The organism is Oceaniovalibus guishaninsula JLT2003 (assembly GCF_000299575.1).
Taxonomy (GTDB): Bacteria; Pseudomonadota; Alphaproteobacteria; order Rhodobacterales; family Rhodobacteraceae; genus Palleronia; species Palleronia guishaninsula.
In genome coordinates this window covers 1-113,402 of record NZ_AMGO01000007.1, presented here as the reverse complement: position 1 = coordinate 113,402, position 113,402 = coordinate 1, and the positions used below count along the sequence as shown (strand labels likewise).

Genomic DNA, 113,402 nt, shown 5'->3' with positions numbered 1-113,402 from the left:
CGGGATGTTGCCGACGAAATCGTCGAAGCCGCGGCGCAAAGCCTCGATGCTGCCCCAATGTTCCATATGCTCGGGGTCGATATTGGTGACGATGGCGATGGTTGCGGGCAGGCGGTTGAAGGTGCCGTCGCTTTCGTCGGCCTCGACCACCATCCATTCGCCCTGCCCCATCCGGGCATTGGACCCGTAGGCATGGATGATGCCGCCGTTGATGACCGTCGGATCGACGCCGCCCTCGTCCAGCAGGGCGGCAACCATCGTCGTCGTGGTGGTCTTGCCGTGGGTGCCGCCGATGGCGATGTTGGATTTCAACCGCATCAGTTCGGCCAGCATCTCGGCCCGGCGCACCACCGGCAGGCCGCGCAGCCGCGCGCCGTCGAGTTCGGGGTTGCCGGGCTTGATGGCCGAGGAGACGACGACGACCTCGGCCTCCTCCAGGTTCGCGTCGGCCTGTCCGTCGAAGATGCGCGCGCCGAGAGCCGCCAGACGGTCGGTGATCGGGCTGGTGCGGGCGTCCGATCCCTGCACGGTATAGCCGTGGTTCAGCAGCACCTCGGCGATGCCCGACATGCCGATCCCGCCGATGCCCACGAAGTGGATCGGGCCCATCTGGGTCGGCAGCTTGGTCGGGCGGGGATTCATCTGGGGGACGACCTCTATCCGTGCGTGCTTCATGCCTCACCTGCCTTTGCTGCGATGCGTTTGTCCAGTCCGGCCAGCCCCTCGGCCAGATCGGCCAGCCGTTCGGCCGCGTCGGGGCGGCCCGCCTTCTGCGCGTTGCGCGCCATCTCGGTCGCCGTCATCGGCTGGCTGAGGATCATCTCGACCTGCCGGGCGAGGGCCGTGGCGGTGGCCTGCGCTTCGGGGATCAGGATCGCCGCGCCCGCATCCACCATGCCGCGCGCGTTGGCCGTCTGGTGATCGGCGGCGGCGGCGGCGAAGGGGATCAGGATGGCGGGCCGCCCGATGGCCGTCAGATCCGCCACGGTCGATGCCCCCGACCGGGCGACGACGAGCTGCGCCTCGGTGATGCGGCGGGGGATGTCGTCGAAGAACGGCGCGACCTCGGCCGGGATGCTTGCCGCGGCATAGGCGTCGCGGACGCGGGCGACATCCTCGGACCGGGCCTGATGGGCGACGCGCAGGCGGGCACGCAGCGCGTCCGGAAGATCGGCCAGGGCGGCGGGAACCACATCGGAAAGGATGCGCGCGCCCTGCGATCCGCCGATGACCAGCACCGACATCGGATAATCGCCTGGCGCGATATAGGCGGCCCCGGCGCGGTCGCGGATCGCCGCGCGGACGGGATTGCCGGTCGGATGCCCCTCGACGCCGTGCGGCAGGTCGGTCGGCCACGTGCCGCAGGCGACCGCGTTCACGCGCGGCGCGAAGCGGCGGTTGACGCGGCCCAGAACGCCGTTCTGTTCGTGGATCATGCGCGGCACCTTCAGCATCAGCGCCGCCGCCATCGCCGGAATGGACGGATAGCCGCCGAACCCCACGACGATCGCGGGCCGCTCGCGCCGCATCCGCGCCGCCGCCGCGGCGATGCCGCCCGCCAGACGCAGCGGCACGCCCAGACGCGCCAGCATCCCGCCACGCGCGAAGGTCGCGCTGGCCACCTCGACCACGGGCACGTCGGACGGAAAGCCGCCGGCATAGCGCGCGCCGCGCGCATCCGTCATCAGCCGCACCCGCCAGCCGCGATCCAGCAACGTCTCGGCCAGAGCCTGGGCAGGGAACATGTGCCCGCCCGTGCCGCCGGCGGCGAGGATCGCCAGCGGCGCGTCGGTGGCGCGGCCGGGCATCAGCGGCCCCGCGAGATCAGGATGTCGCCGATCTTGCCCTGCGGGCGGGTGCGGGTCAGCGCCAGCAGCATCCCCACCGCGATGCCGCCCGCGATCAGCGACGATCCGCCATAGCTGACGAAGGGCAGCGTCATGCCCTTGGCGGGCAGCAGCCGCACCGCGACGCCCATGTTGATCATCGCCTGCACGCCGAAGGTGCAGGCCAGCCCAGCGCCGGCTAGCCGCGTGAAGGTGTCCCGCTCGCGCCGCAGGCGCCACAGCGCGCGCACGACGATGGTGGCGTAAAGCCCGATGACGAACAGCACCAGCAGAAGGCCGTATTCCTCGGCCGCGACGGCGATGATGAAATCGGTATGCGCGTCGGGCAGCGACCACTTGACCTGTCCCTCGCCCACGCCGACGCCGAAAAAGCCGCCCTCGCGGATGGCGTCGGTGGCATAGCCGAGCTGCGTGCGCGGATCGACATCGGGCGACAGGAAGCCGTCGATGCGGCGCGCGAAGTGTTCGGAACTGGAATAGGCCAGCGTGCCCATCCCCACCACCCCGACGGCAAGGACCACCAGCAGCGTCAGCGGCGCGCCGGCGACGAAATAGATGACGCCCCAGGCGAACAGCACCAGGCAGGCCTGCCCGAAATCGGGTTGCAGCGCCAGAAAGCCGACGATTACCAGCGTCAGCGCCAGCGACATGGCGCGGCCCGGCGGCCCGCCCGGTTCGTGCGCCGCGGCCATCATCCAGGCGACGGTCACGACGAAGGCGGGCTTCAGGAACTCGGACGGCTGCACGCTGACGAAGCCCAGCGAATACCAGCGCACCGCGCCCTTGCCGAAATCGGTGCCCAGAAAGGGCAGCGCCACCAGCGACGCGAAGGCCGCGACGAAGCCCAGCACCGCCAGCCGCCGCACCAGCACGGGCGACATCATCGTCGTCAGCGCCATCACCGCCAGCGCCACGCCGCCGAAGAACGCCTGCCGCTGCACATAATAGAAGGGATCGAGCCCGTTGCGCGCCGCCAGCGGCGGGCTGGAGGCGAGGCCCAGCAGCAGACCGCACCCGAACAGCAGTAGCACACAGCCCAGCGAAAGCCTGTCGATGGTGTTCCACCAACGGGGAAGGATCGGCTCTCCGTCGCGCGACGGAAGAGTGCCGTAAACCATATCGGTCATCGGATGACTGCCAGACTGCCTCAACGCGCCCGTTTGCCGGGTCTGGTCGCGATGCTAGCGCGATCCGTCTTTCGTGGCCAGCGATTTGCGCCCCTTGCACGCAGCATTTCCGCGTGGTCTGCCAGGCCCATGAACGACAGTGGAACATACCGCGTCCTCGTGCTGGGCGCGGGGGCGGCGGGGATGATGTGCGCGGCGCAGGCCGGACCGGGCGTGCTGGTGCTGGACCATGCAAGCGCGCCGGGCGAGAAGATCCGCATCTCGGGCGGCGGGCGGTGCAATTTCACCAATCTGCATTGCGCGCCCGGCAACTTCCTGTCGGCCAACCCGCATTTCGCCAAGTCGGCCCTGGGCCGCTATGGGCCGCAGGACTTCGTGGCGCTGGTGGACCGGCACCGGATCCCCTGGCACGAAAAGACGCTGGGCCAGCTTTTCTGCGACCGCAGCGCCCGCGATATCGTGACGATGCTGGTGGACGAGATGGCCGTCGCGGGCGCCGAGTTGCGGCTGGCCACGGGAATCGTCGATGTCGGCCATGACGGCGCGGCCTTCCGCGTCGAGACGGAGTCCGAAGGGCGGCGGCAGATCGTCCGCGCGCCCGTTCTGGTGCTGGCGACGGGCGGTCTGTCGATTCCGAAGATGGGCGCGACCGGGCTTGCCTATCGTCTGGCCGCGCAATTCGGGCTGAACGTGCTGCCGACGCGCGCGGGGCTAGTGCCGCTGACCTTCACCGGCGGCACGCTGGACCGGCTGAAGGCGCTGTCGGGTGTGGCGGTGCGTGCCCGCGTGACGGCGGACGGCCCCCCTTTCGACGAGGCGCTGCTGTTCACCCATCGCGGGCTGAGCGGCCCGGCCGTCCTTCAGGCGTCGTCCTATTGGCGCGAAGGCAGCGATATCGGGCTGAACCTGGACCCCGAGGACACGATCCGCCCCGCCCTGCGCCACGAACGCCGGACCGCCGGACGCAAGGCCCCGGCGACGGCGCTGGCCGCCCATCTGCCCGCGCGGCTGGCGCAGGACATCGCCGACAGCGCCGATCTGCCGCCGCGGCTGGCCGATTGCGCGGATGCGGCGCTGGACCGATTGATGCAGGCCGTGCGCGACTGGCGGGTGCGGCCCGCCGGGACCGAAGGCTATCGCACGGCCGAGGTAACGCTGGGCGGCATCGACACGGCCGGGCTGGACAGCCGCACGATGCAGGCGCGCGCCGTGCCGGGCCTCTATGCCATCGGCGAGGCGGTGGATGTCACCGGCTGGCTGGGCGGCTATAATTTCCAATGGGCCTGGGCGTCGGGCTGGGCCGCGGGCCAGGCCATCGCCGCCCGCAACCGATGAAAGGACGATCCGCCATGCGCACCCCCTTCGACGCCGAGCTTGAGGACAGGTTATGCCGTTATGCCGCCATCGACACGCAGTCTGACGAAACACGCAACAGCGCGCCCAGCACCGACCGGCAGCTCGACCTGTCGCGCCTGCTGGTCGCCGAGCTGCACGAGATGGGCGCGGCGGATGTCGTGCTGACCGATTACGGCACGGTTCTGGCGACGGTGCCCGCCACGGCGGACGGCCCCGCGATCGGGCTTTGCGCGCATGTCGATACCGCGCCCGCATTCCATGCCAGCGGCGTCCGTCCGGTCGTGCACCGCGATTACGACGGCGGCGACATCCGGTTCGTCGATGCGCCCGATCTGGTTCTGTCGCCCGATGCCCTGCCCTATCTGGCGGCCAAGCGCGGCGACGATATCGTCACCGCCAGCGGCACGACCCTGCTGGGCGCCGACGACAAGGCGGGCGTCGCCATCGCGATGACGGTCGCGCGGCACCTGCTGACCCATCCCGACCTGCCGCACGGCAAGCTGCGCCTGGCTTTCACCCCCGACGAGGAGATCGGCCGCGGCGTCGATCCGCGGCTGCCCGACGATCTGGGCGTCGATTTCGCCTATACGCTGGACGGCGCGCAGGCGGGCGAGATCGAGCATGAAAGCTTTTCGGCGGACGGCGCGACGGTCACGATCACCGGCGTTTCGGCGCATCCCGGCTGGGCCAAGGGGCGGCTGGTCAACGCGCTGCATCTGGCGGCGCGCATCGTGGCGGACGTGTCCGCCGACGGCATGACCCCCGAGACGACGGAGGGTCGCGACGGGTTCATCCATGTCTACGAGGTGTCGGGCACCGCCGCCGAAGCGACGATCAAGCTGATCCTGCGCGATTTCGAACTGGACGGGCTGGCGGCCAGGGGCGCCCTGCTGCGCGACGCCTGTGCCGCGGCGCTGAAGGCCGAACCGCGCGCGCGGATCGACTGCGCGATCCGGCCGCAATACCGCAACATGCGCTATTGGCTGGAAAAGGACATGCGCCCGGTGGAACTGGCGCATGCCGCCTGCCGCGACCTGGGGCTCGACCCGGTACCGGTGCCCATTCGCGGCGGCACGGACGGATCGCGCCTGACCGAACTGGGCGTGCCCTGCCCCAATGTCTTTACCGGGATGCAGGAAATCCACGGCCCGCTGGAATGGATCAGCGTGCAGGACATGGCGCTGTCGGCGCGGGTCGTGCTGCGACTGCTGGAACGCGCGGTCAGGGCAGAGCGTTGACCTGACGGGCGAAATCGTCGCCCCGCGCCTCGAAATCGCGATACTGGTCGAAGGACGCGGCGGCGGGGGCCAGCAGCACGGTATCGCCCGGCCGGGCCTCGGCGGCGGCGCTGGCGACGGCACGCTCCATCGTCTCGCAGATCTCGACGGGGGTGCCGCCCAGTTGCAGCGCGAAGTCGCGCGCGGAATGGCCGATCAGATACGCCTTGGCGACCGACCCCAGATAGGGCGTCAGCGCGGCGATCCCGCCCTCCTTGCCCAGCCCGCCCGCGATCCAGCGGATGCGCGAAAACGCCTGCAACGCCTGCGCGGCGGCATCGGCGTTCGTGGCCTTGCTGTCGTTGACGAACCGCACCCCTCCGCGTTCGGCGATCACCTGGCTGCGATGCGGCAGGCCGGGATAGGATCGCAGACCGGCCTCGATTACGCGGGGGGCAAGCCCCAGCGCGCGCGCGGCGGCGTAAGCGCAGCAGGCGTTCTGATGGTTGTGGCGTCCCGGCAGGCCGGCGATGTCGCGCAGGTCGATGGCCGCGACCTGCCGGCCCTTGCGCGATTCGGACAGATGCCCCCTGCGGGCCGTCACCGACCAGCCCGGCCCGGTCAGCTTGCGCGCAACCGACACGCCGATCACCCGGTCGTCGCCCGCCGCCTCGGAAAGCTGATTGGCCAGGAACCGTCCCTCGACCTCGTCCACGCCGATCACCGCGCGGTCGGGGCCGCCTTCGGCGAAGAGCCGCCGCTTGGCCGCGAAATAGCCGCCCATGCCGCCGTGACGATCCAGGTGATCAGGCGACAGGTTGGTGAAGACGGCGATGTCGGGGGTCAGCGCGCGCGCCAGGTCGGTCTGATAGCTGCTCAGTTCCAGCACGACGATTCCGGCATCGCCGGGCGGGTCGATGTCCAGCACGCCGCGGCCGATATTGCCGGCAAGCTGCGCGCGATACCCCGCATCGGTCAGGATGTGATGGAGCAGCGCGCTGGTGGTGGATTTGCCGTTCGACCCGGTGATCGCGACGACGCGCGGTGCGGTGTCGAAACCGTGCCAGCCGGGCGTCGCCAGCGACCGGAAGAACAGACCGATATCGTTGTCCACCGGCACGCCCGCCCGCAGCGCCGCGTCGATCACCGGATGCGGCGCGGGATAAAGATGCGGGATGCCCGGCGATACGATCAGCGCGGCGACGCCCCGAAACGCGTCGTCGCGCGTCAGGTCGTGCAGCGGAAAACCCTCCGCCGCGGCCCTCTCGCGCCCCTCGGCGCTCTCGTCCCAGCAAAGCGGCGCGGCACCCCCCGCAAGCAGCGCCCGCGCCGCCGACAGGCCCGACCGGCCGAGGCCCAGCACGGCCACATCGCGGCCTTCCAGCCCGCGGACCGGAATCATCCCTTCATCTTTCCGCTAAATACCCCACGGGGGTGCGGGGGTGTGAAACCCCCGCCGCGACATCGCAGTGCGCGCGTCATCGCAACTTCAGCGTGGCCAGACCGATCAGCGCCAGGATCAGGCTGATGATCCAGAAGCGGATGACGATCTGCGGTTCGGCCCAGCCGCGCTTTTCGAAATGATGATGGATCGGCGCCATCAAGAAGACCCGGCGGCCGGTGCGCTTGAAATAGAAGACCTGCACGATGACCGACAGCGCCTCGACCACAAAGAGGCCCCCGACAACCGCCAGCACCAGTTCATGCTTGATGGCGACCGCGACGGCGCCCAGCGCGCCGCCCAGTGCCAGACTGCCGGTATCACCCATGAAGACGGCGGCGGGGGGGCGTTGTACCACAAGAACCCCAGCCCGCCGCCGATCAGGCCCGCGGCGAAGACCAGAATCTCGCCCGTGCCGGGCACGTAATGCACGTCGAGGTAATCGGTGAAGTCCACCCGCCCCACGGCATAGGCGATGACCCCCAGCGTTCCGGCGGCGATCATCACCGGCATGATCGCCAGACCGTCCAGCCCGTCGGTCAGGTTCACGGCATTGGCCGCGCCCACGATGACGAACATCGCGAAAGGCACGAACAGATAGCCGAGGTTGATCAGCACGTCCTTGAAGACGGGCACAGCCAGCTGGCCCTGAAGCTCGCCCGGATGGGACCAGGTGGCCCAGGCCGCCGCCAGCGCCGCGATGACGAAGCCCAGCAGCAGCCGCACCCGGCCGGGCACGCCGGCATGGGTGTTCTTCGTCACCTTGGCGAAATCGTCGGCGAAACCGATCAATCCGAACGCCATCGTCACGAAAAGCAGCATCCAGATATAGGGATTGTCGAGCCGCGCCCAAAGCAGGGTGGACACCGTCAGCGCCCCAAGGATCAGCACGCCGCCCATCGTGGGCGTGCCGGCCTTGGCGACGATGTGGCTTTCGGGGCCGTCGCTGCGGATGGGCTGGCCCTGCCCCTGCCGGCGGCGCAGAAGGTCGATCAGCGGTCGGCCGAACAGGAAGCCGAAGACCAGCGCGGTGAAGAACGCGCCGCCCGAACGGAACGTGATGTAGAGAAAGAGGTTGAAGAAGTCGCCCCCGTCCGAAAATCCGGTCAGCCAATAGAGCATTCGGGTGTCCTAGTCCTGCCGCGGGCGGGACTGGCCCAATTTGCGGATGGCGTCAACGACCAGCGCGGTGCGCGCGCCCTTCGATCCCTTGACCAGCACCAGATCGCCCGGACGCATCAGCGCGGATGCACGACCGGCCATCTCGGCGGCGGTGTCGTGCCATTCGCCGCGCTGCCAGCCCGGCAGTTCGGACCAGAGCGCGTGCATCCTCGGCCCGGCGCAGTGGATGACGTCGATCCGGTCCAGCCCCGGATGACGGGCGATGGCGGCATGCAGGTCGCGTTCGGTGCGGCCCAGTTCCAGCATGTCGCCCAGGATCGCCATACGCCGCCCGCCGGCAGGTTTCGTCGCCAGCAACGTGTCGAGCGCGGCCGCCATCGACGCCGGATTGGCGTTGAAGGCATCGTCGATCAGGTCGATGCCGCTGCCGTCCTCGGGATCGAGCACGACGCGTTCGCGCACGCCGCGCCCGGCGCCGGGCGTCCAGTGCGCCAGGTCGATGGCCGCGCGGACCGGATCGGCGCCCACCGCTTCGGCGGCGGCCAGAACCGCCATGGCGTTATGCGCCAGATGCCGGCCCGGCGCGCCGATCCGGCACAGCAACGGGTGGCCGGCCATCTCGGCCTCGACCACGATCAGGTCGTTCACGGGGGTGACGGCGACGATGCGCGGATCGCTGCCGGGCGCATGGCCGAAGGGGCGCAGTCGGGCGCCCGCCGCCTGCGCCGCGTCGCGCAGGATCGGCGCGGCGGGGATGTCGGCGTTGAAGATGGCGGTTCCGCCCGGTTTCAGACCGGCGAAGATCGCGGCCTTTTCCCGCGCAATGCCGTCCAGATCCTCGAACGCCTCCAGATGGGCGGCGCCGACGGTGGTGACGATGGCGGCATGGGGGCGGGCCAGGCGCGACAGCGGCGCGATTTCGCCCGGATGGTTCATGCCGATCTCGACCAGGGCGACCTGCGCGTCGGCGGGCATCCGCGCCAGCGTCAGCGGCACGCCCCAGTGGTTGTTATAGCTGGCTTCGGCCGCATGGACGCGCATCTGCGGCGCGAAGGCGGCGCGCGCCATGTCCTTGGTCGAGGTCTTGCCGACCGATCCGGTGATCGCCACGACGCGCCCCGTCATCCTGTCGCGGCCCGCGCGGCCGAGCGCCGTCAACCCGGCCAGAACGTCGGGCACGACCAGCAGCGGCGCATCGGGGGCCACATCGTCGGGGATGCGGCTGACCATCGCGGCGGCCGCCCCCGCCGCCAGCGCGCGCGCCACGAAATCGTGGCCGTCGCGCCGGTCGGCCAGTGCCACGAACAGATCGCCCGGTTGCAGGGTGCGGGTGTCGATGGATACGCCCGTCGCCGCCCAGCCGCCGCGCGGATCGCCGCCCGTGGCCGCCGCCGCGTCCCGTCCTGTCCAGAGCGGCGTCACGCGACGCGTCCGTCGAGAGCCGCCACCGCGACGCTGGCCTGTTCGACATCGTCGAACGGATAGACGGCATCGCCCACCGTCTGCCCCGTCTCGTGCCCCTTGCCGGCGATCAGCAGCGCGTCGCCGGATTGCAGGGCATGGATGCCGCGCAGGATCGCCTCGGCCCGGTCGCCCACTTCGAGGGCCTGGCTGTCGGCGGCAAGGATCTGCGCACGGATCGCCGCGCGGTCCTCGTGCCGGGGATTGTCGTCGGTCACGATCCGCAGATCGGCCCCGTCGCGGGCGGCGGCCCCCATCAGCGGCCGCTTGCCGCGATCCCGGTCGCCGCCCGCGCCATAGACGACGACAAGGCGCCCCATCACATGCGGCCGCAGCGCCCGCAGCGCGGTTTCCAGCGCGGCGGGGGTATGCGCGTAGTCCACGAATACCGACGCGCCGTTTTCCCGCCGCGCGGCAAGCTGCATCCGCCCGCGCACCGTTCCAAGCCGGGACAGCGCGGCGAAGACATCGCGCGGTTCGGACCCGGTGGCGATGGCCAGCCCGGCGGCGATCAGCGCGTTCTCGGCCTGAAATCCGCCGATCAGCGGCAGGCGCACATGCTGCGGCGTTCCGGCCCAGTGAAAGGCCAGTTCCTGCCCGGTCGACTCGAATCGCTGGCCGGTGATACGCAGCGCGGCGTCCGGGCCGCGCCCGACCGTCAGCAGATCGTTGCCGCGTCTTTGCGCGATGGCGGCGATGTCGGGGCCGCGGGGATCGTCGAGATTGACGACCGCCGTCCCGTCGGGGGGCAGAAGCCGGTCGAACAGTCCCGCCTTGGCCGCGAAGTAAGCCTCGAACGTGCGGTGATAGTCGAGATGGTCCTGCGAGAAGTTGGTGAACGCCGCGGCGGCGAGGTTCACCCCGTCGAGGCGGCGCTGGTCGAGCCCGTGCGAGCTGGCCTCCATCGCGGCGTGATCGACGCCCTGTTCGGCGGCCCGCGCCAGCGCGCGGTGCAGCGTCACCGGATCGGGGGTCGTGTGGACCAGGGGCGCCGTCCAGTCGCCCTCGATCCCCGTCGTGCCGAGGTTGATGGCGCGCAGGCCCAGCACCTGCCAGATCTGGCGGGTGAAGGTCGCCACCGAGGTCTTGCCGTTGGTGCCCGTCACGGCGACGCAGGTGGCGGGCTGCGCCCGGAACCACAGGGCCGCCGCATAGGCCAGCGTCTGGCGCGGATCTTCGGCCACGATCAGCGCGGCCCCGGCGGCGGCAACGGCATCGCGGCAGATCGCGGCGCCGTCGCGGTCGGTCAGGATCGCCGCCGCGCCAGCCGCCAGCGCCTGGGTCGCATAGCCCGCGCCGTGGACATGGCTGCCCGGCAGCGCGGCGAAAAGGCATCCCGGTTCGATCCGCCGCGTGTCGGTGCAGATCGCGGTGACGGCCACGCTTCCGGCGGGCGCCGAAAGGCCCAGTTCGTCCAGCGTCCTGCGTGTCTCGGCCATCGCGCCCCCGGCCCCGGTATCAGTTCGACGTCAATGTCAGCGCGTCGGGTTGCGACGTTTCGACCGCCGGCGCAAGCCCCAGCAGCGGCGCGACCCGCGTCACGATCGCGGACGTGACCGGCACGGCCGTCCAACCCGCGGTGCGGCGCGGTTCCGATCCGGTATTGTCGGACGCCTCGTCGAGGCTGACGACGATGACGTATCGGGGCGCGCTGGAGGGAAAGACGGCGGCGAAGGTGTTGATGTTCTTGTCCTTCAGATAGCCGCGGCCATCGGGCCGCACCTTGTTCGCCGTGCCGGTCTTGCCGCCGACCTCATATCCCGGCACCGCGCCAAACGTGGCCGTGCCGTGCAGCACCACGTCGCGCAGCATCTGCGCGCTGGCGGCCGAGACGGCGGGCGAGACGATGCGCGGCCCGACAACCTGCCGGTCGGTGCGCAGCAGGGTCGGGCGCACCAGCGTGCCGCCGTTCAGCAACGACGCATAGGCCGAAGCCAGATGCAGCGGCGAGGCCGAGAAGCCGTGCCCGTAGGATGCGGTGATCGTCACGATCTCGGACCATTTGGGCGGCACCAGCGGCTTGGCGCCCGGCGCCTCGACCAGTTCCACGGGCAGCGGATCGAAGACGCCGAAGCTTTCCAGAAACGCCTTTTGCCGCGCGCCGCCGATCTGAAGCGCCAGCTTGGCCGTGCCCACGTTCGACGATTTGACGATGACATCGCTGACCGACAGAAGCGGGCCATAGTTCTTGTTCTGAAATTCCTTGATGGTGAAGCGTCCCCAGCGCATCGGCGCGTTGGCGTCCACCATCGTGTCGGGCGACACCAGCCCAAGCTCCATCGCCTGGGCCACGGTGAAGATCTTGAAGGTCGAGCCGAGCTCATAGACGCCCTGCACCGCGCGGTTGAACAGAGGGCTATCGGCGGCCTCGCCCTTGGTCAGCGGGCGGGGGCGGTCGTTGGGATCGAAATCGGGCAAAGAGACCATCGACAGGATCTCGCCGGTATGCACGTCCATCAGGATGCCGGCGGCGCCCTTGGCATTCATCAGCTTCATGCCGTTGCCCAGAACGTCGCGCATGGCGTTCTGCACCGTCAGGTCGATGGACAGTTGCAGCGGCGCGCCGTCGCGGGCGGGATCGCGCAGGACGGCATCCATCGCCTTCTCGACCCCCGCGACGCCAACCAGTTCGGCCGAATGCACGCCTTCGCGTTCGAACCGCGTGCCGCCCAGGATATGGGCGGCCAACGTGCCGTTCGGATAGAGCCGCATCTCGCGCGGGCCGAAAAGCAGGCCCGGATCGCCGATGTCATGCACGGCCTGCTTCTGTTCGGGGCTGAGTTTCTTCTTGATCCACAGAAACTTGCGCTTGCCGGTAAAGTCGGCCAGCAGCTCGTCTTCCTTCAGGTCTGGAAAGATCGCGGCCAGCTTCTTCGCGGCGCCCGGCTTGTCGATCATGTTGGGCGGTTGCGCGTAAAGCGAGAAGGTCGAGAGGTTCGTCGCGAGGATCCGGCCGTTGCGGTCCACGATGTCGGCGCGTTGGGCGACGATGGAATTGCCGGCGGCATAGGTGCGCGGCTCGGCCGCCTCGGACGCGGACAGAAGGCCCATGCGCAGACCGACAGTGGCGAAGGCCAGAAAGAACATCCCCGCCAGCAGCAGAAGCCGGCCCTCGGCCCGCGACCGGGCGCGGTCGCGCGCTTCCTCGTGGCGCAGGCGGCGATTCTCGCGCTCGATCGTGTCGGGGTTTTCGCCCTGCTGGCGGGCGGCGAGGATGTGGGCCAGGGGGCGCAGGGGCTTGCGGATCATGGGATCAGTCCGTCCGTTGCGGCAGGGACCGCGCTGGTCACGCTGCCGGGTTCGGGGGGGAAGTCGATCTGCTCGACGGCGGCGAATTGTTCGGGGGCCAGCGGCAGCAGGCCCAGACGGTCGAAGTTCATGTCGGCCAGTTCGCGCAGGCGGGCGGGACGGTTCAGATAGGCCCATTCGGCGCGCAGCACCGATTGCGTTTCGCGCTGCGCGCCGATGGTCGCTTGAAGCCGCTCGACGGTACGGATGGCCTGCTGCGTCTCGTAATTCTCGGAATAGGCCCAGAAGGCCAGGCCCATCACCGCGATACCGGGCAGGATATAGAGAAAGTTCTTCATCGCGTCTTCCTGATGTCGGGCGGCAGTCCCAGCCGGGTCCGGTCGACCGGCCCCGCCTCGGTATCCGTGCGGCGGGCGATGCGCAATCTGGCCGATCTGGCGCGGGGATTGGCGGCGACCTCGTCCGCGTCGGCCGCGATTCCGCCGGACACGTCGGTGAACCGCGCCTGTTCCCCTTCCGACGCGGGGGCGTGGCGGCTGGATTGCGCCCGTGCCCCGCCGCGGTCGGCCAGAAAGCGTTTCACGACGCGGTCTTCCATCGAATGAAAGCTGACGACGGCCAGCCAACCGCCGGGCTGAAGCGCACGCTCGGCCGCTTCCAGCCCCGCGACAAGCTGACCGAACTCGTCGTTGACGGCGATTCGAAGTGCCTGGAAGGACCGTGTGGCCGGATGGCTCTGGCCCGGTTTCCGGCGCGGCAAAACGCGTTCGATCAGCGCGGCAAGCTGGGTCGTGCGGGTGAAGGGCCGGTCCGCGACGATGGCGCGGGCGATGCGGCGCGAGGCGCGTTCCTCGCCGTAATGGTAAAGCAGATCGGCCAGCTCACCCTCGTCGGCGCTGTTGACGATGTCGGCCGCGGTGGGGCCGTCCGCGCCCATCCGCATGTCGAGCGGCCCGTCGCGCAGGAAGGAAAACCCCCGCTCGGCCTGATCGAGCTGCATCGACGATACCCCCAGGTCGAGCACGACGCCGTCCGCCGGGCCGTCCGCCAGCGTGTCGAGGTCGGAAAACGTGCCTTCGACCATCCGCAGCCGGGCAGAGTGGCGGCCGACGCGGTCCGCCGCGATGGCGAAGACCGTCGGATCGCGGTCGATTCCGGTGACGCGGGTCGCGCCGGCATCGAGCAGGCCGCGCGCATAGCCGCCCGCGCCCAGCGTGCCGTCGATCCAGTGGCCGCGAATGGGCGCGCAGCGCGTCAGGATCGGGCCGAGCAGCACCGGCACATGCGGGGCGTGCGCCGTCATCTCAGACGTCCCCGTCATCACCGGGCAGATAGACGGACGGATCGAGGTCGGGGTCGTATCCGTCTTCGTCGCGCAGATTGGACAGATCGTTGGCGGCATAGGTTTCGGGCTTCCAGATTTCGAACGTGGACCCGTTGCCGACGACCATCGCGGTGCCGTCGAGCCCCAGCTTGTCGCGCACGCGCGCCGACAGGACGATGCGCCCCGTTTCGTCGACCGTGGCCGTCAGCGCCTGCTGGAAATAGAGCCGCTCCATGTCGCGGCGCTTGATCGAACCGCGGGGCATCCGGGTGATCTTGGTGTAGACGTCGCGCATGTCGGTGATCTTCATCACCTCGACATGGCTGCGCCGGTGGTCGCCATAAACCAGCAGCATCGAGGCGTTCTTGCCCGGCTCCCATTTCGGGTCGCCGTCTTCGAGTTCGCGACGGAAATCGGCCGGGATCGACAGCCTGCCCTTGGCGTCGATCTTGTTCTCGTGTTCGCCGATGAACACTCCGAACACCTGAACCGCCTCCTACGAGGGTCGTGCAGCGACCCTGTCCTACGCAAAAGGCGATCCGAACGGCTGCCACGGTTCGGATCGCCTCTACCCGTTGCCGGGCCCCGTCAGGGGAATTTCCCGGCGGCGCGCACTGCCTTGGGGGATGTCGCGCGCCTGCCGCCGGGGCTGTCGATTGTCGAAAAAAGTGTGCCTGTATGAAGCCTTGCGAACCTCTGTTATCATTCGGGATCGCGATCCTTGCTGCCGCTTCGTCCCGTGCTTTCGACACCAGAAGGGATCGCATGGGACTTTGTGGGAAGCAAGGGAAAACGTGGGAACGCATGGGCCAAGGCTGGCCGTGTTGTGTCCCTCACATCACAAGAGCAAATAATCTTAACCAAACGTGACGAGATGCGGTGGCATTATCAGCGGTCGCTACCAGATATTGTTGGGATTTTTTCCGCTTGTCGGCATACGCCTTGCACACGGGCTGGTTGCCAAGTGCTTCGACCCGCACACGGCAGGGTCAACGCGACGGAATCGACGGCATCGGGCGGGTCGGTGCCATGACTTCCCATGTCCCCTGCCGAGCGGCTACGAGAATGCGGTTAGCGGTAAATATTAGGTAAACATCGGCCATGCTTTTGCTGCATAGCAGCATTGCCCGGATCGGGTATTGTGCACCCGCAGCATAAGCCTATCTTCCTCGCAACGGCAAACGAGACCAGCCGTGACGAGATGAGAGCAGACCGATGACCGCAACAACCACCCTTCCGCATCACGCGGGCTTCGCCGAACGGGCCGCCGGCATCGCCGCAGCCCTCCGCGACCGCTGGACCGCCCGTCGCACGTTCCGCCGCACGGTGAACGAATTGAGCGATCTTTCCAACCGCGAACTGGCCGATCTGGGCCTTTGCCGCACCGAAATCCGCCATATCGCGCTCGAGGCCGCCTACGGCCCGCGCTGACAGGACGACTGAGGGCACTTCTCCTCCCTGAAGTGTCTTCGTCCGTGACGGCGATCCCGATCCTCCTCCCCGGGGTCGCCGTCGAATAACAACGGAACCGCGCAGTTGCGCGTGTCTCCCCCAGACACGGATGCCCGCTCCTCCCTGCGGGTATCCGTTGCAGAGCGGCGGCGTCCTCCTCCTCCCGGGCGCCGCCGTTTCCGTTTCCGGTCATCCCTAATCAGAACGGAACGTCGCCGGCCTGTTCGGCCGCGACGAGGAACTTGCCGACCACCTTCTTCGTGCCGGCCTTCTCGAACGCGACCTCCAGCTTGTCGCCCTCGACCGCCGTAACGGTGCCATAGCCGAACTTGGTGTGAAACACGCGGTCGTCCGTCGTGAAGGACGACACCGCGTCGGCGTCGATGACCATGTGACGGCTTTCGCGCGGCTGGCTCATCCCGCGGGCCGAGGACCGGGCCTGAAGGCGTTTCCAGCCCGGCGAATTGTAGACATCGGCGCGGCTGGCCTTGTCGTGCAGGTCGCTGGCCTGCACTGCCATGATCGCGGGCGACGCGCTGGCGGCCATGCCGGCGGCCCCGTATCCGCCGCCATACAGCCCCGGCGGCGTCAGAACCTCGACATGATCGGCCGGCAGTTCGTCGATGAAGCGGCTGGGCAGCGACGATTGCCACTGACCATAGACGCGCCGGTTGGCGGCGAAGCTGATCGTCGCCAGCGTTTCGGCCCGCGTGATGCCGACATAGGCCAGGCGCCGCTCCTCCTCCAACCCCTTGAGGCCCGATTCGTCCATCGACCGCTGGCTGGGGAACAGCCCATCCTCCCATCCGGGTAGGAACACGGCGGGAAATTCCAGCCCCTTGGCGGCGTGCAACGTCATCACGCTGACCTTTTCCCCCTCGGCCTCGCCCGCATTGTCCATGATCAGCGCGACGTGTTCCAGAAACCCCTGAAGGTTCTCGAAGCTTTCCAGTGCCTTGACCAGTTCCTTGAGGTTTTCCAGCCGCCCCGGCGCCTCGGGCGTCTTGTCGTTCTGCCAATGCGCGGTATAGCCCGATTCCTCGAGGATCGTCTCGGCCAGTTCGATATGGTTGCCGCCGCGCCGCACCGCATCGTTCCAGCGCCCGATGGCATCGACCAGAACCCGCAGTTCCGCGCCGCCCTTGCCGCCCAACCCCTTGTCGGCCAGCAGGATACGCGCGCCATCCACCAGAGTCGTGCCGTTGTCGCGCGCGGCGCGCTGGATGGCCTGCTGCGCCTTGTCGCCCAGCCCGCGCTTGGGGGTGTTCACGATCCGCTCGAACGCCAGATCGTCGTCGGGGCTGACGGCAAGGCGGAAATAGGCCATCGCGTCGCGAATCTCCATCCGCTCGTAGAAACGCGGTCCGCCGATGACGCGATAGGGCAGACCGATGGTCAGGAACCGGTCCTCGAACGCGCGCATCTGATGCGACGCGCGCACCAGGATCGCCATCCCGTCGAGGCCCAGCGGGTCCAGCCCCCGCGTGCCCTTCTGCAACGCCTCGATCTCGTCGCCGATCCAGCGCGCTTCCTCGTCGCCGTCCCAATGGCCGATCAGGCGAACCTTCTCGCCCTCCTGCTCGGCCGTCCAGAGCGTCTTGCCCAGCCGCCCCTGATTGGCGTCGATGACGCCCGACGCCGCGGCAAGGATATGCGGGGTCGAGCGATAGTTCTGTTCCAGCCGCACGACATGCGCGCCCGGAAAATCCTTTTCGAACCGCAGGATGTTGCCCACCTCGGCGCCGCGCCAGCCATAGATCGACTGGTCGTCGTCGCCCACGCAACAGATGTTGCGATGACCCTGCGCCAGCAGTCGAAGCCATAGATACTGCGCAACATTGGTGTCCTGGTATTCATCGACCAGAATGTATTTGAACCAGCGCTGATACTGGGCCAGCACGTCCGGCTGGGTCTGGAAGATCGTCACCATGTGCAGCAGCAGGTCGCCGAAATCGACGGCGTTCAACGTCTTAAGCCGCTGCTGGTAGTAATCGTAAAGCTCGGTCCCGCGATTGTTGAAGGCGCCCGCCTCGGCCGCCGGAACCGATGCAGGCGTCCAGGCGCGGTTCTTCCAGTTGTCGATGATCCCCGCCAGCATCCGCGGCGGCCAGCGCTTCTCGTCGATATTTTCGGCCAGGATCAGCTGCTTCATCAGCCGAAGCTGGTCGTCGGTGTCGAGGATGGTGAAGTTGGACTTCAGCCCGATCAGTTCGGCATGGCGGCGCAGCAGCTTGACGCAGATTGCATGAAAGGTGCCCAGCCAGGGCATCCCCTCGACCGTCTGGCCCATGCTGCGCCCGATACGGTCGCGCATCTCGCGCGCGGCCTTGTTGGTGAAGGTGACGGCAAGGATCTCGTTCGGCCTTGCGCGGCCGGTCGTCATCAGATGCGCGATGCGCGCGGTCAGCGCCTTGGTCTTGCCGGTGCCGGCCCCCGCCAGCATCAGGACGGGGCCGTCCAGGGTTTCGACCGCCAGACGCTGCGCGGGGTTGAGATCGTCCAGATAGGGTGCGCCCTGCCCCGCCATCGCGCGTTGCGACAGCGGTATCGCGGCCGTGGTATCGTCATGTGCACTCATGCGTGCAAGGTAAGCCGAAAGCGCGGGCAAGAAAAGAACCGTTCGCAGAATGTTCCGCGACACCGCGCGGCGCTTGCCAGACCGGCGGCGGCCCGGCATGACGGGCGGATGGATCTCGACGACAGATACCCGTCCCTGTCCGACCTCGCGCAACGGGCGCGGCGGCGGATCCCGCATTTCGCATGGGAATACCTGGACAGCGCGACGGGCGATCAATCGGCCCATGCGCGCAGCGCGGCGGCGCTGGATCGCACCGTGCTGGTGCCGCGGGTGATGACGGGGGCGCGTCCCGACCTGACGACGCGGCTGATGGGGCACCCGCAGGCGTTGCCCTTCGGGATGGCGCCGGTGGGCATGTCGGGGCTGATCTGGCCCGGTGCCGAGGCGACGCTGGCGACGATCGCCGCACGGCACGACATCCCGTATTGCCTGTCGAATGTCGCCGCCGACACGCCCGAAAATGTCGGACCCCATACGCGGGGCCAGGGGTGGTTCCAGCTTTACGCGCCGGGCGACGGGGCGATCCGGCGCGACATGCTGGCCCGTGCGCGCGACAGCGGCTTTCGCACGCTTGTCCTGACCGTGGACGTTCCCGCCGCCAGCCGCCGCGAACGGCAAAGGCGGGCACGGCTGACGAACCCCATGCGGATCACGCCGGGCGTTCTGGCGCAGGTGGCGGCGCGGCCCGCCTGGGCGATGGCCACCGCGCGCAGGGGGATGCCGCGTCTGGCGATGCTGGACAAATACGCCGACACCACCCGAAGCCAGAGCGGGACCGCCCATGCCGGCTATCAGCTTCGGACCGCGCCCGACTGGGCCTATCTGCAAGCCGTGCGCGCGGAATGGGACGGACCGCTTGTCGTCAAGGGCATCCTGCACGCCGGTGATGCGGTGCGGGCGGCCGGCATTGCCGACGCGATCTGGGTCAGCAACCACGGCGGCCGCCAGTTCGAGGCGGCACCGGCGCCGGCCGAGGTTCTGCCGTCGATCCGCGCCGCGCTCGGGGACGATGTGCCGGTAATCGCGGACGGCGCCGTGCGGTCGGGGACGGACGTGCTGCGGCTGATCGCGCTGGGGGCGGACTTCGTGATGCTGGGACGCGCGTTCCATGTCGGCATCGCGGCCCTGGGGGAACGCGGCGCGGCGCATGTCGTGCATATCCTGCGCGCCGGGATCGAGGCGGATCTGGCGCAGCTTGGCCTTTGCCGCCCCGCCGATGCACGCGCCGCCCTGATGCCGTCGTGATCCCGCCTTACTGCGGGCTTTCGCGCAGGCAAGGGCACGGTTAAGGTTCGCGCAGACCCCATCGCATCGGAAGGCAGGTATCGTTTGAAGGATCAGGCAGCATCACTGGCGGAGTCCATCTTTCAGCCGGGCCGGAATTGCTGGCGGGTCGAACAGGCGGACCGGATCAGCCTGATCGTGGACGCCGCGCTTTACTTCGCGGCGTTGCGCAAGGCGATCATCGAGGCGCGCAGCGAGATCCTGCTGGTCGGGTGGGACTTCGACTTCGAGATCGAGATGCTGCCGGGCGAATCGGACGAGGACGGCGTCGCGCCGGACGGCTATCCGAACCAGCTCGGGCCATTCCTGCTGGAGGTGATCGACCGCAATCCCGATCTGGAACTGTATATCCTGAAATGGAACGGCGCCCTTCTGGCCGCGCCGGGGCGGTTGCTGCCGTCGTTGTCGATCTGGGCCGCCAGCGGCGACAGGATTCACTTCGCGCTCGATTCCCATCACCCGTTCGGGGCGTGCCACCATCAGAAGATCGTCGTCATCGACAATTCGCTGGCCTTCTGCGGCGGTATCGACGTGACCGAGGAACGCTGGGACACGCCCGACCACGCCCCCGAGGATCCCCGCCGCACGCGCCGCGACGGCACGCTGATCGGGCCATGGCACGATGTAACCACGGCCATCACCGGCCCCGCCGCGACCGCGCTCGGCGATCTGTCGCGGATGCGCTGGCAACGGGCCACCGGAGAGGAACTCGGGACGCGGCCCGAAAGCGGCAAGCGACACTGGCCGGATATTCTGGGCATCGACCTGGAAGACGCGCAGTTGGCCATCGCCCGGACCGAGCCGCCCTATGACGGCGGGCCGCTGGTCAACGAGATCGAGCATCTCTATCTCGACGCGATCCGCGCAGCCAAGCGGATCATCTATATCGAGTCGCAGTATCTGACCGCCAAGCGGATTTGCCGGGCCCTGTGCCGTCGGCTTCGCCACGAAGACGGGCCCGAAATCGTCGTCATCAATCCCGAAGCCGCCCGAAGCGCGTTCGAGGATGCGGCGATGCACACGCTGCGCGGGCGGATCATCCGACGCCTGCGGACCTGCGACAAGTTCGGCAGGTTCGGGATCTGGAACCCGGTCAATGCCGCGGGAACGCCGATCTATGTCCATGCCAAGGTTCTGATCGTGGACGACGATCTGCTGCGGATCGGGTCCAGCAACCTCGACAATCGGTCGATGGGATTCGATACCGAATGCGACATCGCCGTGACGGGGCGGCAGGAGGACCACGCGCAAGTGATCGCGCGGTTCCGCAGCCGCCTGCTGGGCGAACATCTGGGCGTCAGCCCCGACACGGTCGAGGCCGCCGTCGAACGCGAGGGTAGCTATATCGCCGCGATCGAGGCGCTGGGCCGGCCGACCGGGCGGGGCCTGCGCCGGATCGAGGTGCTGGAGGAGACGTGGTTCGGCAGCCTGATGGCCAGCACGCAAATGCTGGACCAACGCTTTTATCCCGGCCAGCGGACATCATCGGGCAAGGGCATCCGGCCCCGCCATCTCGCCGTTGCGGCGGGTGTGGCGGGGATCGGGGTGCTGGCGCTGCTGCTGTGGCGGCGCAGGCGGGATCGCTGACGCAACCGCTATTCGGCCGCCCGCGCCATGTTGTCGGGCGCGTCGTCCCCGCTGCCCGGCGGCGCATAGATCAGCCGCGATGGCACGGCGAACCGGCTGCCCGCATCGTGGACGATATCCATGATGGCCAGGTTCAGATCCTCGACCACCGCCATCGACGCACCGTAATCGGCGGCAAGGACATAGGCGAAGATCTCTACGTTCAGCGACGAATCGCCGTATTCCTTGAACGACACGCGCGGCCCTTCGAACACCCGCGGATCGTCTTCCAGCATCCTGCGCATGTTGGCCAGAATGGTGCGCATCTGGCCCGGCGACGTGTCCAGCACCAGCATCAGCAGCGGATTGAACAGAAACCGGTCGCGTGTGGCGAAATTCTCGATCTGCGATTGCGAGAGGTTTCCGTTCGGGATCGTCACCGTGGTCCGGGCCAGCGTCCTGATGCGGGTTGACCGCATGCCGATATCCTCGACCGTGCCGACGACGCCGCCGGCCGAGCAGAAATCGCCGATGCGGATCGGCTGATCGGCGATGATCGAGACCGAGCCGACGAATTGCTCGATCGTCTTCTGGGCGCCCAGAGCGAAGGCCAGACCGCCGATGCCGAGGGCTGCCAGCCATCCCGTCAGGTTCAGTCCCAGACTGCCCGCGATGGCGATGGCCGCGATGACGACGATCAGCAGCAGCGCCGCGCGCTTGGCCAGCGTCACCACGGAAACGCCGCCCAGACGGCCCCGCCGCGACATCGCGTCGAGGCTGATGACGGCGGCTGCGTTGACGCCCCGCCAGGCCAGCCATGCCAGCGAAAGATAGGCGACGATCTCGACCCCCGGCGCAAGGACCGCACGGGCGACGACCGAAATGCCGATGGCCAGCATCAGACCGTTGAAGATCCAGCAGGCGACGAACAGACCCAGCGGCACGAGAAGCGCCCGCGCCACCCTGCGGGCATGGCCGTGGCGAAGCGGCCGCCAGAAGCGCGCCAGCAGCCAAAGCCCCGCCAGCGTCAGCAGGCGCGCCAGCACGATCGCCGCGGCGGCGGCGACAAGGATGCCGATCCAGTGACCTGCCGGAACGCCGAAAAGCCGCAGGCCCTGCAACCCTTCCGGCGTCCAGCGATCCACCAGGGTCGCCGACAGGTTGCGCGTCACCCCGGCGACGAGTTCCAGCGTGTCGGGCGCGACCAACCAGATCATCCCGTCGGTCTCGGCGCCGTCGTCTGGCACGCGATGGGCCAAAAGTTCGGTCATCGTGTCGTCGGTCTTGACGAAGGCAAATGCGTCCTGATCGGGCGGAAGCGCGTCGCCGGTCTGGCCCTCGGGATCGGTCGACAGCCGATAGGTGGGCAGGATGCCGCCCAGCCGGTCCAGCGCGGTTTCCAGCGCCAGTGCCAGCGCTGGTCCGCGACTGTCCCGCAACGCAGGCGCAATGCCCGAAAGATCCAGGAACCGTGCCGCCTTCTCGTAATCCTCGGCCGCAAGCGCGCCGATCAGGCCATCGACCATTCCGCGCGGCGTGCGGCGGCCCAGCGGATCGGGCGGCACTTCTTCGGCGGCGGGCGCGTCGTCGGCGGACGCGTCGGTGCCGGGAAGCGACTGCGCCGTGACCGGCGTGGCCAGCATCACCGCCAGCAGCAGGGCATTCACCATAGCCGCAAGCCAGACAAGAACGCCCCGCCTTTTCGTCGCGATCCGTTCACCGTTCATCAGCGTCATCCATCGTCCGTTCGACGTTGTTCATGGCGACCCCGGCAGGACTCGAACCTGCAACCATTCGCTTAGAAGGCGAGTGCTCTATCCGGTTGAGCTACGGGGCCGAACTGGGCCGTGGCCCTGCGATGCAGGCCCTTCTAGCAATGTCGGCGTCCGACCTCAACGACCGGCCGCGCCCGCGCGGAACCGCGGACCGGATGGCCCGTTGGCCGACCGCACAAACCCGGAGAAATGCCATGCGCCATTCCATCCCCTTCCTCATCGCCGGCACGCTTGCCGCAGCCGTTCCGGCCGCCGCACAAAATCTGGATAACGGCTTTGCCACCGCGGCCCGTGCCGAAATCGTCGACCGCGACGGCCAGGCCATCGGCACCGTCACGATCAACCGCACCGAATCGGGCGTGCCGCTGGTTATCGTCGCCGTCACGGACCTGCCCGAAGGATCGCACGGCATCCACCTGCACGAGACGGGCGATTGCAGCGCGGCCGACTTCACATCGGCGGGCGGCCATATCGCGGGCGACAAGGAACACGGAGTCTTCGTCGCGGGCGGCCCGCATCCCGGCGACCTGCCCAATGCCATTGTGGACGAACCGGGCGCCATCAACGCCGAGATCTTCGCAGGCGGGCTGGACATAGACGAGATGGTGTTCGACGCGGACGGATCGGCATTCATCGTGCATTCGGGGGCCGACGATTATCTGTCCCAGCCTGCAGGGGATTCGGGCGACCGAATCGCATGCGGTGTGTTCCAGCCGGCGTGACCCGGCAAGGGGCGGCTAACGACCGGCCGCCCCCGACCGTCAGGCGACGGACCCGACCTTGGACACCGCATCCAGCAATTCGCTGGGAATGATCGGTTTTGACAACATCGCGAGCGGCCGGATGGCGGTGATGTCGCTGTCCGCCACCTCGGCCAGACTGGCCGAGATGATGATACAGGGAATGCCGGGATCGCATCGCAATTGACGCGCCGCCTTCAGCCCGCAGCCGTTGCGCGCAAGATGCAGGTCCATCAGTGCAAGGTCGGGCGCCTTGGCGCGGGCCAGTTCCACGGCCTGCGCTTCGGTCGCGGCGATACCGACGACCTCGTAGCCTTCGTCGCGCATCTGCCATTCGAGATCCAGCGCGATCAGGGCTTCGTCCTCGACGATCAGGATGCGCAGCGTGCGGTCGGGCATCTGACTCACTCAAATTCAGGCGTCGAAGTGGATACGTGTCGTCCAACCGTCCGGCGACCGTGTCTGTTCCAACCTTCCGCCCAACTGCGCCACGCCGCCGCTGATCAGCCGCGTGCCCAGACCGCCTTCGCCGTCCTTCGGGTCTTCGGCCGGGCCGTTGCCGTCATCGCGCACCTCGAGAACGACATCCTGCCCGGTCTTGCTGAGGGTGACGTGAACGGCGCCCTGGTCTCGACCGTGGAAGGCGTGCTTGAAGGCGTTCGTCACCAGTTCGTTCACCAGGAGCGACAGGGTGATCGCGCGGTCGGTCGCCAGTCGGATCGGTTCGGCGCGCAGATGGACGGCAATCCGGCGTTCGGACGACGCGACGGATCGTTCCAGATGCTGACAGAAGCGGGCCAGATAGGTGTCGAGCTGGACGGCGCTAACATCGTTATCCTGATAAAGCGTCGCGTGGATCGTCGCGATGGCCTGGATGCGCCCGGTGGCCGACATGAGCACGCTGCGCGTCGCGGGGTCGGTGGCCGCGCGCGATTCCAGCATCAGGATGCTGGTCACAAGCTGAAGCGAATTCTTCACCCGGTGGTTCACTTCGGCGATCAGCAGGTCGCGCTGTTCGACTGCCGCGCGCAGATCCTCCTCGCGCTGCTTGAGGTCGGTGATGTCCAGGATCACGCCGACAAGGTGCAGCGACTGGCTGGACGGGTCGCGCACGATCTCGCCCCGTGCGGTCGCCCAGCGCGTCTGGCCGTCGGGAAGCAGGATCCGGTAATCGAACCGTGCAAGGCTTCCGGGCCCTTCCGCAAGCGCCCGGTCGATGGTCGCGCGGATCGTCGGCAGATCGTTCGGATCCATCCGGGCGAACAAGGCTTCGGCCTTCGGTCCCGCCTCGCCCGGCGCATAGCCGAACATCGCATCCACGCGGGGCGAGCGGCGGAAATCGTCGGTCACGGGATCGTAGTCGAACTGGCTGGCGTGAATGCTGTCTGCCGCCCGGACCTGCGCGTCGGTCCTGCGGCGCACAAGCTCGGCCGCGGTGACTTCGTTGGCCAGTTGGTAGACGCCGATCAGTTCGTCTCGCCGGTCGGGATCGGCAAAAATGGGCGCGTGGGTTACGGACCAGTAGCGTTCGCGGAATGTGCCGTCGGGATCGGTGATCTCGTATTTCTGGACGGGAAGCTCGTCGGGGATGCCGGTCTCGAACACCTTGGCGATCGAGGCCCTGATCCGCGCGCCCGTCTCCTCGTCAGCACCGCCGGGCGCACCGGGGAAGACGGTGAACAATTTCCGGCCGATCAGCTCCTCTCGGGAACGCTGGACCATCTGGCAATAATTGTGGTTCGCGTCGATGATCCGCAGGTCGGATGTCACGGCCATCTTGCCGAAAGGCGAGGACTCGAAGAACTGGCGCTGGATCTGCGGCAATCCGTTCTTGGTATCCTTCATCACATCCTCAATGCGATCATCGCCTTCGGCCATCGTGTCGCCCGGATTGCGGACCCGCGTCCTGCCGGTGAAATCTAGTGGGTCCATGCGCCGCGGCGATTGGTCGCGAAGTTTTCACCATATCCGCCGGGGCGCACGTTCGGCGACCGGCGCTGCGGCTGGGTGACGATGGCGTCTATCCCGTTGGCGCGCGCGTAATCCAGCGCGGCTTCCTTGGTGTCGAACCGAAGCTGCACCTGCGCCTGCGTATCGGTCGAGCTGGTCCAGCCCATCAACGGGTCGATGCCGCGCTTCGTGTCGGGCACGAATTCCAGCACCCATGACCCCGTCCGGGCCATTCCCGACGACATGGCGGTCTTGGCAGGCTGATAGATGCGGGCCGGCATGGCGTAACCTTGGCAGTTGCGAACCTGCCGTCATCTATCGGGGAAAGGTCGCGATGTGCAAGCGGGGACGCTTGAAACACCGGCGCATCCGACCGATCTTGAGGGCCTGTCCCCGAAGGAAACGCCCATGCCGGACGATCTGCCGATCCTGCACGCCCCTGCGCCCGATGTGAAGACCCGCGACAAGCTGGAAGGCGGCATCGCCTTCCGCATGGCGACCGAGTTCGAGCCGGCAGGCGACCAGCCCACCGCCATCGCCGAGCTTTCGGCAGGCGTGAAGGGCGGCGAGCGCGATCAGGTGCTGCTGGGCGCGACCGGCACCGGCAAGACCTTCACGATGGCCAAGATCATCGAGGAGACCCAGCGTCCCGCGATCATCCTGGCCCCGAACAAGACGCTGGCCGCCCAGCTTTATGGCGAGTTTAAGGGCTTTTTCCCCGACAACGCGGTCGAATATTTCGTCAGCTATTACGACTATTACCAACCCGAGGCGTATGTCCCCCGGTCCGACACCTATATCGAGAAGGAATCGCAGATCAACGAGCAGATCGACCGGATGCGCCACTCGGCCACGCGCGCGCTGCTGGAACGCGACGACGTCATCATCGTGGCGTCGGTGTCGTGCATCTACGGCATCGGGTCCGTCGAAACCTACGGCGCGATGACGCAGGATCTGCATGTCGGACGGGATTACGACCAACGCAAGGTGATGGCCGATCTGGTCGCCCAGCAATACCGCCGCAACGACCAGGCGTTCACGCGCGGCAGCTTTCGCGTGCGCGGCGACAGCCTGGAGGTGTTTCCGGCCCACCTGGAGGATCGCGCCTGGAAGCTGTCCTTCTTCGGCAACGAGCTGGAAAGCATCACCGAGTTCGATCCGCTGACCGGCGAGAAGACCGGCAGCTTCGAGCGCATCCGCGTCTATGCCAATTCGCACTATGTCACGCCCAAGCCGACGATGCGGCAGGCGGTGCAGAACATCAAGAAAGAGCTGAAACAGCGGCTGGACCAGCTTGTGAACGAAGGCAAGCTGCTGGAAGCGCAGCGTCTGGAACAGCGAACGAATTTCGACATCGAGATGCTGGAGGCCACCGGCGTCTGCAACGGGATCGAGAATTACAGCCGCTATCTGACCGGCCGCGCGCCGGGCGAACCGCCCCCGACCCTGTTCGAGTTCATTCCCGACAACGCCATCGTATTTGCCGACGAATCCCACGTCTCGGTTCCGCAGATCGGCGGCATGTACAAGGGCGACTATCGCCGCAAGTTCACGCTGGCCGAACACGGCTTCCGCCTGCCGTCCTGCATGGATAACCGGCCGCTGAAATTCGAGGAATGGGATGCGATGCGTCCGCAATCCATCTTCGTCTCGGCCACCCCCGCCGCGTGGGAGCTTGAGCAGTCGGGCGGCGTCTTTACCGAACAGGTGATCCGCCCCACCGGCCTCATCGACCCGCAGATCGAGATCCGCCCTGTCGAGATGCAGGTGGACGATCTGCTGGACGAGGTGCGGCGCGTCGCTCAGGCCGGATACCGCACGCTGGTTACGACCCTGACCAAGCGCATGGCCGAGGATCTGACCGAATACATGCACGAACAGGGCATCCGCGTGCGCTATATGCACAGCGATATCGACACGATCGAACGGATCGAGATTCTGCGCGACCTGCGGCTCGGCGCCTTCGACGTGCTGATCGGCATCAACCTGCTGCGCGAGGGGCTGGATATTCCCGAATGCGGGCTGGTGGCGATTCTGGATGCCGACAAGGAAGGGTTCCTGCGATCCGAAACGTCGCTGGTGCAGACCATCGGCCGCGCCGCGCGCAACGCCGACGGCCGTGTCATCATGTATGCCGACCGCATCACCGGCAGCATGGAACGCGCCATGCGCGAGACCGAGCGACGGCGCGAGAAGCAACTGGCCTACAACCTGGAACACGGAATCACCCCCGCGACCGTCAAGAAGAACGTCGAGGATATCCTTGCCGGGCTTTACAAGGGCGACGTGGACATGAACCGCGTCACGGCCAAGGTCGAGAGGGCCGGCTCGAACCTGCAGGCGGTTCTTGAAGGGCTGCGCACCGACATGCGCAAGGCCGCCGAGAACCTGGAGTTCGAGGAGGCCGCCCGTCTGCGCGACGAGGTGAAGCGCCTGGAAGCGGTCGATCTGGCCGTTTCCGACGACCCCCTCGCCCGGCAATCCGCGATCGAGGCGGCGGGCGAGGCGGCGGTCCGGTCCAGCGGCCGCAGCACCGCCGGCCGCGGCGGCATGCGGGGCGGCAACGTGCAGCGCCGCAAGAAGCGTTAGCGCGTGCCGCCTGCGCGCGCGTTACTTGAACAGCGCGCGCACGACGGCCAGCAGGACCACCGCGCCGATCAGGGCGATGACGGCGATGCCCAGCAGGCTGCCTGCGACGACGATGCCGAGACCCAGCGCCGCAAGGATGAAGGGCAGCAGCACGGCACCGACGATTCCGGCGATGATATAGGCCGCGCGGTGGCGTCCGGCGATGGCCCCCGCGATGGCCCCCGCAAGCGCGCCGACGATGACAAGAACGATCAGCGCCGTCTGGCCGATCACATCGAATACCTGTTCCATTCCCTGCTCCGTTAAGTTGCCGTTAACCACGTCGCGCCAACATAGCGCGATGCGCTTTCTGGTCCCGTTCCTGTTGCTGATCCTGCCGGCCATGGCGCAGGCGGGTGCCTGGCCGCGCGATCATCGGGGCGTCTTCGTATCGGCCAGCCGAACCTATGCATTGTCTTCCTATGGCATACTCGGCGATCTGACATCCGCCTATGCCGAATATGGGCTGACGCCGCGTCTGACAATCGGGGCCAAGCTGGACCGCAGCGATCAGGTCGCATCGGAAACCGTCGCTTTCGCACGCATTCCTCTGGGACGGACCGATCGGCGCGACGTGTTCGCCGCGCAGGTGGGGTTCGGCAACGTCCGCCAGCCCGGCGAGGCGTCGGTCGCGATCATCCAACCCGCGCTGCTTTACGGTCGCGGTTTCGACGGCTGGCTGGGGTCGGGCTGGATCGGGGCGGAAGTGCGGGCCAGCATCGCGGCGGAAGGCCGGATATGGGGCAATCTGGACCTGACCGTAGGGTTCAACCCGACCGAGAACAGCCACCTGATCTTTCAGGTTCAGACGTGGATGGACGAATATAACCACACGGTCACATTGGCCCCGTCCTATGTCCGGCGGCTCTGGGGGCCGGTCAAGACCGAGATCGGCCTGCTCTACGATCCGGCGAGGCCGGACTACTATGGGGTAAAGGGTGGCGTCTGGATCGAATTCTGATCCGTCAGGCCCCGACCTGCGGTTCAGACAGAATCTGCACCCCGTCGATCTGCCAGCCGCCGGGCGTGTCGATCATGTCGTAAAACAGCGTATGAAACGCCCCCGCGCCGTCGCGGATCAGCACCCGCTGCCGCCTGATCTTGCCTGCCTCGCGCTGGTCGAGGAACCGGACCGCGCCCGGCCGGTGCACCATCGGATAATGCTGCCGCACCATCCGCCCGAAGCGGTCGGCGCTGCCGAACAGGCGGCGAATGCCGGGCGACGCGAAGGTGAAAGCGGTGTCGAAATCGTCTGCCTGAAACGCCGCGATCTGGTCCGTGATAACCCGTTCGATGGATCCGTCGCGCGTCTCCTGCGCGGTCGCAGCGCTCAGCCCAAGGGCCAGCACCCCTGCAAGCAACAGTCGGATCATCGCCAACCCTCCGGCACGGTCTGGATCCAGACTGCACCTGCTGGGCCGTGTGTCAAACGCTATGCCGCCGCACCCGCCACCAGCCGTCCCGCAAGCGCGTCGTCGATCAGCGTGCGGGTTTCGTCCAGCCCGTAAAGCGCGATGAACCCGCCGAAGCGGGGCCCTTGGCTTGCGCCCAGAAGCACCTCGTAAAGCGCGGTAAACCAGTCGCGCAGCGGCTCGAACCCGTGCGCCTTGCCGACGGCGAAGACTTCGGATTGCAGCGCATCGGGATCGGCGGCGCCCGTCCACGCGGACAGCCGGTCCGACAGGTCGCGCAGGGCCGCGGCTTCGCGCGGGGCGGGCTGACGGAAACGGCGGGTGGGTTTCACGAAATCGCGGTAGTAATTGAGCGCGTGATTCACGGCCGCTTTCATTCCCGGATGGGTGGTCGGTGTGGCGTCGGGGGCGTAGCGGCGGATGAAACCCCAGAGCGTTTCGGGATCCTCGGCCCCCGAGACGGAGGCGAGGTTGAGAAGCATCGCGAAGGGCACGACCATGTCGGATGCCGGGACGTTATCGCCGTGAATATGAAAGACCGGATTGGCCAGACGCGCCGCGGTGTCCTGATCGGCATAAGCGCGCAATTGCTGGTGGTATTCGTCCACCATTTTCGGGATCACGTCGAAATGCATCCGCTTGGCCGTCTTCGGTTTCTGGAACATGAAATAGGCCAGGCTTTCGGTCGAGGCATAGGTCAGCCATTCGTCGATGGTCAGACCGTTACCGGACGTCTTGGAAATCTTCCGGCCCTCGGCGTCGAGAAACAGTTCGTAGACGAAATGCTCGGGCGCGCGGCCGCCGAGAATGCGGCAGATGCTGTCATAGATCGGCGTGTTGGCGGCGTGATCCTTGCCATACATTTCAAAATCGACACCCAACGCGGCCCATCGGGCACCGAAATCGGGTTTCCATTGAAACTTGACGTTGCCTCCGGTGACCGGCAGCGTCACGTCGCGGCCGTCCTCGTCGGCGAAAGTGACGGTGCCGTCGGCCCGCACGTCCTTCATCGGGACATAAAGCACCCGCCCCGTGCTGGGCGAAATGGGCAGGAAACACGAATAGGTTTCGCGCCGTTCCTCGCGCAGCGACGGAAGCATGACGGCCATGATGTCGTCATAGCGTTCGGCGGCGCGCAAAAGCACATCGTCCATTCCGCCGGAGCGATAGAATTCGGTGGCGCTGATGAATTCGAATTCGAATCCGAACGCATCGAGAAACGCCTTCAGGCGTCCGTTCATATGCGCGCCGAAGCTGTCATGCGTGCCGAACGGATCGGGAACCGAGGTCAGCGGACGTTGCAGATAGGGGCGCAGCGCATCGGGGTCGGGGACGTTGCCGGGTATCTTGCGCATCCCGTCAAGATCGTCGGAAAAGCATATGAGTCGCGTAGGAGTGTCCGTCAGAATTTCGAACGCGCGACGGATCATCGTCGTGCGCGCCACCTCGCCGAAGGTGCCCAGATGCGGCAGCCCCGAGGGTCCGTATCCCGTTTCGAACAGGACATGGCCCTTTTCGGGCGGGGCCTTGTCGAACCGGCGTAGAAGCTTGCGCGCTTCCTCGAACGGCCAGGCCTTCGATGTCGCGGCGGCGTCGCGCAGATCGGTCATGGTCGGTCCTTTCGCGGAAAGCCCCGCCTGCCTATTGCGGCAGTCGGGATGCGTCAATAATCTGAACGGCGACAAGCCGGAAGGAAAAAACGTGACCGATACCACCGCCCCGATGACGGCGCAGGATTGCCTGGTGGCGGTGATGATCGCCGTCTCGGCCTCGGACGAACGGATCCGCACCAGCGAACTGGTCACGATCGAGCGGATCGTCAACCACCTGCCGGTCTTCGCCAATTACGATCAGGGCCGGACGCGCGCGACGGCCGAGAAGGTGTTCGAGCTGTTCGCCGAGGAGGACGGGCTGGACGCCCTGTTCGCGCTGATCCGCGAGAACCTGCCGCCGCACCTGTTCGAGACGGCCTATGCGCTGGCCTGCGACGTGGGCGCGGCCGACGGCAAGCTGGGCGAGGGCGAGCTGCGCCTGCTGGAAGAAATCCGCTATGAGCTGAACCTGCCGCGCCTGCATGCGGCGGCGATCGAATGGGGTGCGCGGGCGCGGCACCTGACGCTGTAGGGGAACGCGGCGCGAACCATTGACGCGCTGGCGCGTTCGACCGGCAACGCCTTGCAACAGGAACGGAAAGCGCCCCGCATGGAATACGGTTTTTTCGGCATCATCGTCCTGATCGCGGATGTCTATGCCCTTTACAGCATCATCACCAGCGGCGCCTCGACGCTGGCCAAGGTGCTTTGGTCGATCCTTGTTCTGGTGCTGCCGGTTCTGGGCTTCGTCATCTGGCTGATCGCGGGGCCGCGCGCGGGCAACACGCGCATCTAGACGGCATACCAGGCACCCCAGCGGGTCAGAAGCGCGCGTTGCAGGCCCCGCGCCCGCCGCGCCCAGTCAATGCCGCCCGGCGGACGTTCGCGGTCGGCCATGTCCAGCGCATCGCGGCGCGGCAGGTCGGCGCAGAAGATCGCGAAGGCCATGTCGGGCGCGTCAGGGGCCGAGAGATAGCCTGTCAGGGTGCTGACGAAGTTCAGCGATCCGGTCTTGGCGCGGATATGCAGCGCGGGCGCTTCGTCGATGGAAAACGGCTTCATCAGCCCCCGCAGCGGTCCGTCCCACCCAGCGGCCACCATCGCGCGGGTCAGGTCGCGGGCGCTGATGCGGCTGTCGTCGCCAAGCCCCGAATGATCCTCCAGCATCGGGCGGCGCAGGCCGAGATCGGATTGCAGCCAGTCGTTCATGCGCGCGGCGGATGCGGCAAGCCCGTCCGCCTGCCAGCCGCGTTCGCGGGTGGCGGTCAGGCCGACCAGTTCGGCCGTGACGTTCGTGCTGTATTTCAGAAGGTCGCGCAGGATCGCGTCCAGCGGAGGGCTGTCATGCGCGACAAGGACATCGCCCGGCGGCAGCGTGTCGCGCCGGCCTACGGGACCGTCGCAGGCGATGCCCTGTCCGCGCAGGATCGCCAGCAGCGCCTGGCCTGCGTAAAGGTCGGGACGGCGCACCGGCAGCCAGCGCGACCCCCCCGCCCCCAAAGCCGCGCGCGCCACCGTCCAATCGTCGCGCCCGTCCTTCGATGCATAGGTATAGACGGGCAGGCGCCGGTCGATCACCTGCATCCGGGCCATGTCGATGGCGGGGCGCAGGCGGCCCGACCGGGCATCCATCGCGACGGCGTAATCGGTGCCGTCGCGCTTCCATTCGAAATGCACGCGGTTGAAGTTCAGGTTCAGGCCGCCCAGCGCCGGGTTATAGCCGACCTGCTGCGGCTGGCGGTCGTCGATCCGCTCGATCCCCGGCAGTGCGCCGGCCCAGGTCTGCAACGCGCCGCCGATGGCGGTGACGCCCAGCGCCTTCAGCGCCGCCGCCATGCCGGCCAGCGCGTCGGTGTCCAGATGCGGATCGCCGCCGCCGGCAAGGATCAGGTCGCCGTCGATCCGCCCGTTCACGATGGGCCCTGTCGCCACAAGACGGGTGGTGAAGCGGCGATCCGGCCCCAGCGCGTCGCGGGCGTAAAGCGCCGTCAGCGCCTTGGCGGTGCTGGCGGGCGGCAGCGGCAGAAGCGGCGCGCGCTGTTCCAGCACGGCGCCGCTGCGCGCATCGGCCAGAACGAAGCTGACCTTGCCGCCCAGACCCGCCCGCGCGATCAGCGCGTCGGCGGTCGGAATGGCACGGCGGAAGAAGTCGGGCGCGCGCGGACGGGGCCTGAACGCGGTCTCGGGCGCTTCGGCCCAGGCGCGCCCGGCCGCGCCCGCAAGAAGGCCGGCCAGCATCGTGCGTCGTGTCAGCGGCATCGGTCGCATCCCCCCCGGTCGTGCCGACAGCCATTAGGCGATGCGGCGGATCGCGATCAAGGGCGGCCCTGCGGCGGCGCGGGCGGCCAGACCCCGCCACGGCGCAGCGCGGTGCTGCTGTCGTCGCGCATCGGGATGTTGACGAAGCACCAGACCGGCGGATCGGACCGCGCCAGAAGCCGCGACGCGGGTGCGGGCAGGCGGAAGGGCGCGAAGGTGCGCGCGGCGACCGACCGGCGGGCCGAGATGCGCTGGCCGGGCCGCGCAAGGATGCCGACGGGGACCATGCCCATGATGCCGCGCCAATCCTGCCAGCGGTGAAAATCGGCCAGGTTGTCGGCCCCCATCAGCCAGACGAAGCGGATGCCGGGATAGCGGTGCAGAAGCGCCGACAGGGTTTCGGCGGTGTAGCGGGTGCCGAGCCGCGCCTCGATATCAGTGACCGCGATGCGCGGATCGCCGGCGATGACGGCGCGCGCCCTGTCGATGCGGCGCGCCAACGGTGCCGGACCCCGCGGCTTGAGCGGATTGCCGGGACTGACCAGCCACCAGAGCCGGTCGAGGGCGAAGCGCGCCAGCGCCGCGCGGCTGACGTGAACGTGACCGGGATGGGCGGGATCGAACGAGCCGCCCAGAAGGCCGACGGCCATCCCCGGCCGGGCTTGGGGCCAGCCGGGGCCGGTCATGCGAATCGGTCGGAAGGCGGGCGCTGCGTCATCGGGCCATCCTGCACGGACGCGGCGCAAAGGGAACTTGCCCGATGCGCGGCCGGGGCGTAGCGTCGCGGCATGTCCTGTCCCGACCCGGCCCGATGACCTGGAGTGGCGGCCTGTTATGGCTGGCGCTGGCGCTGCTTGCTATCGTGGCGCTGGGCGTCTGGAACGTGGCCTGGGTGATCCGCGCGTTCCGTCTGCGCCACAAGGGCCGGGACGAAGACCCGGACGACGGCAGGGGCGGGCGCTGAGGTCAGGGCGATTCCATCCCCACGGCGATCAGCGCGACGCCGGCCATTGTCAGTTCCACCCCGAAGAAGATGCCGAGAATGGTCAGCGCGGACAATGGCAGGCTGAAGAAGATCATCAGCGCCAGGATGACCGACACGACCCCCGATGCGACGATCCAGCCCCAGCGGCGGCGGTGGCGCATGCGGAAGCCGATCCAGATGCGCACGATGCCCGTCGCCAGAAAGAAGGCCGCGACGACCAGCGTCAGCGACAGCAACCCGGCCAGCGGCTGCACCCAGAGCGATATCGCGAAAAGGATCAGCAACAGGCCGAGGATCCCCGTGACCCAGCGCCCCCCGGTCGAGCCGTCGCTGGCGCGGAACGCGATCCAGATCTGCGCGATGCCGGCCAGCAGCAGGAACGCCGCGACCAGCGACTGCACGGTCAGCGAGGCGGCGAAGGGGTTGAAGAACGACAGAAGTCCGCCGATCAGCAGCAGGACCCCCATGGCGATGGTCCATCCCCTGCTCATTCCGATATCGTCCCGCGTCGTCTGTGGGTTGTAAGCCATGTCGCGTCTCCTGATGATTGTCCGGTCAATGCCGCAGGCGGCCAGAGCGTTCCGGCGCGACACTTTTTCCCCTGCGGCGACATCGTGCGCCATTGCGGGAACGGCGGCGGTTATCTAGAACGATTGCAATCGCGGGGCATTGCCCGGCGCGCAGCGGCAATGGAACCTCAGGAGGCACGACATGGCTGACGCAGCCGTCCACGGCCATGATGGGCACGACGAGCGGGGGTTCTTCACCCGCTGGTTCATGTCCACCAATCACAAAGATATCGGCATCCTCTATCTGTTCACGGCCGGTCTGGTCGGGTTCGTGTCGGTGCTGTTCACCGTCTACATGCGGCTGGAGCTGATGCATCCGGGCGTGCAGTTCATGTGCATGGAAGGCGCGCGCCTGCTGCCCGCCGCCGTCGAGGCCTGCACGCCGAACGGCCATCTGTGGAACGTGCTGATCACCGGCCACGGCATCCTGATGATGTTCTTCGTCGTGATCCCTGCGCTTTTCGGGGGGTTCGGCAACTATCTGATGCCGTTGCAGATCGGCGCGCCGGACATGGCATTTCCGCGCCTGAACAACCTCAGCTACTGGCTGTTCGTGGCCGGATCGACGCTGGCCATCGTCAGCGTCTTCAGCCCCGGCGGCAACGGCCAGCCGGGATCGGGAATCGGCTGGGTGCTGTATCCGCCGCTGTCCACGACCGAAGGCGGCTATTCGACCGACCTGGCGATCTTCGCGGTCCACGTCTCGGGGGCATCGTCGATCCTGGGGGCGATCAACATGATCACCACCTTCCTCAACATGCGCGCGCCGGGCATGACGCTGTTCAAGGTGCCGCTGTTCTCGTGGTCGATCTTCGTGACCGCTTGGCTGATCCTGCTGTCGCTGCCGGTGCTGGCGGGCGCGATCACCATGCTGCTGACCGACCGCAACTTCGGCACCACCTTCTTCGATCCGGCGGGCGGCGGCGACCCGGTTCTCTACCAGCATATCCTGTGGTTCTTCGGGCATCCCGAGGTCTATATCGTGATCCTGCCGGGCTTCGGCATCATCAGCCACGTCATCGCCACGTTCAGCCGCAAGCCCATCTTCGGCTATCTGCCGATGGTCTGGGCGCTGATCGCCATCGGCGTGCTGGGCTTCGTCGTCTGGGCGCACCACATGTACACGGTGGGCATGTCGCTGACGCAGCAATCGTACTTCATGCTGGCGACAATGGTGATCGCGGTGCCCACGGGCATCAAGATCTTCTCCTGGATCGCGACGATGTGGGGCGGGTCGGTGCAGCTGAAGGCGCCGATGCTGTGGGCCTTCGGCTTCCTGATCCTGTTCACGATGGGCGGCGTGACCGGCATCGTGCTGAGCCAGGCGGCCATCGACCGGGCCTATCACGACACCTATTACGTGGTGGCGCATTTCCACTATGTGATGAGCCTGGGGGCCGTTTTCGCCATCTTCGCGGGGATCTATTTCTACTTCCCCAAGATGACCGGCAAGATGATCCCCGAATGGATCGGCCACGCGCATTTCTGGGCCATGTTCATCGGCGCGAACCTGACCTTCTTTCCCCAGCACTTCCTGGGCCGTCAGGGGATGCCGCGCCGGTATATCGACTATCCCGACGCCTTCGCGGTGTGGAACACCGTGTCGTCCTGGGGCGCCTTCCTGAGCTTCGCGTCGTTCGTCTTCTTCATCGTGGCGATCTTCTGGGTGATGGTGAAGGTGCCGCGCACGGTGGGAACGAACCCCTGGAACGAGCATGCGGACACCCTGGAATGGACGCTGCCGTCGCCCCCGCCCGAGCACACGTTCGAGCAGTTGCCCAAGCAGTCCGACTGGGACCGCGAGCCCGCGCCGCACTGACCCATGCCGGTCGAATGGCTGACACCGCAAAAGGCCCCGGCAACGACCGGGGCCTTTTCGTCCGCGGATGGCGAACCGCGCGCGCAGCTTCGGCTGTGGCCGCATCGGTCACTGCCGCGCCGGGGGTTCGCGGCGTTCATCCTGGCGTTCTTCTGCCTGATCCTGATCCCCGTCCTGCCGCTGCTGGGATCGCCGGTGCTGTGGGGGCTGCTGCCCTTCACGATGGGGGCGGTCTGGGCGTTATGGGCGGCGCTGCAACGCAGCTATCGCGACGGCGAGCTGCTGGAGGAGCTGACTTTGTGGCCGGACCGCATCGCGCTGGTGCGCCACGACCCGCGCCGCCCCGACAGGACGTGGGAAGCCAACCCCCATTGGGTCAGCCTGACGCTGCATGAAAAGCCGGTCGAGAATTACCTGACGCTGCGCGGCGCGGGGCGCGAGGTGGAGCTGGGCGCATTCCTGTCGCCCGACGAGCGGCAGGAGCTGCATGACAGGCTGCGCGACCTGCTGCGTGGCTGACCGGGATCAGGTGCCGGCCAGGCGGTCCTTTACCCGCGGGCCGACCGCGCCGAAATCCATCTGGCCCGTATGCCGCGTCTTGAGGATCGCCATGACCCGGCCCATGTCGCGAATCGTGCTGGCATCGGCCTCGGCCACGGCGGCGTCGATGGCGGCGGCGACTTCGGCCTCGGTCATCTGGCGGGGCAGGAATTCCTCGATGATGGCGATCTCGTCGCGTTCGCGGTCGGCCAGTTCCAGCCGCCCGCCTTCCTCGTAGGCGCGCACGCTTTCCTGCCGCTGCTTGACCATCTTGCCCATGATCTGCCGCAATTCGGCATCGCCCAGCCCGGCGCCCGCATCCTCGCTGCCGCGGGCGGCGATCTCGCGGTCCTTAATCGCGGCGCTGATCAGCCGCAGCGTGGACAGCCTTTCGGGCTGGCGGTCCTTCATGGCCTGTTTCAGGGCGGCGTCGATGCGGCTGCGAAGTTCCATCCGGGGCACCTCTGGGCTTGGCGGCAAGCCCGCTTGTCTAGCGCAACGCGGCACAAGCGGCAACCGTGGCGCCCGCTTGACCCCGAACCGCGCGATCCTTTAGGTTGCCGCGATTTCAACGCCCCCCCCGAAAGGTCCGCGCCATGCCCGCCATCCGACCGACCGCCTGCCTTGTTCTTGCCGACGGAACGGTCTTTTACGGGCGCGGCTTCGGCGCGACGGGGCAGACGGTGGCCGAACTGTGCTTCAACACCGCGATGACCGGCTATCAGGAGATCATGACCGATCCGTCCTATGCCGGGCAGATCGTGACCTTCACCTTCCCGCATATCGGCAACACCGGCGTCACCCCCGAGGACGACGAGACGGCCGATCCGGTGGCGCAGGGCATGGTCGTGCGCTGGGATCCGACAGAGCCGAGCAATTGGCGCGCGATGGGCGACCTGCCGGACTGGCTGGCGCGGCGCGGGCGGATCGGGATCGGCGGGATCGACACGCGGCGGCTGACGCGGGCGATCCGCCAGCAGGGCGCGCCCCATGCCGTCCTTGCCCACGATCCGGCCGGCGCGTTCGACGTGCCGGCGCTGCTGGCGGCGGCGCGCGCTTTTCCGGGGCTGGTGGGCCGCGATCTGGCGCGCGACGTGACCTGCGCGCAATCCTATCGCTGGGACGAAATGCGCTGGGCCTGGCCCGGCGGGTTCGAGCGGCGCGAGGGGCCGGGCCTGCGGGTGGTGGCGGTGGATTACGGGGCCAAGCGCAACATCCTGCGATCCCTGGCCTCGGCGGGATGCGACGTGACCGTGCTGCCTGCCAGCGCCACGGCCGAGGATGTGCTGGCCCACGATCCGCAAGGGGTGTTCCTGTCGAACGGTCCGGGCGATCCGGCGGCGACGGGGGAATACGCGGTGCCGATGATCGGCCAGGTGCTGCGGGACACGCGGCTGCCGGTCTTCGGGATATGCCTGGGCCATCAGATGCTGGCGCTGGCGCTGGGGGCGAAAACTGTCAAGATGAACCACGGCCATCACGGCGCGAACCATCCCGTCCGCGACGTCGAGACGGGCAAGGTGCAGATCACGTCGATGAATCACGGCTTCACCGTCGATTCGCAGACCCTGCCGCAGGGCGTGGTCGAGACGCATGTATCGCTGTTCGACGGATCGAATTGCGGGATACGGATGGCCGACCGGCCGGTCTGGTCGGTCCAGCACCACCCCGAGGCAAGCCCCGGCCCAATGGACAGTTTCCACCTGTTCGAGCGGTTTGCAACGGCGATGCGCGACGCGGCCTGATCCTGCCGGCGTTAACCGCCGCTTAACCAACTTTGCGCAGAGCTTGACGGAAATCGGTTTCCGTCGGGGTGCGGCATGAATGCACAGGTTCTCTCGCTCGTCACGCCGCGCCATCCACGGGCGCGGCAGGACGAGGGGGCGCCGCTGGGCGAAATCCTGATCCGGCGGGGCGGGATCGACGCCGCGACGCTGGACTGGGCGCTGGAGCATCAGCGCAAGACCGGCGCGCCGCTGGGACGCATCCTAATCGCGCACGGGCATCTGGACGAAAGCGCGCTGGTCGATGCGCTGGCCGAGCAGTTCGGCGCGGGCAGGATCGTGCCCGGCGACCTGCGGGCCGCGCCCGAGGCGATCGACCGGCTGGGCATTGTCGAATGCGCGCGGATGCGGCTGGTGCCGCTGATGCGGCAAGGCGCGGCAATGCCCGTCGCCACCAGCGAGCCGCACCGCTTTGCCGCGCGCCGGGCCTGGCTGGAGGATCTGTTCGGCCCCGTGGCGATGACGGTCGCCACCGAGGCCGAGATCGACGGCCTGCTGACGGCCATGCGGCGCAACGCGCTGGTCGGGCGGGCCGAATCGCGGGTCGCGGCCGAGGCGAGTTGCCGGGACATGGGCCGACCGGCGCTGTCGCCGCGGCTGGCGGCGCTGGCGGTCGCGGCGGCGGGCGTCGTGGCGATCTGGCCCGGTGCCACGCTGCTGGCGCTGACGCTGCTGGCGCTGGCGGTCGCGGCGGTCAATACCGGGTTGGTGCTGACCGCGCTGCTGATGCGCCAGACGCAGGGTTCCCCGGCCAGCCGGCCCATCCCGCTGCGGATGCCCAAGGTGTCGATCCTGGTGCCGCTGCACGGCGAGCGCGACATTGCCGGCACGCTGGTGCAGCGGCTGTCGCGGCTGGACTATCCGCGCGACCTTCTGGACATCTGCCTTGTCATCGAATCGGCCGACCGGGTGACGCGGCAGACCCTGCGCGAAACGGTTCTGCCGCCGTGGATGCGGGTGGTGGCGGTGGCGGACGGGGCGGTGACGACGAAGCCGCGCGCGATGAATTACGCGCTGGATTTCTGCGACGGCGCCATCGTCGGCATCTATGACGCCGAAGATTGCCCCGAGCCCGACCAGTTGCTGAAGGTGGTCAGCCAGTTCGCGGCATCGCCCGCGCAGGTCGCCTGCCTTCAAGGGCGGCTCAACTTCTACAATTCGCGCGCAAGCTGGATCGCGCGGTGTTTCGCGCTGGATTATTCCACCTGGTTCGGAATGGTCCTGCCCGCGCTGCACCGGTTGGGCTGGCCCGTGCCGTTGGGCGGCACGACCGTGTTCTTCCGGCGCGAGGCGCTGGATGCCCTGGGCGCATGGGACGCGCATAACGTCACCGAGGACGCGGATCTGGGGATGCGCCTGGCGCGGCGGGGATACCGCACCGACCTGCTGGACAGCACCACGATGGAGGAGGCGACGACGCGCCCGGTGCCGTGGATGCGCCAGCGGTCGCGCTGGCTGAAAGGCTATGCGATGACGTGGCTGGTGCATATGCGCGACCCGCGTCGGTTGTGGCGCGACGTCGGCGCGTGGCGGTTCATCGGAATCCAGGTGCTGTTTCTGGGGTCGCTGTTGGGAACGTTGCTGGCCCCGGCGCTGTGGCTGCTTTGGCTGCTTATTCTGGGGCTGCCGCATCCGCTGGGCGACATGCTGCCGGCGGGCGGCGGGCTGGCGCTGGTGCTGTATCTGAACGCGACGGCGCTGATCGTTCTGGCGGCGCATATGCGCGCGGCGTGGCTGGCCGGCCACCGGCACCTGATCGCTTGGGCGCCGGCAATGCATCTTTACTTTCCGATGGCCACCTTCGCGCTGGCCAAGGGATTATGGGAGCTGGCCGTCTGTCCGTTCTTCTGGGACAAGACCGCGCATGGCGTGTCGCAGCCCGACGCGCCTGTCACGCCTCGGGGTCGCGGGCCGCATCCAGCCTGAGCCGCGTCTCGAACGCCCGGCTGATATGGGCGCGCAGCGCGGCGTCGGCGGCGTCGGCGTCCGAAGCCTCGATCGCGGCGACGATGCGGTCGTGTTCGTCCAGCGCCGCCTGCCCCCGCCCCTGCGCCGCAAGCGAGGTGGTGGCCAGCAGCGCCATCGACCGATGCACCAGCCCCAGTTGCCGCACCAGAAAGCGGTTATGCGAGGCCAGATGGATCTGCCGGTGAAAGCGCCGGTTCGACCGCGACAGGGCGGCGGGATCGTCCACCAGCGCGGCATCGTCGCGCACCATGGCGCGCAGAACGCGAACCTCCTCGAGCGTGGCGTGGCGGGCGGCCAGACGCGCGGCCAGCCCTTCCAACTCGGCCCGGACGACATAGAGTTCGGCCAGTTCGTTGTGCCCCAGCGACGCGACGATGAGGCTGCGGCCGTCGCGCACCAGAAGGGACTGGGTTTCCAGACGCTGCAACGCCTCGCGTATCGGGGTGCGCGAGACGCCGAAGCGGTCCGCAAGCTCGCTTTCGACAAGTCGGTCGCCGGGGCGGTAGATGCCGCTGTCGATGGCGTCGAGGATCAGGCCATAGGCGTCGCCCGTCCCGTTTCTGCTGTCGCGCACGGCATTGCCCCCCGGCTGGCGTCGCGTCCTGTCTAGTCCGTGGCAAGCGGGCGTTTCAACCGCGCGCCTTTCCCTTCCGCGCGCGGCGGCCTAGATCGCGGGACATGGCAGAGACCGACATCATCATCAGCGGCGCCGGGATTGCGGGACTGATCGCCGCCGCCTTGCTGGCCGGACGCGGCCACCGCGTCACCGTGCTGGACCCGACGCCGCCGCCGGAGACGGCCGAGGCCGAAGGATCCGACCTGCGTTCGACCGCGTATCTGGAACCGTCGCGCGCCTTGCTCGAGGAAGCGGGATTGTGGGCGCCGCTGGTGCCCCATGCCACGCCCCTGCGCGGATTGAGGGTCATCGACACGACCGGATGGCCGCCCGAACGGACCGACAAGCGGCTGTTCCTGCCGTCCGATCTGGGGCTGGAGGCGTTCGGCTGGAACGTGCCCAACTGGCGCGCGCGCAAGGTGCTGACGGAAGCGCTGGCCGATCTGGGCGGCGTCGATCTGCGGATGGGAACGGGGTTTGCCGCGATGCTGGCCCGCAGCAGCGGGGTGCGCGTGACGCTGAGCGACGGCGCGCGGCTGGACGCGGCCCTGATCGTGGGGGCGGACGGGCGCAATTCGCCGGTGCGGCAGGCGGCGGGAATCGGGGTGGACGTGCGCCGCTATGGGCAGACGGCGCTGGCCTTCGCGGTCACGCATGGGCGGCCGCACGGCAATATCAGCACCGAGATCTACAATTCGGGCGGCGCGTTCACCATCGTTCCGCTGGGAGACGAGGACGGCAGGCCCGCCTCGGCCATCGTGTGGATGAATGACGGGCGGCGCGCGAAGGAGCTGCTGGCGATGGACCGCCGCGCCTTCGAGACGCAGATGGTCGCGCGCGCCACCGCGATCCTGGGCCGGATGGAGGTGGCCAGCCCGATCCGCGAATGGCCCATCGTCACGCAGACCGCGCAGCGCCTGACCGCGCGCCGGACCGCCATCGTCGCCGAAGCCGCGCATGTGCTGCCGCCCATCGGGGCGCAGGGGCTGAACACGTCCATCGCCGATATCGCCGCATTGACGCGCTGCATCGACGCGGGCGATCCGGGGGCGGATCGGGGGCTAGACGCCTATGCCGCGGCGCGCGGGCGCGACATTCGCCTGCGCGCGGGGGCGATCGACCTGTTCAACCGGATCTGCCAGTCGGGCGCGGCCCCGGTGCAGGGGCTGCGGCGACTGGGACTGCGTGGGGTGCACGACCTGATGCCGCTGCGCCTGGCCGTCATGCGTGCGGGGATGGGGCGCGGCTAGAACACGGCGTCCAGCGCCTTTTCCAGACGCGCCACGCTGGCGGGCACGTCGCGCAGCTTGTCGAGGCCGAAGAGCCCGATGCGGAACGACGCATAGCCATCGCCCTCGCCCACCATCAGCGGCACGCCGGCGGCGATCTGCATCCCCTGCTCGGCGAAGGCGCGGCCGGACTTCACGTCGTCACGGTCGGTAAAGGCCACCACCACGCCCGGCGCGCCGAAGCCGTCGGCCGCGACCGACCGGATGCCCCGGTCGCGCAGCAGGGCGCGCACGGCGTCGCCCTGTTCCCATTGCGCTGCCTTCAGACGATCCCAGCCCAGATCCTTCGTTTCCCGCATGGCGTCGCGGAAGCCGCGCAGCGCGTCGGTGGGCAGCGTGGCATGATAGGCGTGGCCGCCGCCTTCGTAGGCTTCCATGATCTGCAACCACTTGCCCAGATCGTTGGCGAAGCTGGTCGATTGCCGCGCCCGGACCCGTTCCAACGCCGCGGCCCCCAGCATCACGCACCCCGCAGAGGGCGAAGCGGACCAGCCCTTTTGCGGCGCCGAGATCAGCACATCGACGCCGGTGGCCTTCATGTTCACCCAGACGCAGCCCGACGCGATGCAGTCGAGCACGAAAAGTGCGCCGACCTCGTGCGCGGCGTCCGCTACCGCCGTCAGGTAATCGTCGGGCAGGATCATGCCCGAACTCGTCTCGACATGCGGGGCGAAGACGATATCGGGGCGGTCCTGGCGGATGCGGTCCGTCACCTCGGCCAGGGGCGGCGGGGCGAAGGGGGCGTCGGCGGCGTTGCCGGTGCGCCGCGCCATCAGCACCGTTTCGTCCTGCGGAATATGGCCCGCCTCGAATATTTGCGTCCAGCGATACGAGAACCAGCCGTTGCGGATGATCAGAACCTTCGCATCCGTCGCCAGTTGCCGCGCCACCGCTTCCATCGCATAGGTGCCGCCGCCCGGCACCAGCGCCACGGCGTCGGCGTTGTAAACCTCGCGCAGCATGGAGGAGATGTCGCGCATCACCCCCTGGAACGCGGCCGACATGTGGTTGAGCGAGCGGTCGGTGAAGACGACCGAATATTCCAGCAACCCGTCGGGGTCGATATCGTCGCGCAGCGCGGTCATGGCCGGATCCTTTGCAGCGGTTTGCCGTGAAGTAACCCGCAGGCCGGCCCTTGGCAAACGCGCATGACCGCGCGGATTGTCCCCGGCGCAAGGCTGCGCTATCGGCTGGTCCCGCATATCGGGGAAAAGGGACAGGCCAATGCGCGTCTATTACGATCGCGACTGCGACATCAATCTGATCAAGGACCGCAAGGTCGCCATCCTGGGCTATGGCAGCCAGGGGCACGCCCATGCGCTGAACCTGCGCGACAGCGGCGCGAAGAATGTCGTCGTCGCCCTGCGCGACGGATCGCCCAGCCGCGCCAAGGCCGAAGGCGAGGGCCTGAAGGTGATGGGGATCGAGGAAGCCGCGGCCTGGTGCGACCTGATCATGTTCACGATGCCCGACGAATTGCAGGCCAGGGTTTACCGCGATCACGTCCATGCGCATCTGAAGGACGGCGCCGCCATCGCCTTTGCCCACGGGCTGAACGTGCATTTCGGCCTGATCGAGCCAAAGCCGGGCGTCGATGTGGTGATGATGGCGCCCAAGGGCCCCGGCCACACGGTGCGCGGCGAATACGTGAAGGGCGGCGGCGTGCCCTGCCTGGTCGCGGTGCATCAGGATGCAACCGGCCGCGCGATGGAGCTGGCGCTGTCCTATTGCGCGGCCATCGGCGGCGGGCGTTCGGGCATCATCGAGACCGACTTCCGCCAGGAATGCGAAACCGACCTGTTCGGCGAGCAGGCGGTGCTGTGCGGCGGTCTGGTCGAGCTGATCCGCATGGGGTTCGAGACGCTGGTCGAAGCGGGATACGAGCCCGAGATGGCCTATTTCGAATGCCTGCACGAGGTGAAGCTGATCGTCGATCTGATCTACGAGGGCGGCATCGCCAACATGAATTACTCGATCAGCAACACGGCCGAATACGGCGAATATGTCAGCGGTCCGCGCATCCTGCCTTATGACGAGACGAAGGCCCGGATGAAGGCGGTTCTGCGCGACATCCAGACCGGCAAGTTTGTGCGCGACTTCATGCAGGAAAACGCCGTCGGACAGCCCAGCTTCAAGGCCACGCGCCGTCTGAACGACGAACACCAGATCGAGAAGGTCGGTGAGAAGCTGCGCGGCATGATGCCGTGGATCAGCGAGGGCCGCATGGTGGACAAGGCGCGCAACTGACCGAGCGCCAGCCCCCCCGCCCGTGACCGATCAGCCGACACCGGGCAACTGGGCGTCGATCGCGTTTCTGGGCGTGATCTGGGGCGGCACGTTCATGGTGGTCGCGGTGGCGCTGCGGGGCTACGGCCCGCTGACCGTCGCGGCCGCGCGGACGGGGTTCGGCGCGGCATCGACTCTGCTGTTGATGGCGGTGCTGGGCCGCGCCATGCCGCGCGGCTGGACGGTCTGGCGCTATGTCGTGCCGATCGGGCTGGCCTCGGCCGCTTTCCCTTTCCTGCTGCTGTCCTGGGGACAGCAATACGTGCCATCGGCCTTTGCCGGGCTGGCGATGACGGCGCTGCCGCTGTTCGTGCTGCCGCTGGCGCATTTCTTCTCGGACGAGCCGATGACCCCGCGCCGCAGCATCGGCGTGCTGATCGGGTTTTCGGGAACGCTGTTGCTGCTGGGACCGCAATCGCTGGATTTCGGGGCGGGTTCGGTGGCGCTTGGGCAATTGGCCTGCCTGACGGCGACGGTCTGCTATGCCGCGGCGTCGATCCTGACGCGGCAATGCCCGCCGGTCGATCCCGTGGCGCTGTCGGGGGCGTCGCTGCTGGTCGGCGCGGCGGTGCTGGTGCCCTTGATGCTGCTGGTCGAAGGGGTGCCCCGCCCCTCGGCGGACCTGCCGTCGCTGGCGATCCTGTTCCTGGGGTTGGTGCCCACGGCGCTGGCCGCGCTGATCCGGGTCCAGGTGATCCGCACCGCCGGATCGGTCTTCATGACGCTGGTGAACTATCAGGTGCCGCTGTGGTCGATGGCGTTCGGCGCGCTGCTGCTGGCCGAGGCGCTTCCGCCCCGCTTCTTCGCCGCGCTGGCGCTGATCCTGATGGGACTGGCGGTCAGCCAATGGGGCCAGTTGAGGCGGCTGTTCGGCGGCGCTGACGCCGGGCGCCCGGTGCGCTAGGATCGGGCGAACGCCATACGGGGGGCGGTTGAATGAAGCTGGGTTTTGCCGTCCTCATTCTGGCGGGGGGTGTCGCGCAGGCGCAGCCGGGGCATATCGCGACCGAGATCGACGTGGCGCATCGCGACGTGCCGCTGCCCGTGCATGTCTGGTATCCGACCGATCAGCGAGACCCCGTTACGCGGTTGGGTGGCAACGCGGTCTTCGTCGGCGCGCCGGTTGTCGAAGATGCGCAGTCGCTTGGCGATCCCGCCCCGGTCGTGCTTGTGTCGCACGGATCGGGCGGCAATGCGGCCAATCTGGGATGGCTGGCCAATGCGCTGACCGACCGTGGCGTCATCGTGGTCGCGCCGAACCACCCCGGCACGACATCGGGCGATTCGTTGCCTCAGCGCACGGTGATGCCTTGGGAGCGGGCGGACGACCTGGGCGCCATCCTCGACTGGCTGAAGCGCGCGCCGCCCGAGGGATTGTCGCCCGATCTCGACAGGGTCGGGGTGCTGGGCTTTTCGCTGGGCGGCCACACGGCCCTTCGCGTCGCGGGCGCGCGGGTGTCGAAATCGGCCTTCATCGCCTATTGCGAGGGGAATATCGGCCTGGAATGTCAGTGGCTGGCCGATGGCGGCGCGGACCTGACCGCCATCGACGCGACCCGATACGAGGCCGATGACAGGGACGCGCGGATCGAGGCCGTCATTGCCGTCGATCCGGCGCTCGCCCAGGCCTATACCGCCGAAAGTCTTGGCCGCATCGACGTTCCGGTCCTGCTGATCAACCTCGGGGATCCCGAAACCATCCCTGCCGGGGTGGATGCCGCGGCAATCGCCCCGACGATCCCAGGCGCACGGCACCTTTACGTCAGCGGCGCTTCGCATTTCAGCTTTCTCGGCAGGTGCACATGGCTGGGCTGGGCTGTCGTGGGCCTGTCGGGCGAGGATCCGATCTGCGCCGATCCCGGCCCGCGCGCCCGCGCCGACATCCAGGCCGAAATCGCGACGGCGGCGGGGGCGTTTCTGTCGGACGTGCTGGCGCGGTGACCGTGAACTCGGGATAATTTCGTTCATTTGAAGAGAAGGCTGCATTTGTTAAACTTCGGCAAAGGGTGCGGGAAATGAACGACCTGGACCATCATGCACCCATCACCTTTATGGTTGCTGGCCGGTACCTGCGTCGCGACACTCATGCCGGCCTGCGTTCAGCCCACCGCTTTCCGGTCGCAAATGCCCTTAGCACCAATGCGCGGGACTTGCCGGACCGCTTCTACGCCACGAAAAGCTCACGGCCCCCGAAGCACCGTCGCCCGATGACTTCATATGAAACCATAGCTAACTCAGCCAGCGCTTGCGGCGGCGATAGGACCGGACATCGCGGAACGACTTGCGGCCTTCGTCCGACATGCCGAGATAGAATTCCTTCACGTCCGGGTTCTCGCGCAGATCGGCGGCCGCGCCGTCCATCACAACCCGGCCGCTTTCCAGGATATAGCCGTAATGCGCGAACCGCAGCGCGACGTTGGTGTTCTGCTCGGCCAGAAGGAAGCTGACGCCTTCCCGCTCGTTCAGATCCTTGACGATGCCGAAGATCTCCTCGACCAGCTGCGGCGCCAGTCCCATGCTGGGCTCGTCCAGCAGGATCGTCTCGGGGCGGCTCATCAGGGCGCGGCCGATGGCGCACATCTGCTGCTCGCCGCCCGAGGTGTAGCCGGCCTGGCTTCCGCGCCGTTCCTTCAGGCGCGGGAAATAGCCATAGACCAGCTCCAGATCGTCGGCGACCTTCCGCTTGCCGTCGCGACGCGTATAGGCGCCGGTCAGCAGGTTTTCCTCGATCGTCAGATGCTCGAAGCAATGCCGCCCCTCCATCACCTGGATGACGCCGCGCTGCACCAGATCGGCGGGGTTCAGGTCCTGCACCCGCTCGCCGCGATACGCGATGGAGCCTTTCGTCACTTCGCCCCGCTCGGATTTCAGCAGGTTGCTGATCGCCTTCAGCGTCGTGGTCTTGCCCGCGCCGTTGCCGCCCAGCAGCGCGGTGATGCCCCCCCGCGGCACGTTCAGCGACACGCCCTTCAGCACCAGGATGACCGAATTATAGATCACCTCAATGTTGTTGACCTCCAGCAACGTCTCGACCTGCGCGGCCGCCTCGACCCGTTCCGCCGACATGTTCATCCCCGTCCCCCCTGTCACAGCGCGTCGGCCAGCGCGCGCAATTCGCCGGCGCTCAGCAGATCCAGCGGCACCGCCCGCCCCCGCGCGCGCCCTTCGGCGAACAGCGCCGATGTCACGCAAGGATCGAACGTGCCGACGGGAACCGCGCCGCCGCACCGCTCCAGCGTGGCCTGCGACACGATTCCGCGCAATGTCCAATCGGGCCGCGCGGCGGCGAAGGCGACCGTTTCGGCGATACTGTCGCGCAGCACTTCGTCGGCCAGGATCGCCACCGACCGGCCGATATAATCGGGCAGGCGGTCCGCGACCGGCCCCACCGGCGGCCGCAGCGCGCCGTTGACCACGACGACCGCCTCCACCCGGATCTCGCGCCCCGTTTCGGCGGCAACACGGCGGCGCGATTCCTCGATCGCGGCCAGGAACACCTGCTCGCGCAACCCCCCATCCGCGAACAGCGCCCCGTCGATGGCGCGCGGCGGAAACAGGCCCGGTATTGCGCCCGAAGCCAGCATCGCCTCGGCCATGCAGTCGCGGCGATGCTCCAGCGGCAGGCCGGACGCGGCGATGGCGCCGAGGTCGAACACCGTCTGCCGCGTCGTGTCCAGGTTGACGGCCGAAATCAGCAACCGCGCGCCGTCGCGGTGCCGCGCGGCGATGGCCGCGATCGTCTGCGCATCCAGTTGCTGCCGCAAAAGCCCCTCCAGCGGCTCGACGCTCGACAAGGAGGGTGCCGACAGCAAGGCGGGCAGCGGGCGGCGGCGGAACACCTCCGCCTCGGACAGCCCGTCATAGATGTCCAGCGCGCCGTCCCGTCCCTGCCCCGCGAAGACCGCCGGCGCCAGGAACGCACCCGCCGAAACCCCCGTCACCAGATCGAAGTCGGGACGCGGATTGACGGGATTCTCGGCCCAGCCGCGCAGGAATCCCGCGCCTAACGCGCCGTATTGCCCGCCCGCCGACAGCGACAGCACCTGGAACGTGATGGGCTGGCGCGCCGGCGCCTCGGCCGCGCGGTCGCGCAGGGCGTCCAGCACCATCGGCCCCGGATCGGCGGCCAGCGTCGCGCCCCCCGCATCCCGTCCCGAAGACGCCAGCCCCGCCTGCGCCAGCGCCGCGCCGGGCAGCACGCATTGCCGCGACGGGGGCCGCGTCAGGTCGCACGCCCCCAGCAGCAGCGCCGCACAGATCGCGGCCATCGGGGCGCGGATGGCCCGCCCCCGGAAGGGACGGGCCGCCATCGTCACTGGCAGCGCAGATCGATGTTGTTTTCCTCGGCATAGGCCAGGCTGTCTTCCTCGATCAGCGGGTCCAGAACCTCGGTATCGCTCTGCATATAGTCGGTGATCAGCTCGAACGTGCCACGCTCGTGATCCCATTGGGAAATCGCGCCCAGACCGTCGCCGCCGTGATTCTCGCACGTCACCTTGAAGGACGGGCCGAACCCCGGAAGCCCGAGTTCGGTCATCCGCTCCTCGGTCATCTCCAGCGCCTCCATCCCGTCGCGCATCTGCGCTGGGGTGATGTCGGACGTGCCGGCCAGTTCCTGCGCCTTGCGGATCGCCTCGACCGCCAGCACCGCGGAATAAAGCCCACGGTTATAAAGAACGCTGCCCAACTGGTCGCCCGCGCCCGCAGTCAGCCCCTTGTCCACGACATAGGTCTGCAAGTCGTCGTAGATGGGAAAATCCGCGTTCACCGCATGCATCGCCAGCGCCTTGTAGCCGTCTGCGCGCGCGCCGGCCGGGGCCACGTCGTTCTCGGACCCGGCCCACCATATGCCGATCATCTGGTCCATCGGATAGCGGACATTGGCGGCTTCCTGGATGGCGACGGGGTTCATCACCCCCCAGCCATACAGGATGACGTAATCGGGCTGGTCGCGGCGGATTTGCAGCCATTGCGACTTCTGCTCCTGCCCCGGCGGCTCGATCGGCAGTTGCGTGAAGGTGAATCCGTGCTTCTCGCTCAACTCCTCCAGCGTGCGGATCGGCTCCTTGCCGAAGGCGCTGTTGTGATACAGCAGGGCGATGGTCTTGTCGCTGATGTCGCCGTCGTTCTCATCGAGGATATGCTTGACCGCGACCGATGCGCCGTCCCAGTAATTCGCCGGGTAATTGAACACCCATTCGAACACCTTGCCGTTCTTCGCGCTGGTGCGCCCATAGCCCAGCGTATGAATCGGAATGCCGTCCGCGCTGGCCTTGGGGATCAGCTGATAGGTGATCCCGGTGGACAGCGGCTGATACAGCAGCGCGCCCTGCCCCTTGGTCGCCTCATAGCATTCGACGCCCTTTTCGGTGTTATAGCCTGTCTCGCACTCGATCAGGTTCAGCCTTTCGCCGCCGACGCCGCCGTCGCGTTCGTTGATCAGCGTGAAATAGTCCTGGTATCCGTCCGAATAGGGGATGCCGCTGGCGGCATAAGGCCCGGTCCGATAGCTCAGATCCGGGATCGTCAGATCGGCCAGCGCCGGCCCCGCGGCCAGCGTCAGGCCCAGCGCCATCGTGGTAAGCGACTTCTTCATTCTTCCTCCCTGTGTCCCCTGCGGGACTTCTTGATTTCCGGCCTATCCGACCGGCGTGAAGACGATCCTAATGCGGGAACGGCCAAAGCCGCAATTTTTCCTTCGTCAGCCGCCACATCTGCGCCAGACCGTGCGGCTCGACGATCAGGAAGAACATGATCAGCGCGCCGACGATCACCAGGTTCAGATGCGCCACCAGATCCGTCGGCATCCCCAGCAGGTCCGATCCAAGCACCTTCAGCGCCACCGGCAGCAGCACCAGGAACGCCGCCCCCGCGAAGCTGCCGAAGATGCTGCCCAGGCCGCCGATGATGACCATGAACAGCACCAGGAACGACTTGTTGATGCCGAACGCCTCGTTCGCCTCGACCGCGCCCAGATAGACGGCGAAGAATAGCGCGCCCGCGATGCCGACGAAGAAGGACGACACGCCGAACGCCGACAGCTTGGCGCGCAGCGGGTTGACGCCGATGATCTCGGCCGCGATGTCCATGTCGCGGATCGCCATCCACCGCCGCCCCATCGCCCCGCGCGTCAGGTTACGGCAGATCCACGCGCTGGCGATCAGGAAGGCCAGACAGAACAGATAGGTCGCCCAGGCCTGCGTTTCCGGCCCGGTGATGCGGAATCCGGCCAGCGTGCGCTCGGGCGCGGTGATCTGGCCCGACGCGGAATAGTTGTAGAACCACGGCACCCGGTTGAACAGCCATGTCAGGAAGAACTGCGCCGCCAGCGTCGCCACCGCCAGATAGAAGCCCTTGATCCGCAGCGACGGCAGCCCGAACAGCATCCCGACCGCCGCCGTGATGAACCCCGACAGCACGACATGGATGGCGATGTTGATGTCGGGAAACGAGGTCATCAGCTTGTAGCAGCTATAGGCCCCCACCGCCATGAATCCGCCCGTCCCCAGGCTGACCTGCCCGCAATAGCCCGTCAGGATGTTCAGCCCCAACGCCGCGATCGCGTAGATCAGGAAGGGCAGGAAGATCGCGTTGACCCAGTAATCGTTGATGACCAGCGGCACCACGAACACCGCCACCGCCAGAATGATCCAGTATCCCCACCGGTCCAGCCGCAGCGGAAAGGTCTGGCTGTCGGCGGCATAGCTGGTCTTGAAATCGCCCGCCTCGCGGTAAAGCATCAGTTGGCCCTTTCGCTGATCGCATCGGACGGATGGTTGATCCCGTCGCTCCACGGCACGGGGCCCGGATGGCGCGGATTGACGCCCTCCGGCCCGCCGACATTGATGCCGTATTCACCCGGATCCGACCGGCGGCGGTGATGGGTGTATATTCCGCGGATATGGCAGAACCGACGCCGGGCCACCCCGGTCTCGAGCCGGTGAAGCACCAGCGCGGCGCCGCGCAGATCGCCGTTCCTGACCGTCGCGTTCATCGCACCCCGCCTGCGGCGGGACGAACAGGCGCGACGACGCGCGTTCGCCAGACCGTCCGTCGGCGTCACGTGCAATTCGCACGCGCCGCAATGGCAGGTCGGCCGCAGAGGTTCGGATCGTTCCAAGTCAGCTCATTCCTCGACGATCAGCTTCTTCCAGCGCACCTGCCGCAGCTTGCGCACCGACCACAGCGCGCCCGCCAGACAGACCACCATGGCGATGCCCCAGCCGATCAGCCCCGCCCATGTCGGCGCCGTGATTGCCAGAAGCCCCGCCGTCATGCCGCCCGCCAGTCCCAGCGTTCCGATTAATCCATACCACCGCATCGCGCGTTCCTCGTGCAATCCTCACAACCCGGCAACGCGGCGACTGCCCGGCCCGGTCCCGTCAGACCCTCTCGATGATCTTTTCGCCGAACAGGCCCTGCGGCCGAAAGACCAGCACGACCAGCGCCAGCATATAGGCGAACCACGTTTCCGTCGCCCCGCCGATCATGCCGCCCACCGTGAACTCGAACAGTTTCTCGCCCACCCCGATGATCAGCCCGCCGACGATCGCGCCGGGGATCGAGGTGAAGCCCCCCAGCATCAACACCGGCAGCGCCTTCAGCGCGATCAGGCTGAGCGAGAAGGACACCCCCGACTTCGCCCCCCACATGATCCCCGCGACCAGCGCCACGAACCCGGCGATGGACCAGGTCAGCACCCAGATCCAGTTCAGCCCGATGCCCACCGACAGCGCCGCCTGGTGATCGTCGGCCACCGCCCGCAGCGCGCGGCCCTGCTTGGTGTATTGCGAAAACAGCACCAGCCCCGCCACCAGCAGCGCCGCCACCACCGTCGCCGAAAGATCGAGGTTGTCGATGAAGAACCCGTAACCGAACATGTCGAACGTCGTCTCGTCGATCCAGGTGTTCAGTCCCTGCGGCAGCCCGACATCCAGCGTCTTGATGTCGGCGCCCCACATCATGTCGCCCAGCCCTTCCAGGAAATAGGCCAGCCCGATGGTCGCCATGAACAGGATGATCGGCTCTTGCCCGACCAGATGCCGCAGCACCAGCCAGTTCACCGCCCAGGCGAACAGGATCATTACCAGAACCGTCAGCACGATGGCCAGCAGCGCCGGCACCTGCCAGCCGAAGCCGTGGATGTCGGTGCCGAATATCGAATTGATCAGATGCCCGAAGGGCACCTGCCCTTCCATGATCCCCACCAGCGTCAGCGCCGCAAACAGCGCCATCACGCCCTGCGCATAGTTGAAGATGCCGCTCGCCTTGAAGATCAGGACGAAGCCCAGCGCCACCAGCGCGTAAAGCACGCCGGCCATAAGCCCGTTCAGCGTCACCTCGATGGCGAACAGCACCTGGTCCGGCATGTGATCCTCCCCGGCCTCTGACGGGCCCTGTCCGGCATCATTGCGGCCCCGCCGCCACGGATCAAGCGGAATGATGCGCAACGCCTGCGATGCGTTGCCTGGACGTTCAACCCGTGGTTACTTCCGAAGCATCAGACCCGTCCATTGCACCAAATCCTTTACAGATAACCCCCGTTTGTCCGCTTCAGCCCCCTTCCCCCCCCCCCGAACTGACCAAGCGCGCCGGCGCGCTGGGCTATGTGCCCGAACTCGACGGCCTGCGCGCGATCGCGGTCCTTGCCGTGCTCGCGGCGCATTTCCGGGGCGGTCCGGTCGTCCAGGCGGTTCTGGACCGGGCGCCGTTCGGCCATATGGGCGTGCAACTGTTCTTCGTCCTCAGCGGCTTTCTCATCACCAGCATCCTGATCGACTGCCGCCGCCATGCGGAAACGGACGGATGGCGCGGCGTCCTTCCCGCCTTCTACATCCGGCGCTTTCTGCGGATCTTCCCGCTCTATTACTTCGTCGTGCTGGCCATCGCGGTTTTCGACGGGGCGGGCGCCGGCGGCGTTCTGGGCTATCACGCGGTGTTTCTGTCGAACCTGCCCGGCGCGATCTGGGCCGGCGATCTGGCGACCGGCCCGCTGCTCTATCCTCCCGCCGGGCATTTCTGGTCCCTCGCCGTCGAGGAGCAGTTCTATCTGCTCTGGCCACTGGCCGTCCTGTTCGTGCCGATCCGCCTGCTTGTCCCGCTGACGCTGGCATTGATCGCCGTCGCGCCGGTATGCAGGGCCGCCGTCTTCGCCGTGGGATTTCAACAGCAACCCGGTTATCTGCTGTCGCATACCGATGCGCTGGCGGCGGGCGCGTTCCTGTCCATGACCCGCTGCGGATGGACGAACATCCCTCCGATGACGCGGCACTTGCGCCGCACGGTTCCTGCCATCGCCCTCATCGTCGCGGGGGCGGCCCTCGTCCTTCATAACATGCAAATCCTTTACAGACCGTTCTGGGTCGTCTTCCCCACGGCCGAGGCGATCTGCTATGCCGCCCTCATCGCGCTGCTGCTGGACGGCAGGCTTGCGCCCCTCGCCACGGCGCTGCGTCGGCCCGCGCTTGTCTTCATCGGCCGGATCAGCTTCGGCATCTACCTGCTGCACCCGTTCGTCCTGATGGCTTTCCGCCGGACCGTCGCCGACCTGACCGATACCGCGCATACCTTCCAGACCGTCGTGGTCATCGCGGCGACGATCCTCGTCGCCGCCCTCAGCTTCCGCTGCTACGAAGCGCCCATCGGCCGCCTGAAACGGTTTTTCCCCTATACGCGTCCGACTTGGGGCACCGTGCCACCCATGGCCGCGCCACCCCGATGACGCCCCAACAGGATCGGTCTACCAGCAAGGCCACGACGGTCCGCAATGGGCTTACACTGTCAATGCTTCAGGAATTGTTGGCTCCGGCGGTAGGGATCGAACCTACGACCAATTGATTAACAGTCAACTGCTCTACCGCTGAGCTACGCCGGAAAACCGACCGCCCTATAGCAAGGGTGCGGCGGGGCGTCCAGAGGGGTGAGGGATAAAGATGGGGGTCAGCGCAGGGCGAATGAGGCTGTCGGGCCGGGATGCGGGTCGGCGGCGACGCGGCCGCGTTCGTGCAGGTCGAGCAGATGCGCCAGGACATTGCGTGTCGCGGCGGGGATCAGGGCGGCGGGCGTATCGGTATAGATCGCGCGGGCCAGCGTTTCTGCGTCGGCGGGGCCGCCGCGCAGATGCTTCAGGACCTGCGCTTCGCGCGCCTTGCGGTGTGCGATCAGCCACGCGATCCGGTCCGCGGGATCGGTGACGGGATCGCCGTGACCGGGAAACAGGACCGAAGCGGATTGCCGCGCCAGCCTTTCGCAAGAGGCGAGATACTGCGCCATGTCGCCGTCGGGCGGCGACACGATGGATGTGGCCCATCCCATGACGAGATCGCCGGTGAAGATGCGGTCGTTCCATGCGAAACAGAGGTGATTGCCGTAATGGCCCGGCGTCCACAGTACCCGCAGCGTCCATTCCGCGCCCTCGACGATCGCGCCGTCCTCGAGCCGGCGATCCCAGCGGAACGTGGTGTCGGCACCCTCGCCCCCGCCCAGCGGCATGGTCGTCGCCAGTTGCGCCATCCGGGGGCTGCGGCCCATCTCGGGGGATCCGAATGCCAGGACCGGGGCGCCCGTGCGATCCGCGAGGCGGGGCGCCATCGCGGAATGGTCGAGATGCGAATGCGTGACGAGGATATGGCTGACGCGGGCGCGGCCTATCGTGCGCATCACCAGGTCGAGATGCACGGAATCGTCCGGGCCGGGGTCGATCACGGCAAGGCCATCGTCGCCCCCCAGAAGATAGGTGTTGGTTCCGGCCTGCGTCATCGGCGACGGGTTGGGCGCGAGCACGCGACGCAATCCCGGTTCAAGCTTTGTCACCCGTTGCAACACCCTTCCGCCCCCTCCGGCCCTGCCCTATTGCGGTATCATGTCATTCCCCGGTCCCCGACGCTATCTGCCACGGTCGCTTTACAGCCGGGCGGCGCTGATCCTGCTTCTGCCGGTGGTGGGCATCCAGCTTGTCGTGTCGGTGGTCTTCATCCAGCGCCTTTACGAGGACGTGACGGCGCAGATGACGGCCAGCCTGGCGCTCGACCTGCGGCATGTCGTGGCGCTGGCCGACGCGGCCCCGGACCCGGCGGCGGCGCGCGACGCCATGGGGCCGGTGGCGGACGATCTGCAACTCAACGCGCGGCTTGCCGCGGCGCCGGTCGCCGGGGACAGGCGCGAGGCGTTCGATCTGTCCGGCCGTCTGGTGATCGAGACCCTGCGCGACAAGCTGGGGGCGGTGGACGGCATCGACCTTGAATCGCAGCATCGGCGCGTCCTTCTCAGCGTGCCGACGGCGAACGGCACGCTGGCCTTCGATATCGACCGCAGGCGCGTCTCGGCGTCCAATCCGCATCAGTTGCTGGTGCTGATGCTTGTGACCAGCCTTTTGATGACGGTGATCGCCTATCTGTTCCTGAAGAATCAGCTGCGTCCGATCAAGCGCCTGGCCGACGCGGCCGAGGCGTTCGGCAAGGGGCGGATCGTTCCCTATCGCCCCGCCGGCGCGACCGAGGTGCGCGCAGCCGGTTCGGCGTTTCTGAACATGCGGACCCGGATCGAGCGTCAGATCGAACAGCGCATGCTGATGCTGTCGGGGGTCAGTCACGATCTTCGCACCCCCCTCACCCGGATGAAGCTGGGCCTGTCGATGCTGGACGATGCGGATGCGGCGGCGATGCAGCGCGACGTGGCCGAGATGCAGGCGATGCTGGACGCGTTCCTGGACTTCGCGCGCGAAGGCAGTCTCGACGATCCGGCCGAGGTCGATCCGGCCCAGCTTCTGCGCGATCTGGCCGAGAATGCCCACCGCGCCGGGCAGGACGTGACATTGGCCGCGTGCGAAACCGATGGCCCGGTTCAATTGCGGCCGCTGGCGGTGACGCGGGCGCTGGAGAACCTGATCGGCAATGCCGTGCGGTACGGCAGCCGGGCCGAATTGTCCGTCAGGGCCAGCGCCCGCACGATCGTCTTCACGGTCGAGGATGACGGGCCGGGGATCGAGCCCGAGCGCCGGGACGACGCGATGCGCCCGTTCCTGCGGCTAGATGCGGCGCGCAATCAGGACCGCGGCGGCGGGGTCGGCCTGGGCCTGTCGATCGCAATGGACATCGCGCGCCAGCATGGCGGCACATTGCGGCTGGACCGGTCGGCACGGCTTGGCGGGCTGAAGGCGGATCTGGTGCTGGCCCGCTGATTGGTCAGGGTGCGGGGGTGGCGCGAAAGCCGGTGGCAACCACATACTTTTCAGAACTGTCGGCCCGGCTGGCGGGCGGCTTGACGTTCGACACCTTGGCGAACCGCTGTTTCAGCAGCTTTTGCAGATCGCCCTCGGCCCCGCCGGCCAGCACCTTGGCGACGAAAGTGCCGCCGTCGTCGAGAACGTCGAAAGCCAGCGCCGCGGCGGCCTCGCACAGCGCGACGATCCGCAGATGATCGGTCTGCTTGTGGCCCGACGATGCGGCGGCCATGTCGGACATCACCACATCCGCGCCGCCGCCCAGCCAATCCTTCACCTGCGCGTCCGCACCGTCGGACATGAAGTCCAGCACATGCAGCTCGGCCCCCGCGATCGGCTCGACTTCCTGCAGGTCGATCCCGAGGACGCGGCCCTGCCGTTTGCCGGCCCGCAGGCCCAGCGCATTGACACGCTCGACCGCGACCTGACACCAGCCACCGGGCGCGCAACCCAGATCGACGACGCGCGCGCCGGGAACGAGGAACCGGAAGCGGTCGTCCAGTTCCAGGATCTTGAACGCGGCGCGCCCGCGGAAGCCCTGCGCCTGCGCCTTCTTGACGTAGGGATCGTTCAACTGCCGCTGCAACCACAGCGTCGAGGACAGCTTGCGGCCCCGCGCGGTGCGCACCTTGACCTTCAGGTCGCGCTGACCGCGTCCGCTGGTCTTGCCGGCCTTCGGTTTGCCGCCATTCGTCACCCGGTCATCCTTTCAGTTCCCGCATGTCAGTCCCGGCTGTCTTCCAGCACGCCGTCTGCGGACATCTGCGCGTAAAGCAGCCCTTCTCGAAGTCCGCGATCCGCGACGGACAGCCGGTCGGTCGGCCAGACCCGCAGCAGGGCCTGCAAGATCGCCGAGCCGGACATGATCAGCGTGTGGCGGTCCCGTCCGATCCGCGGATCGGTCCGCCGCCCTTCCGGCCCCAGCGTCAGATAATCGCGGATCACCGCGTCGATCTGATCGGATGTCATCCGCAGACCGTCCACCCGGTTCCGGTCGTAGCGGCGCAGCCCCAGATGCGACGCGGCGACGGTCGTGACGGTGCCGCTGGTCCCGATGATCTGGAAGCCTTCGCGCTTCTGCTCTTTCGCGTAGGGGGAGAAGCTGGCCAGGTTCTCCTCGAAATACCAGCTCATCAGGGCGAAGCGGGCGGCGTCGTTCTTCACGTCGTCAAACTGTTCGCGCAAGGTGGCCACGCCCAGCGGGACGCTGATCCAGTCCACCACACGCGCCGCCGGAAACGGTGAGCCCTCGGCGGGGCGGAACCCCTTGTGCAGCCGCATGATGGCGCGCGGCCTGTCGCGGCGCGGCACGCTGGTCAGGTCGATCCAGACCAGTTCGGTCGATCCGCCGCCGATATCGACAACCAGCAGCTGCTCGGTGCGCACGCTGACCAGGGGGGCGCAACTGACCACGGCCAGCCGCGCCTCCTCCTCGGGTTCTATCACCTCGATGGACAGGCCGGTTTCGCGGCGCACGCCTTCGATGAAGGATTGGGCGTTGCTGGCCCGGCGGCACGCTTCGGTGGCCACCAGCCGCATCCGCGCGACCGAATGCTTGCGCAGCTTGTCCTGACAGATCCGCAACGCCTGGATCGTGCGGCCCATCGACGTGCGGCTGAGCCTGCCCGTCGCCTCGAGCCCCAGACCCAGCTGGACGGATTTGGAAAAGCTGTCCACGACGTGAAACTGGCTGCCCTTGGGTTGGGCAACCAGCATCCGGCACGAATTCGTGCCGAGATCCAGCGCGGCATAGAGCGCGGCCGGATCGGGTCTGGTGGTGCCGGACGGCTCGACCGTTGCAGGGAACGCGCCCGCACCTGTGGGACGCTTGGGCGTCATGCCGCCCTCCATTCGTGTTGCCTCGAACCTAGGCGCGCAAGGCACGCCCTGCAAGCGGCGCTTTCGTCGCGCCACGGCGCGAAGCCGCCTTGACGGGACGGCCGCAACCGGCCTAATCGAAACCCGACGCGGGCGTAGCTCAATGGCAGAGCAGAAGCTTCCCAAGCTTACGACGAGGGTTCGATTCCCTTCGCCCGCTCCATCCCCCCTGCCACGATGAGGCCCGCAGGATGAGCGTTCTTCAGATCGCGTCGTCGCTGATCGTGCTGGCGGGGCTGTTCGGGTCGATCAATTACCTCTTCCTGCGGCTGCCGTCGTCGATCGGCATTCTGATCGTGTCGCTTCTGGCCTCGATCTTGCTGCTGGCGGTGGGCACGCTGTTCCCCGGTCTGATGCTGGACGACGCCGTGCGCGAAACGGTCCGCGACATCGAGTTCTCGCGCTCGTTGCTGGACGGAATGCTGGGCCTGCTGCTGTTCGCCGGGGCGCTGCATGTCAAGATCGAGGATCTGCGCGCCGAGTGGCCCGTCGTGCTGCTGATGGCGACGCTGGGCGTGGCGCTTTCGACACTGGTCGTCGGAATCGGGTTCAGCTGGGTCACGGGAATGCCCCTGCTGCTGGCGCTGGTCTTCGGCGCGCTGATTTCGCCCACCGATCCCGTCGCGGTGCTCAGCGTGTTGCGGCAGGCCGATCTGCCCAGGTCGCTGGAAACGCAGATCGCGGGCGAATCGCTGTTCAACGATGGGGTCGGCTATGTCGTCTTCCTGATCCTGATCGGCATGGCCGTGCCGACCCCCGAACACCATGCGTCCGGCCTTTCGGCGGCGGCGACGCTGTTCCTGCGCGAAGCGGTGGGGGGCGCCGTGCTGGGCCTTGTGCTGGGATTCGCCACGTTCCGTCTGATGCGGCTGATCGACGATTATTCGCTCGAGGTGCTGCTGACGCTGGGACTGGCCTTCGGCGGTTACGAGCTGGCCGTGGCGCTGGGCGTCTCGGCCCCGATCATGGCGGTCTGCGCGGGCCTGCTGATCGGCGATGTCGGCGCGCGTCGGGGCATGAGCGCCGAGACGCGCCGCTATGTCGACGGTTTCTGGCGGCTGATCGACGAGATCCTGAATGCCGTCCTGTTCCTGATGATCGGTATCGAGGTGTTCGCCATCGTCTTCGACGGCGACACGGTCCTGACAGGACTTGCCGCGGTGATCCTGTCGCTGGTCGCGCGTCTGACGGCGGTGCTGATCCCGGTTCTGCTGCTGCGCCCCTTTCGCGGATTCGAGAATGGCGTCGTGCGGGTGATGACATGGGGCGGGCTGAAGGGCGGCATTTCGGTCGCCCTGGCGCTGTCGCTGCCAGAAACGGAATGGACGCCGCTGATCCTGACCAGCACCTATATCGTCGTCGTCTTCTCGATCGTCGTGCAGGGCCTGACCGTGGGCACTCTTGCGCGAAGGATCGCCGCCGATCCGGGGCCCGCGACTGGAAGCTAGACGCGCCGGCCCCTATCTGCCCTTCGACGATCACGCGAAAGGGAGCATCGGGATGTCGCTGAAGAAGATGGCTGTGAAGATGGCGCTGGCATTCGCCGCGGCGAAGGGCGTTCAGGCGTTCCGCGACGCCGGCGGAATGGAGGGCGTGAAGCGCAAGCTGGCCGAGGGGCAACGCGGCGGCGGTGCCGGCGGCGGCCTTGGCGGCATGATCGGCCGCATCGGCGGTTCCGGCGGGTCGAGCGCCGGGGGCCTCGGCAATCTGCTGGGATCGCTGGGCATCGCGGGGCCGACCGGCGCGAGCGAGGCCGGGATGACCGGCAATGTCCAAGGCCAGGGTGCCGGCAGCCTCGGCGGTTTGCTGGGCGGGCTGGCGGGCGCGGCGGGCGGCGCAACCGGGGCCAGCAGAATGCGCGGGTTGCTCGACACGACACGCGAAACGCCCGTCGACACCCCCGAGGAGGAAAACACCGCTGGCTTGATGATCCGCGCGATGATCCAGGCCGCCCGCGCGGATGGCGAGATCGACCCCAAGGAGCGAGAGGCGCTGATGGCCGTGATCGGCGATAGCGACCCGGACGAGACCGCGTTCGTCGAACAGCAGATGGCCGCCCCCGTCGATGCCGAGGCCCTGGCCCGCGACGTGCCCAAGGGCCACGAGGTCGAAGTCTATACCGCCAGCGTCCTGGCCATCGAACCCGACAACCGCGCCGAGGCGGAGTATCTGCATGCCCTGGCCGAAGGTCTGTCGCTGGACAAGGCGACGGTCAATGCCATCCACGAGGCGCATAACAAACCCCCGCTCTACACGCTTTGACGGCGCGAAAGCCGACAGGACAGGGGGCGCCGCGCCCGCATCGCCCAGCGGGCTGGACGGCGCGTCGGGCGGCCACTAGGGTCCGGCGCTTTCCGATCTGACGAGGCGCCGCATGCCCTTCACCCTGGCCACTTGGAACATCAACTCGGTCCGGCTGCGCGCCGGGCTGGTCGAACGCTTTCTTCGCGAGGAAGCGCCGGATGTGCTGTGCCTGCAGGAATGCAAGTCGCCGGTGGACAAGCTGCCCGATTTCTCGGCGCTGGGATACGGTCATGCGGTCGCGCGGGGCCAGAAGGGCTATAACGGCGTCGCCATCTTGTCGCGCCTGCCCATCGCCGAGGCCGGGGCCGAGGATCACGCGGGGCTCGGCCATGCGCGCCACATCGCCGCGCGGCTGGAAAACGGCGTCACGATCCACAACCACTACGTCCCCGCCGGGGGCGATGTGCCCGACCGCCAGGTGAACGTGAAGTTCGGCCAGAAGCTCGACTATCTCGCCGCCATGCGCGACGCGTTCCGGGCGGACCGGCCGCACCGCGCAATCCTTGTGGGCGATCTGAACATCGCGCCGCGCGAGGACGATGTCTGGTCGCACCGCCAGTTGCTGAAGGTCGTCAGCCACACCCCGGTCGAGGTCGCGGCGCTGGGCGAGACGCAGGAGGCCGGCGCCTGGGTGGACGTGACGCGCGCCGACATTCCCGCGGGGCCGCTCTATTCCTGGTGGTCCTATCGGTCGCCCGACTGGGACAGGGCCGACAAGGGCCGCCGGCTGGATCACGTCTGGGCCAGCGCCGACATCGCCGCCGCCGCCCATTCCAGCCGCGTCCTGCGCCCCGTCCGGGGATGGGACCAGCCATCCGACCATGTGCCGGTCATGGCCAGCTTCGACCTTTAGCGCGCCTTGCAAGGATGGGGACGATGCGCCATCTGTGATAACGAATGCGGATAAAGGGCTTTGCCATGCTGGAACTGGGACAGAAGGCCGCGCCGGCCGACGACATCATCAAGGACGGGTCGGAAGCCACGTTCATGACCGACGTGGTCGATGCCAGCCAGACGGTCCCCGTCATCGTCGATTTCTGGGCGCCCTGGTGCGGACCGTGCAAGACGCTGGGACCGATGCTGGAACAGGCCGTGACCGCCGCGAAGGGCGCGGTGCGGATGGTCAAGATCGACGTGGATCAGGCCCAGCAGATCGCGGCGCAGTTGCGGATCCAGTCCATCCCGACCGTCTATGCGTTTTTCAAGGGCCAGCCCGTCGACGGCTTCCAGGGGGCCGTGCCCCAGTCCGAGATCGCCGCCTTCGTCGATCGCCTGGTCAAGATGTCGGGTGGCGATGCCAGCGGCGGCCTTGACGTTGCGGTCGCCGCGGCCGATGCGATGCTGGCCGAAGGGGCGGCCGTGGATGCCGCGCAGACCTTCGCCGCGATCCTGGGCGAGGAACCGAACCATCCCGCCGCCTATGGCGGGCTGGTGCGCGCGCATATCGCGCTCGGCGATCTCGATCAGGCCGAGGCGATCCTGAACGGTGCCGATGCGTCCATTGCGCACGCCCCCGAACTCGAAGCCGCGCATGCCCAGCTTGTCCTTGCCCGGCAAGCGGCCGATGCCGGCCCGGTGGACGATCTGCGGGCGGCTGTCGAGGCCGATCCCGACAACCATCAGGCCCGCTACGATTTGGCGACCGCTTTGCTGGCCCATGGAGATACCGAAGCCGCCATCGACGAATTGCTGGAACTGTTCCGCCGGGACCGGGACTGGAACGGCGGCGCTGCCAGAGCGCAGCTTTTCACCGTCTTCGATGCCCTGCCCGCCAAGGATCCGCTGGTGCTTCGGGGACGCCGCAGGCTGTCGTCGATGATATTCGTCTAGAGGCGTTTGCCTGTCGGGCCGGACGGCCTAACTGCCAGTGATGTTCAACGTTGCCGATCTGCCCACGACCATCCCGGTTTTTCCGCTGCCGGGCGCGCTTCTGCTGCCGCGCGGCCGGTTGCCGCTTCACATCTTCGAGCCGCGCTATCTGGCGATGGTCGAGGATTGCATGAAGACCGAATCGCGGCTGATCGGCATGATCCAGCCGCGCGAGGTTCCGGGCGGGGCCAGCGCACGGCTGCATTCCATCGGCTGCGCGGGACGCCTGACGGCGTTTTCGGAAACCGAGGACGGGCGGTATATGATCACGCTCTCGGGCGTCTCGCGCTTCCGCGTGAGGGCCGAGGTCAACGGCTTTACCCCCTACCGCAAATGCGACGTGTCCTTCGACGGGTTCGAGCGCGATCTGGGCCCGGCCGAGCGCGACCCCGGATTCGACCGCAAGCAGTTCCTGACCCTTCTGAACCGCTATTTCGATGCCGAGGAACTGAAGACCGACTGGGACAGCCTGAGCGATGCCGAGGACGAGCTGCTGATCAACGCCCTATCCATGCTTTGCCCCTTCCAGGCCGAGGACAAGCAGGCCCTTCTCGAAGCGCCGACACTGACGACCCGGCGCGAGACGCTGGTGACGCTGATCGAGTTTGCCCTGCATACGGGCAGCGACGAAAGCCGGATGCAATGACCGCAAAACCCTTCGACCCCCGCATGCTGGAAGCGCTGGTCTGCCCCAGGACCCACGGACCCCTGTCATGGGATGCAGACCGGCAGGAACTGGTCAGCAAATCCGCCGGTCTGGCCTTCCCCGTCCGCGACGGCATTCCCGTGATGCTGGTGGACGAGGCCCGGCACATCGACGAATAACCACCCCATTCGCTTGCAAAAGCCGACACACCGTCATGCCTATGCGCGGCTGTCGGCGCTTGACGCGGACCGCCGGAAAGCCGCATGTCCTGCGATCATCACAAGGATCGGCCACCCCATGCCCCATAACGCGAACGCCTATCCGACCCCGCTCGACCTGATGCGGCTCGGCATCGCGACGACGACGATGATGGCGCAGGCGCAGGCGGTGATCGCGATGCGCTTGTGCGGCATGGCGGGGCTTTGGCCGGTCAGCGCCTCGGAAAACACGCGCATGGTGTCGGAAAAGGTCGCCGCCATGCAATCCGCCGCCAGTGCGGCGAACCGCGCGTTCCTGTCCGGCAAGCGGCCCGATCAGATCGCCACCGCCGCCCTCAGGCCCATTGCGCGAAAGACCCGCGCCAATGCGACCCGGCTTGGCAAGGGCGGCCTGCGCCTGCCATGAAAAAGGGGGCACACGGCCCCCTTCCCCTTGATAGCGGTTGGAGGGATCAGTCCCACCAGCCTTCGTCGATCCCCGGAAGCTGCTCGAGCTGCTCCTCGTTATACCGCGTGATCAGCGCATAGTTGGCATCGTCCACGGGCACGAGGCTGACATCCTTCAGCGGGATCATCACGTGCTTGTCGCCGATGTCGAGAAATCCGCCGATCTCGGCCACGACGCCGATCATCTGACCGTCGGTCGAAAGGATGATGTCCTCGATATCGCCGATATCGTTCCAGTCGGCCCCGACGCCGTCATAAACGCCCTCGTAGCCCCAGCTCATCTCGTCATGGGCTTCGTTCGACGTATAGATGTCACCGCCGGTAATGTCGCGGGTGCGGATCAGCTGACCCTGCATGCTGTAAAGCGCGTCGGCTTCCATCGTCATCGGATCGACGCGGACAACGTCCTGCGCCATGGCGCCGGTCGCGGCGACGGTCAGGGCGACGGCTGTGGTGGCAAGAAATCGCATAAAATTCTCCTTCGGTGTTTCGCGTTCGTCTGCCCAACGAGGGCGGCAGCGGATCGTTCCACGGCAATCTGGCATCTCATCCGGGAACAGATAAGCGGCGACCGCCCGATCGCCGCAGACCGACAACCGTCTTGCGGCCCAGCCCCCGGACGGCATAGTTGGGCCGCTCGGAGGGCTGGCAGAGCGGTCGAATGCTCCGGTCTTGAAAACCGGCGTACGTGCAAGCGTACCGTGGGTTCGAATCCCACGCCCTCCGCCACCTGACCGCACACCCCCGTTCACCGGTCCAGCAAAGGCCCATTTACTAAAGATCTTCCCCTCCCCCTAGAGATCCTTCATCAATCGCAGGGCGTCGTACACGGCGGCGTGGGTGTTGCGGGCGGAGACGGCGTCGCCGATGCGAAAGAGCTGATAGGTGCCGGCCGGGTTTGTGCGGATGGTTTGCGGTCGCCCGGCGATCAGGGCGTCGTGATCGACCGCGCCGCCGTTCGACGATGCGTCGCGCAGGTCGAAATAGAGATCGTCCAGCGGAAAGGTGCCGTAATTCACGACGATCTGGTCGTAATCCGCGTAGGTATGACGGTCTGAATAGTCGGTGCCGATGATCGCGCGCAGGCTGTTGCCGTTCCGTTCGACGGCCTTGAGACGGCGGGCAATGGTGAAGGTCACGTCGTCGTGCTGCAAGGCCCTCATGTAGGGCGTCAGGTTCATCGCCATCACCTCGGGCGCGAAGGTGCGGTCGGGGGTCATGATTTCGACCTTGGCACCCGACTTCAGCGCGACCTCGGCAGCCTGCAACCCCGCATGGTCGCCTGCCTCGTCATAGATCAAGACGCGGCCGCCGGGAAGGACATCGCCTGACAGGATGTCCCAGCTTGTGACGACATGCGGCTGCTCTTCTCCCGTCTCGTACAGCACGGTGTTGGCCATGCCGCCCGTGGCAACGATCACGACCTCGGGGGACAGCGCGGTCACATCGTCCGCCTCTGCCCAGGTGCTGTAGCGGAGGATGACGCCCGCCGCCTCGCACTGGGACACGCGCCAGTCGATCAGGCCCATCATCTCGGCCCGGCGGGGCGAGCGGGCGGTCAGGCGGACCTGGCCACCGGGCGCGTCCGCGGCTTCCAGCACGGTCACGTCATGCCCGCGCGCCGCGGCGACACGCGCGGCTTCCAGCCCCGCCGGACCGGCGCCGACGATGACGATCCGCCGCCGCGTGGCGGCCTTGGGGATCTCGTGCGGCATGGTCGATTCGCGGCCGGTGGCGGCATTGTGCAGACACAAGGCCTCGCCCCCCTGATAGATGCGGTCGAGGCAGTAATTCGCGCCGACGCAGGGGCGGATATCGTGTTCCCGCCCTTCGACGACCTTCCGCACGAGATGCGGATCGGCCATGTGCGCGCGTGTCATCCCGACCATGTCGAGCAGCCCCGCCGCGATGGCGTGGCGGGCGGTGGCCACGTCCTGGATGCGTGCGGCGTGGAAGGTGGGCATGCCGGTGGCGCGCCGCACCTCGCCCGCGAAATCCAGATGCGGGGCGCTGCGCATCCCCTGGATGGGGATCACGTCGGTCATCGCCGGGTCGGTATGGATGCGGCCGCGGATGACGTTCAGGAAATCCACCATGCCCGTATCGCGCAGCATTTTCGACATCTCGATGCCGTCCTTTGCGGTGATGCCGCCCGGCTGCGTCTCGTCCGCCGTATAACGGATGCCGACGATGAAGTCGGGGCCGACCTGCCTGCGGATGGCGGACAGCACGTCGAAGGTGAAGCGCAGGCGGTTTTCTAGCGTATCCGCGCCGTAGGGCCCGTCCAGCCGGTTCGTCAGCGGCGACCAGAACTGGTCCATCAGGTGCCCGTAGGCCTGCAACTCGATACCGTCCATGCCGCCGGCCTGCATCCGCTGGGCGGCATCGGCGTAGTCTTGGACGATGCGGGCGATGTCCCAATCCTCGAGCACCTTGGGAAAGGCGCGGTGGGCCGGTTCGCGGTGCGGGCCGGGCGACACGGACGGCAGCCAGTCGCCCTTGTTCCACGTCGTGCGGCGGCCGAGATGGGTCAGCTGGATCATGACCGCGCAGCCATGTTCGTGGCAGGCATCGGTCAGTTCGCGGATCCACGGCACCACGTCGTCGCGATAGGCGAGGATGTTGTTGAAGACCGGCGGGCTGTCGCGGCTGACAGCGGCGGAACCGGCCGTCATCGCCAATGCGACGCCGCCCCTAGCACGTTCGGCGTGATAGGCGCGATAGCGGGCCTTCGGCATGCCGTCCTCGGGGTAGGCCGGTTCGTGGCTGGTCGTCATCACGCGGTTCTTCAGCACCAGATGCTTCAGCCGGTAAGGTTGCAGCAGCGGGTCGGTCGAAGCGGAATCCAGCATGGCGGCGCCTTTCAGCAGTCGAGAACGATATCGGTCAGCGGACGGCTGACGCAGGGCAGGATGAAACCGCGGTCGATCTCGCGCTGGCGGATGCCGCCATCATGCGCCATCACGACCTCGCCCGAATGCTTGAAGGTCTTGCAGGTGCCGCAAAGCCCGCGCGTGCACGAGGACGGCATCGGCAATCCCGCCGCCCTGGCCGCCGTCAGGATCGGCGTCGTCTCGGCGCATTGGAACGTCTTGCCGCTGCGTGAAAAGGTGATCTGCCTCAGCGTCGCCTCGGCGCCGGACGAGACGACGATTTCGGGCGAGGTGAAGTCGAAACTCTCCTCGCCATAGCGTTCGGGGGGCACGCCGGCCACGCGCGCCGTTTCGCGGACCATTTCCATGAAGGGTTGGGGCCCGCAGCACAGGACCGTCCGGCTGGCCATGTCGGGCACGATGCGGGCAATCGTATCGCCCGTGGGGCGCGCTCCGCCCGCCTGCCGTGTGGTCAGCCGCAGATGCGACAGGCCCGGCAGGATACGCGTCAGCCGGGCGATGTCGTCGGCCGCGATCAGGTCGTCCGGGGTCGGCGCGACCTGCACCAGCACCACGTCCGGGTTCAGGCCGCGATCGGCCGCCGTTCGCAGGATCGACAGCATCGGTGTCACACCGCTGCCTGCCGCGATCAGGGCATAGCGGTCATCGGGCCATGATGCGGGGCCGAACCGGCCCGAAGGACCGAACGCCTCGATCGTCGCGCCGGGTGTCAGCGTGTCGTGCAAAACGCCCGACCCGTCGCCGGGCTGGCGCTTGACCGTGATCTCGATCCCGCCGTCGCGCGCCGCCGAGGACGCGATCGTGTAGCAGCGTTCGATGGTGCCTGTCGCGGTTTCAATACGGAAGGTCATGAACTGGCCCGGATCGTGTTCGACCCGGCTGCCATCCTCGGGCACCAGAAGAAAGCTGCGCACGCCCGGCGCCTCGTCCCATGCGGCGCGGCAAATCAGCGTTCCCCAGCGGCCCGGCGCAAACCGGCGCCGGGGCCGTGTCGTCCAATCCGGCATCAATCGGTGCCGTAGCCGTTGGCGGCCATGCGCTCGACATACCAGGTGGCGAAATCCTCCAGCGCGCGTTCGGTAAAGCGCGAATAGGGGCCGGGCCGATAGCCCATCTGCGATACGCCCCGATGGGCGAGAGAGACCAGATGCGCGTCCTCGGCATTGGTGGCCTTCCAGACGGCGGTCAGGTTGTCGAGGTCGTAATCCTCGCCCTCGACCGCATCCTTGTGCACCAGCCATTTCGTCCGAACGAGCGTCTTGTCGGGCGCCACCGGATAGGCGGCGATCACGACGGCGTGGTCCGACATGACATGGTTCCAGGAATTGTGGCCCCACAGATGCATGTCGCCCATCCAGGGCCGCCCGGCCTGGCCCAGCGGCACCGAACTGGCCGCGCGGGTATCGGGGGTCTGGCTTTCGCCCAGACCGGCGATGATCAGTCGCTGGGTGCGGAAGTTGGTGGCGTGGCCGACGGTATGCTCGACAGCCTCGTAGGGCAGCCCCTCGGCCTGCCAATGCTCGCCGTGGCGGCGATAGGCGTCGGCCAGCGCGTCAGATTCGGCGCGCTCGGTCTCGGTCAGCCCATCGGGGTCATAGCCGAAATCGGCGGCATGGAACGACAGGCTGAGTTGGGGATGGTTCGACGCGCAGTGATAGCATTCGCGGTTGTTCTCCATCGTCAGCTTCCAGTTGCCGTCCTCGATCAGGTCCTGCTCGAACGCGACCCTGGTGTCGTGCAGATCGTAGGGGGCCAGCCGCGGCTCCATCACGGCCGCCAGATCGTCGATATCCGCAGGGGGATCGTCGGATAGGCAGGCGAACAGCAATCCGCCCACATCGCGCAGGGCCACAGGCTTGAGGTGATGCAGCGCGCGGTCGAAATCCATGCCCATATGGGGCGCCAGCGCCAGCGTGCCATCCAGATCGTAGGTCCATTGGTGATAGGGGCAGACCAGCTTGCCCACCACCGAACGGCCCGCCGGCACCAGCTTGGCCCCGCGATGCGAACAGACGTTGTGAAAGGCGCGCAATTCGTCGTTGTCGTCGCGCAGGATAACGATCGAGGACGGGCCGATGTCGAGGGCGATCACGTCGCCCGGTTCGGGCACGTCGCAGGCCACCCCGACCGAAATCCAGTGGCGGCCGAACATGATCCGGCAATCGGCCAGCCACGCCGCCTGCCCGGTATAGAGCTCGGCCGGCAGCGTATGGCCCGGCCTGCGGGCCGCCAGAAGGGCGGCGACATCGGCATCGGCGGACAGGGGGGCAAGGGAATCAAGCATCGCGTCGATCCTTATTCGAACGGATCCACCGTATCTTGACGCAACGTTCCAACAACTGCACAAAGATCGCCGTCATTCATACGCTGCGGTCATGGATCGCGGCGATCCGGTTCGCGGGGAGCGTGCCGTCATGCATCGTCTGCGCCGCAACATTCCCAGCCTCGGCACCCTGACCGCATTCGAGGCGGCGGCGCGGCGCGAAAGCTTCACCCGCGCCGCGGACGAACTGGGCGTGACGCAGGCCGCCGTCAGCCGCCGCATCAAGGCGCTGGAGACCGAACTGGGACGGCCGCTGTTCGACCGCACCACGCGGCGGGTCAGGCTGACCGATGCCGGACGCCGTCTGTTCGAGGCGGTGGGCCAATCCTTCGACGGTCTGGCCGATGCGGTCGAAGCGCTGCGCGCGCCAGACACGATGCTGACGATTGCCGTGTCCGTGGCCTTCGGCCATTTTCGCCTGCTGCCCGTCTTGTCGTCCTTCCGCGAACTGGCCCCCCATACGGGCCTGCGGGTGATTTCCGAAGATACCTGGAACGCGCCCGACGACACCCGCATCGACGTGGCTGTGCGCTATGGGCATCCGCCCTTTCGCGGCATGCGGGTGGTGGGATCGCTGCGCGAGGTGCTGGTGCCGGTCGCGGCGCCGTCGGTCGCCTCGGGCCTTCACGGCGTAGGAATCGAGGATCTGGCCCGCCGCCGCGACCTGACGCTGATCGAAAGCGCCGAACCGGAACCCAGTTGGCTGGGCTGGTCGCAATGGCTGCGCCGCAGCGGCTGGACCGGCCCGTTCGGCGGCGCGGCCTTGCGGTTCTCGAACTATTCGGACGCGATCTATGCCGCGATGGACGGCCAGGGAATCGCGCTTGGCTGGACGGGCCTGCTGAAACGGACGCTGGCCGACGGGCGGCTGACCGTGCTGGACCTGCCGCCGCTGAAACCGAGGGAACGGCACTACATCCTTGTCTCGGACCGCAGGAACCATTCCGAACTGGTCGAAACCTTCGTGCGGTGGATGGAAACCAGCTTCTAGCGCCCCGGAAACCTTGGCGAAGGGCGCACGACGCCCACCTCGCGCCCGGCCCGGTTGACGATGGGCATGGCCAGATACCGCCTTGCGACCGGATGCCCGGCATCGAGCGCGCCCGCATGGACTAGCAGCGCCGCGATGGCGGCCTCGGAGGCACGCGTCGCGCCGTCCACGATCTTGAGCGCGATGCCAAGCCCCTGTTCGGGCAGGATCGCCACGAACACGCCTTCGGCGCCGGTCTTGATCGCCACCCTGCCACCCGTCGCGCGCATCAATTCGGTGCAGGCCCGCCCCTCGCCGGCTACCAGATCAGGATGGGCGGTCATCGCGCCGCGCAACCGTGCCATCGCGGTCTGGCGCGCGCCCTGCCCTTCCCGTGCGGCGCCGAAACGCGCCATCGCACGCGCCAGCCCCGATATCGACGTGGCGAAATTGGGGGCCGAGCACCCGTCGATCCCATAGGCGGGACTGTCCTCGCCCGTCACCTCCTCGAACGACTGGCGCACGGCGCGCTGCACGGGATGGTCGGGATCGACGTAATCCGGCCCGGCCTTCGTCGCCTGCGCGAAGGTCAGAAAGCCCGCATGTTTGCCGGAACAGTTGTTATGGACCTGCTGCGGCCGTTCGCGGTCACGGATCATCGCCTCGCGCAGGTCGGGATCGCGCGACACTTCGGCGCCGCAGCGCAGGTCGGCGTCCGACAGCCCCAGATCGGTCAGCCATTCGCCCACGGCCCGCACATGCAGCGGGGCACCCTGATGCGAGGCGCAGGCCAGCGCCAACCGCTCGGACGGCAGCACGATGCCGGATTCGACCATCGGCAAAGCCTGCATCATCTTGCACGACGAACGGGGATAGACGATCGCATCCGCATCGCCCCACGCATGGCGCACCCGGCCGTCGGCATCGCAGACGACTGCATGACCGGCATGAAAGGATTCCAGCAACGGACCGCGCCAGACCTCGACCATCGTATGGGGTGCCGTCATCGAAGCGTCCTTTCACAACTGGGTCAGCCCGGCAATTTTTCGCGCGCGGGTCTTTCGCCTGACAGCTATTTGCCGGTAGGGTCCGCGCGCAAGACGCTAATCGCGGCCACATGCCCGCCCGGCCCGCCCGAGGGGCCGCTGACGGACCGGCCGATACCCATCTGGAGGCACGAACGAATGACAGCGACGAAGACTATGGTTGCCCTGCTTCTGGCGACCCTGGGAACCGGCCCGGCGCTGGCACAGGGGGAAGTCACCAATCGGGTTGCCGTCGAAACGGCTTGGTCGGTCTTCGTCGCCAGCGACCCGACCGAGTGTTTCAGCGTCTCGGCGCCGACGACCACGGTCAATACCCGCGACGGACAGGTCGTGTCGGTGCAGCGGGGCGACATCCGGCTTTTCGTCACCTTCCGCCCCGGTGACGACGTGCGCGGCGTCGTGTCCTTCACGGGTGGGTATCCCTTCGCCGACGGTTCGACCGTGACGTTGCAGATAGGCGACAGCAGCTTCGATCTGTTCACGGATGGCGAATGGGCGTGGCCCACGTCGGAATCCGACGATGCGCAGATCGTCGCGGCGATGAAACGCGGGGCGGATGCACAACTCACCGCGCGTTCCGCTCGCGGCACCCAGACGATGGACACGTTCAGCCTGTTTGGCTTCACCGCAGCGCTGGACGAGGCGCAGAAGCGCTGCGCCGGCTGACCGGGACATGGCACGCGTCTTCATCGACGGCGAGGTCGGAACCACCGGCCTGCAAATTCGCCAGCGGCTGGCCGGGCGGTCCGACATCGACCTCATCTCGCTGTCCGATGATCGGCGCAAGGACATCTCGGCGCGGCTCGAGGCGTGCATCGCCGCCGACGTGGCGATCCTCTGCCTGCCCGACGACGCGGCGCGCGAAGTCGTGAAGGCCGTCCAAGGCCACGATGTCCGCCTGATCGACGCCAGCACCGCCCATCGCATTGCCGAGGGCTGGGTTTTCGGTTTCGCCGAGCTGACCCCGGACCAACGGCGCACGATCGCGGCGGCCGACCGGGTCAGCAACCCCGGCTGCTATTCCACCGGGGCGATCGCGCTGCTGAGACCGCTTGTCGATGCGGGTCTCGTCGCACCCGACGCGGCCGTCAGTATCAATGCCGTCAGCGGCTACAGCGGTGGCGGCAAGGCCATGATCGCCGAGTTCGAGGCGGATACCGCGCCCCCGCTGTTCGTCTATGGAACCGATCAGCATCACAAGCATCTGCCGGAAATCATGCAGCATGGCGGGCTGTCGCGCCGGCCGGTCTTTTCGCCCTCGGTCGGCAATTTCGCGCAAGGGATGATCGTTCAGATCCCGATGGCCGTAGGGCCGGGCGACATCGCGCGTCTGCGTAGCGCATTGGCCGACCGCTATGCCGATGCCCAGTTCGTCGAGGTGGCGGACGGCCCCGCGCCCAAGCGCCTCGATCCGACGGAATTGAACGGCACGAACCTGATGCGGCTGCATGTCGGCGGCGACGACGATCTTAGAACGGCGGTGCTTTACGCGCAGCTTGATAATCTGGGCAAGGGCGCGTCGGGCGCGGCCGTGCAGGCGCTGAACCTGATGCTGGGCCAGCCCGAGGAGACGGGCCTCACGACGCGCTGAAACGGCAACCAATCTCGCTGTCCCGGCGTTGTCCGTCCATATCAGCCCGAGGATCCGATGCCGGAAGACGCACCAGAACGCTATGACCGTCCCGAAGACATTCCGATGCCGGAATTCGGCCGGACGGCGCTGTTTCTGGATTTCGACGGCGTTCTGGTGGATCTGGCCGACCGTCCCGATGCGGTCCGGGTGGAAGCGCAATTGGCACCGCTCTTGTTGAGGCTGGATCAGGTATTCGGCGGCGGAACGACGTTGCTGTCGGGCCGTGGACTGGCCGATCTGGAACGCATGCTGCCCGGCACCGGGCTGGACATGGTCGGCGGGCACGGGGCGGAAAGGCGGCAGCGCGGCACGATCCAGCCGCACGCCTTCGCTGACGATCCGCGCCTGTCCCGCATGAAGGCGGAACTGCACGATTGGGCCGCGACCCGGCCCGGCCTGCTGGTCGAGGACAAGGCAACCGGCGTCGTCGTCCATTACCGCGCCGCGCCCGAACGGACGGACGAGGTGCGCGCCAGGCTGACGGAAATGCTCGCCAATCAAAACGATCTGGACCTGCATCCGTCCAAGATGGCGGACGAGATTCGTCCCGCAGACGCCAACAAGGGCGCCGGCCTGCGGCGTGCCATGCAGGACACGGCAGCCGACCGCGCGGTCATGATCGGCGACGATCTGACCGACGAACCGGCGATGGAGGCGGCGTTGCAAACCGGCGGCATGGCTATCAAGGTCGGCCCCGGCCCCACCGTCGCACCGCTGCGCCTGCGCGATGTCGCCGCCGTCCATGCGCTGCTTGCGCGCTGGAGCGGCGCAAGATGAGCGACGAAGGTAAGGGGCGCCTGGTCGTCGTCTCCAACCGGATTCCGCTGTCCAAGCCCCCCGCCGGCGGACTGGTCGTGGCGTTGGACGACGCGCTGCGCGGTTCGGGCGGCCTGTGGGTCGGCGCGGCCGAGGAGGTGGTCGAGACGCCGCGCGACCATCTTGTCGAGCATCCCGCCGACGGCTATACCAAGCTGTCCTTCGATCTGACCGCCGCCGACCGGAACGAGTACTATCTCGGATATTCGAACGGCGTGTTGTGGCCGCTATGTCATCGGCGGTCTGATCTTATCGATTTCCGTCCCGAATACCGCGAAGGCTATATGCGGGTGAACCGCCGGATCGCGGGGCTTCTGAAGGATCTGCTGCGTCCTGACGACCGGCTGTGGATCCACGACTATCATTTCCTGCCGCTGGCGCATTGTCTGCGCGAATTGGGCGTCGATGTGACGATGGGGTTCTTCCTGCACATCCCCTTCCCGACGCATACCGACCTCGAAGCGCTGTCCCAGCCCGAGGCATTCTTGCAATGGATGGCCGCGCACGATCTGGTAGGCCTGCAAAGCCAGTCCGATGTGGCGTCCTTCCTTGCCGCGATCCGACGGGCGCCGCGCGGCGAATTGTTGCCCGATGGCATGGTCAGCTATGCCGACAGGCGCTTCCGTATCGCCAGCTTCCCCATCGGCATCGCGCCGCAGGAATTCGCCGAAGCGTCCGTCGCCATCGACGGCAGCGACCTGATTGGGCCGGACAGGCGCGGCGCCAAGCTGATGATCGGCGTGGATCGGCTGGATTATTCCAAGGGCATCCCCCATCGGCTGCGCGGTTTCGAAAGCTATCTGGACACGCGCGGACCGGACATGCCGCGCGCGACGCTGTTGCAGATCGCGCCACCGTCGCGATCCGAGATCCTAGCCTACAAGGAAATCCGGGCCGAGCTAGAACAGATCGCGGGGGCCGTGAACGGCAAGCATGCCGAGCTTGACTGGACGCCGATCCGCTATCTGCACCGCAACATCCCGCGCGAGGTTCTGGCACCGCTTTTCAGGGCCGCCGATGCCGCGATGGTGACGCCCTTGGCCGATGGCATGAACTTGGTCGCCAAGGAATACATCGCCGCCCAGGATCCCGACAATCCGGGCGTGCTGATCCTGTCGCGGTTCGCGGGGGCGGCGGAACAGTTGAAATCGTCGGTGATGGTCAATCCCTACGATCGTTCGCAGATGGCCGAGGCGATCGGCCGCGCCCTGACGATGAGCCGCGAGGAAAGGCGCGCGCGTCATGTCGAAGCGCGCGCCAACGTGTTCGAGCATGACATCGCCGAATGGTCAGCCAACTTCCTTCGGGCCCTGGGTGACGTGCGCGGACCCGGCCTGTCGGTCGATGCGGGCGGCTGACCCTTCCAATGCCGACGCGCCGGCGCTATATGCCGCCAATGCGTATTTGCCGAAGACTGCCATGACGGCGCCTGCCACACCCATCACGCAAGACGTGCTCACCCTGCCGCGCAAGCCCGTGGCGACGGACGGGTCGACCAATCTTGTCGGGCTGACGCGCGACGGACTGCGCGACGCCCTGATCGCGGCCGGCACGCCTGAGCGTCAGGCAAAGATGCGGGCGGGGCAGGTCTGGCAATGGATCTACCAGAAAGGCGTACGCGAGTTCGAGGCGATGACGAACCTTGCCAAGCCCTATCGCGCGATGCTGGCCGATCACTTCGTTATCGAGGTTCCGCAGGTCGTGCGGCGCGAGGTCAGCGCCGACGGCACCCGCAAATACCTGCTGCGCATTGCCGGCGGTCACGAGGTCGAAACTGTCTACATCCCCGAGGAAGGGCGCGGCACGCTGTGCATTTCCAGCCAGGTCGGCTGCACGTTGACCTGCTCGTTCTGCCATACAGGCACGCAGCGTCTGGTGCGCAACCTGACCCCGGCCGAGATCGTCGGTCAGATCATGGTCGCGCGCGACGATCTGGGCGAATGGCCCGAACCCGGCCGCAACCCCAAGGACGAAACGCGGCTTCTGTCCAACATCGTGCTGATGGGAATGGGCGAGCCGCTTTATAACTTCGAAGCCGTCCGCGATGGCATGCGCATCGCGATGGACCCCGAAGGCATAAGCCTGTCGCGCCGCCGCATCACCCTTTCGACCAGCGGCGTGGTCCCCGAGATCGCGCGTGCCGCCGACGAGATCGGCTGTCTGCTGGCCGTGTCGTTCCACGCGACCACCGACGATGTGCGCGACCGGCTGGTGCCGATCAACAAACGCTGGAACATCGAGTCGCTGCTGGATGCGCTGCGGGCCTATCCCCGGCTCAGCAATTCGGAACGGATCACGTTCGAATACGTCATGCTGGATGGGATCAACGACAGCGACGACGACGCGCGCAGGCTGGTGAAGCTGATCGAAGGGATCCCGGCCAAGATCAACCTGATCCCGTTCAACGAATGGCCCGGCGCGCCCTATCGCCGGTCGTCCAACAACCGCATCCGCGCCTTTGCCGATATCGTCTACAAGGCCGGTTATGCCAGCCCGATCCGCACTCCGAGGGGCGAGGACATCATGGCGGCCTGCGGTCAGCTCAAATCCGAGACCGAGCGCGCCCGTCGCACCGAGCGTCGCGCGCCTGCAACGCTCTGACATTGCGATCCCGGCGAACCTGCAACCCTGCCCGGCCCCATGCGTTCGCCTGGACCTGGAGGACTGCATGACGAAACTGTTACCGACGCTGGCCGTTATCCTGGCCGGCCTGACCGTGCCTGCCTGGGCGCAGGATCGCATCACCATCGGCATGGTCGAACAGCCGCCCTATGCCACGTTGACCGCCGACGGATCCTGGACCGGCATGGCGCCGACGCTCTGGCGTCTGATCGCCGAGCGCGAGAATGTCGATTACGACATCGTGCCGATCGCGTATCGCGACGTTGCCGACGCGCTGGATGGCGGACGTATCGACGTGGCGGGGCCGGTCTATGCCACCGCAGAGATCGAGCGCGCCGTCGATCTGACGTTGCCCTTTCATACCTCGACGCTCGGCCTCGCTGCGCCTCAGCGATCGGAAATCTTGTCGGTCGTGCGGGGGTTCGCTTCGATCGAGTTCCTTCGCCTCGTGCTGACCATGTCGGTGCTGCTGCTGATCGTGGGCGGTATCGTATGGCTGGTGGAACGCCGGCGGAACGAGGACCAGTTCAGCCGCAAGCCGCTTCAGGGTCTGGGCGACGGGTTCTGGTGGGCCGGCGTCACGTTGACGACCATCGGTTACGGCGACAAGGCGCCGATCACAACATTGGGCCGGACGGTGGCGATGTTGTGGATGATGGTCGGATTGGCAGTCAGCGCCGCGCTGACCGCTGCCATCGTCACGCTGGCCGGGGCAGAAGCCTCGAACTTACGCAGTCAGATTGCCGACAAGGATGTCGGTGTCGTGTCGAACAGCACGTCGGAACGCTTCCTGCGCGGCCGTGAAGCCAACATCATCATCTATTCGGATATGGAATCGATGCTCGATGCCTTGGAAGAAGGCGAGGATATCGAAATGGCCGCAGGCGCCAATCTGGTGCTGCGCGACGCGCTGAGACGCGAAGGCCATTCCTTTACGGTCGAGGAGACGCAGCTCGATCCGATCATGGTGGGCTTTGCCACCGCGGAAGGATCGCCCCTGCGCGATGCGATGAACCGTGCCTTGCTTGCCGCACTGTCCGACGAAAGCGGCTGGGACATCGTCAGCCGCTACGTGGACGAGTAATTCACCAGCACGACCCACAAAACATAAAAACCCCGCCTGAAAGGCGGGGTTCGATCTTTAAAAGATCCGGTCGGCTCAGACGGAAGTGCGGGCCTTGGCGATGTCCTTCTTGATCTTCAGCGCGTTAGCCGACAGCTCGGAATCCTTGGCCTTGGCCATGAACCCGTCCAGCCCGCCCCTGTGATCGACCGTGCGCAGGGCCGCCGCCGAAATCCGCAGCTTGACGGTGCGGCCCAGCGATTCGGACATCAGCGACACATCGTTCAGGTTCGGCAGGAACCGGCGGCGGGTCTTGTTGTGGGCATGGCTGACATTGTTGCCCGACATCGGGCCTTTTCCGGTCAGTTCGCAAACGCGCGACATCGGTTCATCCTCGGTCTGGTGCGCCACGCCGGGGCGGGCGCGCAATAGGGGCCAGCCCGAGCGGATGCCGGGCGATACGGTTCGCGCGCAATACGCCCGGCGGCGCGTGCGGTCAAGGCCCGGACGCCAGATCGTCCAGCAGCACCATCGCGGCGGCGGTCGCGGGCAATTCGGCGCGCGCGACGCGGGCGCCCAGATCGTCCATCCGCGCGGCAAGTGCCGGATCGGCGGTCAACCGCGCCATCAGCCCCTGACGCACGGCCTCCTCGAACCAGTGACGGTTCTGATCGGCACGGGTCCGGTCCCAGAGACCGCTTTCTCGCCGATGGCGGGCCAGTGCCTGCATGGCGTTCCAGGCGGCGTCGATACCCATGCCGGTGACGGCCGAGACGGTCATCGCGCAGGGAAAATCGGGCGCATCGCCCGGTCTCTTGCGCATCAGACGCAGAGCGCCCGCATAGTCGGCGCAGGTGCGCCGGGCCTGCGTGGCCAGATCGCCGTCGGCCTTGTTGACCAGCACGATGTCGGCCGCTTCCATGATGCCGCGCTTCACCCCCTGCAACTCGTCCCCGCCCGCAGGCGCCAGCAGCAGCACAAAGAGGTCGGTCATCCGCGAGACCAGCGTTTCGGATTGCCCCACGCCCACGGTTTCGACCAGCACGATGTCGTGGCCCGCCGCCTCGACCAGCGCGATCGCCTCGCGGGTGCGGCGGGCGACGCCGCCGAGTTCGGTCTGGCTGGGCGAGGGGCGAATGAAGGCGTTCGGGTCGCGCGCCAGCCGGTCCATCCGCGTCTTGTCCCCCAGGATCGAGCCGCCCGACCGGGTGCTGCTGGGATCGACCGCCAGCACGGCGAGGCGGTGCCCTGCCCCTGTCAGCATGGTGCCGAATGCCTCGATGAAGGTCGATTTGCCGACGCCGGGGGTGCCCGACAGGCCGATGCGCAGGGTGCGGCGGCCCGGATCGGCCACCGATTGCAGCAGGGCGGCGGCACGGGCGCGATCCTCGGGCCGCGTCGATTCGACCAGCGTGATCGCACGGGCCAGCGCGCGGCGGTCGCCCGAAAGTAGCGGTTCTGTCAGCGGGTCGAATGCAGTGTCGTCGGGCATGGCCCGATTGCACCGTGCGCGGCTGTAAATGTCCAGCCCGGCAAGCTATGGCAAGAACATGACGCCGCTGCCAATAGACGATGTCCTGCCAGAATTGCGCGAGGCGATCGGCGCACAGGGCCGCGCCGTGCTTCAGGCGCCGCCGGGCGCTGGCAAGACGACACGCGTGCCGCTGGCGCTGCTCGACCGGATCGCGGGGCGCATCGTGATGCTGGAACCGCGCCGGCTGGCCGCCCGCGCCGCGGCCGAGCGGATGGCCGAGACGCTGGGCGAGCCGGTGGGCAGAACGGTCGGCTATCGCATGCGGGGCGACGCGCGGGTTTCAGCAGCGACCCGGATCGAGGTCGTGACCGAAGGGCTGCTGATCCGCATGGTGCAGGCCGATCCGGGTCTGGATGGCATCGGTTGCGTCATCTTCGACGAATTTCACGAGCGCGGCCTCGACGCCGATCTGGCGCTGGCCTTGGTCTGGGAAGCACGGCAGGCGCTGCGGCCCGATCTGGCGGTGATCGTGATGTCGGCGACACTGGATGCGCAACCGGTCGCCGCGATGCTGGACGCCCCGCTGATCACCAGCACCGGCCGCATGTTCCCGGTCGAGGAGCGGTGGCTGGACCGGCCGCTGCCGGAAGGCCGGCGATGGGACGCGGCAATGGCCGCCCTGATCGCCCGTGCGGTGGACGAAACGGATGGCGGCGTGCTGGCGTTCCTGCCGGGCGAGGGCGAGATCCGGCGCGTCGCGCGCCTGCTGGATGTCGCGGCGGCTGTGCGGCCGCTTTTCGGGGCGATGCCCTTTGCGGACCAGCGCGCAGCCATCGCGGGCGGCGGGGCGCGCAAGGTCGTGCTGGCCACCGCCATCGCCGAAACCGCGCTGACCATCGAGGATGTTCGTGTGGTGGTGGACGGCGGCCTTGCGCGGCGGGCACGGTTCGATCCCGGCAGCGGCATGACCCGGCTTGTGACCGAGCGCGTCAGCCGCGCCGAGGCCGCGCAGCGCACGGGGCGCGCGGGACGGGTGGCGCCGGGGGTGTGCTATCGCCTCTGGACGCGCGGGCAGGACGGCGCGCTGCCCGCCTATCCGCCGGCCGGGATCGAGACGGCCGATCTGGCGGGGCTGGCGCTGGAGCTGGCGATCTGGGGCGCGAACGATGCCGCCGCCCTGCCCTTCCTGACCCCGCCGCCCGAAAGCGCGTTGGCCGGGGCGCGCGCGCTGCTGGAGGATCTGGGCGCACTGGCGGACGGGCATGCCACCGCTGCCGGTCGGGCCATGGCCGCGATGCCGGTGCACCCGCGGCTGGCGCACATGCTTCGGGTCGCCGGGCCGGATGCAGCCGATCTAGCGGCGCTGCTGTCAGAACGCGACATCCTGCGCGATCGGGGCGCCGATCTGACGCTGCGGTTGCGGGCCCTCCGGGATCCGGGCGCCTTCGGGGTGCCCTCGGGCGTGGCCAAGCGGATCCGCACGGATGCCGCGCGATTGCGACGGCTGGCGGGCAAGGCGCGCGCCGGACTGGATCCGGCGCAGATGGCGGCGCTGGCCTATCCGGACCGCGTCGCGCTGCGGCGAGCGGGCGATGCGCCGCGCTGGCTGCTTTCGGGCGGCAAGGAGGCGGTGATGGATGCGACCGATCCCCTGTCATCCGCGCGGCTGCTGGTCGTGACGGATACCGACGGCGACCCGCGCGCGGCCCGCATCCGCGCGGCCCTGCCCATCGCCGAGGGCGCCTTGCGGACGGTGCTGGGCGGCCACATTGACTGGCACGATGTCTGCGAGTGGTCGCGACGCGACGGACGGGTGATCGCCCGCCGGCAGGAGCGGCTGGGAAGCATCGTTCTCGACGACCGGGCCTGGGCCGACGCGCCTGCCGATGCGGTTGCGCGGGCCATGCTGATCGGGGTGCGTGAACTGGGACTTGCCCCCGACCCCGCAGCGCGACGGTTCCTGGCCCGCGTGGCGTTGGCGGGCAATCTGTTCGACACGACTGAAGCGGCGCTGCTGGACAGTGCCGTAGACTGGCTGCTGCCCTGGCTGGACGGTATGCGCAGCGCGGGCGACTGGAAGCGGTTCGATCTGCTGCCCGCCCTACGCGCGCGACTGGACCATGCGCAGATGCAGCGGCTGGATCGCGAGGTGCCGGGGCATATCGAAACCCCGCTGGGGCGGCGGATCGCGGTGGATTACGACGGCGATGCCCCGCAGATTGCCGTGCGCGTGCAGGAAATGTTCGGGATGACGACCCACCCGCAGGTGGCGGGCCGGCCTTTGCGCATCGTTCTGCTGTCGCCGGGTAGCAAGCCGGTGCAGGTGACGATGGATTTGCCGGGCTTCTGGACAGGCAGCTATGCCGATGTGCGCCGCGACATGCGCGCCCGCTATCCGCGCCACCCCTGGCCGGACGATCCGACGCAGGCCGAACCGACCCTGCGCGCCAAACGGCGGGGGACGTGAACCTTTACCGCTTTCGCAGCATCTTGCACGGCGCGTCGTCCATGGCGGCAGGGAAGGCGTTCCCGACTACCATCTGCATCCGGCCGGCCAAGGCGGACGCGGCTGCCGCCGGCGGGGTGGGAGGGCTGTGGACGAGGACGCGGAGGCTTAGCGCGGGTCAGACGCCCAGACAGTACCGCAGGATGGCCTTTTGCGCGTGAAGGCGATTCTCGGCCTCGTCCCAGATGACCGAGTGGGGGCCGTCCATGACGGCGCTGGTCGCTTCGTCTTCACGGTGCGCGGGCAGGCAGTGCATGAAAAGCGCGTCGGGATTGGCGCGCTGCATCAGCGCCTCGTTCACCTGATAGCCGCGCAACTGGTTGTGCCGGCGTTCGCGCGCGGATTGGGGATCGTGCATGCTGACCCAGGTGTCGGTCACGACCAGGTCGGCCCCCTCGACCGCCTTTCGCGGATCGCGCTCGATTCTGTAAAGGCCATCCAGCGCCGGATCGGGGTCGAGTGGGGGGGGGCCTGTGAAGGTCAGGTCGAACCCGAATTGCCCGGCGGCATGGGCGAAGCTGGCGAAGACGTTGTTGCCGTCCCCGGACCAGACCACCCGCTTGCCCGCGATCGGACCGCGATGTTCCTCGAACGTCATCACGTCGGCCATGATCTGGCACGGATGGCTGCGGTTGGTCAGGCCGTTGACGACCGGCACGTCGGCATGTTCGGCCATGTCGAGCAACGTCTGCTCCTCGAACGTGCGGATCATGATGAGATCGACATAGCGGCTGAGCACGCGGGCGGTGTCGGCGATGGTTTCGCCGTGGCCGAGCTGCATGTCGGCTCCAGACAGCACCATCGTCTGCCCGCCCATCTGGCGCACCCCCACGTCAAAGCTGATGCGGGTGCGGGTGGACGGCTTCTCGAAGATCAGCGCGACCATGCGGCCCGCCAGCGGCTGTGCGTCGTCGGGCGTCCCGCGCGGGCGGGCGCCGCGCGCGTCCTTCATCGCACGCGCGGCGTCGATGATGGCGCGCAAATCGGCCGACGGCGTGGTGTCGATGTCGAGGAAATGAGACATTGGGTCGCCTGATTGCAGGTCGGGAAAAGGGGGTATTTGAAGAAAGATGAAGGATCAGGCGGCATCGCGGCGCAGGGCCGCGGCTGTCCGGTCGAGGCGGCGGATGCCTTCGGCCAGTTCGTCCCCCGTGATCGTCAGTGGCGGCAGCAGGCGCACCACATCGTCGGCGGCCGGCACGGTCAGCAGGTATTGCGCGTATCCGGCGGCAACGAACTCCGCGGGCGCGACATGCAGCTTGAGTCCCAGCATCAGGCCCGATCCGCGCACATGGTCGATGATATCGGGATGCGCGGCGGCCAGTCCTTCGAGCGATTGGCGAAACCCTGCGGCCTTGCGGCGCACGTCGTCGAGGAAGCCGTCGGCCGTCATGATCTCCATCACCCGCGCGCCGACGGCGCAGGCCAGCGGGTTGCCGCCATAGGTCGATCCATGGGTGCCGGCGGTCATGCAGGACGCGGCATCCTCGGTCGCCAGCACCGCGCCCAGCGGGAACCCCCCCCCAATGCCCTTGGCCACCATCATGATGTCTGGCGCGATGCCGGCCCATTCATGCGCGAACAGGCGGCCCGTGCGACCCATGCCGCACTGCACCTCGTCCAGGATCAGGAGGATGCCGTGGGTGTCGCAAAGATCGCGCAGGCCTTTGAGGCATTGGTCGGGTAAGGGGCGGATGCCGCCTTCGCCCTGCACGGGTTCGATCAGCACGGCGGCAACGGTATCGTCGAGCGTGGCGCGCAGCGCGTCGTGATCGCCCCACGGAAGCTGGACGAAGCCGGGAAGCAGCGGGCCGAACCCGTTTGTCATCTTCGCGGAGCCGGCGGCTGCGATTCCGGCGGCGGAGCGTCCGTGAAAGCTGCCCCCGAAGGCGACGATGGTGGTGCGGTCCCGGCCTTTGTCATGCCAGTGTTTCCGCGCCATCTTGACCGCCAGTTCGCACGCTTCGGTGCCGGAATTGGTGAAGAAGACGGTATCGGCGAAGGTGTGTTCGACCAGCAGGTCGGCCAGCCGCTGCTGCGCGGGGATGCGATAGAGGTTGGACGTATGCCAGAGCCGCCCCGCCTGCTCGGTCAGGGCGGCGACCAGATCGGGGTTGGCGTGGCCCAGCGCGTTGACGGCGATGCCGGCACCCAGATCCAGATAGCGCGTGCCGTCCTCGGCCGTAAGCCAGGCGCCCTGCCCCTCGGTGAAGGCCAGCGGCGCGCGATTATAGGTGGGCAGGATGGACGGGATCATGGCAAGCTCCGGGGAAGCGACAGCCCCATTGGTGGGCAAGGGGCGGCAAGGTGTCAACGACGGGACGGACGGCGGGACGCCTGTTCAGCGTCGGCGTCGGAGGTCGATGGCTTGCACGGTGTCCATGACGCAGCGGTAGCGCGCACCATTCGTCCTGTCCAGCGTCATTCCTTCATCCGATAGCCGCTTCGGAACCAGTGCCAGCCCAGCGCCAGAACCAGCGCGGTGGCCAGCGCGCAGACACCCAGCCCCAGCCAGGGCGAACTGTCCGAGCGTCCGATGAAGCCATAGCGCGCGCCATCGATCAGGTAGAACACCGGATTTGCGTGAGTGGCGAAGTAGATAGGCCGCGGCAGCGCCTCGATCGAATAGAAGGTGCCCGAAAGGAAGCTGAGCGGCTGGATGATGAAGTTCGAGATCGCGGCCTGCTGGTCGAATTTGGTGGCGACGATGGCCGTCAGGATGCCGACGCCCCCCATGAAGGCCGATCCCAGAACCACGTATATCAATGCCCAGAACGGATGCGCCACGCCGCCCAGAAAGAACGCGGTGGCGATGCCGATGGGAACCGCCACGAACAGCCCGCGCCCGATGGCACCGGCCAGATAGCCCAGCAAAAGCTCGGCCGGGGACAGGGGCGGCATCAGCGTGTCGACGATGTTGCCCTGCACCTTGGCTGTCATGATCGACGACGAGGTGTTGGCAAAGGCATTCTGGATCACCGTCATCATCAGGATGCCGGGGGCGAGGAACTGGATGAAGGGCACGCCCATCACGTCGCCGCGCGCCGGACCGATGGCCAGGGCGAATACGGCGAGGAACAGCCCTGCCGTGATCAGCGGCGCGGCCAGCGTCTGCGTCCAGACGGCCAAAAAGCGCCGCATCTCGCGCTGCGCCAGGGTATAGAGGCCCAGCATGTTCCACCGTCCGAAGCGGCGCACCCCCATGCCGGCGGGCGCCGGCTTGGCGGGACGGGACGGGGTGCCTTGGCGGCTTTGCGTCATCGGCTGGTTCATGCGGTTTCCCAAGGTCTGGCGCGGCGATGCGCGCGGTGCGCCTTGTATCGGGCGTCCGGGTGACTAGAATAGGTGTCTGCGGAAAAACTCAACCCGGTGCCGTTATGCGCGCCGTGCGGTGCGCCGCTGCCAAGGGATGCGGCGGCCTTGATCCGTCCGACGATTTGCGGGGAATGCGATGTCCTGGACCGACGAACGTGTCGAAACACTGAAGAAGATGTGGGGCGAGGGCCAGTCGGCCAGCGCCATCGCCAAGACGTTGGGCGGCGTGACGCGCAACGCCGTTATCGGCAAGGTGCATAGGCTGGGCCTGAGCAACCGCGCGGGCGGCGCCCCCGAGGGCGAAGGCGAGACCGAACTGGAAGAAGCGGCCGTGCCCGCCGAGCCTGTCGTCGAGGTCGTCGCGACGGAAGACCCCGTCGAGGAAGAGCGCGAGATACCATCGACGCAATCGGCCGCGCCGCCGCCCCTGACCGCCGCGCGCCGGCAGATCATTCCCGCAGGCCAGCCCCTGCCGCCGCAGCCTTCCGCCAACGAGATCAGCCCCGAAACGCTCGCCAGCGTCCGCGAGGTCGAAAAGACCAGCAAACGCATAAGCCTGATGGAGCTGACCGAACGCACCTGCAAATGGCCTATCGGCGATCCGGCCACGGCGGATTTCTGGTTCTGCGGGCTGGGCGTGCAAGCGGGTAAACCCTATTGCGAGGCGCATGTCAGCGTTGCCTTCCAGCCGATGAGCAGCCGGCGCGACCGGCGGCGCTGAACACGTCCCGCGGGGTTCGCGTTGCGCTGCAATCCCCGTTCTTTCGGCCAAATTCCGTATCCTGAAGGATTTCGTTCGGTCGTGCCGAACAATCCTGCGCCGGGCGTGTTCGGCATGGTAAAGCGCGAAAGGACACCGCATGCTTCGTATTCTATTTGCCACCGCCGCGATTGCCACGACTGCTGGAATGGCCAAGGCCGAAGATATATCGACCCACGTTCTGAACATTTCGACCGGCCAGGGCGGCAGCGGCATTCCGGTGACGCTGGACATGCAGCGGGACGGCGACTGGACGCAGCTGGGCACCGGCACCACGCAGGATAACGGCCGGGTCGAGGGGTTCGGCATCGACGCCACATCGGGGCTTTACCGGCTGACGTTCGATCTGTCGGGGTACGACGCGCTCGGCGATGCGCCGTTCTTTCCGCAGATCGCGGTCATGTTCGACATTTCGGACACGGACCGCCATCATCACGTGCCGGTGCTGGTCAGCCCCTACGGCTATTCGACCTATCTGGGGAACTAACGCCTCTGCGCGCGTGACAGAAGGATAGCCGGGCATGAGCGTAACAGACGAACCTGCAATGGGCCCGAAGCCAGCCCGCAACCCGGCGCGCAGAATCTCTATTCTCGTGCTGGTTCTGCTGGCGGTTCTGGCGGTTCTATACGCGTTGACTGATCGCCTGGCGCCCGCGTCGTCGCGCGGCATCGTCTCGGCGCATGTCGTGCAGATCGCGCCGCGCGTTTCGGGCGAAGTGACATCTGTGACGGTCGCGGACGATGCATTCGTGCGCGCGGGCGATCCGCTTTTCACGCTCGATCCGCGTCCGTTCGAATTGGCCGTGCGGCAGGCCGAAGCGAACCTTGCCAGCGCCACGCAGGGCATCGAGGCATCCAGCGCGTCGCTGGTCGCCGCCCAGGCGGCGGTGACGCAGGCGCGCACCAACCTCGATTCGGTTCTGGCCGATGCCGACCGCACCTTCCGCTTGGAAGAACGCGGCATCGCCTCGACCGCGCAGGGCGACGCCGCGCGCAACCAGGTCGCGGATGCCGAGGCGCGGTTGAGCACGGCCGAGGCAAATCTGGAAAGCGCGCGTGCCCAGCTTGGCTCGGAAGGCGCCGACAATCCCGCCATAGCGGCGGCGCAGGCGCAACTGGAACGCGCGCAATACGATCTGGCCTCGACCACTATAGCCGCGCCGCATGACGGTGTCGTAACAAACGTGACTTTGGCCGAAGGGCAATTCATCGGCGCGGGCCAGCCGGCGCTGACCTTCATCGACGCCGAGGCGGCCTGGATCACCGTCGATCTGCGCGAAAACCAGTTGCAGCGGGTCGGCCCCGGCGATCCCGCGCAATTGCTGTTCGACGCGGCACCCGGCATGATCTTCGACGGCAAGGTGCAAAGCATCGCCTGGGGCATCAATCCGGGGCGCACGGCGCAGGGGGGACTGGTCGTCAATCAGCCCACGAACCGCTGGTTCGAGCCCGCGCGCCGCATCCCCGTGCGCATCGAACTGGCGCAGAACGTCGCGGACTGGCCACGCTCGATCCGTGTGGGCGGCAAGGTGCATGCGTTGATCCTGACCGAAGGCACCGCGAACCCGATCGCTCTGCTGGCGCGGGGGTTGCAGCGCGTGCGGTCCTGGACCAGCTATCTGCACTGAAGGCGCGCGATGTATGTCACCCCCCGCCCGGATGTGAACGAGGATCCGCTTTGGGCGGTGCGGATCGCGGCGGTGGGCACGCTGGCCTATCTGGCAATCCCGCTGCTCGACCCTGGCCTGCCCGCGATCATCGCCGCCCTGCCCTTGGGGCTGATTGCGTCCCAGCGGCGCAGACTGAACGTCGTGCGCGCCGTAGGCGGGCCGGTGGCGATGGCCGTTCTGGCTGTCGCGATGACCTGGCTGGTCGAATGGCTGCGTCCCGTCCCGCTGATCTACATGGGCGCGATGTGGCTGGCCTATTTCTGGGGCTTTCGCCTGATCCTGCGCACGGGCGCGCAGGCAGGAATGTTGATCGTCGTCATCACCGTGCTGATGTCGGTGATGGGAATGCATGGAACCGCCCTGGTCGAGACGATGCGCGACGGGTTTCTACAGGCATCGCTGGTGGCGCTGGTGCTGGCGCCGCTGGTCTATCTGCTGTTTCCCCCGCGCACCGACCTGATCCATGTCGATGCGCCCGTTCCCACTTCGGGCAGCGTCGAGGTCGGCGCCGCCATTCGCGCGACGGTTCTGTTGGGCCTCAGCTTCTGGCTTTATTCGGTGATGCAGCCGACCGACATGATGATGGCGGTGATCGCCGCGATGGTGCTGGTCTTTCCCACCCGCCGCGCCGTTTTCTGGGAAGCGCGGCAGCGGGTGCGCGCGACGCTCTACGGCGGCGGGGCCGCGATGTTGGTTCTGTGGCTTTACACGATATCGCCGCATCTGCCCATGCTGCTGGGCCTGCTGTTCCTGACGGGGCTGTTTTTCGGCAGCAAGATGCTGGACGGGCCGCATCCCAGCATGGTTTACCAATACGGATTCTCGGTGACGCTGGCGCTGGTGGCGGGCGCCCTTTCGACGCAGGAGGCGGGCTATGCGACATTTACACGCATCGTGCTGACGCTGACGGGCGCCTTCGCGGCCGCGATGTCGGTCGCGCTTCTGGATGCGTTGACGCGCTGGCGCGGCCCGGCGCCGGTCGCGCCATGAGGGTCGAGCGCAATTCGCTGGGCACGCTGGTCAACGCGGCGCTGCTGGTGGTGCTGGGGGGGTTCCTGCTGATCATCGGCAAGCCGGTGCTGCTGCCGATCCTGGCCGCGATCATCGCCGTCTATATCCTGACCAGCGCGTCGGACGCGCTGGGACGGATGCCGGTGCTGCGCACCTTTCCCGGTGCCTTTCGCCGGTTTCTGGTCCTGCTGGCCTTCACGGCCGTCGTCGTCCTGCTGCTGGGGGTCGTCGTGGCGACGATCAGCCAGATCGTCGCGCAGGCCCCCGGCTATCAGGCCAATATCGAAAGGCTGGTCGCCCAGGGTGCCGACGCCTTCGGTCTGGACGAACGGCCCGACTGGCAGACGATCCGCGCCGCCACCTTCGGGCGCTTTTCGCTTCAGACCGTCATCAACACGGCGCTGTTCAGCATCACCACCATGGGCGCCTCGGTCTTTCTGGTCATCGTCTATTCCGCCTTCCTGATGGCCGAGCGCGCGGGTTTCGCGGCCAAGCTGTCCGCGGCCGTGCGCGACCCGGTGGACGCCGCCAAGACCGAGGCGATCATCCGTGACGTGAACCGCCGCATCGGCGATTATCTGGCGATCAAGACGCTGGTGAACGTCATTCTCGGGACGATCTCGTTCGCGATCCTCTGGGGCATGGGCATCGACTTTCCATTGTTCTGGGCGCTGGTGATCGGACTGCTGAACTATATTCCCTATTTCGGATCCCTCGTCGGCGTGGCGTTCCCGGTGGGATTGTCGGCGCTGCAATTCGGCGATCTGGAATGGACGCTTCTGCTGGCGGCGTTGCTGACCACGGCGCAGGTCTGGGTCGGGTCGGTGCTGGAGCCGCGCCTGATCGGACGGCGCGTGAACCTCAGCCCGTTCGTCGTGCTGGTTTCGCTGGCGGTCTGGTCTGCGCTTTGGGGCCTGCCCGGCGCGCTGCTGGCCGTGCCCTTGACGTCGATGGTATCCATCGTCCTGTCGGCCTTCGCGCCGACGCAACCCTTCGCCATCCTGATGGCGGACCGTATCGCGGTGGTCCAGGGGGCCGCCCTGATTCCCGAAAGGTATCCCGATCCATGACGCGCATCATCCTGTCGACACTCGTGCTGGCCTTGGGGGCCATCCTGGCCGTTGGGGGTGTCTGGCTGGCATCGCTTGGTGGCACCTGGGGCTACATCGTGCTGGGCGCGCTGCTGCTGCTGTCGGCGCTGCTGATGTATGGGCGGCGCAAAGGCGGGCTGGTCGTCTACGGCATTGCGATCCTTTTCGCGCTGGGATGGGGTCTGTGGGAGGTCGGGCTTTACTGGTGGGGTCTTGCGCCGCGGGGTGGTCTGATCATCGTGCTGGGACTGCTGTTGCTGCTGCCGCCGATGGTGCATTCGCTGCATCGGGGCACACAGGCCTTTCGCGGCTATGGCATCGAGGGGATGCTGATGCTGGCTTCCATCGGCATCGCGGTCGTCGTGGCGGCGGTGTCCATGGTGACGCAACCCTATGACATGCCGGGACGGCTGGAACCCGCGCGCATGTCGCAGGCGCCGCTGGCCGATCCCTATGTCGATGACGGCGAATGGGCGTCCTATGGGCGCACGCCCTATGGCCAGCGTTATTCGCCGCTGGCGCAGATCACGCCCGAAAACGTGGCCGAACTGGAGGTTGCGTGGGAATACCATGCGGGCGACGTGCATGTGGACCTGCCGGGCACCGCGCTGGAATCCACACCGCTGATCGTTGACGACACGATGTATCTGTGCACCCCGAAAAGCGAGATCATCGCGCTGGATCCCGTCACCGGCAACGAACGCTGGCGGTTCAGCCCCACGCTGACCGGCCTCGTGCCGCAGCTTTCGACCTATGCGACCTGCCGGGGCCTCAGCTATCACGACGCGACCGATCTGGGATGGGAAGTGTCGGATGCCCCCCTGCCGGACAAGCGCGAAGCCGCGAGGCTGATCCGCGCCAGCATGGACGGCGTGACCGTCGAGGCGGCGGGCGTGGCGCAGAACATCGTCGCCGGCACAGCCGAGGCGGGCCATCCCAACCCGGTGGTCAGCGACGATGCCCCGACAGAGCCTTCGCCGATCCGCGCCGATTGCCTGCGTCGTATCTTCCTGCCCACGCGCGACGCGCGGCTGATCGCGGTCAGCGCCGAGACGGGCACGATCTGCCCCGGTTTCGGAGGCGACGACGGCACGGTGAACCTTTGGATCGGCATGCCCAACGTGTCGCCGACCGCCTATTATTCGACCTCGCCCCCGCTGGTGACGGACGAGGTCGTGATCGTCGGCGGCAGCGTCAACGACAACCTGTCCACCGAACTGCCCTCGGGCGCGATCCGGGCTTTCGACATCCGCACCGGGCGGATGACCTGGACCTTCGATCCAGGCAATCCCGACGGCCCCTCGCCCCTGCCAGAAGGCCAGGTGTTCACCCAGAACGTCCCCAACAGCTGGAGCGTGGCAAGTTACGATCCCGACCTGAACTTGGCGTATCTGCCCATGGGGATCGGATCGCCGGACCAGTATGGCGGTTTCCGCACCGAGAATGACGAGAAATACGGCAACTCGGTGCTGGCGTTGAACGCCTCCACCGGGGCGGTCGAGTGGGTCTACCAGACCGTGCATCACGACATCTGGGACTACGACGTGCCCGCGCAGCCCAGCCTGGTCGATCTGACCATCGACGGCGAAACCGTGCCTGCACTGGTGCAGCCCACCAAGCAGGGCGAGGTGTTCGTGCTGGACCGCCGGACAGGCGAGCCGGTTCTGCCGGTGACGGAGGTGCCGGTATCTCAGAATGCCGTGCCGGGCGAGCGGCCTGCCCCTACGCAACCCGTTTCAGCCATATCCTTCGCGCCCGATTACGTGACCGGCGCGCAGATGTGGGGGCTGACACCCATCGACCAGATGCTCTGCCGGATCGACTTTCACCAAATGACCTACGAAGGCCGCTTCACCCCGCCCAGCGTCAACGGCACGCTGACCCATCCGGGCAGCTTCGGGGTGCTGAACTGGGGCGGTGTTGCGGTCGATCCGGTCCGGCAGATGGCCTTCGCCATGCCCGTCTATCTCGGTTTCGTCTCGACCCTGACGCCCCGGCCCGACAACCTGGAAACCATTGTGTCCCGCGAAGGTGCGCCCCTTGGCAACGAGATGTTCGGCGCCCCCTATGCCGCGGTTCTCAAGCCCTTCATGTCGAAGCTGGGGCTGCCCTGCCAGCAGCCGCCCTGGGGCTATGTCGCGGGCGTGGATCTGACGACCGGCGAGACGATTTACCAGCATGTCAACGGCACGGTGCGCGACATGTCGCCCGTCCCGCTGCCGTTCGAGACGGGGATCCCCGGCATCGGCGGCCCCATCGTGACGGGGGGCGGGCTGGCCTTCCTGTCGGGACAAGCCGATTATTACGTGCGCGGCTACGACCTGGCCACGGGCGAAACGCTGTGGCGCGCGCGGCTTCCCGCCGGCGGTCAGGCGACGCCGGCCACCTATCTGGGCCGCGACGGGCGGCAATACCTGGTCGTCATCGCGGGCGGGCACAACTATATCGGCACCAAGCTGGGCGATGCGGTGATCGCCTATACGCTGCCGGAATGAGATACCGCGCAGCGGGGGCCGTATGCTGATCGTGCTGAAATACCTGGGTCTGGCGGTCGTCCTGATCGCGGTGGCGATCGTCGCCGCGCGCGCGGTGTTCGCCATCCCGCCCAACCGCGCGCTTGCCACCACCGCCCTGCCCGCCGCCCAGACCGGACCGCTGGCGGATGCGCTGCGGGAACGAACGGCACGCCACGAAGGCAAGACAGGCATCGCCCCCTTGCGAACCGGCGCCGATGCGTTCGCCGCCCGGATGGTCCTGGCCGATGTCGCGGTGAAATCCATCGACGCGCAATATTACATCTGGCACGACGATCTGACCGGGATGCTGCTGCTCGATGCCCTGAAACGTGCGGCGGATCGCGGGGTGCGAGTGCGGTTGCTGCTGGACGACAACGGCACGTCGGGCATGGACCGCCAGATCGTCGCGCTGGATGCGCATCCGATGGCCGAGGTGCGGATCTATAACCCCTTCAACCTGCGAGGGACGCTCAAGATGGCGTCCTTCGCCTTCGACTTCTTCCGGCTGAACCGCCGGATGCACAATAAGTCCTTCACGGTGGACGGGCATGTCACCGTCACCGGCGGCCGCAATGTGGGCGACGAATACTTCGATACCGGCCCTACGGCGCTTTATGTCGATCTGGATGTGCTGGCTGCGGGACGGGTGGTGCCGCAAGTCTCTGCCGATTTCGACCGCTACTGGAACAGCCCTTCCGTCCACCCTGCATCGCAGGTCGTTCCGCCGGCGGATACCACCGATGCCATCGGTGCGCGGCTGGCCGAACTCCGCGATGATCCGCAGATGGCGGAATATCGCGGCCTGCTAGGCGCGTCCCATATCGTGGAGGAACTGGTGCAGGGCGATCTGGGGATGGAATGGACCGATGTCAGGCTGTTCAGCGACGATCCGGCCAAGGGTCAGGGCGCCGTCCCGCGCGAGGATTTGCTGGCCGTGCGCCTGAAGGGTGCCGTGGGCGAGATCGAGCAGCGCTTCGATGCCGTCTCGGCCTATTTCGTGCCCACCAAGGCCGGCGTCGATGCCTTCACCCGGCTGGAACAGCGCGGCGCGCGGGTGCGGATCCTGACCAATTCGCTGGAAGCGACCGATGTGCTGCCTGTTCATGCGGGCTATTCCAAACGGCGCGAGGCGATGCTCGATGCGGGGGTCGAACTTTACGAGTTGCGTCGTCAGGCAGCATCCATCACCCCGCGCGACAAGGTTGGGCCGTTCGGATCGTCGGGGTCCAGCCTGCACGCCAAGACATTCGCCGTCGATGCCGAACGGATCTTCGTCGGATCGTTCAATTTCGACCCTCGATCCACCACCTTGAACACCGAAATGGGACTGCTGATCGAGAGCCCCGATCTGGCACGCGGCGCGCACGAGAGGTTCGACAGGGGCCTTGACGGCATGGCGTGGCGGGTCGAGCGGCTGGACGGCAAGCTGATCTGGACCGACCCCTCGGACCCCGGCGCGGCCCCGCTGACGTCGGAACCCGGCGGCAGTCCGTTGCGCAATGCAGCGATCACGGTCATCGGCTGGCTGCCAGTGGAATGGTTGCTCTGACCGGAACCCAACGGCATCCCTCGGGTGTTCGGCTTGGCAAGCAAGTCAGGGACGCCCCGATGACCGTCAGAAGAAACGCAAAGCCGGACCCCATTCGATGCACGACGGAATGAGGGGCACAGGCCCCGCGCGCCGCACGCCCTTCGTCTATCCGGCGGCGGTGCGAAGCGCGATCATGGTGATCGCGATTGTCGTTCTGGCGATGGCATTCTGGAAACTTTCCTTCGTTGCCCTGCTGGCATTCGCCGGCGTATTGATTGCGGTTCTGCTGCGCCACGCGGCCAACGCCCTTGCACGCCACACGCCGTTGTCTCCGACAGTCGGCGTGATCGCGGTCGTGCTGACTGTCATCGCGGTGATCGTCGCCTTCTTCATGACGCTGGGACCGCGTATCGCGTCCGAGATGGGTCAGATCGCGCAGATCCTGCCCGAAACAATCCGCGACATCGAAAGCATGTTGCAGAACCAGTCCTGGGGCGACTTCGTGCTGCGGCAGTTGCCGGATCCCAGGGACGGCACGGACTGGAACGTCTTCGGCGCGATCGGCGGAACGCTATCGACGGTCATCAGCGCGGCCACCAACATCGTCGTCCTGGTTTCGGTGGCTGTCTTTCTTGCCGTCAATCCGGGGCTCTATCGGCGCGGCGTGCTGCACCTGGTGCCAAGACAGCACCGCGACAGGGCGGGCGAAGTGCTGGATGCGCTGGGGCAGAACCTGTGGTTCTGGCTGCTGGGGCAGATGGTGGACATGGCCTTCGTCGCGGTCCTGACCGGGCTTGGCCTATGGCTGATCGGGGTGCCGCTGGCGGTGACGCTGGGGCTGATCGCGGGCATCACGAACTTCATCCCGTATGTCGGCCCATTCATTTCGGCCGTCCCGGCAATCCTGATCGCCTTTGCGAACGAACCTTCAGACGCGATCTGGACGGCGGTGGTCTTCATCGCGGTGCAGCAACTGGAAGGCAACGTGCTGATGCCGCTCATCCAGAAGCGCGCCGTCTCGCTTCCCCCGGCGCTCAGCGTCCTTGCGATCCTTGCCTTCGGGGTGATGTTCGGCTTCATCGGGCTGCTGATCGCCACGCCGCTGATGCTGTCGGTGATGGTGCTGGTGCAGATGCTTTACGTTCAGGATGTGCTGGAGGATGACGAGGTAAGCCCGAAGGTCGACAGCTCGTAACCGGGGCCGATCGCTTGACACTTGCGACTGCTTCGCATTCACACTAGGTCGGTCGGCAGAGCGGGAGTTTCCGGTGGACAGAATGAAACCAGTTCGTCTATCGGCATTCGTCGCCCTTGCCGCCGTTCTGGCCACAGCCGCCGCCGCTCGGGAGGCCGAGCCGTTCAAGGTCGTCACGACCTTCACCATTCTTCGGGACATGGCCCAGGCCGTCGCCGGCGACGCGGCAGAGGTTGTGTCGATTACCAAACCCGGTGCCGAGATCCACGGCTATGAACCGACGCCGCAGGATATCGTCGGCGCATCCGATGCCGATCTGATCCTGTATAACGGCTTAAATCTGGAACGCTGGTTCGAGCAGTTCATCGCCAATCTCGGCGACATGCCGTCCGCGATCCTGACGGACGGGATCGACCCCATCTCGATTGCGGAAGGCGAATACGAAGGGGCGCCCAATCCGCATGGCTGGATGGGGCTAGACAATGCGCTGGTCTATGTGGACAACATCCGCGACGCCCTGTCGGAGCATGACCCAAGCAACGCGGATGCCTATGCGGCCAACGCGGAAACCTACAAGCAGCGCATCCGCGACACGGTCGGCCCGTTGCGCGACCGGATCAGGGCACTGCCGGAGGACCGGCGCTGGCTGGTGAGTTGCGAGGGGGCGTTCAGCTATCTGGCGCGGGATTTCGGGCTGAAGGAAGCGTATCTCTGGCCCATCAATGCGGACCAGACCGGCACGCCGCAGCAGGTGCGCGCTGTCATCGACACGGTCCGCGACAACGACATCCCCGCCGTCTTCTGCGAATCCACGGTCAATCAGGCCCCCGCCAAGCAGGTCGCGCGCGAGACGGGCGCCGAATATGGCGGCATGCTTTATGTCGACAGCCTCAGCGATGCGGACGGACCCGTGCCCACCTATCTCGACCTGTTGCGCGTCGATGCGCAGACCATCGCCGACGCGCTGGCCCCCGATGGCGACTGACGTGCAACAGGCCCCGGACGCCGAAGGCAGCGGGATCCGGGCATGCGGCGTGACCGTGACCTATCGCAACGGGCATACCGCGTTGCACGATGCCAGCTTCGCCATTCCGCGCGGCACGATCACGGCGCTTGTCGGAGTGAACGGATCGGGCAAGTCGACGCTGTTCAAGGCGATCATGGGCTTCGTCCCCGCCGCGCAGGGCGAGATTTCGCTGCTGGGCATGACCGTCAAGCAAGCGCTGGCCGCGAACCTCGTCGCCTATGTTCCGCAGGCCGAGGAAGTGGACTGGGCCTTTCCGGTGCTGGTCGAGGACGTGGTGATGATGGGCCGCTACGGGCATATGGGCTTCCTGCGCCGTGCCCGACAGGCCGACCGCGATGCTGTGAACGAGGCGCTGAGGCGCGTCGGCATGCAGGATTTCCGTCACCGCCAGATTGGCGAGTTGTCGGGCGGGCAGCGCAAGCGCGTCTTTCTGGCGCGCAGTCTGGCACAGGACGGTCAGGTCATCCTGCTGGACGAACCCTTCACCGGCGTCGACGTGAAGACCGAAGAACAGATCATCGGGCTGCTGCGCGAATTGCGGGACGAAGGCCGCGTGATGCTGGTTTCGACCCACAATCTGGGATCGGTCCCCGAATTCTGCGACCGGACGATCCTGATCAAGGGCACGGTGCTCACGCATGGCCCGACAGCCGCCATCTTCACCCGCGACAACCTGGAGCGGGCCTTTGGGGGTGTGCTGCGGCATTTCACGCTGGGCGGCGCGGATCTGCATGACGACGACGACCCGCGCGAAGTGCGTATCATCACCGACGACGAGCGGCCCTTCGTGCATTACGGCGAAAAGAGATCGCCCCGGCCGGCGGTCGACCGCGTTCTGCGCGAAACCGGGAACGAAGCCGCACCGGACAGAGACACGGACAGCACGGGCGGAACATGATCGATCTGCTGACCGAACCCTTCACCTATAGCTATATGTTCAACGCGATGTGGGTGTCGGCGCTTGTGGGCGGCGTCTGCGCGTTCCTGTCGTGCTATCTGATGCTGAAAGGCTGGTCGTTGATCGGCGATGCGCTTTCCCACTCGGTCGTGCCGGGCGTCGCGGGGGCCTATATTCTCGGACTTCCCTTTGCCTTGGGCGCCTTTGTCGCCGGGGGCCTTGCGGCGGGGTCGATGCTGTTCCTGTCGGGGCGGTCGGGACTAAAGATCGACGTCATCATCGGCATCATCTTCACCGCATTCTTCGGACTGGGGCTGTTCATGGTGTCACTGTCGCCGATGTCGGTCAGCATCCAGACGATCATCATGGGCAACATCCTGGCGATCACACCGGGCGACACCCTGCAACTGGCGATCATCGGCTTCGTCAGCCTGGGGGTGCTGCTGACGAAATGGCGCGATCTGACGGTTGTCTTCTTCGACGAAAACCATGCCCGCACCATCGGCCTGCGCCCCGACGTGCTGAAGGCGATGTTCTTCATCCTGCTGTCGGCGGCTATCGTCGCGGCGATGATGACGGTCGGCGCGTTTCTGGTGATCGCGCTGGTGGTCACGCCGGGGGCTACCGCCTATCTGCTTTGCGACCGCTTTCCGCGGCTGATCGTGGTCTCTGTCCTGATCGGAACGATCACCAGCTTTCTGGGGGCCTATGCCAGTTATTTCCTCGACGGGGCGACGGGGGGCATCATCGTCACGCTTCAGACGCTGATTTTCCTGGTGGCGGTGGTGCTGGCGCCGAAGCACGGAATGCTGGCCGCACGGCGCCGGGCCCAGCGAGTGCTGGCGACACCCGGAACCGAACCGGCAGCGAGGGATCTGCGGCCGTGATCGACACACTGCTGCTGCCCTTCCAGTTTCCGTTCATGCAGAACGCCTTCTGGATCTGCCTGCTGGTCGCGCCGCCGACCGCGCTGCTGTCGTGCTATATGGTTTTGAAAGGCTGGGCGCTGATGGGCGATGCGGTTAGCCATGCGACGCTGCCGGGCATCGTGCTGGCCTGGATGTTGGGACTGCCGTTGATCGTCGGCGCGTTCGCGGCGGGGATGACCTGCGCGCTGGCGACGGGATTTCTGTCGCGCAACAGCCGGGTCAAGCAGGACACGGTCATGGGCGTGGTCTTTTCGGGCATGTTCGGCGTGGGCATCGTCCTTTACACCTCGATCACGACGAACGAGCATCTGGACCATGTCCTGTTCGGCAACATGCTGGGGGTCGGGGCCCGCGACTTGTGGACGTCGGGGCTGATCGGGGCGGTCGTTTCGTTGATGCTGGTGCTGAAGTGGCGCGACCTGTTGCTGCATGCCTTCGATCCGGCGCAGGCGCAGGCATCGGGTCTGCATGTCGGGCTGCTGCATTACGGACTGCTCGGCGCGCTGTCGCTAACCATCGTTTCCACCCTGTCCTCGACCGGGCTGATCCTTGCCGTGGCGCTGCTGGTGACGCCTGGCGCCATCGCCTTCCTGACAGTGCGCAGCTTTGGCTGGATGCTGGTGGTGTCGGTGGCGGTCTGTCTTGGCGGGATGCTGGCGGGAACCTATGCCAGCTTTTTCATCGACAGCGCGCCGGCAGCAACGATCGTTCTGGTGCTGACCGCGATCTTCATCGCCGCCTTCCTACGCCGTCTGGCGATCACGCATCGCACATCGCGGACCGCCGCACGCGGCAGCGTATGAACCGCAGCCGTCTGGCCTGACGAAAAAGGCCCCCGCATCGCGGGGGCCTTTCGGTTTCAGTGCATCGGCGCCTATTCGTCGCGGCTTTCGGGCAGGTCGGCCATGCTGTCGGCGAACACGTCGTCTGCGTTCAGCGACTCCTCCGCTGGCGCGGCGAGTGCGGCCGCCGCCTGCGCTTCTTCCTGCGCGGCCTTGAGCACCTTCAAGTCACGCTCGGCGGCGATACGGCGGACCTTCTGGGTCGCGCCGCCGGTGCCGGCGGGGATCAGGCGCCCGACGATGACGTTTTCCTTCAGACCGACCAACTTGTCGCGTTTGCCCTGAACCGACGCTTCGGTCAGCACCCGCGTCGTTTCCTGGAAGGACGCGGCCGAGATGAAGCTGCGGGTTTGCAGCGACGCCTTGGTGATGCCCAGCAGGATCGGTTCGCCCGTCGCGGGACGGCCGCCCTTCTTCAGCGCCTTCTCGTTGGCCTCGTCGAACTCGGCCTTGTCGACATGCTCGCCCTTCAGCAGCGTGGTCTCGCCGCTGTCCTGGATCTCCCATTTCTGGAGCATCTGGCGGACGATCACCTCGATATGCTTGTCGTTGATCTTGACGCCTTGCAGGCGATAGACGTCCTGCACCTCGTCGATCATGTAATCGGCAAGCGCCTCGACCCCCAGAATGGCAAGGATGTCGTGCGGCGCCGGGTTGCCGTCCATCAGGTAATCGCCCTTCTGGATGAAGTCGCCTTCCTGCACCGGAATATGCTTGCCCTTGGGCACCATATACTCGATGGGCTCCAGGCTTTCGTCGGCAGGCACGATCGAGATCCGGCGCTTGTTCTTGTAGTCGCGCCCAAACTTCACGTAACCATCCGCCTCGGCGATGATGGCGTGATCCTTGGGACGGCGGGCCTCGAACAGTTCGGCCACACGCGGCAGACCGCCGGTAATGTCCTTCGTCTTGGCCCCCTCGCGCGGGATGCGCGCAACCACGTCGCCGGCTTTCACCTCGGCACCTTCTTCAAGCGACAGGATCGCGTCGACCGACATCGGATAGGTCACGGGGTTGCCCTGATCGTTACGCACCGGTTCGCCATCCTGATCGACGATCAGGATTTCGGGCTTGAGATCCCCCCCCTTGGGCGCAGACCGCCAGTCGCTGACGATCTTCTGCGTCATGCCGGTGGCATCGTCCGTCTCGTCCCGCACCGAGATGCCGGTGATAAGATCGACGAACCGCGCCGTGCCGGCCTTTTCGGCGATGATCGGCAACGTGTAGGGATCCCATTCGAACAGGCGATCCCCCCGCTTGACCTCGGCCCCGTCGGCAACGTGGACCGTGGTGCCATAGCCCAGCTTGAAGCTGGCGCGCTCGACTCCGTTCTTGTCGATGATGGCCAGCGACATGTTGCGCCCCATGACGACGGCAAGTCCCGCATCGTTCACCAGCAATTGGGCGTTGCGGTATTCGGCGCGGCCCTCCTGCCCGGCTTCCTGGAAGGATTGCTGGCCGCCCTGCGCCACGCCGCCGATGTGGAAGGTCCGCATCGTCAACTGGGTGCCGGGTTCGCCGATGGATTGCGCGGCGATGATACCTACCGCCTCGCCCTGGTTGACCATCGTGCCGCGGGCCAGATCGCGCCCGTAGCACATGGCGCAGACGCCTTCTTCGGCCTCGCAGGTCAGCGGGCTGCGGATCCGCGCCGAAGCCAGGCCCGACGTTTCGACGATGTCGGCCTTGCGCTCGTCGATCAGCTCGCCTTGGGCGACCATCACCTCGTCGGTGCCCGGACGCACCAGATCCTCGGCCGCGACGCGGCCCAGCACACGCTCGCCCAGCGACGACACGATTTCACCGTCGTTGGTCGCGGCCTTGGCGGTCACGGCGCGTTCGGTGCCGCAATCGACCATGCGGACGATGCAATCCTGCGCCACGTCCACCAGACGTCGCGTCAGATAACCCGAGTTCGCGGTCTTGAGCGCGGTATCGGACAGCCCCTTGCGCGCGCCATGGGTAGAGTTGAAGTATTCAAGAACGGTCAGACCTTCCTTGAAGTTCGAGATGATCGGCGTCTCGATGATCTCGCCCGAGGGCTTGGCCATCAGGCCGCGCATGCCGCCCAGCTGCTTCATCTGGGTCACGGATCCCCGCGCCCCCGAATGGGCCATCATGTAGACGCTGTTCGGTTCGTTCTCGGCACCGTCGGTCTGGCCGGGCTGCGAGATGGTGGACATCATCGCCTCGGTGACCTTGTCGTTGCACTTGGACCAGGCATCGACCACCTTGTTGTACTTTTCGCCCTGGGTGATCAGGCCGTCCATGTACTGCTGCTCGAAATCCTTCACCTGTTCGCGCGTCTGCTCGACGATCGGCCACTTGGTGTCGGGCACGACCATATCGTCCTTGCCAAAACTGATGCCGGCACGGAACGCTTCACGGAAACCGATGGTCATGATCTGATCGCAGAAAATGACGCTCTCTTTCTGGCCGCAATAACGGTAGACGGTGTCGATCACCTGCTGCACTTCCTTCTTGCGCAACAGGCGGTTGACCAGATCGAACGGCGCCTTGGCGTTCATCGGCAGAAGCGCGCCAAGCCGCACGCGACCCGGCGTCGTCTCGAACCGCTTGATGACCTCGTTTCCCTCGTCGTCGATCTGCGGCAGGCGCGCCTGGATCCTGGCGTGCAGATGCACCTCGCCCGCGTCGAGGGCATGCTGCACCTCGTCCACGTTCGAGAAGATCATCCCCTCGCCCTTCATGCCGTCGCGCTGCATCGAGGTATAGTAAAGCCCAAGCACCATGTCCTGCGACGGCACGATGATCGGCGCGCCGTTCGCGGGCGACAGCACGTTGTTCGTGGACATCATCAGAACGCGGCATTCCAGCTGCGCCTCGAGGCTGAGCGGCACGTGAACGGCCATCTGGTCGCCGTCGAAATCGGCGTTGAAGGCCGAGCAGACCAGCGGATGAAGCTGGATCGCCTTGCCTTCGATCAGCACCGGCTCGAACGCCTGGATGCCCAGACGGTGCAACGTCGGCGCGCGGTTCAGCATCACGGGATGCTCGCGGATCACCTCGTCCAGGATGTCCCAGACTTCGGGGCGTTCCTTTTCGACCAGTTTCTTGGCCTGTTTGACCGTGCTGGACAGCCCCTTCGCTTCAAGCCGCGAATAGATGAACGGCTTGAACAGCTCCAGCGCCATCTTCTTGGGCAATCCGCACTGATGCAGCTTCAACTCGGGTCCGGTCACGATGACCGAACGACCCGAGAAGTCCACGCGTTTGCCCAGCAGGTTCTGCCGGAACCGGCCCTGCTTGCCCTTCAGCATGTCCGACAGCGATTTTAGCGGCCGCTTGTTTGCCCCGGTGATGACGCGGCCGCGGCGGCCGTTGTCGAACAGCGCATCGACGGATTCCTGCAACATCCGCTTCTCGTTGCGGATAATGATGTCGGGCGCGCGCAACTCGATCAGCCGCTTGAGGCGGTTGTTGCGGTTGATGACCCGGCGGTAAAGGTCGTTGAGATCCGATGTGGCGAACCGGCCGCCATCCAACGGCACCAGCGGGCGCAATTCAGGCGGGATGACCGGAACGACGGTCAACACCATCCATTCGGGCCGATTGCCGGATTCGATGAAGTTCTCGACGATCTTCAGCCGCTTGATGATCTTCTTCGGCTTCAGCTCGCCCGTGGCTTCCTTCAACTCCTCGCGCAGACGCTCGGCCTCGCCTTCGAGGTCGATCATCGAAAGCATCTCGCGGATGGCTTCGGCGCCGATATTGGCCGTGAACGCGTCCATGCCATAGGCATCCTGCGCGTCCATGAACTCTTCCTCGGTCAGCATCTGGCCGTAGGTCAGGTCGGTCAGCCCCGGCTCGATCACCACGTAGTTCTCGAAGTAGAGAACCCGTTCGAGATCGCGCAGGGTCATGTCCAGCATCAGGCCGATGCGGCTGGGAAGCGATTTCAGGAACCAGATATGCGCGCAGGGGGCGGCCAGTTCGATATGGCCCATACGCTCGCGCCGGACCTTTTGCAGCGTCACCTCGACGCCGCACTTCTCGCAGACGACGCCGCGATACTTCATGCGCTTGTATTTGCCGCACAGGCATTCGTAATCCTTGATCGGACCGAAGATGCGCGCGCAAAACAGGCCGTCACGCTCGGGCTTGAACGTGCGATAGTTGATGGTTTCGGGCTTCTTGATCTCACCGAAGGACCACGACAGGATCCGTTCGGGGCTGGCGAGGCTGATCTTGATCTCGTCGAACGTCTTGGGCGCCGCGACGGGCGAGAACGGGTTGTTCGTCAGTTCCTGGTTCATCTCTTGTCCTTAGAAAGGGGTGCCGAAGGAAGGGTGAGCGAGGCCGGTGGCCTCACTCGGCGTCCTCCTCCTCGGCATCCAGGAGTTCCATGTTCAGGCCGAGGCCGCGGACTTCCTTGACGAGCACGTTGAAGCTCTCGGGAACGCCCGCCTCGAAATTGTCCTCGCCCTTGACGATGCTCTCGTAGACCTTGGTACGTCCGGCCACGTCGTCCGACTTGACGGTCAGCATCTCCTGCAAGGTGTAGGCCGCGCCATAGGCTTCCAGGGCCCAGACCTCCATCTCGCCAAAGCGCTGGCCGCCGAACTGCGCCTTGCCGCCTAGGGGCTGCTGAGTGACCAGGCTGTAGGGTCCGGTCGAACGCGCGTGGATCTTGTCGTCGACAAGGTGATGCAGCTTCAGCAGGTACTTCATCCCCACCGTCACCTTGCGGCTGAACTTCTCGCCCGTGCGGCCGTCGAAAAGGTCCGACTGACCCGACGTGTCGAAGCCCGCGCGAACGAGCGAGTCGTTCACGTCCGCCTCTTTCGCCCCGTCGAAGACCGGCGTGGCGATCGGCACGCCGCGCACCACGTTCGTCGCGATCTCGACGGTGCGATCCTCGTCCATGTCGGCGATGCCCTCGTCATAGACGTCGTCGCCATAGGCGACACGCAGCGCTTCCTTGACCGGGGTCAGATCGCCGCTGCGGCGGAAATCCACCAGCGCTTCGTCGATCTTCAGGCCCAGACCGCGCGCGGCCCATCCCATGTGGGTTTCGAGGATCTGGCCGACATTCATCCGGCTGGGCACGCCCAGAGGGTTGAGGACGAAATCCACCGGCGTGCCGTCCGCGAGGAACGGCATGTCCTCCGTCGGGACCACCTTCGAAATGACGCCCTTGTTGCCGTGGCGGCCGGCCATCTTGTCGCCCGGTTGCAGCTTGCGCTTGACCGCGACGAACACCTTGACCATCTTCATCACGCCCGGCGGCAGGTCGTCGCCACGACGCACCTTTTCGACCTTGTCCTCGAACCGCGCGTCGAGCGTCCGCTTCTGGATCTCGTACTGCTCGTGCAGGGCTTCCATGATCTGGGCGTCCTGTTCTTCGCCCAGCGCAAGCTGCCACCACTGGCCGCGGCTCAGCTGATCGTCCAGCAGCGCCTCGGTGATCTGGGTGTTCGCCTTGACGCCCTTCGGCCCCTTCACCGCAGTCTTGCCCAGGATCAGGTCGCGCAGTCGCGCATAGATGTTGCGGTCCAAGATCGCCAGCTCGTCGTCGCGGTCCCGGCGCAGGCGGTCGATCTCCTCGCGCTCGATCTGAAGCGCGCGTTCGTCCTTCTCGACGCCGTGCCGGTTGAAGACGCGCACCTCGACCACCGTGCCGTAATCGCCGGGCGGAAGACGCAGGGACGTGTCGCGCACGTCGCTGGCTTTTTCGCCGAAGATGGCGCGCAGCAGCTTTTCCTCGGGGGTCATCGGGGATTCGCCCTTAGGGGTGATCTTGCCCACCAAAATGTCGGCCGGACCGACCTCGGCCCCGATATAGACGATGCCCGCCTCGTCGAGGTTGCGCAGCGCCTCCTCGCCGACATTGGGGATGTCGCGGGTGATCTCTTCCGGGCCCAGCTTGGTGTCGCGGGCGGCAACCTCGAACTCCTCGATATGGATCGAGGTAAAGACATCGTCGCGGGTGATCCGCTCGGAAATCAGGATCGAATCTTCATAGTTGTAACCGTTCCAGGGCATGAACGCGACGACCACGTTCTTGCCGAGGGCCAGCTCGCCCATGTCGGTGCTGGGACCGTCGGCGATCACGTCGCCCTTGGTCACGGCATCGCCCACCTTCACCAGCGGACGCTGGTTGATGCAGGTGTTCTGGTTGGATCGCTGGAACTTGCGCAGCCGGTAGATATCGACCCCGGCATCGCCCAGCTCGAGATCGGACGTTGCCCGCACGACGATCCGGGTGGCATCGACCTGATCGACGATCCCGCCACGGCGCGCCATGATCGCAGCGCCCGAATCGCGGGCGACGACTTCTTCGATGCCGGTGCCGACCAGCGGTGCCTCGGCCTGCAACAGCGGCACGGCCTGGCGCTGCATGTTCGACCCCATCAGCGCGCGGTTGGCGTCGTCGTTCTCCAGAAACGGAATCAACGATGCCGCGACCGAGACGAGCTGCTTTGGCGACACGTCGATCAGATCGACGCTTTCGTTGGGCGCCAGCGTGTAATCGCCGGCCTGCCGCGTGCTGACCAGATCGTTCACGAACCGGCCATCGGCATCGAGATTGGCGTTCGCCTGCGCAACGGTGTGGCGCATCTCCTCGGTGGCGGACATATAGTGCACTTCGTCCGTCACCTGCCCGTCCTTTACGACGCGATAGGGCGTTTCGATGAAGCCGTACTTGTTCACCCTTGCGAAAGTCGCAAGGCTGTTGATCAGGCCGATATTCGGGCCTTCCGGCGTTTCGATCGGGCACATGCGGCCGTAATGGGTCGGGTGCACGTCACGCACTTCGAAGCCCGCACGCTCGCGCGTCAGACCGCCCGGCCCAAGCGCCGACAGGCGCCGCTTGTGCGTCACTTCGGACAGCGGGTTGGTCTGGTCCATGAATTGCGACAGCTGGGACGATCCGAAAAACTCTCGCACCGCAGCGGCGGCCGGCTTGGCGTTGATCAGATCCTGCGGCATCACCGTGTCGATCTCGACCGACGACATGCGTTCCTTGATCGCCCGCTCCATCCGCAACAGACCGACGCGATACTGGTTCTCCATCAGCTCGCCGACCGACCGGACGCGACGGTTGCCCAGATGGTCGATATCGTCGATGTCGCCGCGCCCGTCGCGCAGGTCGACCAGCGCCTTGATGCAGGCGACGATGTCGTCGCGGTCGAGCGTGCGCTGCGTGTCGGGCTTGTCCAGGTCGAGGCGCATGTTCATCTTGACCCGGCCCACGGCGGACAGGTCATAGCGTTCCTTGTCGAAGAACAGCGTGTCGAACAGGTTGCTGGCGGCCTCGACCGTGGGCGGCTCGCCGGGACGCATGACGCGGTAAATGTCCATCAGCGCGGTGTCGCGGTTCAGGTTCTTGTCCGCGGCCATCGTGTTGCGGATGTAGGGGCCGACATTGATGTTGTCGATGTCGAGAACGGGGATGTCGGTGATGCCGGCATCCAGCAGATCCTTCAGCGTTCCGCCCGAAACCTCGCCGTCCTTGTCGGTCTCCCAGGTCAGCTCGTCCCCGGCTTCGACATAGATGGCGCCGGTTTCCTCGTCGATGATGTCGCGCGCGACATAGCGCCCGACGATCTGGTCGAAGGGCAGCAGCAGGTCGGTGACATTGCCCGCGTCGATCAGTTGCTTGACGGCCCGCGGCGTGACCTTCTTGCCGGCCTCGGCGATCACCTCGCCCGTGCCCGCATCGACCAGGTCATAGGTCGGACGGGTGCCGCGCACACGCTCGGGGAAGAAGCGCGTGACCCAGCCCTTGTTCTTTTCGAGCCTGAAGTCGACGGTGTTGTAATAGGCGTCCATGATCGCCTCCTGATCCAGCCCGAGGGCATAGAGCAGGGTCGTCACCGGCAGTTTCCGGCGGCGGTCGATCCGGCAGAACACCAGATCCTTGGCGTCGAACTCGAAGTCCAGCCACGAACCCCGATAGGGGATGATCCGGCAGGCGAACAGCAGTTTGCCCGACGAATGTGTCTTGCCTTTGTCGTGGTCGAAGAACACGCCCGGCGAACGGTGCATCTGGGACACGATCACCCGTTCGGTCCCGTTGACGACGAAGGTGCCGTTTGGCGTCATCAGGGGCATGTCGCCCATGAACACGTCCTGTTCCTTGATGTCCTTGACGGACTTGGCGCCGGTATCCTCGTCCACATCGAACACGATCAGGCGCAGCGTCACCTTCAGCGGCGCGGCATAGGTCATGTCGCGCTGCTGGCATTCCTCGACATCGTATTTCGGCTTCTCAAGCTCGTACGACTTGAACTCCAGCACGGCCGTCTCGTTGAAATCCTTGATCGGGAACACTGATTCGAAGACGCCGCGAATACCCTCGCCCTCGGCGGGGTCCGGCCCGTCGCCCGACCGCAGGAACAGGTCATAGCTGGATTTCTGAACCTCGATCAGGTTCGGCATTTCCAGAACTTCGCGAATTTTGCCGTAGTATTTGCGCAGCCGCTTCTGGCCGAGATACGAAGATGCCATTTGGAGTGTTGTCCTTCAGTCCTGTGCGGGGCTGCCGGCCGTTGGGTCGACGGCGGGCATCCCCTGTAGAGGTCGGATCGCATCCATCCGAGGGGCGCATCCCAGAACGCCCCGCCCGATGCGATCGCCGGACCTTGCGAAACGCATCCCGCGGATGCGCTTGGCAAGGTCGGTTCAAGCCATAGGTTGTCTCACGCGGAAATCGCTACCCTTTCGTCAATACGGTCCGCATCGAGCGATGCGTCGAGCTTGTGCCAGATGTCCAGCAATTGCCGATGCGATGCGTCCCTGTCATATCTTTGCGCCAGACTACGCGAGGCTGCCCGCCGCATCCGGTCCAGACGCGTCGGATCGACGCGATATTCCTTCACAACAGCCGCCACGGCGCGCGCGAACGACACGACATCGCCATCCTCGATCACGATCCCCGTCGTCTCGTCGAAATATTCGTTGCCACCGACGCCCGTATAACCGACCACGATACAACCTGCCAACATCGCTTCGGCCGGAGGAAGACCGAAACCTTCCCGTTCGGAAAACGACAGGTAGACGAGCGCATCCCGCATGACCAGATGCACCTCGTTCAAAGACATGTTCTCGATCTTCACAAACTCGACATCGCGCATCTCGGGCATGGCGCGCAACATCGTCGTGACGAAATCCACCTCCTGGCTGCGCCTCCGGGTCATATAGGCAATCTGCATCTTCTTTTCAGGGGTATAGGTCAATTCGGGCGAGGCGACCGGCAGGTGAAGTGCGGCACACCGCTCCGCAGGGACCAACGTCTGCGCAACATCGACGCAAACCTGGGATATGCAGACCAGCAATCTGGCACGGTCGAGGATTCGGTCGCCGCCCTGGTTGTCACGCAACCACGGACGCAGAAAACCGACGACGTTCTGCACCATCACCACGATTTCCATGTCGGGAAACGCAGCGGCATAGCGATCATAGGCGAAATCCGGCACGACGAGCACATCGCTCTGCCGTATCTTGGCCAAAGCGTTCGGCTTGAAACCCCGTGCCATGTTGCGGACCCGTGCCCGCTTCTGGGCGATCCCGCCGCGATAACGATACCACGGTTCGACCCGTCCGGGCAGATCAGGACTGTAGAAGGCCGGCCCATCGAAGGGGGCGAAAGGATAACGGTAATACCGGGACCGATACAGGGGCGCGACCCGATAGCCGCCGGCTTGAAGAACGGACATGAAATCGAAGAGGATGTTCAACCCTCCGTATACTTCCAGCGTCTCGACGATCGCGAAGTAGTATGTCCGATCGGTCAAGGTGCCCGCTCCGCCAGAAATGCAAGCGGGGCCGATGGACCGGCCCCGCGCAACCGCCCGCACCGCAGTGCGGAAGCGGCCCTTACTTCAGTTCGACTTCGGCCCCGGCCGCTTCGAGCTTGGACTTGATGTCTTCGGCTTCGGTCTTGGAGACCTGCTCCTTGACGGCCTTGCCGCCGGCCTCGACCAGATCCTTGGCTTCTTTCAGGCCAAGACCGGTGATGGCGCGGACTTCCTTGATGACGTTGATTTTCTGCGCACCGGCAGATTTCAGGATCACGTCGAACTCGGTCTGCTCCTCGGCGGCGGCACCGCCGGCATCGCCCGCGGGGCCCGCCATCATGACCGCGCCGCCGGCGGCGGGCTCGATGCCGTATTCGTCCTTGAGGATGGTTTTCAGTTCCTGCGCTTCGAGAAGGGTCAGACCCACGATCTCTTCGGCGAGTTTCTTCAGATCGGCCATTTTGGTTTCCAGTTCGTTAAGGTGTATTCCGACATCGCGATTGCGATTGGTCCACGGGGATCAGGCGGCTTCCGCCCTTTCCTCGATCGTCGAAAGGATGCTGGCGATGTTGCTGGCAGGCGCGCCGATGGCACCGGCGATGCTGCTGGCAGGCGCACCGATACACGCAACCACCGAAGCGATAAGCTCCTCGCGGCTGGGCAGCTGTGCGACGGCCTTCACACCGGCGACATCCAATGCCGTCTCGCCCATCGCGCCGCCGAGAATCTCGAATTTCGGATTCGACTTCGCGTATTCGTCCGCCACCTTGGCCGCAGCCACCGGGTCTTCGGAATAGGACAGGACAGTCATGCCCGTCAAAAGCTTGCCGATGCTTGCGCCCGGCTTGCCTTCAAGGGCGATCTTGGCGAGCTTGTTCTTGGCAACACGCACGGATCCACCTGCCGCACGCATGCGCGACCGCAGATCCTGCATCTCGACGACCGTGAGACCCGCGTAGTGTGCAACCACCACGACGCCAGAGCTTTCGAAGATCTGGCCGAGTTCCTCGACCACTTTCTCTTTCTGGGCTCTATCCACAGTTCACTCCAAGTTCTGGCGGGATACCCCGCCATTGAGAGGAAGATCCTCTCGGCTCATGCTCGGCCCCACGAACGGGCGCCGAAGTCCTTACTGAACGGGGAAAGACAAACGACCCAAGGAACCCTCAGGAAGATCCGGCTGTTTCCCGTCTATGGCAGGATATTGAGGTTCCGAAGAACCACCCGCCGTCTCGGACGAAAGACGGGGCACCGAATCCGGTCCCCCGCCGTGCGCTCTCTAGTATGACGCGCCGGGAATTGCAAACCCCGACACCTCTTTTCTTGCCGTTCAGTTGCCGGTGGCGCTGGCCACATCGACGGTCACGCCCGGCCCCATGGTCGAGGTCAGCGCGACCTGCCGCATGTAGGTGCCCTTGGCGCCCGTCGGTTTGGCGCGCCCCACGGCCTCGACGAAGGCGCGGATGTTCTCGACCAGCTTGGCTTCATCGAAGGATGCCTTGCCGATGCCTGCATGGATAACGCCGGCCTTCTCGGCCTTGAACTGCACCTGACCGCCCTTGGCGGCCTCGACCGCCTCGGCCACATCCATCGTCACCGTTCCGACCTTGGGGTTCGGCATCAGGTTGCGCGGACCCAGAATCTTGCCCAGACGCCCGACGATCGGCATCATGTCCGGCGTCGCGATGCAACGGTCGAAGTCGATCTTGCCGCCCTGGATCTGTTCCATCAGATCCTCGGCGCCCACGATGTCGGCCCCGGCCTTCTCGGCCTCCTCGGCCTTGGCGCCGCGCGCGAAGACCGCCACACGGACGGCCTTGCCGGTGCCGTTGGGCAGGTTCACCGTGCCACGAACCATCTGGTCCGCATGGCGCGGATCGACGCCCAGATTCATCGCAATCTCGACGGTTTCGTCGAACTTGGCACTGGCATTCGCCTTAACCAGCGCCACGGCTTCCTCGACCGTCAGGTTCGATTTCCCCTCGACGGCCTTGCGGGCGGCCTGCGCGCGTTTTCCCAGCTTTGCCATCACTTCACCTCGATACCCATGGACGCCGCGGATCCGACGATGATCTTCATCGCGCTCTCGACGTCGGTGGCGTTGAGATCCTTCATCTTCGCTTCGGCGATCTCGCGCACCTGCTTGAGCGACACGCTGCCGACATTGCTGCGGCCGGTGGTCTTGGACCCGGATGTCACCTTGGCGGCCTTTTTCAGGTAATAGGACGCCGGCGGCGTCTTGATGTCCATCGTGAAGGACTTGTCCTGATAATAGGTGATGACCACCGGGGTCGGCGCGCCGGTCTCCATCTCCTGCGTGCGGGCGTTGAACGCCTTGCAGAATTCCATGATGTTGATGCCGCGCTGACCCAGCGCCGGGCCGACGGGCGGCGAAGGATTGGCCTGCCCCGCCTTTACTTGCAGCTTGAGGCTGCCGATCTTCTTCTTGGCCATCTGGCCTTCTCCTTCTTCGCGGCGGATCGCTGTCCGCCCTACATGGGCCCCGAAGGGCTATGCCGTGGTTCGGGTCGCCCCTCCCACGTCGAACCTCAGATCTGCTTGGAAACCTGAGTGTATTCCAGCTCCACCGGGGTCGCCCGGCCGAAGATCGACACGCTGACCTTCAGACGCTGCGCGTCCTCGTCCACGTCTTCGACCATGCCGTCGAAACCTTCGAAGGGGCCGTCCGTCACCTTCACCTTCTCGCCGGTATCGAACGAGATCAGGGTGCGCGGCGCTTCCTCGCCCTCCTGAACGCGGCCGAGGATCTGTTGCACCTCGGCGTCTCGCATCGGCATGGGGCGGCCCTGCGGACCCAGGAAACCGGTCACGCGGTTGATCTGGCTGATCAGATGAAAGCCGCGATCGCTCATTTCCATATGCACCAGCACGTAACCGGGCATGAAACGACGTTCCGTCGTCACTTTCTTGCCGCGCCGGATCTCGATCACCTCCTCGGTCGGAACGAGAACCTCGTCGATCTCGTCCTCGAGTCCCTTCTCGGAAACCTCGGACCGGATCTGTTCGGCGATCTTCTTCTCGAAGTTCGACAGCACGCTTACCGAATACCACCGTTTGGCCATGTCTGCGCCTGTCCTTCGTCGAGTTTCTTGCAATCACGGCAGCGCGGGCTGCCTGCTTCGCGGACACGAGCGCGCATGCCGAATCGCCGCGCGCCCCGGTCCGAAAACCAGCGCCCTGTTATCGTCCGCCCCGCTCAATGGCAAGGGCCGCGGGGCACCCCGTCAGCCGAACATCGTCAGGATGAATTGCAGACCCTGCCGGATGATGAAATCGACCGCAAAGAAGAACACCGCCGTCAGGGTCGCCATGATGAACACCATCACGGTCGTCAGCAACACCTCGCGCCGGGTCGGCCAGACGACCTTGGCGATCTCGGCGCGGGTCTGCTGGATGAACTGAAGCGGATTGGTCCTGGTCGCCATGCGCGGTTCCTTCTCGGTCGGTTGCACCTACGCGTTGCGTCCGCCGGTTTCAAGCCGCAACACCGGAACCCGCAATCCACGACTGCCGTTTTCCGTGACGAGGGAGGATCCGATGTCATCGAAATCGCACGACGAAATCTGGGACGAATGGGGCGATCTGGTCAACATGGCCCCCAAGGAAATCGAGGACTGGCTGGAGACCGACGAGAGCAAGCAGGTCGGTCAGAAGGAGGGGTCAGGCGAATCGACGGGACACGCGTCAGGGCGGCGGATCGTGAAGATCAAGCGCACCAACAAGGCCGACCTGACCGACGATGACTGGGATCACATGGCCAAGGTCGTCGGCTACATCAAGCGACACTGTGCTCAGGGAGGCCCGGATGAGGATATGGCCAATTCCGACTGGCGCTATTCGCTGATGAACTGGGGGCACGATCCCGCCAAGGATGACGGCTGCGCGTCGTAATCGCGATTGGCAGGGGCTGAGGGACTCGAACCCACGACCCTCGGTTTTGGAGACCGATGCTCTACCAACTGAGCTAAACCCCTATGCCGATCCGGGGATTACTTGCTGGCAGGTTCAGGGTCAAGCGTCGCGCCGGAACTTCGATCCCCAGGGCACGTTGGCCAACGGATTTTCAACAGCCGCGAAGGAGACCGGTATGGCGATGAATTCGCTGAAGGACGTATATCTCGATCAGCTTCAGGACATGTATTCGGCGTGCAAGCAGTCGCTGGACGCGACCGGCAAACTTGCCAAGGCAGCCGACGACAAGGAGTTGGTCGAGGCGCTGAATGCCGGCGTGAACGGTATCAGCAAAGGGATGGATCAGCTTCAGAAGCTATGCGCGGATCACGGCATCGACCCGACGGGCGAGCATTGCAAGGGCATGGAAGGTCTGGTGCGCGAAGCCAAGGCCCATGCCCTCGACGCCGAATTCGGCAGCCCGGACGTGCGCGACGCGATGATCATCACCCAGTATCAGCGCATGGTTCACTATGCGATTGCGGGATACGGCTGTCTGGCGGCCTTCGCCAACAGGCTGGATCTGGACGGCGACGCGGCCATTCTTCAGGAAGCCCTGGAACAGAATTATGAAGGCGATCGCCATATGACCGCCATAGCCACGCAGACCGTCAACAAGCAGGCGGTCTGACCTTTTTCCGTGAAAACGGTCGAACAGGGGCGCCGGACATTCCGGCGCCCCTTGTCCTTCTCAGGCGAGGATCTTGCTGACGACA

The 113,402-nt window shown here is 66.6% G+C and carries 103 protein-coding genes, 5 tRNA genes and 1 pseudogene (1 of these 109 running past the window's edge); 52 read left to right on the top strand and 57 right to left on the bottom strand.

Going from position 1 to position 113,402, the window contains the following annotated elements; translation table 11 throughout:
• The 3 genes in view from murC to ftsW are tightly spaced (at most 29 nt apart) and all read right to left on the bottom strand, a layout consistent with a single transcriptional unit that may run on beyond the window.
• On the bottom strand, positions 1–642 hold the 5' end (the start) of the coding sequence (gene murC / locus OCGS_RS02205) for a UDP-N-acetylmuramate--L-alanine ligase (RefSeq protein WP_007425587.1). Its footprint begins 777 nt before the window's first position; 642 of the gene's 1,419 nt are visible here — the first part of the coding sequence; it begins with the start codon at positions 640–642; its stop codon lies beyond the left edge, outside the window.
• A 29-nt stretch (positions 643–671) separates the two neighbouring features.
• Complete coding sequence (murG, locus tag OCGS_RS02200; protein ID WP_007425586.1) at positions 672–1,808, bottom strand: undecaprenyldiphospho-muramoylpentapeptide beta-N-acetylglucosaminyltransferase; 1,137 nt, start codon at positions 1,806–1,808, stop codon at positions 672–674.
• The gene (gene ftsW, locus OCGS_RS02195; RefSeq protein WP_040610314.1) at positions 1,808–2,974 is read right to left on the bottom strand and encodes a putative lipid II flippase FtsW; all 1,167 of its coding nucleotides are present in this window, start codon (positions 2,972–2,974) and stop codon (positions 1,808–1,810) included. The genes murG and ftsW overlap by 1 nt, the downstream gene beginning before the upstream one ends.
• A 129-nt stretch (positions 2,975–3,103) precedes the next feature.
• Between ftsW and OCGS_RS02190 the strand changes: the two genes are divergently transcribed.
• Positions 3,104–4,309, top strand: a complete 1,206-nt coding sequence (locus OCGS_RS02190; protein WP_007425584.1) for a BaiN/RdsA family NAD(P)/FAD-dependent oxidoreductase — start codon at positions 3,104–3,106, stop codon at positions 4,307–4,309.
• A 14-nt stretch (positions 4,310–4,323) separates the two neighbouring features.
• Positions 4,324–5,568, top strand: a complete 1,245-nt coding sequence (gene pepT / locus OCGS_RS02185; RefSeq protein ID WP_007425583.1) for a peptidase T — start codon at positions 4,324–4,326, stop codon at positions 5,566–5,568.
• On the opposite strand, the gene murD is transcribed toward pepT, so the two are convergent.
• The 8 genes and pseudogenes from murD to OCGS_RS02145 all read right to left on the bottom strand — a co-directional run bounded on the left by murD (position 5,552) and on the right by OCGS_RS02145 (position 14,628).
• The gene (gene murD, locus OCGS_RS02180; protein ID WP_007425582.1) at positions 5,552–6,949 is read right to left on the bottom strand and encodes a UDP-N-acetylmuramoyl-L-alanine--D-glutamate ligase; all 1,398 of its coding nucleotides are present in this window, start codon (positions 6,947–6,949) and stop codon (positions 5,552–5,554) included. The genes pepT and murD overlap by 17 nt on opposite strands.
• Positions 6,950–7,025: 76 nt before the next feature.
• Positions 7,026–8,110, bottom strand: a pseudogene (gene mraY / locus OCGS_RS02175) (phospho-N-acetylmuramoyl-pentapeptide-transferase).
• Positions 8,111–8,119: 9 nt separating this feature from the next.
• Positions 8,120–9,532, bottom strand: a complete 1,413-nt coding sequence (locus OCGS_RS02170; RefSeq protein ID WP_007425579.1) for a UDP-N-acetylmuramoyl-tripeptide--D-alanyl-D-alanine ligase — start codon at positions 9,530–9,532, stop codon at positions 8,120–8,122.
• Positions 9,529–11,010 (bottom strand): UDP-N-acetylmuramoyl-L-alanyl-D-glutamate--2,6-diaminopimelate ligase, encoded by a 1,482-nt coding sequence (locus OCGS_RS02165; protein ID WP_007425578.1) that lies wholly within the window; start codon positions 11,008–11,010, stop codon positions 9,529–9,531. Before OCGS_RS02165 ends, OCGS_RS02170 begins: the two co-directional genes overlap by 4 nt.
• 19 nt (positions 11,011–11,029) lie before the next feature.
• Positions 11,030–12,820, bottom strand: coding sequence for a peptidoglycan D,D-transpeptidase FtsI family protein (locus OCGS_RS02160; protein WP_007425577.1), 1,791 nt, complete (start codon positions 12,818–12,820; stop codon positions 11,030–11,032).
• Positions 12,817–13,158, bottom strand: a complete 342-nt coding sequence (gene ftsL, locus OCGS_RS02155; protein WP_007425576.1) for a cell division protein FtsL — start codon at positions 13,156–13,158, stop codon at positions 12,817–12,819. Before ftsL ends, OCGS_RS02160 begins: the two co-directional genes overlap by 4 nt.
• Positions 13,155–14,123 (bottom strand): 16S rRNA (cytosine(1402)-N(4))-methyltransferase RsmH, encoded by a 969-nt coding sequence (rsmH, locus tag OCGS_RS02150; RefSeq protein WP_007425575.1) that lies wholly within the window; start codon positions 14,121–14,123, stop codon positions 13,155–13,157. The genes ftsL and rsmH overlap by 4 nt, the downstream gene beginning before the upstream one ends.
• Before the next feature lies 1 nt (position 14,124).
• Positions 14,125–14,628, bottom strand: a complete 504-nt coding sequence (locus OCGS_RS02145) for a division/cell wall cluster transcriptional repressor MraZ (RefSeq protein WP_007425574.1) — start codon at positions 14,626–14,628, stop codon at positions 14,125–14,127.
• A 731-nt stretch (positions 14,629–15,359) separates the two neighbouring features.
• Here OCGS_RS02145 and OCGS_RS02140 point away from each other — a divergent pair.
• Complete coding sequence (locus OCGS_RS02140; RefSeq protein WP_007425573.1) at positions 15,360–15,575, top strand: DUF1127 domain-containing protein; 216 nt, start codon at positions 15,360–15,362, stop codon at positions 15,573–15,575.
• Positions 15,576–15,795: 220 nt separating this feature from the next.
• Here the strand turns inward: OCGS_RS02140 and OCGS_RS02135 are convergent, their stop codons facing one another.
• Positions 15,796–18,174, bottom strand: coding sequence for an ATP-dependent helicase (locus tag OCGS_RS02135; protein WP_040610381.1), 2,379 nt, complete (start codon positions 18,172–18,174; stop codon positions 15,796–15,798).
• A 108-nt stretch (positions 18,175–18,282) separates the two neighbouring features.
• Here OCGS_RS02135 and OCGS_RS02130 point away from each other — a divergent pair, with 108 nt between their 5' ends.
• Both OCGS_RS02130 and OCGS_RS02125 read left to right on the top strand, forming a co-directional pair.
• Positions 18,283–19,419 carry an alpha-hydroxy acid oxidase gene (locus OCGS_RS02130; protein WP_007425570.1) on the top strand — a complete coding sequence of 379 codons (1,137 nt, stop codon included), beginning with the start codon at positions 18,283–18,285 and terminating at the stop codon, positions 19,417–19,419.
• Positions 19,420–19,503: 84 nt separating this feature from the next.
• Positions 19,504–21,045, top strand: coding sequence for a phospholipase D-like domain-containing protein (locus OCGS_RS02125; RefSeq protein ID WP_007425569.1), 1,542 nt, complete (start codon positions 19,504–19,506; stop codon positions 21,043–21,045).
• An 8-nt stretch (positions 21,046–21,053) separates the two neighbouring features.
• Here the strand turns inward: OCGS_RS02125 and OCGS_RS02120 are convergent, their stop codons facing one another.
• Together OCGS_RS02120 and OCGS_RS02115 are read right to left on the bottom strand one after the other, a co-directional pair.
• Positions 21,054–22,760 carry a mechanosensitive ion channel family protein gene (locus OCGS_RS02120; RefSeq protein WP_007425568.1) on the bottom strand — a complete coding sequence of 569 codons (1,707 nt, stop codon included), beginning with the start codon at positions 22,758–22,760 and terminating at the stop codon, positions 21,054–21,056.
• 24 nt (positions 22,761–22,784) lie between these two features.
• A tRNA-Arg gene (locus OCGS_RS02115) sits at positions 22,785–22,861 on the bottom strand.
• 132 nt (positions 22,862–22,993) lie between these two features.
• Here OCGS_RS02115 and OCGS_RS02110 point away from each other — a divergent pair.
• Positions 22,994–23,521, top strand: a complete 528-nt coding sequence (locus OCGS_RS02110) for a superoxide dismutase family protein (RefSeq protein WP_007425567.1) — start codon at positions 22,994–22,996, stop codon at positions 23,519–23,521.
• A 39-nt stretch (positions 23,522–23,560) separates the two neighbouring features.
• Here the strand turns inward: OCGS_RS02110 and OCGS_RS02105 are convergent, their stop codons facing one another.
• The 3 genes from OCGS_RS02105 to OCGS_RS02095 all read right to left on the bottom strand — a co-directional run bounded on the left by OCGS_RS02105 (position 23,561) and on the right by OCGS_RS02095 (position 25,770).
• Complete coding sequence (locus OCGS_RS02105; protein WP_007425566.1) at positions 23,561–23,938, bottom strand: response regulator; 378 nt, start codon at positions 23,936–23,938, stop codon at positions 23,561–23,563.
• 15 nt (positions 23,939–23,953) lie between these two features.
• Positions 23,954–25,384, bottom strand: coding sequence for a histidine kinase dimerization/phosphoacceptor domain -containing protein (locus OCGS_RS14455; protein ID WP_162136597.1), 1,431 nt, complete (start codon positions 25,382–25,384; stop codon positions 23,954–23,956).
• Between the two features lie 74 nt (positions 25,385–25,458).
• Positions 25,459–25,770, bottom strand: a complete 312-nt coding sequence (locus OCGS_RS02095; RefSeq protein ID WP_007425564.1) for an ETC complex I subunit — start codon at positions 25,768–25,770, stop codon at positions 25,459–25,461.
• A 127-nt stretch (positions 25,771–25,897) separates the two neighbouring features.
• Here OCGS_RS02095 and uvrB point away from each other — a divergent pair, with 127 nt between their 5' ends.
• A complete protein-coding gene (uvrB, locus tag OCGS_RS02090) occupies positions 25,898–28,078 on the top strand; it encodes an excinuclease ABC subunit UvrB (protein ID WP_040610373.1) in 2,181 nt (726 codons plus the stop codon).
• A gap of 21 nt (positions 28,079–28,099) precedes the next feature.
• Here uvrB and OCGS_RS02085 read toward each other — a convergent pair whose 3' ends face one another.
• Positions 28,100–28,369, bottom strand: a complete 270-nt coding sequence (locus OCGS_RS02085) for a GlsB/YeaQ/YmgE family stress response membrane protein (RefSeq protein WP_007425562.1) — start codon at positions 28,367–28,369, stop codon at positions 28,100–28,102.
• Positions 28,370–28,418: 49 nt separating this feature from the next.
• On the opposite strand from OCGS_RS02085, the gene OCGS_RS02080 reads away from it, so the two are divergent.
• A complete protein-coding gene (locus OCGS_RS02080) occupies positions 28,419–29,078 on the top strand; it encodes a hypothetical protein (RefSeq protein ID WP_007425561.1) in 660 nt (219 codons plus the stop codon).
• Positions 29,079–29,082: 4 nt separating this feature from the next.
• On the opposite strand, the gene OCGS_RS02075 is transcribed toward OCGS_RS02080, so the two are convergent.
• On the bottom strand, positions 29,083–29,490 hold the full coding sequence (locus OCGS_RS02075) for a DUF4864 domain-containing protein (protein ID WP_007425560.1): 408 nt from the start codon (positions 29,488–29,490) through the stop codon (positions 29,083–29,085).
• Positions 29,491–29,549: 59 nt separating this feature from the next.
• A complete protein-coding gene (locus tag OCGS_RS02070; RefSeq protein WP_007425559.1) occupies positions 29,550–31,139 on the bottom strand; it encodes a lysine--tRNA ligase in 1,590 nt (529 codons plus the stop codon).
• 112 nt (positions 31,140–31,251) lie between these two features.
• Here OCGS_RS02070 and OCGS_RS02065 point away from each other — a divergent pair, with 112 nt between their 5' ends.
• Positions 31,252–31,653: a tellurite resistance TerB family protein gene (locus OCGS_RS02065; RefSeq protein WP_040610371.1), complete on the top strand. Its 402-nt coding sequence runs from the start codon at positions 31,252–31,254 to the stop codon at positions 31,651–31,653.
• A gap of 78 nt (positions 31,654–31,731) precedes the next feature.
• Positions 31,732–31,917 (top strand): PLDc N-terminal domain-containing protein, encoded by a 186-nt coding sequence (locus tag OCGS_RS02060; RefSeq protein ID WP_007425557.1) that lies wholly within the window; start codon positions 31,732–31,734, stop codon positions 31,915–31,917.
• Here the strand turns inward: OCGS_RS02060 and dacB are convergent.
• Positions 31,914–33,380 (bottom strand): D-alanyl-D-alanine carboxypeptidase/D-alanyl-D-alanine endopeptidase, encoded by a 1,467-nt coding sequence (gene dacB, locus OCGS_RS02055; RefSeq protein WP_007425556.1) that lies wholly within the window; start codon positions 33,378–33,380, stop codon positions 31,914–31,916. The genes OCGS_RS02060 and dacB overlap by 4 nt on opposite strands.
• Positions 33,381–33,436: 56 nt before the next feature.
• Entirely contained in the window at positions 33,437–34,066 is a 630-nt protein-coding gene (locus tag OCGS_RS02050) for a nicotinate-nucleotide adenylyltransferase (RefSeq protein WP_083848172.1), read from the bottom strand.
• A 125-nt stretch (positions 34,067–34,191) separates the two neighbouring features.
• Here OCGS_RS02050 and OCGS_RS14950 point away from each other — a divergent pair, with 125 nt between their 5' ends.
• Positions 34,192–34,344 carry a hypothetical protein gene (locus OCGS_RS14950; protein ID WP_156800936.1) on the top strand — a complete coding sequence of 51 codons (153 nt, stop codon included), beginning with the start codon at positions 34,192–34,194 and terminating at the stop codon, positions 34,342–34,344.
• A gap of 2 nt (positions 34,345–34,346) precedes the next feature.
• On the opposite strand, the gene OCGS_RS02045 is transcribed toward OCGS_RS14950, so the two are convergent.
• Positions 34,347–34,895, bottom strand: a complete 549-nt coding sequence (locus OCGS_RS02045; RefSeq protein ID WP_007425553.1) for an HdeD family acid-resistance protein — start codon at positions 34,893–34,895, stop codon at positions 34,347–34,349.
• 181 nt (positions 34,896–35,076) lie between these two features.
• Here OCGS_RS02045 and ctaD point away from each other — a divergent pair, with 181 nt between their 5' ends.
• On the top strand, positions 35,077–36,753 hold the full coding sequence (gene ctaD / locus OCGS_RS02040) for a cytochrome c oxidase subunit I (protein WP_007425551.1): 1,677 nt from the start codon (positions 35,077–35,079) through the stop codon (positions 36,751–36,753).
• A 3-nt stretch (positions 36,754–36,756) separates the two neighbouring features.
• Entirely contained in the window at positions 36,757–37,272 is a 516-nt protein-coding gene (locus OCGS_RS02035) for a DUF2244 domain-containing protein (protein WP_007425550.1), read from the top strand.
• 6 nt (positions 37,273–37,278) lie between these two features.
• On the opposite strand, the gene OCGS_RS02030 is transcribed toward OCGS_RS02035, so the two are convergent.
• Positions 37,279–37,746 carry a GatB/YqeY domain-containing protein gene (locus OCGS_RS02030; RefSeq protein ID WP_007425549.1) on the bottom strand — a complete coding sequence of 156 codons (468 nt, stop codon included), beginning with the start codon at positions 37,744–37,746 and terminating at the stop codon, positions 37,279–37,281.
• Between the two features lie 143 nt (positions 37,747–37,889).
• On the opposite strand from OCGS_RS02030, the gene carA reads away from it, so the two are divergent.
• The gene (gene carA / locus OCGS_RS02025) at positions 37,890–39,038 is read left to right on the top strand and encodes a glutamine-hydrolyzing carbamoyl-phosphate synthase small subunit (RefSeq protein ID WP_007425548.1); all 1,149 of its coding nucleotides are present in this window, start codon (positions 37,890–37,892) and stop codon (positions 39,036–39,038) included.
• Positions 39,039–39,113: 75 nt separating this feature from the next.
• A complete protein-coding gene (locus tag OCGS_RS02020) occupies positions 39,114–41,003 on the top strand; it encodes a glycosyltransferase (RefSeq protein WP_007425547.1) in 1,890 nt (629 codons plus the stop codon).
• On the opposite strand, the gene OCGS_RS02015 is transcribed toward OCGS_RS02020, so the two are convergent.
• Complete coding sequence (locus tag OCGS_RS02015; protein ID WP_007425546.1) at positions 40,969–41,619, bottom strand: GntR family transcriptional regulator; 651 nt, start codon at positions 41,617–41,619, stop codon at positions 40,969–40,971. The two genes, OCGS_RS02020 and OCGS_RS02015, sit on opposite strands and share 35 nt — an antisense overlap.
• A gap of 104 nt (positions 41,620–41,723) precedes the next feature.
• Between OCGS_RS02015 and OCGS_RS02010 the strand changes: the two genes are divergently transcribed.
• A complete protein-coding gene (locus OCGS_RS02010; RefSeq protein WP_007425545.1) occupies positions 41,724–42,911 on the top strand; it encodes an FAD-dependent oxidoreductase in 1,188 nt (395 codons plus the stop codon).
• Here the strand turns inward: OCGS_RS02010 and OCGS_RS02005 are convergent.
• Entirely contained in the window at positions 42,908–44,035 is a 1,128-nt protein-coding gene (locus tag OCGS_RS02005) for an aminotransferase class V-fold PLP-dependent enzyme (protein WP_007425544.1), read from the bottom strand. The two genes, OCGS_RS02010 and OCGS_RS02005, sit on opposite strands and share 4 nt — an antisense overlap.
• 139 nt (positions 44,036–44,174) lie before the next feature.
• Here OCGS_RS02005 and ilvC point away from each other — a divergent pair, with 139 nt between their 5' ends.
• From ilvC to OCGS_RS01990, 3 genes are read left to right on the top strand one after another with little or no spacing between them, the layout of a single operon-like run.
• Complete coding sequence (ilvC, locus tag OCGS_RS02000; RefSeq protein ID WP_007425543.1) at positions 44,175–45,197, top strand: ketol-acid reductoisomerase; 1,023 nt, start codon at positions 44,175–44,177, stop codon at positions 45,195–45,197.
• Positions 45,198–45,219: 22 nt separating this feature from the next.
• Positions 45,220–46,140: a DMT family transporter gene (locus OCGS_RS01995; RefSeq protein WP_007425542.1), complete on the top strand. Its 921-nt coding sequence runs from the start codon at positions 45,220–45,222 to the stop codon at positions 46,138–46,140.
• Between the two features lie 32 nt (positions 46,141–46,172).
• Positions 46,173–47,177, top strand: coding sequence for an alpha/beta hydrolase family protein (locus tag OCGS_RS01990; RefSeq protein ID WP_007425541.1), 1,005 nt, complete (start codon positions 46,173–46,175; stop codon positions 47,175–47,177).
• A 288-nt stretch (positions 47,178–47,465) separates the two neighbouring features.
• On the opposite strand, the gene OCGS_RS01985 is transcribed toward OCGS_RS01990, so the two are convergent.
• The 7 genes from OCGS_RS01985 to OCGS_RS01955 form a co-directional block, all read right to left on the bottom strand.
• Positions 47,466–48,302 carry an ABC transporter ATP-binding protein gene (locus OCGS_RS01985; RefSeq protein WP_040610312.1) on the bottom strand — a complete coding sequence of 279 codons (837 nt, stop codon included), beginning with the start codon at positions 48,300–48,302 and terminating at the stop codon, positions 47,466–47,468.
• 20 nt (positions 48,303–48,322) lie between these two features.
• Positions 48,323–49,504, bottom strand: a complete 1,182-nt coding sequence (locus tag OCGS_RS14450; RefSeq protein WP_162136596.1) for a patatin-like phospholipase family protein — start codon at positions 49,502–49,504, stop codon at positions 48,323–48,325.
• 44 nt (positions 49,505–49,548) lie between these two features.
• Complete coding sequence (locus OCGS_RS01975) at positions 49,549–50,832, bottom strand: ABC transporter substrate-binding protein (RefSeq protein ID WP_007425538.1); 1,284 nt, start codon at positions 50,830–50,832, stop codon at positions 49,549–49,551.
• A gap of 67 nt (positions 50,833–50,899) precedes the next feature.
• Positions 50,900–51,976: a branched-chain amino acid ABC transporter permease gene (locus tag OCGS_RS01970; RefSeq protein WP_007425537.1), complete on the bottom strand. Its 1,077-nt coding sequence runs from the start codon at positions 51,974–51,976 to the stop codon at positions 50,900–50,902.
• Entirely contained in the window at positions 51,976–52,356 is a 381-nt protein-coding gene (locus OCGS_RS01965; protein WP_007425536.1) for a GFA family protein, read from the bottom strand. The genes OCGS_RS01970 and OCGS_RS01965 overlap by 1 nt, the downstream gene beginning before the upstream one ends.
• Positions 52,357–52,362: 6 nt before the next feature.
• On the bottom strand, positions 52,363–52,557 hold the full coding sequence (locus OCGS_RS01960) for a hypothetical protein (protein ID WP_007425535.1): 195 nt from the start codon (positions 52,555–52,557) through the stop codon (positions 52,363–52,365).
• Between the two features lie 61 nt (positions 52,558–52,618).
• A complete protein-coding gene (locus OCGS_RS01955; protein WP_007425534.1) occupies positions 52,619–53,605 on the bottom strand; it encodes a branched-chain amino acid ABC transporter permease in 987 nt (328 codons plus the stop codon).
• Positions 53,606–53,844: 239 nt separating this feature from the next.
• Between OCGS_RS01955 and OCGS_RS01950 the strand changes: the two genes are divergently transcribed.
• A complete protein-coding gene (locus OCGS_RS01950) occupies positions 53,845–54,957 on the top strand; it encodes an acyltransferase family protein (RefSeq protein WP_007425533.1) in 1,113 nt (370 codons plus the stop codon).
• Between the two features lie 78 nt (positions 54,958–55,035).
• Here the strand turns inward: OCGS_RS01950 and OCGS_RS01945 are convergent.
• Positions 55,036–55,110: transfer RNA gene (locus tag OCGS_RS01945), tRNA-Asn, on the bottom strand.
• A 65-nt stretch (positions 55,111–55,175) separates the two neighbouring features.
• Complete coding sequence (locus tag OCGS_RS01940; protein ID WP_083848170.1) at positions 55,176–55,994, bottom strand: MBL fold metallo-hydrolase; 819 nt, start codon at positions 55,992–55,994, stop codon at positions 55,176–55,178.
• A gap of 103 nt (positions 55,995–56,097) precedes the next feature.
• On the opposite strand from OCGS_RS01940, the gene OCGS_RS01935 reads away from it, so the two are divergent.
• On the top strand, positions 56,098–57,414 hold the full coding sequence (locus tag OCGS_RS01935; protein WP_007425531.1) for an ATP-binding protein: 1,317 nt from the start codon (positions 56,098–56,100) through the stop codon (positions 57,412–57,414).
• Between the two features lie 4 nt (positions 57,415–57,418).
• Here the strand turns inward: OCGS_RS01935 and OCGS_RS01930 are convergent, their stop codons facing one another.
• Both OCGS_RS01930 and OCGS_RS01925 read right to left on the bottom strand, forming a co-directional pair.
• The gene (locus tag OCGS_RS01930; protein ID WP_007425530.1) at positions 57,419–58,153 is read right to left on the bottom strand and encodes an RlmE family RNA methyltransferase; all 735 of its coding nucleotides are present in this window, start codon (positions 58,151–58,153) and stop codon (positions 57,419–57,421) included.
• Between the two features lie 26 nt (positions 58,154–58,179).
• Entirely contained in the window at positions 58,180–59,295 is a 1,116-nt protein-coding gene (locus OCGS_RS01925; protein WP_040610361.1) for a Ppx/GppA phosphatase family protein, read from the bottom strand.
• A gap of 128 nt (positions 59,296–59,423) precedes the next feature.
• On the opposite strand from OCGS_RS01925, the gene OCGS_RS01920 reads away from it, so the two are divergent.
• From OCGS_RS01920 to OCGS_RS01885, 8 genes are all read left to right on the top strand, one after another.
• A tRNA-Gly gene (locus OCGS_RS01920) sits at positions 59,424–59,497 on the top strand.
• Positions 59,498–59,525: 28 nt separating this feature from the next.
• Positions 59,526–60,782: a cation:proton antiporter gene (locus OCGS_RS01915; RefSeq protein WP_007425528.1), complete on the top strand. Its 1,257-nt coding sequence runs from the start codon at positions 59,526–59,528 to the stop codon at positions 60,780–60,782.
• A 52-nt stretch (positions 60,783–60,834) separates the two neighbouring features.
• The gene (locus tag OCGS_RS01910) at positions 60,835–61,596 is read left to right on the top strand and encodes a tellurite resistance TerB family protein (protein WP_007425527.1); all 762 of its coding nucleotides are present in this window, start codon (positions 60,835–60,837) and stop codon (positions 61,594–61,596) included.
• A 112-nt stretch (positions 61,597–61,708) separates the two neighbouring features.
• Complete coding sequence (locus OCGS_RS01905; RefSeq protein ID WP_007425526.1) at positions 61,709–62,491, top strand: exodeoxyribonuclease III; 783 nt, start codon at positions 61,709–61,711, stop codon at positions 62,489–62,491.
• Between the two features lie 65 nt (positions 62,492–62,556).
• On the top strand, positions 62,557–63,468 hold the full coding sequence (gene trxA, locus OCGS_RS01900) for a thioredoxin (protein ID WP_007425525.1): 912 nt from the start codon (positions 62,557–62,559) through the stop codon (positions 63,466–63,468).
• 40 nt (positions 63,469–63,508) lie between these two features.
• A complete protein-coding gene (locus tag OCGS_RS01895; RefSeq protein WP_007425524.1) occupies positions 63,509–64,153 on the top strand; it encodes an LON peptidase substrate-binding domain-containing protein in 645 nt (214 codons plus the stop codon).
• Positions 64,150–64,332, top strand: a complete 183-nt coding sequence (locus tag OCGS_RS01890; RefSeq protein WP_007425523.1) for a Trm112 family protein — start codon at positions 64,150–64,152, stop codon at positions 64,330–64,332. Before OCGS_RS01895 ends, OCGS_RS01890 begins: the two co-directional genes overlap by 4 nt.
• Before the next feature lie 118 nt (positions 64,333–64,450).
• The gene (locus tag OCGS_RS01885) at positions 64,451–64,777 is read left to right on the top strand and encodes a hypothetical protein (RefSeq protein ID WP_007425522.1); all 327 of its coding nucleotides are present in this window, start codon (positions 64,451–64,453) and stop codon (positions 64,775–64,777) included.
• A gap of 46 nt (positions 64,778–64,823) precedes the next feature.
• Here OCGS_RS01885 and OCGS_RS01880 read toward each other — a convergent pair whose 3' ends face one another.
• Complete coding sequence (locus OCGS_RS01880) at positions 64,824–65,288, bottom strand: PRC-barrel domain-containing protein (RefSeq protein WP_007425521.1); 465 nt, start codon at positions 65,286–65,288, stop codon at positions 64,824–64,826.
• A 169-nt stretch (positions 65,289–65,457) separates the two neighbouring features.
• On the opposite strand from OCGS_RS01880, the gene OCGS_RS01875 reads away from it, so the two are divergent.
• Positions 65,458–65,547, top strand: a tRNA-Ser gene (locus tag OCGS_RS01875).
• 65 nt (positions 65,548–65,612) lie between these two features.
• Here the strand turns inward: OCGS_RS01875 and OCGS_RS01870 are convergent.
• Genes OCGS_RS01870 through OCGS_RS01860 form a run of 3 tightly spaced genes read right to left on the bottom strand, consistent with a single transcriptional unit; the run spans position 65,613 to position 69,996 of the window.
• Positions 65,613–67,670, bottom strand: coding sequence for an NADH:flavin oxidoreductase (locus OCGS_RS01870; RefSeq protein WP_007425520.1), 2,058 nt, complete (start codon positions 67,668–67,670; stop codon positions 65,613–65,615).
• 11 nt (positions 67,671–67,681) lie between these two features.
• Entirely contained in the window at positions 67,682–68,719 is a 1,038-nt protein-coding gene (locus tag OCGS_RS01865) for a flavin reductase family protein (RefSeq protein ID WP_007425519.1), read from the bottom strand.
• A complete protein-coding gene (locus tag OCGS_RS01860; RefSeq protein WP_007425518.1) occupies positions 68,719–69,996 on the bottom strand; it encodes an aromatic ring-hydroxylating oxygenase subunit alpha in 1,278 nt (425 codons plus the stop codon). The genes OCGS_RS01865 and OCGS_RS01860 overlap by 1 nt, the downstream gene beginning before the upstream one ends.
• Before the next feature lie 130 nt (positions 69,997–70,126).
• Between OCGS_RS01860 and OCGS_RS01855 the strand changes: the two genes are divergently transcribed.
• A complete protein-coding gene (locus OCGS_RS01855; protein WP_007425517.1) occupies positions 70,127–71,026 on the top strand; it encodes a LysR substrate-binding domain-containing protein in 900 nt (299 codons plus the stop codon).
• Here the strand turns inward: OCGS_RS01855 and OCGS_RS01850 are convergent.
• Positions 71,023–72,012 (bottom strand): asparaginase, encoded by a 990-nt coding sequence (locus OCGS_RS01850; RefSeq protein ID WP_007425516.1) that lies wholly within the window; start codon positions 72,010–72,012, stop codon positions 71,023–71,025. The two genes, OCGS_RS01855 and OCGS_RS01850, sit on opposite strands and share 4 nt — an antisense overlap.
• Before the next feature lie 195 nt (positions 72,013–72,207).
• Here OCGS_RS01850 and OCGS_RS01845 point away from each other — a divergent pair, with 195 nt between their 5' ends.
• From OCGS_RS01845 to OCGS_RS01820, 6 genes are all read left to right on the top strand, one after another.
• Positions 72,208–72,717, top strand: coding sequence for an invasion associated locus B family protein (locus OCGS_RS01845; RefSeq protein WP_007425515.1), 510 nt, complete (start codon positions 72,208–72,210; stop codon positions 72,715–72,717).
• Positions 72,718–72,724: 7 nt separating this feature from the next.
• Complete coding sequence (gene argC, locus OCGS_RS01840) at positions 72,725–73,642, top strand: N-acetyl-gamma-glutamyl-phosphate reductase (RefSeq protein ID WP_007425514.1); 918 nt, start codon at positions 72,725–72,727, stop codon at positions 73,640–73,642.
• A 57-nt stretch (positions 73,643–73,699) separates the two neighbouring features.
• Positions 73,700–74,461: a trehalose-phosphatase gene (otsB, locus tag OCGS_RS01835; RefSeq protein ID WP_007425513.1), complete on the top strand. Its 762-nt coding sequence runs from the start codon at positions 73,700–73,702 to the stop codon at positions 74,459–74,461.
• Complete coding sequence (locus OCGS_RS01830; protein WP_007425512.1) at positions 74,458–75,858, top strand: alpha,alpha-trehalose-phosphate synthase (UDP-forming); 1,401 nt, start codon at positions 74,458–74,460, stop codon at positions 75,856–75,858. Before otsB ends, OCGS_RS01830 begins: the two co-directional genes overlap by 4 nt.
• 61 nt (positions 75,859–75,919) lie before the next feature.
• Positions 75,920–77,101 carry a dual-specificity RNA methyltransferase RlmN gene (gene rlmN / locus OCGS_RS01825; RefSeq protein ID WP_040610355.1) on the top strand — a complete coding sequence of 394 codons (1,182 nt, stop codon included), beginning with the start codon at positions 75,920–75,922 and terminating at the stop codon, positions 77,099–77,101.
• A 67-nt stretch (positions 77,102–77,168) separates the two neighbouring features.
• Positions 77,169–78,206 carry an ion channel gene (locus OCGS_RS01820; protein WP_007425510.1) on the top strand — a complete coding sequence of 346 codons (1,038 nt, stop codon included), beginning with the start codon at positions 77,169–77,171 and terminating at the stop codon, positions 78,204–78,206.
• 75 nt (positions 78,207–78,281) lie between these two features.
• On the opposite strand, the gene rpmB is transcribed toward OCGS_RS01820, so the two are convergent.
• Positions 78,282–78,569, bottom strand: coding sequence for a 50S ribosomal protein L28 (rpmB, locus tag OCGS_RS01815; RefSeq protein WP_007425509.1), 288 nt, complete (start codon positions 78,567–78,569; stop codon positions 78,282–78,284).
• A gap of 112 nt (positions 78,570–78,681) precedes the next feature.
• Entirely contained in the window at positions 78,682–79,677 is a 996-nt protein-coding gene (meaB, locus tag OCGS_RS01810) for a methylmalonyl Co-A mutase-associated GTPase MeaB (RefSeq protein WP_007425507.1), read from the bottom strand.
• Between the two features lie 28 nt (positions 79,678–79,705).
• Here meaB and hrpB point away from each other — a divergent pair, with 28 nt between their 5' ends.
• Positions 79,706–82,126 (top strand): ATP-dependent helicase HrpB, encoded by a 2,421-nt coding sequence (gene hrpB / locus OCGS_RS01805; RefSeq protein WP_007425506.1) that lies wholly within the window; start codon positions 79,706–79,708, stop codon positions 82,124–82,126.
• A gap of 157 nt (positions 82,127–82,283) precedes the next feature.
• On the opposite strand, the gene argF is transcribed toward hrpB, so the two are convergent.
• The 3 genes from argF to OCGS_RS01790 all read right to left on the bottom strand — a co-directional run bounded on the left by argF (position 82,284) and on the right by OCGS_RS01790 (position 85,369).
• Positions 82,284–83,189: an ornithine carbamoyltransferase gene (gene argF, locus OCGS_RS01800; protein WP_007425505.1), complete on the bottom strand. Its 906-nt coding sequence runs from the start codon at positions 83,187–83,189 to the stop codon at positions 82,284–82,286.
• Between the two features lie 54 nt (positions 83,190–83,243).
• Positions 83,244–84,422, bottom strand: a complete 1,179-nt coding sequence (locus OCGS_RS01795) for an aspartate aminotransferase family protein (RefSeq protein WP_007425504.1) — start codon at positions 84,420–84,422, stop codon at positions 83,244–83,246.
• A gap of 164 nt (positions 84,423–84,586) precedes the next feature.
• Positions 84,587–85,369 (bottom strand): ABC transporter permease, encoded by a 783-nt coding sequence (locus tag OCGS_RS01790; RefSeq protein WP_040610352.1) that lies wholly within the window; start codon positions 85,367–85,369, stop codon positions 84,587–84,589.
• A 247-nt stretch (positions 85,370–85,616) separates the two neighbouring features.
• Here OCGS_RS01790 and OCGS_RS01785 point away from each other — a divergent pair, with 247 nt between their 5' ends.
• From OCGS_RS01785 to OCGS_RS01730, 12 genes are all read left to right on the top strand, one after another.
• Positions 85,617–86,201 (top strand): GcrA family cell cycle regulator, encoded by a 585-nt coding sequence (locus tag OCGS_RS01785; RefSeq protein WP_007425501.1) that lies wholly within the window; start codon positions 85,617–85,619, stop codon positions 86,199–86,201.
• A gap of 139 nt (positions 86,202–86,340) precedes the next feature.
• Positions 86,341–86,727, top strand: coding sequence for a hydroxyisourate hydrolase (gene uraH, locus OCGS_RS01780; protein WP_007425500.1), 387 nt, complete (start codon positions 86,341–86,343; stop codon positions 86,725–86,727).
• A gap of 106 nt (positions 86,728–86,833) precedes the next feature.
• Positions 86,834–87,868 (top strand): HlyD family secretion protein, encoded by a 1,035-nt coding sequence (locus tag OCGS_RS01775; RefSeq protein ID WP_007425499.1) that lies wholly within the window; start codon positions 86,834–86,836, stop codon positions 87,866–87,868.
• A 9-nt stretch (positions 87,869–87,877) separates the two neighbouring features.
• Positions 87,878–88,900, top strand: a complete 1,023-nt coding sequence (locus tag OCGS_RS01770; RefSeq protein WP_007425498.1) for an FUSC family protein — start codon at positions 87,878–87,880, stop codon at positions 88,898–88,900.
• Entirely contained in the window at positions 88,897–89,991 is a 1,095-nt protein-coding gene (locus OCGS_RS01765; RefSeq protein ID WP_007425497.1) for an AI-2E family transporter, read from the top strand. The genes OCGS_RS01770 and OCGS_RS01765 overlap by 4 nt, the downstream gene beginning before the upstream one ends.
• Positions 89,988–92,507 (top strand): membrane-bound PQQ-dependent dehydrogenase, glucose/quinate/shikimate family, encoded by a 2,520-nt coding sequence (locus OCGS_RS01760; RefSeq protein WP_007425496.1) that lies wholly within the window; start codon positions 89,988–89,990, stop codon positions 92,505–92,507. Before OCGS_RS01765 ends, OCGS_RS01760 begins: the two co-directional genes overlap by 4 nt.
• A 22-nt stretch (positions 92,508–92,529) precedes the next feature.
• Positions 92,530–94,077 carry a phospholipase D family protein gene (locus OCGS_RS01755; RefSeq protein ID WP_007425495.1) on the top strand — a complete coding sequence of 516 codons (1,548 nt, stop codon included), beginning with the start codon at positions 92,530–92,532 and terminating at the stop codon, positions 94,075–94,077.
• A 109-nt stretch (positions 94,078–94,186) separates the two neighbouring features.
• Complete coding sequence (locus OCGS_RS01750) at positions 94,187–95,254, top strand: AI-2E family transporter (RefSeq protein WP_052026104.1); 1,068 nt, start codon at positions 94,187–94,189, stop codon at positions 95,252–95,254.
• 82 nt (positions 95,255–95,336) lie between these two features.
• The gene (locus tag OCGS_RS01745; protein WP_007425493.1) at positions 95,337–96,239 is read left to right on the top strand and encodes a metal ABC transporter substrate-binding protein; all 903 of its coding nucleotides are present in this window, start codon (positions 95,337–95,339) and stop codon (positions 96,237–96,239) included.
• Positions 96,229–97,179 (top strand): manganese/iron ABC transporter ATP-binding protein, encoded by a 951-nt coding sequence (locus OCGS_RS01740; RefSeq protein ID WP_052026103.1) that lies wholly within the window; start codon positions 96,229–96,231, stop codon positions 97,177–97,179. Before OCGS_RS01745 ends, OCGS_RS01740 begins: the two co-directional genes overlap by 11 nt.
• Positions 97,176–98,066 carry a metal ABC transporter permease gene (locus OCGS_RS01735; protein ID WP_007425491.1) on the top strand — a complete coding sequence of 297 codons (891 nt, stop codon included), beginning with the start codon at positions 97,176–97,178 and terminating at the stop codon, positions 98,064–98,066. The genes OCGS_RS01740 and OCGS_RS01735 overlap by 4 nt, the downstream gene beginning before the upstream one ends.
• The gene (locus OCGS_RS01730) at positions 98,063–98,911 is read left to right on the top strand and encodes a metal ABC transporter permease (protein WP_007425490.1); all 849 of its coding nucleotides are present in this window, start codon (positions 98,063–98,065) and stop codon (positions 98,909–98,911) included. The genes OCGS_RS01735 and OCGS_RS01730 overlap by 4 nt, the downstream gene beginning before the upstream one ends.
• Before the next feature lie 71 nt (positions 98,912–98,982).
• On the opposite strand, the gene rpoC is transcribed toward OCGS_RS01730, so the two are convergent.
• From rpoC to secE, 9 genes are all read right to left on the bottom strand, one after another.
• Entirely contained in the window at positions 98,983–103,227 is a 4,245-nt protein-coding gene (gene rpoC, locus OCGS_RS01725) for a DNA-directed RNA polymerase subunit beta' (RefSeq protein WP_007425489.1), read from the bottom strand.
• A 52-nt stretch (positions 103,228–103,279) separates the two neighbouring features.
• Positions 103,280–107,425, bottom strand: coding sequence for a DNA-directed RNA polymerase subunit beta (gene rpoB, locus OCGS_RS01720; protein WP_007425488.1), 4,146 nt, complete (start codon positions 107,423–107,425; stop codon positions 103,280–103,282).
• A 191-nt stretch (positions 107,426–107,616) separates the two neighbouring features.
• Complete coding sequence (locus OCGS_RS01715; protein ID WP_007425487.1) at positions 107,617–108,711, bottom strand: glycosyltransferase; 1,095 nt, start codon at positions 108,709–108,711, stop codon at positions 107,617–107,619.
• Positions 108,712–108,793: 82 nt separating this feature from the next.
• Positions 108,794–109,174: a 50S ribosomal protein L7/L12 gene (rplL, locus tag OCGS_RS01710; RefSeq protein ID WP_007425486.1), complete on the bottom strand. Its 381-nt coding sequence runs from the start codon at positions 109,172–109,174 to the stop codon at positions 108,794–108,796.
• A gap of 60 nt (positions 109,175–109,234) precedes the next feature.
• Positions 109,235–109,753 (bottom strand): 50S ribosomal protein L10, encoded by a 519-nt coding sequence (gene rplJ, locus OCGS_RS01705; protein ID WP_040610309.1) that lies wholly within the window; start codon positions 109,751–109,753, stop codon positions 109,235–109,237.
• A gap of 291 nt (positions 109,754–110,044) precedes the next feature.
• Entirely contained in the window at positions 110,045–110,743 is a 699-nt protein-coding gene (rplA, locus tag OCGS_RS01700; RefSeq protein ID WP_007425484.1) for a 50S ribosomal protein L1, read from the bottom strand.
• Positions 110,743–111,168: a 50S ribosomal protein L11 gene (rplK, locus tag OCGS_RS01695; protein WP_007425483.1), complete on the bottom strand. Its 426-nt coding sequence runs from the start codon at positions 111,166–111,168 to the stop codon at positions 110,743–110,745. The genes rplA and rplK overlap by 1 nt, the downstream gene beginning before the upstream one ends.
• Positions 111,169–111,263: 95 nt before the next feature.
• Positions 111,264–111,797 (bottom strand): transcription termination/antitermination protein NusG, encoded by a 534-nt coding sequence (gene nusG / locus OCGS_RS01690; protein WP_007425482.1) that lies wholly within the window; start codon positions 111,795–111,797, stop codon positions 111,264–111,266.
• A gap of 162 nt (positions 111,798–111,959) precedes the next feature.
• Positions 111,960–112,160 (bottom strand): preprotein translocase subunit SecE, encoded by a 201-nt coding sequence (secE, locus tag OCGS_RS01685; protein WP_007425481.1) that lies wholly within the window; start codon positions 112,158–112,160, stop codon positions 111,960–111,962.
• A 112-nt stretch (positions 112,161–112,272) separates the two neighbouring features.
• Between secE and OCGS_RS01680 the strand changes: the two genes are divergently transcribed.
• Positions 112,273–112,626 (top strand): DUF3140 domain-containing protein, encoded by a 354-nt coding sequence (locus OCGS_RS01680; protein WP_007425480.1) that lies wholly within the window; start codon positions 112,273–112,275, stop codon positions 112,624–112,626.
• A 7-nt stretch (positions 112,627–112,633) separates the two neighbouring features.
• Here OCGS_RS01680 and OCGS_RS01675 read toward each other — a convergent pair.
• Positions 112,634–112,709 (bottom strand) — tRNA-Trp (locus OCGS_RS01675).
• A gap of 113 nt (positions 112,710–112,822) precedes the next feature.
• Here OCGS_RS01675 and OCGS_RS01670 point away from each other — a divergent pair.
• The gene (locus tag OCGS_RS01670; RefSeq protein WP_007425479.1) at positions 112,823–113,317 is read left to right on the top strand and encodes a ferritin-like domain-containing protein; all 495 of its coding nucleotides are present in this window, start codon (positions 112,823–112,825) and stop codon (positions 113,315–113,317) included.
• Positions 113,318–113,402: the final 85 nt, after the last annotated feature.

Bases quoted from the DNA above. Each gene is read 5' to 3' on its own strand.
- murG (WP_007425586.1), bottom strand. From the start codon at position 1,808: ATGCCCGGCCGCGCCACCGACGCGCCGCTGGCGATCCTCGCCGCCGGC.
- ftsW (WP_040610314.1), bottom strand. From the start codon at position 2,974: ATGACCGATATGGTTTACGGCACTCTTCCGTCGCGCGACGGAGAGCCG.
- OCGS_RS02190 (WP_007425584.1), top strand. From the start codon at position 3,104: ATGAACGACAGTGGAACATACCGCGTCCTCGTGCTGGGCGCGGGGGCG.
- pepT (WP_007425583.1), top strand. From the start codon at position 4,324: ATGCGCACCCCCTTCGACGCCGAGCTTGAGGACAGGTTATGCCGTTAT.
- murD (WP_007425582.1), bottom strand. From the start codon at position 6,949: ATGATTCCGGTCCGCGGGCTGGAAGGCCGCGATGTGGCCGTGCTGGGC.
- OCGS_RS02165 (WP_007425578.1), bottom strand. From the start codon at position 11,010: ATGGCCGAGACACGCAGGACGCTGGACGAACTGGGCCTTTCGGCGCCC.
- OCGS_RS02160 (WP_007425577.1), bottom strand. From the start codon at position 12,820: ATGATCCGCAAGCCCCTGCGCCCCCTGGCCCACATCCTCGCCGCCCGC.
- ftsL (WP_007425576.1), bottom strand. From the start codon at position 13,158: ATGAAGAACTTTCTCTATATCCTGCCCGGTATCGCGGTGATGGGCCTG.
- rsmH (WP_007425575.1), bottom strand. From the start codon at position 14,123: ATGACGGCGCACGCCCCGCATGTGCCGGTGCTGCTCGGCCCGATCCTG.
- OCGS_RS02140 (WP_007425573.1), top strand. From the start codon at position 15,360: ATGACCGCAACAACCACCCTTCCGCATCACGCGGGCTTCGCCGAACGG.
- OCGS_RS02135 (WP_040610381.1), bottom strand. From the start codon at position 18,174: ATGAGTGCACATGACGATACCACGGCCGCGATACCGCTGTCGCAACGC.
- OCGS_RS02130 (WP_007425570.1), top strand. From the start codon at position 18,283: ATGGATCTCGACGACAGATACCCGTCCCTGTCCGACCTCGCGCAACGG.
- OCGS_RS02120 (WP_007425568.1), bottom strand. From the start codon at position 22,760: ATGACGCTGATGAACGGTGAACGGATCGCGACGAAAAGGCGGGGCGTT.
- OCGS_RS02110 (WP_007425567.1), top strand. From the start codon at position 22,994: ATGCGCCATTCCATCCCCTTCCTCATCGCCGGCACGCTTGCCGCAGCC.
- OCGS_RS02105 (WP_007425566.1), bottom strand. From the start codon at position 23,938: ATGCCCGACCGCACGCTGCGCATCCTGATCGTCGAGGACGAAGCCCTG.
- OCGS_RS14455 (WP_162136597.1), bottom strand. From the start codon at position 25,384: ATGAAGGATACCAAGAACGGATTGCCGCAGATCCAGCGCCAGTTCTTC.
- OCGS_RS02095 (WP_007425564.1), bottom strand. From the start codon at position 25,770: ATGCCGGCCCGCATCTATCAGCCTGCCAAGACCGCCATGTCGTCGGGA.
- uvrB (WP_040610373.1), top strand. From the start codon at position 25,898: ATGCCGGACGATCTGCCGATCCTGCACGCCCCTGCGCCCGATGTGAAG.
- OCGS_RS02085 (WP_007425562.1), bottom strand. From the start codon at position 28,369: ATGGAACAGGTATTCGATGTGATCGGCCAGACGGCGCTGATCGTTCTT.
- OCGS_RS02080 (WP_007425561.1), top strand. From the start codon at position 28,419: ATGCGCTTTCTGGTCCCGTTCCTGTTGCTGATCCTGCCGGCCATGGCG.
- OCGS_RS02075 (WP_007425560.1), bottom strand. From the start codon at position 29,490: ATGATCCGACTGTTGCTTGCAGGGGTGCTGGCCCTTGGGCTGAGCGCT.
- OCGS_RS02070 (WP_007425559.1), bottom strand. From the start codon at position 31,139: ATGACCGATCTGCGCGACGCCGCCGCGACATCGAAGGCCTGGCCGTTC.
- OCGS_RS02065 (WP_040610371.1), top strand. From the start codon at position 31,252: ATGACGGCGCAGGATTGCCTGGTGGCGGTGATGATCGCCGTCTCGGCC.
- OCGS_RS02060 (WP_007425557.1), top strand. From the start codon at position 31,732: ATGGAATACGGTTTTTTCGGCATCATCGTCCTGATCGCGGATGTCTAT.
- dacB (WP_007425556.1), bottom strand. From the start codon at position 33,380: ATGCCGCTGACACGACGCACGATGCTGGCCGGCCTTCTTGCGGGCGCG.
- OCGS_RS02050 (WP_083848172.1), bottom strand. From the start codon at position 34,066: ATGACCGGCCCCGGCTGGCCCCAAGCCCGGCCGGGGATGGCCGTCGGC.
- OCGS_RS14950 (WP_156800936.1), top strand. From the start codon at position 34,192: ATGACCTGGAGTGGCGGCCTGTTATGGCTGGCGCTGGCGCTGCTTGCT.
- OCGS_RS02045 (WP_007425553.1), bottom strand. From the start codon at position 34,895: ATGGCTTACAACCCACAGACGACGCGGGACGATATCGGAATGAGCAGG.
- ctaD (WP_007425551.1), top strand. From the start codon at position 35,077: ATGGCTGACGCAGCCGTCCACGGCCATGATGGGCACGACGAGCGGGGG.
- OCGS_RS02035 (WP_007425550.1), top strand. From the start codon at position 36,757: ATGCCGGTCGAATGGCTGACACCGCAAAAGGCCCCGGCAACGACCGGG.
- OCGS_RS02030 (WP_007425549.1), bottom strand. From the start codon at position 37,746: ATGGAACTTCGCAGCCGCATCGACGCCGCCCTGAAACAGGCCATGAAG.
- carA (WP_007425548.1), top strand. From the start codon at position 37,890: ATGCCCGCCATCCGACCGACCGCCTGCCTTGTTCTTGCCGACGGAACG.
- OCGS_RS02020 (WP_007425547.1), top strand. From the start codon at position 39,114: ATGAATGCACAGGTTCTCTCGCTCGTCACGCCGCGCCATCCACGGGCG.
- OCGS_RS02010 (WP_007425545.1), top strand. From the start codon at position 41,724: ATGGCAGAGACCGACATCATCATCAGCGGCGCCGGGATTGCGGGACTG.
- OCGS_RS02005 (WP_007425544.1), bottom strand. From the start codon at position 44,035: ATGACCGCGCTGCGCGACGATATCGACCCCGACGGGTTGCTGGAATAT.
- ilvC (WP_007425543.1), top strand. From the start codon at position 44,175: ATGCGCGTCTATTACGATCGCGACTGCGACATCAATCTGATCAAGGAC.
- OCGS_RS01990 (WP_007425541.1), top strand. From the start codon at position 46,173: ATGAAGCTGGGTTTTGCCGTCCTCATTCTGGCGGGGGGTGTCGCGCAG.
- OCGS_RS01985 (WP_040610312.1), bottom strand. From the start codon at position 48,302: ATGTCGGCGGAACGGGTCGAGGCGGCCGCGCAGGTCGAGACGTTGCTG.
- OCGS_RS14450 (WP_162136596.1), bottom strand. From the start codon at position 49,504: ATGGCCGCGATCTGTGCGGCGCTGCTGCTGGGGGCGTGCGACCTGACG.
- OCGS_RS01975 (WP_007425538.1), bottom strand. From the start codon at position 50,832: ATGAAGAAGTCGCTTACCACGATGGCGCTGGGCCTGACGCTGGCCGCG.
- OCGS_RS01970 (WP_007425537.1), bottom strand. From the start codon at position 51,976: ATGCTTTACCGCGAGGCGGGCGATTTCAAGACCAGCTATGCCGCCGAC.
- OCGS_RS01960 (WP_007425535.1), bottom strand. From the start codon at position 52,557: ATGCGGTGGTATGGATTAATCGGAACGCTGGGACTGGCGGGCGGCATG.
- OCGS_RS01955 (WP_007425534.1), bottom strand. From the start codon at position 53,605: ATGCCGGACCAGGTGCTGTTCGCCATCGAGGTGACGCTGAACGGGCTT.
- OCGS_RS01940 (WP_083848170.1), bottom strand. From the start codon at position 55,994: ATGACGCAGGCCGGAACCAACACCTATCTTCTGGGGGGCGACGATGGC.
- OCGS_RS01935 (WP_007425531.1), top strand. From the start codon at position 56,098: ATGTCATTCCCCGGTCCCCGACGCTATCTGCCACGGTCGCTTTACAGC.
- OCGS_RS01925 (WP_040610361.1), bottom strand. From the start codon at position 59,295: ATGACGCCCAAGCGTCCCACAGGTGCGGGCGCGTTCCCTGCAACGGTC.
- OCGS_RS01915 (WP_007425528.1), top strand. From the start codon at position 59,526: ATGAGCGTTCTTCAGATCGCGTCGTCGCTGATCGTGCTGGCGGGGCTG.
- OCGS_RS01910 (WP_007425527.1), top strand. From the start codon at position 60,835: ATGTCGCTGAAGAAGATGGCTGTGAAGATGGCGCTGGCATTCGCCGCG.
- OCGS_RS01905 (WP_007425526.1), top strand. From the start codon at position 61,709: ATGCCCTTCACCCTGGCCACTTGGAACATCAACTCGGTCCGGCTGCGC.
- trxA (WP_007425525.1), top strand. From the start codon at position 62,557: ATGCTGGAACTGGGACAGAAGGCCGCGCCGGCCGACGACATCATCAAG.
- OCGS_RS01895 (WP_007425524.1), top strand. From the start codon at position 63,509: ATGTTCAACGTTGCCGATCTGCCCACGACCATCCCGGTTTTTCCGCTG.
- OCGS_RS01890 (WP_007425523.1), top strand. From the start codon at position 64,150: ATGACCGCAAAACCCTTCGACCCCCGCATGCTGGAAGCGCTGGTCTGC.
- OCGS_RS01885 (WP_007425522.1), top strand. From the start codon at position 64,451: ATGCCCCATAACGCGAACGCCTATCCGACCCCGCTCGACCTGATGCGG.
- OCGS_RS01880 (WP_007425521.1), bottom strand. From the start codon at position 65,288: ATGCGATTTCTTGCCACCACAGCCGTCGCCCTGACCGTCGCCGCGACC.
- OCGS_RS01870 (WP_007425520.1), bottom strand. From the start codon at position 67,670: ATGCTGGATTCCGCTTCGACCGACCCGCTGCTGCAACCTTACCGGCTG.
- OCGS_RS01865 (WP_007425519.1), bottom strand. From the start codon at position 68,719: ATGCCGGATTGGACGACACGGCCCCGGCGCCGGTTTGCGCCGGGCCGC.
- OCGS_RS01860 (WP_007425518.1), bottom strand. From the start codon at position 69,996: ATGCTTGATTCCCTTGCCCCCCTGTCCGCCGATGCCGATGTCGCCGCC.
- OCGS_RS01855 (WP_007425517.1), top strand. From the start codon at position 70,127: ATGCATCGTCTGCGCCGCAACATTCCCAGCCTCGGCACCCTGACCGCA.
- OCGS_RS01850 (WP_007425516.1), bottom strand. From the start codon at position 72,012: ATGACGGCACCCCATACGATGGTCGAGGTCTGGCGCGGTCCGTTGCTG.
- OCGS_RS01845 (WP_007425515.1), top strand. From the start codon at position 72,208: ATGGTTGCCCTGCTTCTGGCGACCCTGGGAACCGGCCCGGCGCTGGCA.
- argC (WP_007425514.1), top strand. From the start codon at position 72,725: ATGGCACGCGTCTTCATCGACGGCGAGGTCGGAACCACCGGCCTGCAA.
- otsB (WP_007425513.1), top strand. From the start codon at position 73,700: ATGCCGGAAGACGCACCAGAACGCTATGACCGTCCCGAAGACATTCCG.
- OCGS_RS01830 (WP_007425512.1), top strand. From the start codon at position 74,458: ATGAGCGACGAAGGTAAGGGGCGCCTGGTCGTCGTCTCCAACCGGATT.
- rlmN (WP_040610355.1), top strand. From the start codon at position 75,920: ATGACGGCGCCTGCCACACCCATCACGCAAGACGTGCTCACCCTGCCG.
- OCGS_RS01820 (WP_007425510.1), top strand. From the start codon at position 77,169: ATGACGAAACTGTTACCGACGCTGGCCGTTATCCTGGCCGGCCTGACC.
- rpmB (WP_007425509.1), bottom strand. From the start codon at position 78,569: ATGTCGCGCGTTTGCGAACTGACCGGAAAAGGCCCGATGTCGGGCAAC.
- meaB (WP_007425507.1), bottom strand. From the start codon at position 79,677: ATGCCCGACGACACTGCATTCGACCCGCTGACAGAACCGCTACTTTCG.
- hrpB (WP_007425506.1), top strand. From the start codon at position 79,706: ATGTCCAGCCCGGCAAGCTATGGCAAGAACATGACGCCGCTGCCAATA.
- argF (WP_007425505.1), bottom strand. From the start codon at position 83,189: ATGTCTCATTTCCTCGACATCGACACCACGCCGTCGGCCGATTTGCGC.
- OCGS_RS01795 (WP_007425504.1), bottom strand. From the start codon at position 84,422: ATGATCCCGTCCATCCTGCCCACCTATAATCGCGCGCCGCTGGCCTTC.
- OCGS_RS01790 (WP_040610352.1), bottom strand. From the start codon at position 85,369: ATGGGGGTGCGCCGCTTCGGACGGTGGAACATGCTGGGCCTCTATACC.
- OCGS_RS01785 (WP_007425501.1), top strand. From the start codon at position 85,617: ATGTCCTGGACCGACGAACGTGTCGAAACACTGAAGAAGATGTGGGGC.
- uraH (WP_007425500.1), top strand. From the start codon at position 86,341: ATGCTTCGTATTCTATTTGCCACCGCCGCGATTGCCACGACTGCTGGA.
- OCGS_RS01770 (WP_007425498.1), top strand. From the start codon at position 87,878: ATGTATGTCACCCCCCGCCCGGATGTGAACGAGGATCCGCTTTGGGCG.
- OCGS_RS01765 (WP_007425497.1), top strand. From the start codon at position 88,897: ATGAGGGTCGAGCGCAATTCGCTGGGCACGCTGGTCAACGCGGCGCTG.
- OCGS_RS01760 (WP_007425496.1), top strand. From the start codon at position 89,988: ATGACGCGCATCATCCTGTCGACACTCGTGCTGGCCTTGGGGGCCATC.
- OCGS_RS01755 (WP_007425495.1), top strand. From the start codon at position 92,530: ATGCTGATCGTGCTGAAATACCTGGGTCTGGCGGTCGTCCTGATCGCG.
- OCGS_RS01750 (WP_052026104.1), top strand. From the start codon at position 94,187: ATGAGGGGCACAGGCCCCGCGCGCCGCACGCCCTTCGTCTATCCGGCG.
- OCGS_RS01745 (WP_007425493.1), top strand. From the start codon at position 95,337: ATGAAACCAGTTCGTCTATCGGCATTCGTCGCCCTTGCCGCCGTTCTG.
- OCGS_RS01740 (WP_052026103.1), top strand. From the start codon at position 96,229: ATGGCGACTGACGTGCAACAGGCCCCGGACGCCGAAGGCAGCGGGATC.
- OCGS_RS01735 (WP_007425491.1), top strand. From the start codon at position 97,176: ATGATCGATCTGCTGACCGAACCCTTCACCTATAGCTATATGTTCAAC.
- rpoC (WP_007425489.1), bottom strand. From the start codon at position 103,227: ATGAACCAGGAACTGACGAACAACCCGTTCTCGCCCGTCGCGGCGCCC.
- rpoB (WP_007425488.1), bottom strand. From the start codon at position 107,425: ATGGCATCTTCGTATCTCGGCCAGAAGCGGCTGCGCAAATACTACGGC.
- rplL (WP_007425486.1), bottom strand. From the start codon at position 109,174: ATGGCCGATCTGAAGAAACTCGCCGAAGAGATCGTGGGTCTGACCCTT.
- rplA (WP_007425484.1), bottom strand. From the start codon at position 110,743: ATGGCAAAGCTGGGAAAACGCGCGCAGGCCGCCCGCAAGGCCGTCGAG.
- rplK (WP_007425483.1), bottom strand. From the start codon at position 111,168: ATGGCCAAGAAGAAGATCGGCAGCCTCAAGCTGCAAGTAAAGGCGGGG.
- nusG (WP_007425482.1), bottom strand. From the start codon at position 111,797: ATGGCCAAACGGTGGTATTCGGTAAGCGTGCTGTCGAACTTCGAGAAG.
- secE (WP_007425481.1), bottom strand. From the start codon at position 112,160: ATGGCGACCAGGACCAATCCGCTTCAGTTCATCCAGCAGACCCGCGCC.
- OCGS_RS01680 (WP_007425480.1), top strand. From the start codon at position 112,273: ATGTCATCGAAATCGCACGACGAAATCTGGGACGAATGGGGCGATCTG.
- OCGS_RS01670 (WP_007425479.1), top strand. From the start codon at position 112,823: ATGGCGATGAATTCGCTGAAGGACGTATATCTCGATCAGCTTCAGGAC.